General features: G+C 53.1%; 95 protein-coding genes, 1 tRNA gene, 2 pseudogenes and 2 CRISPR repeat arrays (1 of these 100 cut by a window edge). Of the genes and pseudogenes, 30 read left to right on the forward strand and 68 right to left on the reverse strand.

What is annotated here, in order from left to right; genetic code table 11:
- On the forward strand, window positions 1-25 hold the 3' end of the coding sequence (locus ACLD4F_RS09450) for a non-oxidative hydroxyarylic acid decarboxylases subunit C (RefSeq protein WP_000863168.1). Its footprint begins 1,403 nt before the window's first position; 25 of the gene's 1,428 nt are visible here — the last part of the coding sequence; the start codon falls outside the window, past its left edge; it ends in the stop codon at window positions 23-25.
- Between the two features lie 10 nt (window positions 26-35).
- Window positions 36-272 carry a non-oxidative hydroxyarylic acid decarboxylases subunit D gene (locus ACLD4F_RS09455; protein WP_000562964.1) on the forward strand — a complete coding sequence of 79 codons (237 nt, stop codon included), beginning with the start codon at window positions 36-38 and terminating at the stop codon, window positions 270-272.
- Window positions 273-316: 44 nt separating this feature from the next.
- Here the strand turns inward: ACLD4F_RS09455 and rpoS are convergent, their stop codons facing one another.
- Together rpoS and nlpD are read right to left on the reverse strand one after the other, a co-directional pair.
- Entirely contained in the window at window positions 317-1,309 is a 993-nt protein-coding gene (gene rpoS, locus ACLD4F_RS09460) for an RNA polymerase sigma factor RpoS (RefSeq protein ID WP_000081498.1), read from the reverse strand.
- Window positions 1,310-1,371: 62 nt separating this feature from the next.
- Complete coding sequence (gene nlpD, locus ACLD4F_RS09465) at window positions 1,372-2,454, reverse strand: murein hydrolase activator NlpD (protein ID WP_223151197.1); 1,083 nt, start codon at window positions 2,452-2,454, stop codon at window positions 1,372-1,374.
- On the opposite strand from nlpD, the gene ACLD4F_RS09470 reads away from it, so the two are divergent.
- Window positions 2,384-2,542, forward strand: a complete 159-nt coding sequence (locus ACLD4F_RS09470; RefSeq protein WP_223148970.1) for a peptidase — start codon at window positions 2,384-2,386, stop codon at window positions 2,540-2,542. The genes nlpD and ACLD4F_RS09470 overlap by 71 nt on opposite strands.
- Before the next feature lie 138 nt (window positions 2,543-2,680).
- On the opposite strand, the gene ACLD4F_RS09475 is transcribed toward ACLD4F_RS09470, so the two are convergent.
- The 10 genes from ACLD4F_RS09475 to cysD form a co-directional block, all read right to left on the reverse strand.
- Complete coding sequence (locus ACLD4F_RS09475) at window positions 2,681-3,307, reverse strand: protein-L-isoaspartate(D-aspartate) O-methyltransferase (protein ID WP_000253545.1); 627 nt, start codon at window positions 3,305-3,307, stop codon at window positions 2,681-2,683.
- On the reverse strand, window positions 3,301-4,062 hold the full coding sequence (gene surE, locus ACLD4F_RS09480) for a 5'/3'-nucleotidase SurE (RefSeq protein ID WP_001221537.1): 762 nt from the start codon (window positions 4,060-4,062) through the stop codon (window positions 3,301-3,303). The genes ACLD4F_RS09475 and surE overlap by 7 nt, the downstream gene beginning before the upstream one ends.
- Window positions 4,043-5,092, reverse strand: a complete 1,050-nt coding sequence (gene truD, locus ACLD4F_RS09485) for a tRNA pseudouridine(13) synthase TruD (protein WP_045342082.1) — start codon at window positions 5,090-5,092, stop codon at window positions 4,043-4,045. The genes surE and truD overlap by 20 nt, the downstream gene beginning before the upstream one ends.
- Window positions 5,089-5,568, reverse strand: a complete 480-nt coding sequence (gene ispF / locus ACLD4F_RS09490; RefSeq protein WP_079943963.1) for a 2-C-methyl-D-erythritol 2,4-cyclodiphosphate synthase — start codon at window positions 5,566-5,568, stop codon at window positions 5,089-5,091. The genes truD and ispF overlap by 4 nt, the downstream gene beginning before the upstream one ends.
- Window positions 5,568-6,278, reverse strand: a complete 711-nt coding sequence (gene ispD, locus ACLD4F_RS09495; protein WP_000741653.1) for a 2-C-methyl-D-erythritol 4-phosphate cytidylyltransferase — start codon at window positions 6,276-6,278, stop codon at window positions 5,568-5,570. The genes ispF and ispD overlap by 1 nt, the downstream gene beginning before the upstream one ends.
- A gap of 18 nt (window positions 6,279-6,296) precedes the next feature.
- Window positions 6,297-6,608, reverse strand: coding sequence for a cell division protein FtsB (gene ftsB / locus ACLD4F_RS09500; protein ID WP_000517480.1), 312 nt, complete (start codon window positions 6,606-6,608; stop codon window positions 6,297-6,299).
- A 190-nt stretch (window positions 6,609-6,798) separates the two neighbouring features.
- Window positions 6,799-7,122 carry a DUF3561 family protein gene (locus ACLD4F_RS09505; protein ID WP_001537530.1) on the reverse strand — a complete coding sequence of 108 codons (324 nt, stop codon included), beginning with the start codon at window positions 7,120-7,122 and terminating at the stop codon, window positions 6,799-6,801.
- A 50-nt stretch (window positions 7,123-7,172) separates the two neighbouring features.
- Window positions 7,173-7,778 (reverse strand): adenylyl-sulfate kinase, encoded by a 606-nt coding sequence (cysC, locus tag ACLD4F_RS09510; protein ID WP_001173663.1) that lies wholly within the window; start codon window positions 7,776-7,778, stop codon window positions 7,173-7,175.
- The gene (gene cysN / locus ACLD4F_RS09515; protein WP_079943962.1) at window positions 7,765-9,204 is read right to left on the reverse strand and encodes a sulfate adenylyltransferase subunit CysN; all 1,440 of its coding nucleotides are present in this window, start codon (window positions 9,202-9,204) and stop codon (window positions 7,765-7,767) included. The genes cysC and cysN overlap by 14 nt, the downstream gene beginning before the upstream one ends.
- Window positions 9,205-9,213: 9 nt before the next feature.
- A complete protein-coding gene (cysD, locus tag ACLD4F_RS09520; RefSeq protein ID WP_000372384.1) occupies window positions 9,214-10,122 on the reverse strand; it encodes a sulfate adenylyltransferase subunit CysD in 909 nt (302 codons plus the stop codon).
- A 250-nt stretch (window positions 10,123-10,372) separates the two neighbouring features.
- Between cysD and ACLD4F_RS09525 the strand changes: the two genes are divergently transcribed.
- Window positions 10,373-11,419 (forward strand): aminopeptidase, encoded by a 1,047-nt coding sequence (locus ACLD4F_RS09525; RefSeq protein WP_000490481.1) that lies wholly within the window; start codon window positions 10,373-10,375, stop codon window positions 11,417-11,419.
- 14 nt (window positions 11,420-11,433) lie between these two features.
- A CRISPR array of direct repeats spans window positions 11,434-15,549; the repeat unit is 29 nt; unit sequence CGGTTTATCCCCGCTGGCGCGGGGAACAC.
- Between the two features lie 95 nt (window positions 15,550-15,644).
- Here ACLD4F_RS09525 and cas2e read toward each other — a convergent pair.
- The 8 genes from cas2e to cas3 are packed head-to-tail and all read right to left on the reverse strand — an operon-like array spanning window position 15,645 to window position 24,086.
- Window positions 15,645-15,938 carry a type I-E CRISPR-associated endoribonuclease Cas2e gene (gene cas2e, locus ACLD4F_RS09530; protein ID WP_175268176.1) on the reverse strand — a complete coding sequence of 98 codons (294 nt, stop codon included), beginning with the start codon at window positions 15,936-15,938 and terminating at the stop codon, window positions 15,645-15,647.
- Window positions 15,938-16,858, reverse strand: coding sequence for a type I-E CRISPR-associated endonuclease Cas1e (gene cas1e, locus ACLD4F_RS09535; protein ID WP_175268175.1), 921 nt, complete (start codon window positions 16,856-16,858; stop codon window positions 15,938-15,940). Before cas1e ends, cas2e begins: the two co-directional genes overlap by 1 nt.
- Window positions 16,855-17,505 carry a type I-E CRISPR-associated protein Cas6/Cse3/CasE gene (gene cas6e / locus ACLD4F_RS09540; RefSeq protein ID WP_080250563.1) on the reverse strand — a complete coding sequence of 217 codons (651 nt, stop codon included), beginning with the start codon at window positions 17,503-17,505 and terminating at the stop codon, window positions 16,855-16,857. Before cas6e ends, cas1e begins: the two co-directional genes overlap by 4 nt.
- Entirely contained in the window at window positions 17,487-18,233 is a 747-nt protein-coding gene (gene cas5e / locus ACLD4F_RS09545) for a type I-E CRISPR-associated protein Cas5/CasD (protein ID WP_175268174.1), read from the reverse strand. Before cas5e ends, cas6e begins: the two co-directional genes overlap by 19 nt.
- 10 nt (window positions 18,234-18,243) lie before the next feature.
- Complete coding sequence (gene cas7e / locus ACLD4F_RS09550; RefSeq protein ID WP_411010803.1) at window positions 18,244-19,302, reverse strand: type I-E CRISPR-associated protein Cas7/Cse4/CasC; 1,059 nt, start codon at window positions 19,300-19,302, stop codon at window positions 18,244-18,246.
- Window positions 19,303-19,315: 13 nt separating this feature from the next.
- Window positions 19,316-19,858: a type I-E CRISPR-associated protein Cse2/CasB gene (gene casB, locus ACLD4F_RS09555; RefSeq protein ID WP_183058940.1), complete on the reverse strand. Its 543-nt coding sequence runs from the start codon at window positions 19,856-19,858 to the stop codon at window positions 19,316-19,318.
- Window positions 19,855-21,411 carry a type I-E CRISPR-associated protein Cse1/CasA gene (gene casA / locus ACLD4F_RS09560; protein ID WP_411010804.1) on the reverse strand — a complete coding sequence of 519 codons (1,557 nt, stop codon included), beginning with the start codon at window positions 21,409-21,411 and terminating at the stop codon, window positions 19,855-19,857. The genes casB and casA overlap by 4 nt, the downstream gene beginning before the upstream one ends.
- An 11-nt stretch (window positions 21,412-21,422) precedes the next feature.
- Window positions 21,423-24,086, reverse strand: coding sequence for a CRISPR-associated helicase Cas3' (gene cas3 / locus ACLD4F_RS09565; RefSeq protein ID WP_411010805.1), 2,664 nt, complete (start codon window positions 24,084-24,086; stop codon window positions 21,423-21,425).
- Window positions 24,087-24,528: 442 nt separating this feature from the next.
- Here cas3 and sopD point away from each other — a divergent pair, with 442 nt between their 5' ends.
- Window positions 24,529-25,482 carry an SPI-1 type III secretion system effector SopD gene (gene sopD / locus ACLD4F_RS09570; protein ID WP_411010806.1) on the forward strand — a complete coding sequence of 318 codons (954 nt, stop codon included), beginning with the start codon at window positions 24,529-24,531 and terminating at the stop codon, window positions 25,480-25,482.
- A 212-nt stretch (window positions 25,483-25,694) separates the two neighbouring features.
- On the opposite strand, the gene cysH is transcribed toward sopD, so the two are convergent.
- From cysH to cysJ, 3 genes are all read right to left on the reverse strand, one after another.
- The gene (gene cysH, locus ACLD4F_RS09575; protein ID WP_000080396.1) at window positions 25,695-26,429 is read right to left on the reverse strand and encodes a phosphoadenosine phosphosulfate reductase; all 735 of its coding nucleotides are present in this window, start codon (window positions 26,427-26,429) and stop codon (window positions 25,695-25,697) included.
- A 75-nt stretch (window positions 26,430-26,504) separates the two neighbouring features.
- On the reverse strand, window positions 26,505-28,217 hold the full coding sequence (gene cysI, locus ACLD4F_RS09580) for an assimilatory sulfite reductase (NADPH) hemoprotein subunit (RefSeq protein ID WP_411010807.1): 1,713 nt from the start codon (window positions 28,215-28,217) through the stop codon (window positions 26,505-26,507).
- Entirely contained in the window at window positions 28,217-30,016 is a 1,800-nt protein-coding gene (gene cysJ / locus ACLD4F_RS09585) for an NADPH-dependent assimilatory sulfite reductase flavoprotein subunit (protein ID WP_411010808.1), read from the reverse strand. The genes cysI and cysJ overlap by 1 nt, the downstream gene beginning before the upstream one ends.
- Before the next feature lie 423 nt (window positions 30,017-30,439).
- Between cysJ and queD the strand changes: the two genes are divergently transcribed.
- Window positions 30,440-30,802, forward strand: coding sequence for a 6-carboxytetrahydropterin synthase QueD (queD, locus tag ACLD4F_RS09590; protein ID WP_000108313.1), 363 nt, complete (start codon window positions 30,440-30,442; stop codon window positions 30,800-30,802).
- An 87-nt stretch (window positions 30,803-30,889) separates the two neighbouring features.
- On the opposite strand, the gene ACLD4F_RS09595 is transcribed toward queD, so the two are convergent.
- The 5 genes from ACLD4F_RS09595 to mazG all read right to left on the reverse strand — a co-directional run bounded on the left by ACLD4F_RS09595 (window position 30,890) and on the right by mazG (window position 38,489).
- Window positions 30,890-31,687 (reverse strand): MBL fold metallo-hydrolase, encoded by a 798-nt coding sequence (locus ACLD4F_RS09595; RefSeq protein WP_001540810.1) that lies wholly within the window; start codon window positions 31,685-31,687, stop codon window positions 30,890-30,892.
- A 158-nt stretch (window positions 31,688-31,845) separates the two neighbouring features.
- Window positions 31,846-33,339: a CRISPR direct-repeat array (repeat unit 29 nt; unit sequence CGGTTTATCCCCGCTGGCGCGGGGAACAC).
- A 296-nt stretch (window positions 33,340-33,635) separates the two neighbouring features.
- Window positions 33,636-34,307, reverse strand: coding sequence for a 7-carboxy-7-deazaguanine synthase QueE (queE, locus tag ACLD4F_RS09600; protein ID WP_001199961.1), 672 nt, complete (start codon window positions 34,305-34,307; stop codon window positions 33,636-33,638).
- A gap of 135 nt (window positions 34,308-34,442) precedes the next feature.
- Complete coding sequence (gene eno / locus ACLD4F_RS09605) at window positions 34,443-35,741, reverse strand: phosphopyruvate hydratase (protein ID WP_000036734.1); 1,299 nt, start codon at window positions 35,739-35,741, stop codon at window positions 34,443-34,445.
- Window positions 35,742-35,823: 82 nt separating this feature from the next.
- A complete protein-coding gene (gene pyrG / locus ACLD4F_RS09610) occupies window positions 35,824-37,461 on the reverse strand; it encodes a glutamine hydrolyzing CTP synthase (protein WP_000210863.1) in 1,638 nt (545 codons plus the stop codon).
- Between the two features lie 227 nt (window positions 37,462-37,688).
- Window positions 37,689-38,489, reverse strand: coding sequence for a nucleoside triphosphate pyrophosphohydrolase (mazG, locus tag ACLD4F_RS09615; RefSeq protein WP_000210454.1), 801 nt, complete (start codon window positions 38,487-38,489; stop codon window positions 37,689-37,691).
- Window positions 38,490-39,096: 607 nt separating this feature from the next.
- Here mazG and ACLD4F_RS09620 point away from each other — a divergent pair.
- Window positions 39,097-39,240, forward strand: a pseudogene (locus ACLD4F_RS09620) (fimbrial protein SteA); the annotation flags it as partial.
- An 18-nt stretch (window positions 39,241-39,258) separates the two neighbouring features.
- On the opposite strand, the pseudogene ACLD4F_RS09625 reads toward ACLD4F_RS09620, so the two are convergent.
- From ACLD4F_RS09625 to rlmD, 4 genes and pseudogenes are all read right to left on the reverse strand, one after another.
- Window positions 39,259-39,556 (reverse strand): annotated as a pseudogene (locus tag ACLD4F_RS09625) (type II toxin-antitoxin system RelE/ParE family toxin).
- Entirely contained in the window at window positions 39,522-39,878 is a 357-nt protein-coding gene (locus tag ACLD4F_RS09630) for a type II toxin-antitoxin system ParD family antitoxin (protein WP_411010809.1), read from the reverse strand. Before ACLD4F_RS09630 ends, ACLD4F_RS09625 begins: the two are co-directional and overlap by 35 nt.
- A gap of 84 nt (window positions 39,879-39,962) precedes the next feature.
- On the reverse strand, window positions 39,963-42,197 hold the full coding sequence (relA, locus tag ACLD4F_RS09635) for a GTP diphosphokinase (RefSeq protein ID WP_000226841.1): 2,235 nt from the start codon (window positions 42,195-42,197) through the stop codon (window positions 39,963-39,965).
- A 51-nt stretch (window positions 42,198-42,248) separates the two neighbouring features.
- On the reverse strand, window positions 42,249-43,544 hold the full coding sequence (rlmD, locus tag ACLD4F_RS09640) for a 23S rRNA (uracil(1939)-C(5))-methyltransferase RlmD (RefSeq protein WP_411010810.1): 1,296 nt from the start codon (window positions 43,542-43,544) through the stop codon (window positions 42,249-42,251).
- Between the two features lie 57 nt (window positions 43,545-43,601).
- Between rlmD and barA the strand changes: the two genes are divergently transcribed.
- The gene (gene barA, locus ACLD4F_RS09645) at window positions 43,602-46,358 is read left to right on the forward strand and encodes a two-component sensor histidine kinase BarA (RefSeq protein ID WP_000186400.1); all 2,757 of its coding nucleotides are present in this window, start codon (window positions 43,602-43,604) and stop codon (window positions 46,356-46,358) included.
- 43 nt (window positions 46,359-46,401) lie between these two features.
- On the opposite strand, the gene ACLD4F_RS09650 is transcribed toward barA, so the two are convergent.
- The 8 genes from ACLD4F_RS09650 to syd all read right to left on the reverse strand — a co-directional run bounded on the left by ACLD4F_RS09650 (window position 46,402) and on the right by syd (window position 54,896).
- Complete coding sequence (locus ACLD4F_RS09650; protein ID WP_000706484.1) at window positions 46,402-47,544, reverse strand: glycerate kinase; 1,143 nt, start codon at window positions 47,542-47,544, stop codon at window positions 46,402-46,404.
- A gap of 77 nt (window positions 47,545-47,621) precedes the next feature.
- Entirely contained in the window at window positions 47,622-48,962 is a 1,341-nt protein-coding gene (gene gudD, locus ACLD4F_RS09655; RefSeq protein WP_000107113.1) for a glucarate dehydratase, read from the reverse strand.
- Window positions 48,963-48,982: 20 nt separating this feature from the next.
- Complete coding sequence (locus tag ACLD4F_RS09660; RefSeq protein ID WP_000211801.1) at window positions 48,983-50,323, reverse strand: enolase C-terminal domain-like protein; 1,341 nt, start codon at window positions 50,321-50,323, stop codon at window positions 48,983-48,985.
- Window positions 50,320-51,678 (reverse strand): galactarate/glucarate/glycerate transporter GudP, encoded by a 1,359-nt coding sequence (gudP, locus tag ACLD4F_RS09665; protein WP_000097015.1) that lies wholly within the window; start codon window positions 51,676-51,678, stop codon window positions 50,320-50,322. The genes ACLD4F_RS09660 and gudP overlap by 4 nt, the downstream gene beginning before the upstream one ends.
- Before the next feature lie 481 nt (window positions 51,679-52,159).
- Window positions 52,160-52,609 (reverse strand): flavodoxin, encoded by a 450-nt coding sequence (locus ACLD4F_RS09670; RefSeq protein ID WP_000807738.1) that lies wholly within the window; start codon window positions 52,607-52,609, stop codon window positions 52,160-52,162.
- Between the two features lie 18 nt (window positions 52,610-52,627).
- A complete protein-coding gene (gene truC / locus ACLD4F_RS09675) occupies window positions 52,628-53,410 on the reverse strand; it encodes a tRNA pseudouridine(65) synthase TruC (RefSeq protein ID WP_000890028.1) in 783 nt (260 codons plus the stop codon).
- Window positions 53,410-53,739: a YqcC family protein gene (locus tag ACLD4F_RS09680; RefSeq protein WP_000207014.1), complete on the reverse strand. Its 330-nt coding sequence runs from the start codon at window positions 53,737-53,739 to the stop codon at window positions 53,410-53,412. The genes truC and ACLD4F_RS09680 overlap by 1 nt, the downstream gene beginning before the upstream one ends.
- A 611-nt stretch (window positions 53,740-54,350) precedes the next feature.
- On the reverse strand, window positions 54,351-54,896 hold the full coding sequence (syd, locus tag ACLD4F_RS09685; protein ID WP_000343990.1) for a SecY-interacting protein: 546 nt from the start codon (window positions 54,894-54,896) through the stop codon (window positions 54,351-54,353).
- Window positions 54,897-54,964: 68 nt separating this feature from the next.
- Between syd and queF the strand changes: the two genes are divergently transcribed.
- The 5 genes from queF (at window position 54,965) to xni (ending at window position 61,496) form a co-directional block, all read left to right on the forward strand.
- Window positions 54,965-55,813, forward strand: coding sequence for an NADPH-dependent 7-cyano-7-deazaguanine reductase QueF (gene queF / locus ACLD4F_RS09690; RefSeq protein ID WP_411010811.1), 849 nt, complete (start codon window positions 54,965-54,967; stop codon window positions 55,811-55,813).
- Between the two features lie 112 nt (window positions 55,814-55,925).
- On the forward strand, window positions 55,926-57,290 hold the full coding sequence (ppnN, locus tag ACLD4F_RS09695; protein WP_000627973.1) for a nucleotide 5'-monophosphate nucleosidase PpnN: 1,365 nt from the start codon (window positions 55,926-55,928) through the stop codon (window positions 57,288-57,290).
- A 564-nt stretch (window positions 57,291-57,854) separates the two neighbouring features.
- Window positions 57,855-59,144, forward strand: a complete 1,290-nt coding sequence (gene sdaC, locus ACLD4F_RS09700) for an HAAAP family serine/threonine permease SdaC (protein WP_000450462.1) — start codon at window positions 57,855-57,857, stop codon at window positions 59,142-59,144.
- Window positions 59,145-59,202: 58 nt separating this feature from the next.
- Window positions 59,203-60,570, forward strand: a complete 1,368-nt coding sequence (sdaB, locus tag ACLD4F_RS09705) for an L-serine ammonia-lyase II (protein WP_000626381.1) — start codon at window positions 59,203-59,205, stop codon at window positions 60,568-60,570.
- A gap of 170 nt (window positions 60,571-60,740) precedes the next feature.
- A complete protein-coding gene (gene xni, locus ACLD4F_RS09710; RefSeq protein ID WP_023201479.1) occupies window positions 60,741-61,496 on the forward strand; it encodes a flap endonuclease Xni in 756 nt (251 codons plus the stop codon).
- Between the two features lie 91 nt (window positions 61,497-61,587).
- Here the strand turns inward: xni and fucO are convergent, their stop codons facing one another.
- Both fucO and fucA read right to left on the reverse strand, forming a co-directional pair.
- A complete protein-coding gene (gene fucO / locus ACLD4F_RS09715) occupies window positions 61,588-62,736 on the reverse strand; it encodes a lactaldehyde reductase (RefSeq protein ID WP_050067874.1) in 1,149 nt (382 codons plus the stop codon).
- 16 nt (window positions 62,737-62,752) lie between these two features.
- Window positions 62,753-63,400 (reverse strand): L-fuculose-phosphate aldolase, encoded by a 648-nt coding sequence (fucA, locus tag ACLD4F_RS09720; protein ID WP_000440827.1) that lies wholly within the window; start codon window positions 63,398-63,400, stop codon window positions 62,753-62,755.
- Window positions 63,401-63,956: 556 nt separating this feature from the next.
- On the opposite strand from fucA, the gene fucP reads away from it, so the two are divergent.
- From fucP to fucR, 5 genes are all read left to right on the forward strand, one after another.
- A complete protein-coding gene (gene fucP, locus ACLD4F_RS09725; RefSeq protein WP_000528622.1) occupies window positions 63,957-65,273 on the forward strand; it encodes an L-fucose:H+ symporter permease in 1,317 nt (438 codons plus the stop codon).
- A gap of 31 nt (window positions 65,274-65,304) precedes the next feature.
- Window positions 65,305-67,080 (forward strand): L-fucose isomerase, encoded by a 1,776-nt coding sequence (fucI, locus tag ACLD4F_RS09730; RefSeq protein WP_000724126.1) that lies wholly within the window; start codon window positions 65,305-65,307, stop codon window positions 67,078-67,080.
- 100 nt (window positions 67,081-67,180) lie between these two features.
- Window positions 67,181-68,599, forward strand: coding sequence for an L-fuculokinase (gene fucK / locus ACLD4F_RS09735; RefSeq protein WP_079943949.1), 1,419 nt, complete (start codon window positions 67,181-67,183; stop codon window positions 68,597-68,599).
- Between the two features lies 1 nt (window position 68,600).
- Window positions 68,601-69,023: an L-fucose mutarotase gene (fucU, locus tag ACLD4F_RS09740; protein ID WP_000920848.1), complete on the forward strand. Its 423-nt coding sequence runs from the start codon at window positions 68,601-68,603 to the stop codon at window positions 69,021-69,023.
- Between the two features lie 57 nt (window positions 69,024-69,080).
- Window positions 69,081-69,791 carry an L-fucose operon activator gene (gene fucR / locus ACLD4F_RS09745; protein WP_000642330.1) on the forward strand — a complete coding sequence of 237 codons (711 nt, stop codon included), beginning with the start codon at window positions 69,081-69,083 and terminating at the stop codon, window positions 69,789-69,791.
- A gap of 58 nt (window positions 69,792-69,849) precedes the next feature.
- On the opposite strand, the gene rlmM is transcribed toward fucR, so the two are convergent.
- From rlmM to ACLD4F_RS09765, 4 genes are all read right to left on the reverse strand, one after another.
- Window positions 69,850-70,950: a 23S rRNA (cytidine(2498)-2'-O)-methyltransferase RlmM gene (gene rlmM / locus ACLD4F_RS09750; protein ID WP_001045494.1), complete on the reverse strand. Its 1,101-nt coding sequence runs from the start codon at window positions 70,948-70,950 to the stop codon at window positions 69,850-69,852.
- The gene (locus ACLD4F_RS09755; protein WP_000203913.1) at window positions 70,943-71,338 is read right to left on the reverse strand and encodes a DUF423 domain-containing protein; all 396 of its coding nucleotides are present in this window, start codon (window positions 71,336-71,338) and stop codon (window positions 70,943-70,945) included. Before ACLD4F_RS09755 ends, rlmM begins: the two co-directional genes overlap by 8 nt.
- An 18-nt stretch (window positions 71,339-71,356) precedes the next feature.
- Window positions 71,357-72,274 (reverse strand): glycine cleavage system transcriptional regulator GcvA, encoded by a 918-nt coding sequence (gene gcvA / locus ACLD4F_RS09760; RefSeq protein ID WP_000044409.1) that lies wholly within the window; start codon window positions 72,272-72,274, stop codon window positions 71,357-71,359.
- A 346-nt stretch (window positions 72,275-72,620) separates the two neighbouring features.
- A complete protein-coding gene (locus tag ACLD4F_RS09765) occupies window positions 72,621-72,848 on the reverse strand; it encodes a YgdI/YgdR family lipoprotein (protein WP_000750393.1) in 228 nt (75 codons plus the stop codon).
- Window positions 72,849-73,040: 192 nt separating this feature from the next.
- Between ACLD4F_RS09765 and csdA the strand changes: the two genes are divergently transcribed.
- The 3 genes from csdA to rarD all read left to right on the forward strand — a co-directional run bounded on the left by csdA (window position 73,041) and on the right by rarD (window position 75,876).
- Window positions 73,041-74,246 (forward strand): cysteine desulfurase CsdA, encoded by a 1,206-nt coding sequence (gene csdA / locus ACLD4F_RS09770; protein WP_156010470.1) that lies wholly within the window; start codon window positions 73,041-73,043, stop codon window positions 74,244-74,246.
- Window positions 74,246-74,689: a cysteine desulfurase sulfur acceptor subunit CsdE gene (csdE, locus tag ACLD4F_RS09775; RefSeq protein WP_079965324.1), complete on the forward strand. Its 444-nt coding sequence runs from the start codon at window positions 74,246-74,248 to the stop codon at window positions 74,687-74,689. The genes csdA and csdE overlap by 1 nt, the downstream gene beginning before the upstream one ends.
- A gap of 299 nt (window positions 74,690-74,988) precedes the next feature.
- Complete coding sequence (gene rarD, locus ACLD4F_RS09780; RefSeq protein ID WP_077248417.1) at window positions 74,989-75,876, forward strand: EamA family transporter RarD; 888 nt, start codon at window positions 74,989-74,991, stop codon at window positions 75,874-75,876.
- Window positions 75,877-75,927: 51 nt separating this feature from the next.
- On the opposite strand, the gene tcdA is transcribed toward rarD, so the two are convergent.
- The gene (gene tcdA, locus ACLD4F_RS09785) at window positions 75,928-76,734 is read right to left on the reverse strand and encodes a tRNA cyclic N6-threonylcarbamoyladenosine(37) synthase TcdA (RefSeq protein WP_000117748.1); all 807 of its coding nucleotides are present in this window, start codon (window positions 76,732-76,734) and stop codon (window positions 75,928-75,930) included.
- Window positions 76,735-76,843: 109 nt separating this feature from the next.
- Window positions 76,844-77,941: a murein transglycosylase A gene (gene mltA / locus ACLD4F_RS09790; protein ID WP_000678621.1), complete on the reverse strand. Its 1,098-nt coding sequence runs from the start codon at window positions 77,939-77,941 to the stop codon at window positions 76,844-76,846.
- A gap of 207 nt (window positions 77,942-78,148) precedes the next feature.
- Here mltA and ACLD4F_RS09795 point away from each other — a divergent pair.
- Window positions 78,149-78,225 (forward strand) — tRNA-Met (locus tag ACLD4F_RS09795).
- A 109-nt stretch (window positions 78,226-78,334) separates the two neighbouring features.
- Here the strand turns inward: ACLD4F_RS09795 and amiC are convergent.
- A complete protein-coding gene (gene amiC / locus ACLD4F_RS09800) occupies window positions 78,335-79,588 on the reverse strand; it encodes an N-acetylmuramoyl-L-alanine amidase AmiC (protein WP_000011919.1) in 1,254 nt (417 codons plus the stop codon).
- Between the two features lie 232 nt (window positions 79,589-79,820).
- On the opposite strand from amiC, the gene argA reads away from it, so the two are divergent.
- Window positions 79,821-81,152, forward strand: a complete 1,332-nt coding sequence (gene argA / locus ACLD4F_RS09805; protein WP_000588965.1) for an amino-acid N-acetyltransferase — start codon at window positions 79,821-79,823, stop codon at window positions 81,150-81,152.
- 102 nt (window positions 81,153-81,254) lie between these two features.
- Here the strand turns inward: argA and recD are convergent, their stop codons facing one another.
- The 12 genes from recD to rppH form a co-directional block, all read right to left on the reverse strand.
- A complete protein-coding gene (recD, locus tag ACLD4F_RS09810) occupies window positions 81,255-83,090 on the reverse strand; it encodes an exodeoxyribonuclease V subunit alpha (RefSeq protein WP_023993969.1) in 1,836 nt (611 codons plus the stop codon).
- Window positions 83,087-86,632: an exodeoxyribonuclease V subunit beta gene (gene recB, locus ACLD4F_RS09815; protein WP_350427348.1), complete on the reverse strand. Its 3,546-nt coding sequence runs from the start codon at window positions 86,630-86,632 to the stop codon at window positions 83,087-83,089. The genes recD and recB overlap by 4 nt, the downstream gene beginning before the upstream one ends.
- Window positions 86,625-89,513, reverse strand: a complete 2,889-nt coding sequence (ptrA, locus tag ACLD4F_RS09820; RefSeq protein WP_411010812.1) for a pitrilysin — start codon at window positions 89,511-89,513, stop codon at window positions 86,625-86,627. Before ptrA ends, recB begins: the two co-directional genes overlap by 8 nt.
- Before the next feature lie 177 nt (window positions 89,514-89,690).
- Complete coding sequence (gene recC, locus ACLD4F_RS09825; protein WP_411010813.1) at window positions 89,691-93,062, reverse strand: exodeoxyribonuclease V subunit gamma; 3,372 nt, start codon at window positions 93,060-93,062, stop codon at window positions 89,691-89,693.
- Between the two features lie 15 nt (window positions 93,063-93,077).
- The gene (locus tag ACLD4F_RS09830; protein WP_000019294.1) at window positions 93,078-93,398 is read right to left on the reverse strand and encodes a prepilin-type N-terminal cleavage/methylation domain-containing protein; all 321 of its coding nucleotides are present in this window, start codon (window positions 93,396-93,398) and stop codon (window positions 93,078-93,080) included.
- A complete protein-coding gene (locus tag ACLD4F_RS09835; protein ID WP_079972864.1) occupies window positions 93,383-93,790 on the reverse strand; it encodes a DUF2509 family protein in 408 nt (135 codons plus the stop codon). The genes ACLD4F_RS09830 and ACLD4F_RS09835 overlap by 16 nt, the downstream gene beginning before the upstream one ends.
- Window positions 93,787-94,350: a prepilin peptidase-dependent protein gene (locus ACLD4F_RS09840; RefSeq protein ID WP_000029150.1), complete on the reverse strand. Its 564-nt coding sequence runs from the start codon at window positions 94,348-94,350 to the stop codon at window positions 93,787-93,789. Before ACLD4F_RS09840 ends, ACLD4F_RS09835 begins: the two co-directional genes overlap by 4 nt.
- Window positions 94,341-94,811 carry a prepilin peptidase-dependent protein gene (locus tag ACLD4F_RS09845; RefSeq protein WP_000744668.1) on the reverse strand — a complete coding sequence of 157 codons (471 nt, stop codon included), beginning with the start codon at window positions 94,809-94,811 and terminating at the stop codon, window positions 94,341-94,343. The genes ACLD4F_RS09840 and ACLD4F_RS09845 overlap by 10 nt, the downstream gene beginning before the upstream one ends.
- Window positions 94,812-94,995: 184 nt before the next feature.
- On the reverse strand, window positions 94,996-95,790 hold the full coding sequence (gene thyA / locus ACLD4F_RS09850; RefSeq protein WP_000816247.1) for a thymidylate synthase: 795 nt from the start codon (window positions 95,788-95,790) through the stop codon (window positions 94,996-94,998).
- Between the two features lie 6 nt (window positions 95,791-95,796).
- Window positions 95,797-96,672, reverse strand: a complete 876-nt coding sequence (gene lgt / locus ACLD4F_RS09855; RefSeq protein ID WP_000204645.1) for a prolipoprotein diacylglyceryl transferase — start codon at window positions 96,670-96,672, stop codon at window positions 95,797-95,799.
- Window positions 96,673-96,887: 215 nt separating this feature from the next.
- Window positions 96,888-99,134 carry a phosphoenolpyruvate--protein phosphotransferase gene (gene ptsP / locus ACLD4F_RS09860; protein WP_000957887.1) on the reverse strand — a complete coding sequence of 749 codons (2,247 nt, stop codon included), beginning with the start codon at window positions 99,132-99,134 and terminating at the stop codon, window positions 96,888-96,890.
- A 12-nt stretch (window positions 99,135-99,146) separates the two neighbouring features.
- Entirely contained in the window at window positions 99,147-99,677 is a 531-nt protein-coding gene (rppH, locus tag ACLD4F_RS09865) for an RNA pyrophosphohydrolase (RefSeq protein ID WP_000564481.1), read from the reverse strand.
- Window positions 99,678-100,359: 682 nt separating this feature from the next.
- Between rppH and mutH the strand changes: the two genes are divergently transcribed.
- The 4 genes from mutH (at window position 100,360) to ACLD4F_RS09885 (ending at window position 103,569) form a co-directional block, all read left to right on the forward strand.
- Window positions 100,360-101,055 carry a DNA mismatch repair endonuclease MutH gene (gene mutH, locus ACLD4F_RS09870; RefSeq protein WP_350387781.1) on the forward strand — a complete coding sequence of 232 codons (696 nt, stop codon included), beginning with the start codon at window positions 100,360-100,362 and terminating at the stop codon, window positions 101,053-101,055.
- Window positions 101,056-101,236: 181 nt separating this feature from the next.
- Entirely contained in the window at window positions 101,237-101,950 is a 714-nt protein-coding gene (locus ACLD4F_RS09875; protein ID WP_000895635.1) for a TerC family protein, read from the forward strand.
- A 169-nt stretch (window positions 101,951-102,119) separates the two neighbouring features.
- A complete protein-coding gene (locus ACLD4F_RS09880) occupies window positions 102,120-102,338 on the forward strand; it encodes a YgdI/YgdR family lipoprotein (RefSeq protein WP_000758662.1) in 219 nt (72 codons plus the stop codon).
- A gap of 190 nt (window positions 102,339-102,528) precedes the next feature.
- A complete protein-coding gene (locus tag ACLD4F_RS09885; RefSeq protein ID WP_411010814.1) occupies window positions 102,529-103,569 on the forward strand; it encodes an NADP(H)-dependent aldo-keto reductase in 1,041 nt (346 codons plus the stop codon).
- 86 nt (window positions 103,570-103,655) lie between these two features.
- Here the strand turns inward: ACLD4F_RS09885 and lplT are convergent, their stop codons facing one another.
- The 3 genes from lplT to ACLD4F_RS09900 all read right to left on the reverse strand — a co-directional run bounded on the left by lplT (window position 103,656) and on the right by ACLD4F_RS09900 (window position 107,394).
- On the reverse strand, window positions 103,656-104,858 hold the full coding sequence (gene lplT / locus ACLD4F_RS09890) for a lysophospholipid transporter LplT (protein WP_000004679.1): 1,203 nt from the start codon (window positions 104,856-104,858) through the stop codon (window positions 103,656-103,658).
- Window positions 104,851-107,010 carry a bifunctional acyl-ACP--phospholipid O-acyltransferase/long-chain-fatty-acid--ACP ligase gene (gene aas, locus ACLD4F_RS09895; RefSeq protein WP_140066888.1) on the reverse strand — a complete coding sequence of 720 codons (2,160 nt, stop codon included), beginning with the start codon at window positions 107,008-107,010 and terminating at the stop codon, window positions 104,851-104,853. The genes lplT and aas overlap by 8 nt, the downstream gene beginning before the upstream one ends.
- 156 nt (window positions 107,011-107,166) lie before the next feature.
- Window positions 107,167-107,394 (reverse strand): hypothetical protein, encoded by a 228-nt coding sequence (locus ACLD4F_RS09900; RefSeq protein WP_071525129.1) that lies wholly within the window; start codon window positions 107,392-107,394, stop codon window positions 107,167-107,169.
- Window positions 107,395-107,601: 207 nt separating this feature from the next.
- Between ACLD4F_RS09900 and galR the strand changes: the two genes are divergently transcribed.
- The gene (gene galR, locus ACLD4F_RS09905; protein ID WP_000201030.1) at window positions 107,602-108,630 is read left to right on the forward strand and encodes an HTH-type transcriptional regulator GalR; all 1,029 of its coding nucleotides are present in this window, start codon (window positions 107,602-107,604) and stop codon (window positions 108,628-108,630) included.
- A gap of 10 nt (window positions 108,631-108,640) precedes the next feature.
- Complete coding sequence (locus ACLD4F_RS09910) at window positions 108,641-109,663, forward strand: LacI family DNA-binding transcriptional regulator (RefSeq protein WP_411010836.1); 1,023 nt, start codon at window positions 108,641-108,643, stop codon at window positions 109,661-109,663.
- Between the two features lie 9 nt (window positions 109,664-109,672).
- Here the strand turns inward: ACLD4F_RS09910 and lysA are convergent, their stop codons facing one another.
- Window positions 109,673-110,935 carry a diaminopimelate decarboxylase gene (lysA, locus tag ACLD4F_RS09915; RefSeq protein WP_411010815.1) on the reverse strand — a complete coding sequence of 421 codons (1,263 nt, stop codon included), beginning with the start codon at window positions 110,933-110,935 and terminating at the stop codon, window positions 109,673-109,675.
- Window positions 110,936-111,052: 117 nt separating this feature from the next.
- Here lysA and ACLD4F_RS09920 point away from each other — a divergent pair, with 117 nt between their 5' ends.
- The gene (locus tag ACLD4F_RS09920) at window positions 111,053-111,988 is read left to right on the forward strand and encodes a LysR family transcriptional regulator (protein ID WP_000741798.1); all 936 of its coding nucleotides are present in this window, start codon (window positions 111,053-111,055) and stop codon (window positions 111,986-111,988) included.
- Here ACLD4F_RS09920 and ACLD4F_RS09925 read toward each other — a convergent pair.
- The 3 genes from ACLD4F_RS09925 to kduD form a co-directional block, all read right to left on the reverse strand.
- Complete coding sequence (locus ACLD4F_RS09925; RefSeq protein WP_000848629.1) at window positions 111,960-112,667, reverse strand: aspartate/glutamate racemase; 708 nt, start codon at window positions 112,665-112,667, stop codon at window positions 111,960-111,962. The two genes, ACLD4F_RS09920 and ACLD4F_RS09925, sit on opposite strands and share 29 nt — an antisense overlap.
- Before the next feature lie 112 nt (window positions 112,668-112,779).
- Window positions 112,780-114,198 carry an arabinose-proton symporter AraE gene (gene araE, locus ACLD4F_RS09930; RefSeq protein ID WP_000253650.1) on the reverse strand — a complete coding sequence of 473 codons (1,419 nt, stop codon included), beginning with the start codon at window positions 114,196-114,198 and terminating at the stop codon, window positions 112,780-112,782.
- Between the two features lie 351 nt (window positions 114,199-114,549).
- Window positions 114,550-115,311, reverse strand: coding sequence for a 2-dehydro-3-deoxy-D-gluconate 5-dehydrogenase KduD (gene kduD / locus ACLD4F_RS09935; protein ID WP_000602496.1), 762 nt, complete (start codon window positions 115,309-115,311; stop codon window positions 114,550-114,552).
- Window positions 115,312-115,343 lie beyond the last annotated feature (32 nt).

The following is a 115,343-nucleotide window of genomic DNA, read 5'->3' on the forward strand; positions in this document are numbered from 1 at the left end:
CGCCATGCTGGCCAACCGTAAATAAGGAGTAACCGATGATTTGTCCACGCTGTGCCGATGCACATATTGAACTCATGGCGACTTCGCCGGTAAAAGGAGTCTGGACGGTATATCAGTGTCAGCATTGTCTGTATACCTGGCGCGATACCGAACCGTTACGCCGTACCAGCCGCGAACACTATCCACAAGCGTTTCGCATGACGCAAAAAGATATTGATGACGCGCCAATGGTGCCGAGTATCCCGCCGTTGCTGGCAGAAGACAAACGGTAAAAAAAAGGCCAGTCTGTCGACTGGCCTTTTTTTGACAAGGGTACTTACTCGCGGAACAGCGCTTCGATATTCAGCCCCTGCGTCTGCAGAATTTCGCGCAGACGGCGCAGGCCTTCAACCTGAATCTGACGAACACGTTCACGCGTAAGACCGATTTCACGGCCTACATCTTCCAGTGTCGCAGCTTCATATCCCAGCAGACCGAAACGGCGCGCCAGCACTTCACGCTGTTTGGCGTTCAGTTCGAACAACCATTTGACGATGCTCTGTTTCATATCGTCATCTTGCGTGGTGTCTTCCGGACCGTTCTCTTTTTCATCGGCCAGGATGTCCAGCAACGCTTTTTCGGAATCACCGCCCAGCGGGGTGTCTACCGAGGTAATGCGCTCGTTGAGACGAAGCATACGGCTGACGTCATCAACCGGTTTATCAAGTTGCTCTGCAATTTCTTCCGCACTCGGTTCGTGGTCCAGTTTATGCGACAACTCACGTGCGGTGCGCAGGTATACGTTCAGCTCTTTAACAATGTGAATCGGCAAGCGAATCGTACGGGTTTGGTTCATAATCGCCCGTTCGATTGTCTGGCGAATCCACCAGGTTGCGTATGTTGAGAAGCGGAACCCGCGTTCCGGGTCAAACTTCTCGACTGCACGGATAAGCCCCAGGTTGCCCTCTTCAATCAGGTCCAGCAACGCCAGTCCACGATTGCCATAACGGCGGGCAATTTTTACCACCAGACGCAGGTTACTCTCAATCATGCGACGGCGAGAAGCAACATCTCCACGCAGTGCGCGACGCGCAAAATAGACTTCTTCTTCGGCTGTTAACAGTGGTGAATACCCAATCTCACCAAGGTAAAGCTGAGTCGCGTCCAACACACGCTGTGTGGCCCCTTGCGATAACAGCTCTTCTTCAGCCAGGTCGTTATCACTGGGTTCCTCTTCACTCAAGGCTTTTTCGTCAAAAGCCTCTACTCCGTTCTCATCAAATTCCGCGTCTTCATTTAAATCATGAACTTTCAGCGTATTCTGACTCATAAGGTGGCTCCTACCCGTGATCCCTTGACGGAACTAGCAAGTCAAAGCCTGGTTCCGCCGCTTTATCGCTGCGGTAAATAACGCAGCGGGTTTACGGATTTCCCCTTGTAACGAATTTCAAAATGCAAGCGTGTAGAGCTGGTGCCGGTGCTACCCATAGTAGCGATTTTTTGCCCCGCCTTAACTTCCTGTTGTTCCCGGACCAGCATCGTATCATTATGGGCGTAGGCACTCAGGTAATCATCGTTATGTTTGATGATAATAAGATTACCGTAACCACGCAGTGCGTTACCGGCATATACGACGCGCCCATCAGCGGTTGCGACGATAGCCTGTCCCTTACTGCCTGCAATGTCGATCCCTTTATTGCCCCCTTCGGAAGCGCCAAAGTTTTCGATCACTTTGCCATCCGTCGGCCAGCGCCATGCGGAAATCGGCGCGCTGGTTGACGTACTGCTTGCATTTGGTTCGGTCGTGCTTACCGTTGGTGCCGTTACAGGCGCTGTGACAACCGTCCCAGCAGGCTTGTTGTTTGGCAACATTTTGTTAGCACTTTGTTCACCTGAGCCCTCAGAATACGTAATTGTTGGTTGAGACGCAACTGCAACGGTGGAATTTTGTGCAGACCTGGTCACAACTCCTTGCTGTGCTGCATCCGCCTGGGTGATCGCATTTCCGCCAGTAATTGGCGTACCGGATGCGTTACCAACTTGCAAAGTTTGCCCTACATTCAGGCTATACGGGGCAGAAATACTGTTTCTCTGGGCCAGATCGCGGAAATCGTTCCCGGTAATCCAGGCGATGTAAAAAAGCGTATCACCCTTTTTCACGGTGTAAGTACTGCCCCCCGTATAGCTACCTTTCGGAATATTCCCATACTGGCGATTGTATACAATTCGCCCATTTTCCATCTGCACGGGTTGTTCCGCGACCGGTTGAGTTTGCATGGGCTGCGTTACAGGACGCTGAACGGGTTGAATTTGCGGTGCTTGTTGCGGCGTTTGTTGCGTCGTCGCGCCCATTTTTGGCGGCGGTGTGATCAACATCCCGGAATTGGTATTTGATGACGAACCACTGTCCACAGACGTGACCGGCGCCGGAGGGTTTGACGAACTGGTACAACCTGCCAGCCATAGTGAAACCAGTGATAGTGCCGCAATGCGACTAACGGTGAATTTTGGGCTTCCCGCGCTCATTTATCCCCCAGGAAAAAATTTGGTTAACAACCAGTGACGTAAGAACCGTGCAACGCATTAAGTGAACACGGGAAAATGTGTTCACGATACGCTTAACCCACCGGGAATAACCAGGAAAACTCCAGGTATTCGTTTCGGCTTCATCAGGCGTAAGAGTGGGTGTTTGCAGGGCAAACTAGGCCAGCTCTCCCTTGACTAACGGGACGAAGCGAACGGCCTCCACGGTATCGATAATAAATTCGCCGCCCCGGCGACGCACGCGTTTCAAAAACTGCTGCTCATCGCCCACGGGCAGAACAAGAATGCCGCCTTCATCCAACTGTGCCATGAGCGCGGTAGGAATTTCCGGCGGCGCGGCCGTCACAATGATAGCGTCAAACGGCGCACGCGCCTGCCAGCCTTGCCAGCCATCGCCATGACGGGTAGAAACATTATGTAAATCGAGCTGCTTCAGGCGGCGACGCGCCTGCCATTGCAGCCCCTTAATCCGCTCAACGGAGCAAACGTGATGTACCAGATGCGCCAGAATCGCCGTCTGATAGCCGGAACCGGTGCCAATTTCCAACACCCTGGATTGCGGCGTCAGTTCGAGCAGTTCCGTCATTCGCGCCACCATATAGGGCTGCGAAATCGTCTGACCCTGGCCTATCGGCAAAGCGATATTTTCCCAGGCCTTATGTTCAAACGCTTCATCAATAAATTTCTCGCGCGGCACTGCGGCAAGCGCATTAAGCACCTGCTCATCTCTGATGCCCTGCGCGCGCAATTGTTCAAGAAGAGCCTGTACACGTCCACTTACCATTGCGTGCCAACTCCCACGCTGTCTAACCAGTCTGAAACCACATCATGCGCGCTGTGCGCGGTTAAATCCACATGCAACGGCGTGACGGAGACGTAGCCTTCATCCACCGCCGCGAAATCGGTATCCGGCCCAGCATCGTATTTATCGCCCGGCGGGCCAATCCAGTACAATGTATTACCGCGCGGATCTTCCTGCGGGATTACTTTATCCGCTGGATGGCGGCTACCACAGCGAGTCACGCGGATGCCTTTAATCTGCGCTAACGGTAGATCCGGGACATTCACGTTGAGAATACGCCCGGTACGCAACGGCTCCCGGCTTAACCCTCGCAAAAGCGCGCAAGTCACGGCCGCAGCCGTATCATAATGCTGATAGCCGTTAAGGGAGACCGCTAATGCCGGAAAGCCGAGATGACGGCCTTCCATCGCCGCGGCGACAGTACCGGAATAGATCACATCATCGCCCAGATTCGGACCCGCGTTAATACCGGAAACGACAATATCCGGACGCGGACGCATTAAGGCATTAACGCCCAGATAGACGCAATCGGTCGGCGTCCCCATCTGTACGGCGATATCGCCATTATCAAAGGTAAAAGTACGAAGCGAAGATTCCAGCGTGAGGGAATTAGACGCGCCGCTGCGGTTACGATCCGGGGCTACGACCTGTACATCAGCAAACTCACGCAGCGCTTTCGCCAGCGTTTGTATACCGGGCGCGTGAACCCCGTCATCGTTACTCAGCAATATGCGCATAATCACCCATTGTGTTGATCAGTTCCCTTACTACGCTGGTGGCAAAACTGCCTGCGGGCAGCCAGAAACGTAACTCGACGGTAACGTCATCCCACCAGTTCCAGCTTAATTGTTGCGGATAAAGCAGCATCGCTCTGCGCGACGCCTCTACTTTTTCGCGCAGCAACAGCGATTGCAACACCGTTTCCTGGGCAATGGCATCTTGCTCAAACGCCAGCGCCGCACGCTGTGTTCCCCACTCTCCGCTGCCCGGCAACGATGCTGTAATCAGCAGCTCTTTTTCGTCTACCCGGCGCTGCAATTCAGGCAGTTCTTCAGATGTCGCGACGAACCAGCTTCCACGCCCCGCTAATTGTAGCGCATCGCCGTCAACAACTTGATTAAAGTCTGGTTTCTTCAGCCGCTGGTGAACAATTTGATTAAACAACGCGCTACGTGCCGCCGACAACCAAAAACTGCGTTTATTGCGATCGCGCACCGGCGCGTTACTTTGCGCCCAGCGCAGCGCGCCCTGCAAGTTGCTGCCGCCAATGCCGAATCGCTGTGCGCCGAAATAGTTCGGCACGCCGCCATCGCGAATCGCCTGCAATCGTGTTTCGACATCGCGGCGATCGCTTATTTCACGCAACACCAGCGTAAAGGCATTGCCTTTCAGCGCGCCTAAACGCAGCTTACGCTTGTGACGCGCGTATTCCAGCACTTTACAACCTTCCAGCTGAAAGGCGCTGAAATCGGGCATCTCTTTCCCCGGCACGCGCGCGCACAGCCACTGCTCGGTAACGGCGTGTTTATCTTTTTGCCCGGCAAAGCTCACTTCGCGAGCGTGAATTTTCAGGAATTTCGCCAGCGCGTCAGCGACAAAACGGGTATTGCAACCGTTTTTCAAAATACGCAGCAGAATGTGCTCGCCTTCACCATCCGGCGTAAAGCCTAAATCTTCAACCACCACAAAATCTTCCGGATTCGCTTTCAGCAATCCGCTACCTTGTGGTTTTCCGTGCAGCCAGGTGAGATTGTCAAACTCTGTCATTTCGCCGCCTTCATCAGCAGCGCGACCGCTTCGCAGGCAATGCCTTCTCCGCGTCCGGTAAATCCGAGCTTTTCCGTCGTCGTCGCCTTCACGTTAACCTCATCCATATGGCAGCCGAGATCTTCGGCGATAAAGACGCGCATTTGCGGAATATGCGGCAGCATTTTCGGCACCTGCGCAATAATGGTGACATCCACGTTGCCGAGGGTGTACCCCTTCGCCTGAATACGACGCCAGGCTTCACGCAGTAGTTCGCGGCTATCCGCCCCCTTAAATGCCGGATCGGTATCCGGGAAGAGCTTGCCGATATCGCCAAGCGCCGCCGCGCCCAGCAGCGCATCGGTCAGCGCATGTAACGCCACATCGCCATCGGAATGCGCCAATAGCCCTTTTTCATAAGGGATACGCACGCCGCCAATGATAATCGGCCCTTCTCCGCCAAACGCGTGTACGTCAAAACCGTGTCCAATTCGCATTATGCTTTCTCCTGGTGGATGGTTCGGGTCAGATAAAATTCCGCCAGCGCCAGATCTTCCGGACGGGTGACCTTGATGTTATCCGCGCGACCTTCTACCAGCGCCGGATGAAAACCACAATACTCCAGCGCTGACGCTTCGTCGGTGATGGTCGCGCCTTCATTCAGCGCACGCGTCAGACAATCGTGCAAGAGTTCGCGGGGGAAAAACTGCGGGGTGAGCGCGTGCCATAAATCGGCGCGCTCTACGGTATGGGCAATAGCGTTTTTCCCTGGTTCGCCGCGTTTCATGGTGTCGCGCACCGGACTGGCGAGGATACCGCCGACCCGGCTGTTTTCGCTGATGGTCAGCAACCGCGCAAGGTCATCCTGATGCAAACAGGGTCTTGCCGCGTCGTGCACCAGCACCCACTGCGCCTTTGCAACGGCCTGCAACCCGGCCAAAACAGAATCAGCGCGTTCGTTGCCGCCATCCACAACGGTGATTTGCGGATGATTCGCCAGCGGAAGTTGGGCAAAGCGATGATCGCCAGGGCTGATAGCAATAACAACGCGTGTCACCCGAGGATGCGCCAGCAGCGCATGAACTGAGTGCTCCAGAATGGTTTTATTACCGATTGAGAGATACTGCTTAGGACATTCTGTTTGCATTCGGCGGCCAAATCCGGCCGCCGGCACCACGGCGCAAACGTCCAATAAAGTGGCTGCCATGTTAAATCCCTGGATGGTTTATCGATGAGTTTGCCCCGCCGTTGCCGCGCGTTTTGAGGCGTCAGGCACCAGACGATAGAAGGTTTCGCCCGGTTTGGTCATGCTAAGTTCGTTGCGCGCGCGCTCCTCAATCGCTTCCTGGCCGCCATTGAGATCGTCAATTTCGGCAAAAAGCTGATCGTTACGCGCTTTAAGTTTGGCGTTTGTCGCCTGCTGCGCGACCACATCATCGTTGACGCGGCTATAGTCATGTATGCCGTTCTTACCGAACCACAGCGAGTACTGTAGCCAGACCAGTAAAGCCAGCAACAGCAGCGTTAGTTTACCCATCCTGCCCCCTGAAAAACGGCATCATCATCCCATAACGTCCTCTGTGACTCCACATTCAGGACGGGATTGCCGCGACAACGCCGGCAAATGTACCACATTTGCCGGATGTTACGTATACCCGAGTAAGGAGAACATAATCTCATTGTTGGTTACGGTTTGAATTATGACCGGAGGCGCAGTGATAACCCGTCTACCCTAATAGCCATATGAATAACGCGCCGAACAGCGCGCCTACGGCCAGTAGAGTAAACATGATGCTAAAAAGTATTTTGCCCTTTACCAACAGATGCAACGCAATGCCGATAATCACCGATACCGGCATTAACGCGAGGAAAAAGGGCCAGGTATAGAGGAAAAAAAACAGCGTGTTAGGGCCATAAAGCAGAAAAGGGATCCCCAACGCCAGCAGCCATGACACAAAGCCGACCACCGCCCCCGGAAATGCACTGGTGGCGTCATCGTCGACCATGAAGGCGTCTGACCTTGTGAAAGTAATGTTATGGCTATTACGCATATTAAATCCTGTAACCTTGACCATACCGGGCATACAAGCCCGGTGGTGTCTCAGGATCTGATAATATCGCGCCGTCTCAGCAGGTCTAATAATTGGGAAACCAAATTTGTTACTAATTGTTCACCATTAAGATGAACCTGGGGCGAGTCAGGCGCTTCGTAAATGGCGTCGATGCCGGTAAAGTTACGCAACTCGCCCGCACGCGCTTTTTTATACAACCCTTTAGGATCGCGCTGTTCACAGATAGCCAGCGGCGTATTGACATAAATCTCGATAAAACGATCGTGGCCGACGCGCTCTTTTACCAGTTGCCGCTCGGCGCGGTGCGGAGAAATAAATGCCGTCAAAACAATCAGGCCAGCGTCCGCCATCAGACTGGCCACTTCGCCTACCCGCCGGATATTTTCCTGGCGGTCGGCATCGCTAAAGCCTAAATCACGGCACAAACCGTGGCGCACATTATCGCCATCCAACAGGTAGGTACTGACGCCACGCTGATGTAACGCCTCTTCCAGCGCGCCGGCCACCGTTGATTTTCCCGAACCGGAGAGTCCGGTAAACCACAGCACCACGCCACGGTGGCCGTGGAGCTGTTCACGGGCGGCGACAGTAACGGGATGAGAGTGCCAGACCACGTTCTCATCATGCAGCGCCATGTTTATCTCCCAGCAAATCGCGGGCGTCCCAGTGCGGAAAATGACGGCGTACCAGCGCATTCAGCTCCAGCTCAAACGCACTGTATTCCACGGGCGGCGTCGCTCCGCGTTCGTTCAGTTCCCGCACCATGCCAGCGCCCACGGTGACGTTAGAAAGTCGGTCGATAAAAATCAGCCCGCCCGTCACCGGATTTTGCTGATAAATATCCAGCGCGAGCGGCTCATCGAATGTCATCTCTACCAGACCAATACCGTTTAACGGCAGGCTCTCGACGTCTCGTTGGGTCAGATTGTTGATATCAATCTGATAGCGAATAGCCTCGATACGCGCGCGGGTTTTCTTGCCCGCGAGTTTAACGTCGTAGCTTTGGCCCGGCGCCAGCGGCTGTTCCGCCATCCATACCACATCGATCGCGGCGTGCCGCGCAGGTGCCAGCGTCTCGTTTGCCGCCAGCAGCAGATCGCCGCGGCTAATATCAATGTCGTCGTTGAGTACCAGGGTAATGGCTTCGCCCGCATAGGCTTCTTCTTTATCGCCATCAAAAGTGACGATACGCGCCACGCTGGATTCCACGCCAGACGGCAGCACTTTAATGCGCTCTCCGACTTTGACGCTACCAGACGCCAGAGTGCCGGCATACCCCCGAAAATCAAGATTCGGGCGATTGACGTACTGTACCGGAAAGCGCATCGGCTGACGGTCTACCGCACGCTGTATGTCTACCGTTTCCAGGACTTCCAGCAGCGTCGGACCGCTGTACCAGCGCATATTGGCGCTCTGCGCGGCGACATTATCCCCTTCCAGCGCCGAAAGCGGGACAAAGCGAATATCCAGATCGGCCGGCAACTGTTCAGCAAAGGTCAGGTAATCTTCGCGAATACGAGCGAAGGTCTCTTCGCGGTAGTCAACGAGATCCATTTTGTTGATTGCCACCACCAGGTGTTTGATCCCCAACAGAGTGGAGATAAAGCTATGGCGACGCGTCTGATCCAGCACGCCTTTACGCGCGTCGATCAGTAGGATCGCCAGATCGCAGGTGGACGCTCCGGTCGCCATATTCCGGGTATATTGTTCATGGCCCGGCGTGTCGGCGATAATAAATTTTCGTTTTTCCGTGGAGAAATAGCGGTACGCGACGTCAATAGTAATGCCCTGCTCACGCTCGGCCTGCAGCCCATCTACCAGCAGCGCCAGATCGAGTTTTTCTCCCTGCGTGCCATGACGTTTACTGTCATTATGCAGAGAAGAGAGCTGATCTTCATAAATTTGCAGGGTATCGTGCAGCAAACGACCTATCAGCGTACTTTTACCGTCATCAACGCTGCCACAGGTTAAAAAACGCAGCAGGCTTTTGTGCTGTTGGGCCATCATCCAGGCTTCGACGCCGCCTTCATTGGCGATTTGTTGTGCAAGTATGGTGTTCATGGCGGCTCCTTAGAAATACCCCTGACGTTTTTTAAGCTCCATCGACCCCGCCTGATCGCGGTCAATCATCCTCCCCTGGCGCTCGCTGGTGGTAGAAACCAGCATCTCTTCGATAATTTCCGGCAGCGTTTGCGCGTGGGATTCCACCGCCCCGGTGAGCGGCCAACAGCCAAGTGTACGGAAGCGCACCATCCTTTTTTTGATGACTTCGCCAGGCTGGAGATCGATACGATCGTCATCCACCATCATCAACATGCCGTCACGTTCCAGAACCGGGCGTTCAGCAGCCAAATACAGCGGCACGATGTCGATGTTTTCCAGCCAGATGTATTGCCAGATATCCTGCTCTGTCCAGTTGGAGAGCGGGAAGACGCGTATACTTTCGCCTTTATTAATCTGACCGTTATAGTTACGCCACAACTCTGGACGCTGATTTTTCGGGTCCCAGCGATGGAAACGGTCACGAAAGGAGTAAATACGTTCTTTCGCGCGGGATTTTTCCTCATCGCGCCGTGCGCCGCCGAACGCGGCATCAAAACCGTACTTATTCAGCGCCTGCTTTAACCCTTCGGTTTTCATAATGTCGGTGTGTTTAGCGCTACCGTGAACGAACGGATTGATGCCCATCGCCACGCCTTCCGGATTTTTATGTACCAGCAACTCGCAGCCATATGCGTTGGCGGTACGATCGCGAAAGGCGTACATCTCACGGAATTTCCAACCGGTATCAACGTGCAATAGCGGGAACGGCAACGTACCCGGATAAAACGCCTTACGCGCCAGATGCAGCATGACGCTGGAGTCTTTACCAATGGAGTACAGCATGACCGGATTAGCGAATTCCGCTGCCACTTCACGGATAATGTGGATACTTTCCGCCTCCAGTTGCCGCAGGTGGGTGAGTCGTTTTTGATCCATAACCGTTCCTTTGCAATACCGTTTTTTGCTAAACATTTCGATTACACGACTATAGGGAGCGCAGGAGAGTGAATGAAATGACGAATTGGAATGAGTAGTTCCTCAAAGGAATAACGCGGCCCAAAAACCAATATCAAAAAATGCTTAACGTACCGGATTGCCAGCATTTAGGAGCAAATGAAATTGTATTAACACGATCGCGGTTTCATACTAGCCACGTAAAATTTTGTTCTGTATTTAAGGACTCATTATGTTTTCCGCAACGCGCCGCTTTGCCGTCATTCTGGCGCTCGGCGTAGGCTTTATCCTTCCTGCACAAGCAGCATCACCAGGGCCTGGTGAAATAGCGAATACTCAGGCACGACATATCGCCACCTTTTTTCCCGGGAGAATGACTGGCTCCCCCGCCGAGATGTTGTCTGCCGATTATTTACGCCAACAATTTACCCAGATGGGATATCAAAGCGATATTCGAACGTTTAATAGCCGATTTATTTATACCACGAAGGATAATCGCAAAAACTGGCATAACGTGACGGGCAGTACGGTCATCGCCGCCCATGAAGGGCGCGTGCCGCAACAGATCATCATTATGGCGCATCTGGATACCTACGCTCCGCAGAGCGACGCTGATGTCGATGCCAATCTGGGCGGTTTAACGTTACAGGGAATGGATGATAATGCCGCGGGATTAGGCGTTATGCTGGAACTGGCGGCGCGTCTGAAAGATATACCGACCCATTATGGGATTCGTTTTATCGCCACCAGCGGGGAAGAAGAGGGAAAGCTAGGCGCGGAAAATTTACTCAAACGAATGAGTGACGCTGAGAAGAAAAATACGCTGCTGGTGATTAATCTCGATAACCTGATTGTTGGCGACAAGCTCTATTTTAATAGCGGGAAAAATACGCCGGAAGCGGTGCGTACACTGACCCGCGATCGGGCATTAGCGATTGCGCGCCGTTATGGTATCGCCGCCAACACCAATCCGGGACGCAATCCATCCTACCCCAAAGGAACGGGTTGCTGTAATGACGCGGAGGTTTTCGATAAAGCGGGAATATCGGTGCTTTCTGTTGAGGCGACGAACTGGAATCTGGGTAAAAAAGACGGATACCAGCAACGCGTGAAAAATGCATCCTTCCCGAACGGCAATAGCTGGCACGACGTACGGCTTGATAATCAACAGCATATTGACAAGGCGCTGCCAGGGCGGATTGAGCGCCGTAGCCGCGATGTAGTACGGATAATGCTGCCGTTGGTAAAAGAGCTGGCGAAGGCGGAAAAAACGTCCTGATATGCTGGTGAAACGTGTTTATCCCCGCTGGCGCGGGGAACATTTTTCAGCCCTTGCCGACTGCGGAACGCCCCTCGGTTTATCCCCGCTGGCGCGGGGAACACATAACCGCCGCGTCGCCGAGCGTGATCTGTTCCGGTTTATCCCCGCTGGCGCGGGGAACACGAGCAATGGCAGGCCGCAACCGCACAGGCCGACGGTTTATCCCCGCTGGCGCGGGGAACACATACGCTATGGGATCAAAAGACAATGCGCGAGCGGTTTATCCCCGCTGGCGCGGGGAACACAGCCGCTGGTGTGGCGGGACAAGAAAAATCTCCGGTTTATCCCCGCTGGCGCGGGGAACACACAATCTTGACAAAATTAATCAATACAAATCGCGGTTTATCCCCGCTGGCGCGGGGAACACGATAACTCAATTATTTGTATTGGCGGTTTATTCGGTTTATCCCCGCTAGCGCGGGGAACACTTCATGTGAATAAATTATTTTTTCTCTTGCACCGGTTTATCCCCGCTGGCGCGGGGAACACGCTATCGGAGTTAAAGAGGATCTCGATTATGCCGGTTTATCCCCGCTGGCGCGGGGAACACCATAACTATTTCGACGTTAGTCCAGCCACCAGCGGTTTATCCCCGCTGGCGCGGGGAACACGCTATCACCGACCATGCGAACCCCTAGCGAGCCGGTTTATCCCCGCTGGCGCGGGGAACACTCTTGCTGGGCTTTCTTGATCAAGTCATTTTGCGGTTTATCCCCGCTGGCGCGGGGAACACGTCAGGACAATACGCGACAATACGCACAGCCGCGGTTTATCCCCGCTGGCGCGGGGAACACGTTGACCCAGTGACCCGCCAGAAATAACAATTCGGTTTATCCCCGCTGGCGCGGGGAACACAGCCAGTAAATAACCGTGAAATCGAGATCGCCCGGTTTATCCCCGCTGGCGCGGGGAACACTCGCACCAGAAATATTCCTGATAATCGGGATACGGTTTATCCCCGCTGGCGCGGGGAACACGTTAACGCCGGATGCCAACTCAAATGGCGAGGCGGTTTATCCCCGCTGGCGCGGGGAACACGTATCTAAATAATATGTGCTAATTGGTGCGCCCGGTTTATCCCCGCTGGCGCGGGGAACACATTGACGGTTATTACCGCCTGATGATGGAGGCCGGTTTATCCCCGCTGGCGCGGGGAACACATGAGCACTCGTATTTTTGAGATTGTCCAGGGCGGTTTATCCCCGCTGGCGCGGGGAACACCCATAACGTTGACTGTTTTACCTCATAAGTGTCGGTTTATCCCCGCTGGCGCGGGGAACACTTGTTTAATGGTTAAAAGTCCTACAGTACCAACGGTTTATCCCCGCTGGCGCGGGGAACACATTTACAGGGTCTGAAATATACTCATAAATGTCGGTTTATCCCCGCTGGCGCGGGGAACACCCATAACGTTGACTGTTTTACCTCATAAGTGTCGGTTTATCCCCGCTGGCGCGGGGAACACTTTGGAATTATAAACGGCGCGAGAAATAGTATCGGTTTATCCCCGCTGGCGCGGGGAACACTAATTTATTCGATGGGATTACAATGCCAAAGTCGGTTTATCCCCGCTGGCGCGGGGAACACTTTAAATTCAGCAACATCAAAAGATGTTTTGACGGTTTATCCCCGCTGGCGCGGGGAACACCTACAACGGCAACAAGTCAGCATTTGCAAAGGCGGTTTATCCCCGCTGGCGCGGGGAACACTATCGTTGCGTAAGATGATGCTAGCCCTGTTTCGGTTTATCCCCGCTGGCGCGGGGAACACTTATAATCATTTAAATTTATTTATTGATAAATCGGTTTATCCCCGCTGGCGCGGGGAACACTTTCAACCCCTACTATTCGCAATACAAGTGAACGGTTTATCCCCGCTGGCGCGGGGAACACTGATTCGGGTCTTAAAGTATTGCTAATATTTTCGGTTTATCCCCGCTGGCGCGGGGAACACACAATTACCAACAGATTCCCAATCTCAAGCAGCGGTTTATCCCCGCTGGCGCGGGGAACACATAAATTCCTCACCTAAATCACCACCGACAGCCGGTTTATCCCCGCTGGCGCGGGGAACATACTCCAAAGTGTTATATAGTCAATAAATTAGCCGGTTTATCCCCGCTGGCGCGGGGAACACTATTTCTTTCATTATTTTTGATACCGTTTTCACGGTTTATCCCCGCTGGCGCGGGGAACACTAATTTAGATATCAGTGATGGAACTCAATATTCGGTTTATCCCCGCTGGCGCGGGGAACACTTTTCTAAAAAATGCTATACCTCCGGATAAATCGGTTTATCCCCGCTGGCGCGGGGAACACCCATAACGTTGACTGTTTTACCTCATATGTGTCGGTTTATCCCCGCTGGCGCGGGGAACACATTTTCATTAATAACTTTATCAATATAGTTATCGGTTTATCCCCGCTGGCGCGGGGAACACAGCCAATCTACCTATAGTAGTTAATAACGAGCCGGTTTATCCCCGCTGGCGCGGGGAACACTAATATAATCCTTCCACCTTAAATGTATCAATCGGTTTATCCCCGCTGGCGCGGGGAACACTAACAGCTAGGGATATTGTTGGATTATACAGGCGGTTTATCCCCGCTGGCGCGGGGAACACTGTTTTTCATCTGATTTAAAAGTTAAATGCGACGGTTTATCCCCGCTGGCGCGGGGAACACGTAATTGGGTCTGGAATAACGATTGTATCAGCCGGTTTATCCCCGCTGGCGCGGGGAACACTACTAATAAAAATCTATTAGTAGTTGATTTACCGGTTTATCCCCGCTGGCGCGGGGAACACTTTCTAACTTCTGGAGAATCTAAACCTAATGCCGGTTTATCCCCGCTGGCGCGGGGAACACCAATGTGCGCTCTCCAGTAATGGTTGACGATACGGTTTATCCCCGCTGGCGCGGGGAACACTGCTCAGTATACCCCATAGTCTTATACACATACGGTTTATCCCCGCTGGCGCGGGGAACACATCTATGAAATTAGAGGGTTATTATTATTTAACGGTTTATCCCCGCTGGCGCGGGGAACACTTTACCACTTAATGAAGCATTACAATCAGCCACGGTTTATCCCCGCTGGCGCGGGGAACACATCACCGCCCATATATTGAGATAACAATTTTTCGGTTTATCCCCGCTGGCGCGGGGAACACATGATAAATCTGTAGCTTCAATAATAATTCTGCGGTTTATCCCCGCTGGCGCGGGGAACACATTACCAGCACTAATCTGGTACGTTGGGTCAGCGGTTTATCCCCGCTGGCGCGGGGAACACCATATATTAATCCTTATTTAGTGATATACGAACGGTTTATCCCCGCTGGCGCGGGGAACACACTATTTAATGCTATATTCACATATCTATAATCGGTTTATCCCCGCTGGCGCGGGGAACACGTAATTGGGTCTGGAATAACGATTGAATCAGCCGGTTTATCCCCGCTGGCGCGGGGAACACTAATATAATCCTTCCACCTTAAATGTATCAATCGGTTTATCCCCGCTGGCGCGGGGAACACTGGTTCTAACACTAAAAGTTACGAAACTATTCCGGTTTATCCCCGCTGGCGCGGGGAACACAACGTATATATCCCTGCTCGCCTATAGGTTGCCGGTTTATCCCCGCTGGCGCGGGGAACACATTAATATCGGAATTAAATGACATATATAATTCGGTTTATCCCCGCTGGCGCGGGGAACACGTAATTGGGTCTGGGATAACGATTGTATCAGCCGGTTTATCCCCGCTGGCGCGGGGAACACTGTACGCAATGATGGAATATAAACCACACAATCGGTTTATCCCCGCTGGCGCGGGGAACACAAATTAAATGTTTCAATCACCATATATGTGTACGGTTTATCCCCGCTGGCGCGGGGAACACTAATAAATCCGTGTTAGGTAATTGTGTTCTGTCGGTTTATCCCCGCTGGCGCGGGGAACACTATTCTACAAACAACATTATTTACATAAACAGCGGTTTATCCCCGCTGGCGCGGGGAACACATAAGCAGGTCGGTAGTATAAATTATAAGCTACGGTTTATCCCCGCTGGCGCGGGGAACACTCTAAAAAAATATACTTACACATCAATGAATTATCACAAAAAAACAATCTACCAACTTATAAGCAACAAATTTATCTTTTTAAAGAGCGCTCAACTTATTGATTTTCAACAGGAAGAAAAGAAACCAAACGCAGTCCATCCAAATCTACCGGAATACGTCTGTTTTCACCCCATGTCTGAAACTCAAATCCCGATTCTGTGTTGGCCGCCCAGGCCATTACTACGTTTCCGACTCCGCCAAGCTGTGTGATCTGTTGCCAAATCATTTCCCGAATACGCTTCGAGGTATCGCCAACATAAACACCTGCACGAACCTCAAGTAACCAGACGGCAAGACGTCCCCGCAGGCGCGGCGGTACGTTTTCCGTGACCACAACCACCATACTCATCAACCATGCCCCCGATGGCCGCTATCACCCAGTGATTCAGGTTCCGGTATTGCTGGCGGCAGCATATCCGACGCAGGCTGAGGGGGTTCAATTTCACCGGCAGCGAGCACCTCTTCGATCAGCGGGATCAATTTTCCGGTCAGCTTCGAACTGCGAAAAATATCCCGGCAGGCCAGGCGCACTTCTTTATCAGGTTCCGCCGGGTGACGAGCGGCGATCTCAAATGCTTTAGGCACCACCGATTCAAATTTGATGATATCGGCAATGTCATAAACAAAAGAAAGCGGCTTACCGCTATGGATAAAACCGATAGCTGGCGCATATCCCGCCGCCAGGATAGCCGCTTCTGAAATCCCGTACAGGCACGATGTCGCCGCGCTAATACATCGGTTGACGACATCCCCCTTCTCCCAGTCTTTCGGATCATAGTTACGACCATGCCACTTCACGCCATACTGCTTCGCCAGTAATGCATAGGTCGCCCGCACACGGGATCCTTCAATACCACGCAACTGCTCAATAGAGCGGCGGGCTGGCGGCGGTTCGCGAAAGCGCAACTCGTACATTTTACGCACTACCTTCAGACGCAAATCGTCATCCAGCGCCAGTTTTGCCTGGTAGAGTAATTTATCCGCTCTCGCTCCGCCCGGCTGCCCGGAAGAATAAACCCGCACGCCAGCTTCTCCCACCCATACCAACAGGGTGCCGACCGTTGATGCCAGATGTACTGCCGCATGTGAAACCCGCGTTCCCGGTTCCAGCATGATGCAGGCAACCGATCCCACCGGAATATGCGTACGAACCCCGGTTTTATTGATTAATACAAATGCCCCATCCAGCACGTCAATCTGACCGTACTGGAGGAAGATCATCGAGGTTCGATCTTTTAACGGGATCGGATTGAGCGGTACAAACGTCACGCATCGTCTCCGGGTTTGATCATCATCATTCCGCAGCCAAACGCCCGGCTTTTACCGTACCCCTGCGCCAGACGTTGCAGGAAAAGCGCGGGATCGTTAACCACCAGCACGCCGGTATAGTCCACGCTGCTAAACTGAATCATCTGCCGGGATTTCTCGCGGCGTATCTGCTGCTGCCGGTAAGCATCAACGCTCGTCTCGCGTAGGGTGAAGCCATTTTGTTCCCCCTGGCGCGCCAGCCATTCCAACGCCGCCTGCTGCTGATAAGACCAAATATCCTGGCTATCGCCCTGCGTTTTACGCTGGCGTTTCGCCTCCATCAGCAAATCGTGACGCTTACCGTTTTTGCAAATTGTCGGATTGGCGCGCAAGTTAAACCGCAGCGTCTGTCCCGCGCTCAGCATTGGCGCAAACGGGCGAGTCTGCACGTCAAAAATCGCGCTGGCAGCAGGCTGTTCCTGTGAGAGAACAAAAAAGCGAAACGCACCCTGTAACTCTTCGCGGCGATAAAGAAACTGCCGTTCCTTGCCGCCGGGAAAGAGATCCCATAACCACTGGTGCATCACGTACTCGCCGCGCTCCACCAGATGCAAGAGCTGTGCCGGCGAAAGCTCGCTGGTGTGCAGCGTTATTCTTGAGAGATACACGCGTCCTCCTTGCGGAGCCACGGCCCCTGATTCACGCTACGTTCACCGAACAACCATTGCTGGCGGCTCAATGGCATGTCGCGACGACGTAAAATTTTGTTCGCCGTTAAGCCATCGTGTTCACCTTCCCACCAGCATTCATTCTGTAATCTGGGGAGAGTCAGTTTCAGCGTATTGAATTGATCCTGATACCAACGATATGCTTCACGCAGGACATCCGGCGCACGCCCGTCCAGCAGTTGCGGCGCAAGCGGCAACGCCAGAGGGTGACTTTTGCGCCCCAGATACAGCGGGAACACAGGATGTTGTAACGACGCCTGAAGCTGCGCCAACGTGTAAGGCGCGTCCGGCGTCGCGCTGACAGCGATCATCCACCAGGCGTCGGTGTAGTAGTCGCGTCGGGAAATCAGCGCGCTCAGTAACTCAGGATCCTGCAACTCTTCACGGCGGCTAAAGTAACGTGCCTTACGTACCTCTTTCGGCATCTGCACCGTGTGATAATCCCTCGCCCAGCGCGGGTTGCCGCTGGCGCACAGCAAAAATTGGTAATGACGATTGAAGGCGTTTAGCCGTTCCTCCTCATCGCGGCGAATACCCAGCGCCGCAGCTAATAACCCCAACAGCGCAGAACGCGAAGGAAGTTCATGGCTGTGGCGCACTTCGCCTGGCGCATCCACGCCCCAGGAGGCCATCGGCCCGTGAAGCTGAAAAACCAGATATTGGCTCATAAGCCGCCCCTTACGCGCAGATGAAGTCAAGCACGTCTTTCATGCTTCCCTGCTGATTCATCACGTCGAAACTGGCGGTATCAGTCCGCTGGTCATAAACCTTATTCATATTCTTATGCAGCGATATAATACGCTTAACCGCAACGTTCAATTGGTCTGTACCGTTGATCGGTTCATAAAACGCGGCCGCCAGTGAACGTGGTTGGTCGGTGCCTTTTTCAGCCAGCGCCCACGAAGCATAGGCACGGCTGGCAAAGCTGTTCTGTTTGCCGGTCGGCGACACTTTCAGCGCCGCTTCAGTAAAGGCGCGCAGCGTTTTGTTTGCCAGTTCTTCATTGCCGTTCAGGTTTTTCACCAGCAGATCTTTGTCGATGCAGATATAGGTGTAAAACAGCGCGGAGCCAAAGCCGGTTTCGCCGAGATGGCCTGCGCCTGCATCTTCTGCCGATGCCTGGCGGAGGTCATCCACAGCGGTAAAGAAATCGTCTTCGACGATCGTTTCGCTGACGCCGAAGGCGTGGGCGACCTGACAGGCGGCTTCCACGTTAAAATCGGGCTTATTCGCCAGCATACGGCCAAACATCGCAATATCGACAGCCATGCGATCTTTACGTAGCAGTGCAAGCTCTTCCTCTTTTGGCGCGCGTTTTTCTTCCGCCAGACGGTGCGCTAGCGCTTTTACGCCCTCAAATTCAGCAGGGCTGATATGCACCAATTGCTCGGTTTCAGCATTCGTCAGTTCATCTTTTGGTTTCTTTTCCGCCTTTACCTTGCCAAAACAGTTGGCAATTTTTTCCACATACTCAACTGCTTTTTTGGCATCGATGCCGCTTTCAATCAGGATTTGCGCTGCCTCACGCGCAATGCGACCAGTACGAATACCGATATTCCCGGCAAGCGCCTGCTCAAACAGTTCCGAGGTGCGCCAGGCGCGTTTCAGGCTCTGAGAGGAGATACGCAGACGCGTTGCGCCGCCAAGCACCACGGTTTTTGGCGCGCCGGTATCATCACGGTTCAGGTTAGCGGCGGGGTAAGCGGTCAGTAAGTGAAGCTGAATAAACGTTGTCATAAAGATATCCCTGTTAATCTTGTTCGTTATCGTTATCGGTATCGCCAGCCTGGTAGTATTCCAGCGCCCAGCGGATACGGAGAAATTCGGTTGACCGCTGCTGGCGGCGATGGTGGCTCAGCAAGTCGTCTTGTTCCCGGCACCAGCAAAAAATATCCTCTGCCAGTGAAAACAGATTGACCGCGCCATTTGACAGTTTCACCGCACGGCGCAGTTGGCGCAGCAGTTCATCCGGCGTCTTTACTGCGCAAAGCCGGGTAAAACGCAGTTCCGACATCACGCCGTTGAGCTGTGCGGCGAATTTTTGCCGCTCATCAATCGCTTTCACATTCGCCGCCAGCGCCGCTGTTAGCGCCAGCGCGGTTACGCGCCACTCCTGCCCGTCAATTTTCCACAGCGTATGCGTCTGCATCAGCAGGGAGCGAAATCCTTCTGACAGGCAGGCATCGTTCACCGTCGTGCTGCGCCGCAAGCTGGCCCGCGCGCCACGCTTCTCCTGCAACGCCTCATGCCATTTGCTCAGCGTGACCTTGTGATCCTCTTGCACAATTCTCATTCAGCAGCCTCCTGCTTCTTTGCTTTGGCGGCTTTCGCGCTTTGCTTTTCCGCCGATGTCGTAAAATATTTCTTGCGTGCGGTCATGATGCGCTTCAGATCGCTGCTCTCATAAGGGTTGGTAAAAACGCGGTCGTCGAAGTAACGACGGGTAAACAGCCAAAGTTCTCTTTGCCATTTATTCAGTCTTTCGTCCGGCTTGTGGCCGTTTTCCAGATCGTGAATCAGGGTAAGAAAACGTCCCTGCGTCAGGTTCCAGAAATCAATGTCGATAAAACTGAAATCACCGCGGGCACCTTTCGCATCGGCAAACCAGGCCTCTTTCAGCGCGCTGCGCAGCAGGCTGAGGAGGCGGGTAGCAGTTTGTGTTGCTTTACGTAAATCAGGGATCAGGCCTTCCGTCATCAGCAACGGAAAGTGATGCTCATACCAGCAGCGAATTTTCATATTGTCGAAATCCGCGCCAAAGCCCCAGATCCCCGCTTTGACATTCCTGAGACGGCGTGCGTTAAACACGTTAACAACCAGCGCCGGATATTCTTTATTCGCTTCTGTATGGTTTTCCTGACTTAATCCCAGCCAGTCGCGCCAGATAAGGCCGCCGGGCTGCGGTTTAACGGAAAAGAAGGCGTTTTGATCTTTCACCGGGGCGCGATAAGGCGTCAGAGGGTGCCGCCAGCCATCGTAGTTAACGCCGTAGTTCTTAACGGTCATAAAGCCAAGAAGCTCATCGCTTTCAGCGCCGCAAATATCGCAGCAACCTGACTGTAAGGTGGCAAAATCCAGGCGGATACGACGCGGCATCCCCCAATACGCCTGGAGTTTATTGACCTGCTCCGGCGTGGTAATAGCATTCGCCTGTTCACTGGTTCGCGTTGCGGCAAGCCACGGGAAAACCGACGCGTCATAAGTCGCAGGTAAAGGCATATCCGCAACATCCTGCGGCATTACGTTCAGCCACAGTTTTCTCCACAACGGCGTTTGCCGCTCACCCTGATACACCTGCAATTCAATTAGCGTTGTCATCGGCCCGCCGCCGCGTAGCCCGGTACGGTAGCCTTTGCCGCCAGAAGGGGCATTAAGCTGTAACGAGAACAGCGCCAGCGCAGCGCATTGCGGGCAAAATCGTTCCGTTACGCCACGTTTGACAAAATGATCTTTATTAAATTTGGTCGTTTGCGCGCCAGGTGTTTCCGGAAGCAGCGAGGCAACTGACACTTTTTCGCCGGTTAACGGTTCAAAATCCTGCATAAAAGACGGTGTTTCTGCGCCAAACTGAAAAGCGTGTTCTAACGGTGCTAATGCTTCACGCAGCATTTGCTCTGTTAGCCCATCCAACCAAACATCTTCCCACCGGGCGCTATTCTTCGGCGCGATGCTGCATTGCAGCACCCCCAGTAGAAACTGCCAGGCTGCACCCTGTAAATCGGCCCGCGTTGCGGCGATGTCCACCACGTTTTCATCCGCCAGATCGACGGGAGCCAACTTACCCGTCGAGCCGTCTTTGAAACGGACGGGGAGCCAGGGCGTTGTTAAAAGTGAAAAATTGTCCATATCTGTATTCGTTATTCCCCCATCATGCCAATCAATCCCTCATTCGCCGAATAACCACAAGCGGCAAAGTCCGTTACCACGATCACGATGGCAAAATCCTTATTCTGGTGTTGTTCAACACACCACTGTTGAAACGATTCACCTTTTAACCGTTCAAACTCGTCTTTATGTTTATCCCACCAGCTCTGACGTACCCGCAGCACGCTCATCTCCCAGGCGTGTTCACCGCTGGCATAAGGGGTTACGACGCCATCCACGATTTTCGCCAGCCACAGCGAGACAGACTCTTCCGCCAACCGCGTTGACATTTTCTCCGGTAGAGAATCGCTAATTTCAGCACAATAGCCCGGCGCAAAGTTAAGCAGCATCTGGCTGGCAAATGCCCGGTCGCAATAAAATTTGCCTTCCTGCAATTGCTCGGTTTTTGCAAATCCAACCGGCATGTTGACATCCTCGCCGTAAACCGACTCAATTAACAAGCGGGCAGATTGCGGCATCCGAATCGTCCCCTGCTCACGTAATATGCGCTGCGTCAGCCACATGCGCCCATGATCGGGATAGACATAGGCGCTGTTACGCATGGCGCTGGATAACCAGTTCTCTCGCGGCGCGTCATCCCACTCCGGAGCAAGAATGCGCAGCACTGGCGTCTCTCGCTCATCCTGCCCACTCTTTTTCACCAGACCGTTACGATCACGAATATGACGCTGTAGTCGACCGGCCCGCTGAATTAATAAATCCACCGGCGCTAAATCAGAGATCATCTCATCGCAGTCAATATCCAGACTTTGTTCGATGACCTGCGTGGCGATAATGACCTTACCGGCACGTTGCGCGCCGCTCTGTTTGCCAAAGAGATTCAGCGTCTGTGACTCAATCCGCTGACGATCGTGAAAAGCAAAGCGACTATGGAAGAGTAAAAGGTTTTCCGTGGCGACGACCTTACTCAGTTGAAGCTGGCGATAGATACGAATCGCATCATCAACGGAGTTACGTATCCAGGCGATACAGTTTCCTTTTTCCACTGCTTCACCTATACGTTCAAGACACGACTCTTCACTATGTAGCCAGCCAATATCTACACTACGCTCAACCTCTTTGCGTGTATCAACCCGCTGAGAAATCAGCTCTGTTTGTGTGACCTGAGTCAGCCAGGGATAGTCGTCATGGCCTAGCAACGGCGCCTGCACACTACGCCTCACCCCACGGGAAAATGCCGCCACCAGCTTATCTCGCTGCTGCTGCGATAGCGTCGCGGATAACAGAATAGTGGCGTTGCCATTACTGGCCTGCCGTTCGATCAAACCTTCGAGTATTCGGGACATCCAGGCATCACAGGCATGGATCTCATCAGCCAGTAAAATCTTGTTGCTAAGACCCAGTAACCGCAGGTTGTTATGTTTAAATGGCATTACCGCCATCATCGCCTGATCCAACGTGCCTACACCAACCTCCGCCAACAACGCTTTTTTATTGCTGTCGGCAAACCAGGCGGCGCATCCCTGACTATAAGGCTGCGCTTCATCGGGTTCTTCCGTACCAGAAAGAGTGACCGACCATATTGACTGATTGAAACGATCCATTAAGCGACGCGCGCTATGCGCCAGAATCAGGCTGGGACGGGAGTCCGGCTGATACAACGCCAGCCAGGTGTTCGCCATACGTTCAAACATCGCATTGGCTGTCGCCATTGTCGGCAGTCCAAAATAGAGTCCCTGCGCTTTACCTGCCGCCATCAGTCGATGAGCTAATATGAGCGCCGCCTCTGTTTTTCCGGCCCCGGTGACATCTTCAAGAATAAAGAGTTGGGCACCATCCACGTTGATATCCAGCTCAAGCGCCTTTTGTTGTAACGGTGTGGGATGCTGAATAAAAGGGAAAAGCGTTTCTATGCCCGTAAAGGCAGACACATTCGCCGCTGAGGGAAATAGCGTAATGGCAGTTTGTGCTTTAGTGAGAGCTTGCTGCCAGTAGGTATCAACAGGCATTTCTTCCGCAGTACGCGGAAAATAACGGCTGGCAGAACCAGTCCAGTCAGCCAGTACAACCGCAGCGGAAATAAACCAGGAAAGTTGCTGAAATTGGGCGATACCCTCATCTTCATCCCAGGCTTCAGGCAAAGTAATTAAAGGAAAGAGCGCTTTTATTCTCAGAAGAAAATCTCTTGCCGCGTCTTTATCCTGCTGGCGAAAATGGTCCAGCTCCTGGATTGCCTCTGGAGGGCGTCCATGATGACCTGTAGTGACTGGCATCCAAAGTGCCATAACACGCTTACTTTTACGAACTGAAAGCGAAGAAGGAGGAAACAATTCAGGGCATTCACTTAGCCAGGAGTTCCACAACTCGTATCCCAGCGTGGTATGCGCGATTTTTTCATAATGCCGTGTCGGCTCATTAAAGACATTTAAAGCCTCATGACGGTATAGTTGCTGGAAGGAATGAGCAAACTTTCCAATATCATGCCAGCATAAAATCCAGGCAAAAAATTGCGCCGCCTGCTCTTTATCCTGGATGCCTAATTTTTTTAGATAATGGTCAATAAAATAAATATTATTTATCACCATCCAGTAACCCACAGCCGCAACATCTAAAGAATGCCAGCAAAGCAAATGATAATCATCACCGCCGTCAGTTTCTCCTCGTCGAGACTTTCCCCAATAGTGATATATCGACACGTAAACTCCAGCATGTGGATAATAAAAGTACTCTACGCCTTTTTAATGGCCTTTTTTGTTGATATACCTCAAAAAAATTGCACTTCCTGAGATTATATTTAAATATGCTCGCTCAACTTTATACATTCTTCAGAAATATTTATTTCACGAATGATCATTATAAATTTTTCAGCCATTTTCTTCTGGAAGAAGCGATCAAAGAGGCTTCATCCAATGCCCCTGCATGAGGCAAAATTTAAAAAAACGACCATTTGCGGCGAATCATCTACCTTTTGTCTGAATTATCGTCACCACAAAGGATTACCAACCATAAATGTGCTGTATTGATAATGCCGTTCAAATTCTCTCCTGTAGTAAACCTTGTCTGTTTAATAAAAAAGAGAGAATTGAACGATATATTTTACTCCGGATATTGAATAATATAAATTTGAAGGAAGATATTATGCCAGTCACTTTAAGCTTCGGTAATCATCAAAATTATACGCTTAATGAAAGTCGGCTTGCTCATCTGTTAAGCGCAGATAAAGAAAAAGCAATCCATATGGGGGGCTGGGATAAAGTCCAGGATCATTTTAGAGCGGAAAAAAAGGACCATGCGCTGGAAGTGTTACACTCCATCATTCACGGTCAGGGCCGTGGTGAACCTGGAGAGATGGAAGTTAACGTAGAGGATATAAATAAAATTTACGCCTTTAAACGGCTACAACATCTGGCCTGCCCGGCTCATCAGGATCTGTTTACTATCAAGATGGATGCCTCTCAGACACAATTTTTACTTATGGTCGGCGACACGATGATCAGCCAAAGCAATATTAAGGACATCCTCAATATATCAGATGATACAGTGATAGAATCTATGAGTAGAGAGGAGAGACAGTTATTTTTACAAATATGCGAGGTGATTGGTTCGAAGATGACCTGGCACCCGGAATTACTTCAGGAGTCGATTTCTACTCTACGAAAAGAAGTGACGGGCAATGCACAAATCAAAGCGACGGTTTATGAGATGATGCGTCCCGCAGAGGCTCCAGACCACCCCCTTGTCGAATGGCAGGACTCACTTACTGCAGATGAAAAATCGATGCTGGCCTGTATTAATGCCGGTAACTTTGAGCCTACAACTCAGTTTTGCAAAATAGGTTATCAGGAGGTACAAGGTGAAGTCGCTTTTAGCATGATGCATCCGTGCATCTCCTATTTACTACATAGCTATTCACCGTTTGCAGAGTTTAAACCAACAAATTCCGGTTTTTTAAAAAAACTTAATCAGGATTATAACGACTATCATGCAAAAAAAATGTTTATTGATGTAATTCTTGAAAAGCTATATCTAACCCATGAACGTTCTTTGCACATTGGTAAAGATGGGTGCAGTCGTAATATATTACTGGTATAAAGATAGTCAGTAATATACCCTTCATACTTCAAGTTGCTTATGTGTTGGCTACGCTCGTTCACCCCAGTCACATAGTTATCTATGCTCCTGGGGACTCACTCCCTTGCCGCCTTTAAGCAACTCGAATTATTTTGGGTATATAACCAATTTAAAATCCGGCTGCCTGCCGGATTTTTCATAACAGCAAGTATAATCATACCGCGTAAGGACAATCACCCTTCATGCAGCCCGCACTCGCGCTTCAGCCCGAAGAAGCGTGTCTCTTCTTCCGCCATACCCGGCTCCCATTTGCGGGTGGTGTGCGTATCGCCCACCGACAGATAGCCCTGATCCCACAGCGGATGGTATTTCAGACCGTGCTTTTGCAGATACTGGTAAACCGTGCGGTTATCCCAGTCGATAATCGGCAGCACTTTAAACACGCCGCGCTGGATAGCGAGAACGGGTAAATACGCGCGGCTACCGGACTGCTCACGACGCAGACCGGCAAACCACGTCTGCGCTTTCAGCTCTTTTAGCGCCCGGTTCATCGGCTCGACTTTGTTGATGTCATTGTATTTCTCAATACCTTCTACGCCCTGCTCCCACAGTTTGCCGTAGCGCGCCTCCTGCCAGGCCGGACTTTCGCCCGCGCGGTAAACTTTCAGGTTGAGTTTGAGTTTGTCCGTTAACTCATCAATAAACTGATAGGTTTCCGGGAACAAATAGCCGGTATCGGTGAGGATCACCGGGATATCCGGGCGAATCTGGTTCACCAGGTGCAGGCTCACCGCCGCCTGGATGCCAAAGCTTGAAGAAAGCACATATTCGCCGGGCAGATTTTCCAGCGCCCAGACCACGCGTTCTTCGGCAGTCAGCGTTTCCAGTTGGGCGTTGGTTTCCGCCAACGCCAGTACGCGATCGACTTTTGGCAGTTCATTCAATGCGTTGAGATCGAGTTGGGACATAAGTTCCTCACTGTTTGCCTTGCCTGATGGCGCTGCGCTTATCAGGCCTACGCAGACGCCATCCAGCAATTCAGGTTATTCCCAGAAATCACGCGCGGGATCGAGCACCGGGCGAATGATGCCCGCACGCACCGTAAAGTCGCCAAAGCCTTCACCCGCTTCGCGCTCTTTCGCCCAGCGCCCAATCAGTTCATCCAGCGAGGCCAGAATATCCGGCTCGGTGATATTTTCTTTATACATCCGTGGGATACGTGTCCCAATACGGTTGCCGCCAAGATGCAGGTTGTAGCGACCCGGCGCTTTCCCTACTAAACCAATTTCCGCCAGCATCGCGCGGCCACAGCCGTTCGGGCAACCGGTCACGCGCATCACGATATGCTCATCAGGAATGCCGTGTTTTTCCAGAATCGCTTCCACTTTGTCCGTGAACGACGGCAGGAAACGCTCGGCTTCCGCCATTGCCAGCGGGCAGGTCGGGAACGACACGCAGGCCATTGAGTTTTCACGCTGCGCGCTCACCGCATTCATCAGCCCATGATCGCGCGCCAGCGTCTCGATCTTCGCTTTCTGGCTTTCCGGCACGCTGGCAATAATCAGGTTCTGGTTAGCGGTAATACGGAACTCGCCCTGATGAATCTTCGCGATCTCCAGCAGGCCGGTTTTCAGCGGACGCCCCGGATAATCCAGGATACGACCATTTTCAATAAACAGCGTCAGGTGCCAGTTGTTGTCGATCCCTTTCACCCAACCGATACGATCGCCGCGACCGGTAAATTCATACGGACGAATGGGTTCAAATGTGATCCCCGCGCGACGCTCGACTTCCGCTTTAAACGTCTCCAGTCCCACGCGCTCAAGGGTGTATTTGGTTTTGGCGTTTTTCCTGTCGGTACGGTTACCCCAGTCACGCTGCGTGGTCACCACCGCTTCCGCCACCGCCAGGGTGTGCTCCAGCGGCAGATAGCCGAACTCGCTGGCCGTACGAGCGTAGGTTTTCTTATTACCATGCTCAATAGACAGACCGCCACCCACCAGCAGGTTAAAGCCGACCAGCTTGCCGTTTTCGGCAATCGCCACGAAGTTCATGTCGTTGGCGTGCAAATCGATATCGTTTTGCGGCGGGATCACCACCGTGGTTTTAAATTTACGCGGCAGATAGGTCTGACCGAGGATCGGCTCTTCATCGGTGGTCGCCACCTTCTCCTGATCGAGCCAGATCTCCGCATAGGCGCGAGTGCGCGGCAGCAGATGTTCAGAGATCTTCTTCGCCCATTCGTAGGCTTCAGCATGCAGCTGAGACTCGTACGGGTTAGAGGTACACAGCACGTTACGGTTCATATCGTTGGCGGTCGCCAGCGCGTCCAGCCCGACCGAATGCAGCATCTGGTGCACCGGCTTGACGTTCTTCTTCAGAATACCGTGAAACTGGAAGGTCTGGCGGTTGGTCAGACGGATACTGCCATAAATCGTGTTATCCGCCGCGAATTTGTCGATCGCTTGCCATTGCGTCGTAGTAATCACCCCGCCCGGCAGGCGGCAGCGCAGCAGCATGGCGTGGCGCGGCTCCAGCTTCTGCGCCGCACGCTCGGCGCGAATATCGCGGTCATCCTGCTGATACATGCCATGAAAGCGTATTAGCAGGAAGTTGTCGCCTTTAAAACCGCCGGTGAGACCGTCGTTCAGATCTTCCACAATGGTACCGCGCAGATAGTTGCTTTCCAGCTTCATGCGCTCGGCATCGGACAGTTTACCTTCGACCACCAGTGGGCCTGGATGTTTTTCGCTCATTAGTAGACATCTCGCTGATAACGGCGCTCTACGCGCAGCTCACTTAAATATTCATCTGCCGATTCGAGGTCCATACCGCCGAATTCAGCGATCACTTCCAGCAATGCTTTTTCGACATCTGCGGCCATACGCCTGGCGTCGCCGCAGACATAAATATGCGCGCCATCATTGATCCAGCGCCACAGCTCGGCGCCCTGTTCACGCAGCTTGTCTTGTACGTAAATTTTTTCTTTTTGATCGCGTGACCAGGCGAGATCGATACGGCTTAACAGCCCCTCTTTCACGTAGCGCTGCCACTCCACCTGATAGAGGAAATCTTCGGTAAAGTGCGGGTTGCCGAAGAACAGCCAGTTCTTGCCTTCCGCCCCTTCCGCCGCGCGTTGCTGCATAAAGGCGCGGAACGGCGCGATACCCGTACCTGGGCCAATCATAATCACCGGAGTCTGCGGATTCGCTGGCAGGCGGAAATTATCGTTATGCTCAATAAAGACGCGCACTTCGCCCTCTTCTTCCACGCGGTCGGCGAGGAAGCTGGAAGCACCACCCGTGCGGGCGCGGCCTTCAATATCGTAGCGCACGACGCCGACGGTTACGTGTACTTCGCTTTCGACTTCCGCCTGCGCGGAGGCGATGGAGTACAGACGCGGCGTCAGCGGGCGCAACAGGTCGATTAATGCTTCAGCGTCGAGCTGCGCCGGAGAGAAACGCACCATATCAACAATGGGCGTGGTCGCGGCGTAGTGCTGGAGCTGCGCTTTGTCGCCCACTAATGGCAACAGCGACTCACTGCGCGTCAGGGTCGCGTAGCTCTCAACAATGTTGGCGGTATTCACTGTCAGCTCGAAGTGCCACTCCAGCGCTTCGGCGAGCGGCAGGGTTTTACCGTCAACCGTCACCGGCTCATCGCCTTTCAGCCACAGCAACTCAACCAGCTCCTTCACCAGAGCCGGATCGTTCTGATACCAGACGCCCAGCGCATCGCCCGGCTGATAGCGCAGGCCGGAGTCGCCTAAATCAATCTCAATATGACGAACGTCTTTTTCCGAGTTGCGACCGGTGATTTTCTGATTCACGGAGAGGGTCGCGGTCAGCGGCGCGTCTTTAGTATAGGGGCTGGTGTGGATGTCGTTTACCTCGCCAGTAGCGACGGATTGCGAAGGTGCCGCGACAGGTGCGCGGGACTTCAGAACATCAACCACGCGGGCGCGCCATTCGCTGGCAGCTGCCTGATATTCAACGTCAGCATCGACACGGTCGAGCAGACGTTCACCGCCCAGTTCCGCCAGTTTGCTGTCGAAATCTTTTCCGGACTGGCAGAAAAATTCATAAGAGGTGTCGCCGAGGCTAAACACGGCAAAAGCGGTGTTTTCCAGTTTCGGCGCTTTTTTCGAGAACAGGAACTTATGCAGAGCGACGGCCTCTTCCGGCGGCTCGCCTTCTCCCTGGGTGGATGTCACTATCACCAGTAGTTTTTCACTGGCAATCTGTTTGAATTTGTAGTCGCCGGCGTTCACCAGTGTCACATTAAGGTTGGCCGCCAGCAGATCATCACGCAGCGCTTCCGCCACACGACGCGCATTGCCGGTTTGCGAAGCGGAGATAAGCGTAACCCCCGGCATCTTCCCCTCAGGAGCAGGCGTGACGGCAACAGCGCCTGAGCGCGGGTTCAGTACGCCCCAAAAATAGCCGGAGACCCAGGCAAGCTGTTCGGGAGTAAGGTCGGTTGTCGCGGCCTGAAGGCGCGCCAGTTGCTCCGGATTAAGCGGAAGCAACCCAGTCAGTGGAGCCGGTGTCGTCATGCGTCGTTATGTTCCAGTAAGCAAAGCGGATCTATACACAAAATCATTCAAGTTCGCCGTAAGCTGAGCGCGCCCCAGGAGCGTACATAAATACGTGACTGGGGTGAGTAAACGCAGTCAACACAGATGCGGCTTGAAAGATGAAATGTATAAGCGATAAATCCCAAACTGAGGATAAGGTTAACGGTGAGAGGAATAACAATTAAAGAAGGGTTGGAAATAACAAATAACCAAATGAACTAACCTGTTTTAGTTATCGTGATTAACGCCAAAATCGATTTTATAATTGATTGATAATTATTAAATTTTCTGGAAATTCTTAAATTAATTGCCCATCACAAGGCGGAGAATGGTTTTAGTTAATGATAAAAAATGCGCTTTCCGGTACCCTACGGCGGTTTTTTTATTGCCTGAGAGTTCATCATGTCCACCACGTTGTATAAAGATTTCACCTTTGAAGCCGCTCACCGCCTGCCTCACGTGCCTGAAGGGCATAAGTGCGGCCGCCTGCACGGACACTCGTTTATGGTGCGTCTCGAAATTACCGGTGAAGTCGATCCGCATACCGGTTGGATTATGGATTTCGCGGATCTCAAAGCGGCGTTTAAACCTACTTACGATCGTCTTGATCACTACTATCTGAATGATATTCCAGGGCTGTCCAATCCCACCAGCGAAGTGCTGGCAAAATGGATTTGGGATCAGGTTAAGCCCGTCGTGCCGCTCCTGAGCGCCGTGATGGTGAAAGAGACCTGTACAGCCGGCTGCGTCTATCGCGGCGAATAAGGTTTATTAACGCGTGGGCTGGATGGCAGATTGATTCCAGCCTATCCACACGACGTTTTATCAGTGAAAACATTGTCCAGCGCGGTGTTAAAAGCGCAGCACATCACCGGTTGCAGGTGCGGTTATTTCCGGTAGCCACAACCGCCCCCAGGCCCCTGTACAGTGACAACCGCATAGTTTTTCAGGTTTGTGTTCTTGCAGAAAGCGCCTGACTCGCCACAGCGTGAACGGTGATGCGCAGCGGAGATGAAATCCGCCGACAAGCGCGTAAATCCGCTTTATACCGGTAATGTTCTGACAGTGCCGGACAATATTTGCGATCCCCCGATGCCCGCATCCCGTAATGATGACTAATCCTTTTGTCGATTGGTAAATCAGTACGCCCTCATCCAAAATAGAGTCCGGCTCCGCATCGTGGCCGCCAAAAATGCCGTAGGCTTCAGGCGCGACCACCGGTATTTCCCCTGACCAGATAAAGTTTTCGCCAATTGGCAGGGGGTCACGCGTGTACATCATTCGGTAGCGTGAATAGTCCACCTCACACGACAATTTTTTTATTTTTCGGGTAATACCGAGAAAAGTCATTGCCGCATAACGTTCACGCGCAATATCGGGATGGCAGATGATTCGACTGTTATCAGGAAGCCACGGCACGCCGCCGCAATGATCGTAATGACCATGCGAAAGCACCACAGCAGACACATCGGACAGGTCGATCCCCATCGCCAACGCGTTTTGCATAAAACTGCCATCAGGGCCGGTATCGAACAAGATAGACGTAGACTCATCCTCAACCAACAGGCTTAACCCTGGCCGGGCCTTCAACGATTTATCCGCTCCAGCTCCCTTATGATTTTCGAGCAATACCCTGATCCTTAACGCCATGGCCTTCTCCTGTCTAAAAGCCTCCCCGGGAAAACGCGGCCTTTTTACTTTACAGGTTTGTAGCTGCCATTACTGGTACACAGATTATGATTATGCAACGGCTATCCTTGTTGGCGCGGGGAACACGGTTTTTCGTCGAAATCAATTTGCCACTCGTGCGGTTTATCCCCGCTGGCGCGGGGAACACGCGTATTCTCGCGGCGTTGGCTCCCGATGAGGCGGTTTATCCCCGCTGGCGCGGGGAACACCCGCAATTCGCGTTCTCTGGCCTGTTTCGCCACGGTTTATCCCCGCTGGCGCGGGGAACACCCGGCAATGAGAAATAATCTGAGCGCGGGTAACGGTTTATCCCCGCTGGCGCGGGGAACACGCGCTTCCATCATGACGGCAACCCGGTTATGACGGTTTATCCCCGCTGGCGCGGGGAACACGCCCTCAGCAATAGCTATACGGTCATAACCTTCCGGTTTATCCCCGCTGGCGCGGGGAACACGGCGTGACAATGATCGCCTGGTGATTACTGGTCGGTTTATCCCCGCTGGCGCGGGGAACACTCCGTTCCCGGCGCGGAGATCGCTCCAAAAACCGGTTTATCCCCGCTGGCGCGGGGAACACTGGTAATTGTAGTGCATTAATTTCACCACATGCGGTTTATCCCCGCTGGCGCGGGGAACACTATATTGAGTTGACTTCTAAATGAGGGTATGGCGGTTTATCCCCGCTGGCGCGGGGAACACGGTTTCGACCGTTATCCGTGTTGGCACTCCGGCGGTTTATCCCCGCTGGCGCGGGGAACACTAAATCGGCGGCGTACTATCTCCGGCAACCGCCGGTTTATCCCCGCTGGCGCGGGGAACACTTCGGGTGGAATTTATGATCGGGCCTGCGCCACGGTTTATCCCCGCTGGCGCGGGGAACACTTTGATGTGTACTTTAAGCGAGCTATTAATGGCGGTTTATCCCCGCTGGCGCGGGGAACACTTAGAAAAGCATTTGAAGATTTATTTACCCGTCGGTTTATCCCCGCTGGCGCGGGGAACACGATACAAACAGAATTAATATATTAAATAATTGCGGTTTATCCCCGCTGGCGCGGGGAACACTTATAGAGATATTAGAACAAAAAATTTAATAACGGTTTATCCCCGCTGGCGCGGGGAACACTAATACACGAATAGATACAGCGGGAGCATTTACGGTTTATCCCCGCTGGCGCGGGGAACACTACAACTTCTGGCGATAGCGATTATAAAGAATCGGTTTATCCCCGCTGGCGCGGGGAACACGTACAGTATAGATGGATATGAGCTATTAATATCGGTTTATCCCCGCTGGCGCGGGGAACACATCTTCTGATAATTTATTTATTATCGATTCCGCGGTTTATCCCCGCTGGCGCGGGGAACACTCCAGCTACCCGTGTAAAGTATAAATTAAGTGCGGTTTATCCCCGCTGGCGCGGGGAACACATCAGCTTTACCAGTTTTTTTAAATTCAGCAACGGTTTATCCCCGCTGGCGCGGGGAACACTATAAATTAAAGAATTTAAAACTGTTAACTGACGGTTTATCCCCGCTGGCGCGGGGAACACTAATTTTTTCTTAACATTAGTTAGTTTAGGTGCGGTTTATCCCCGCTGGCGCGGGGAACACACTAAACGTATATCATTGTTTATAAACTACTTTTTATCAGTACCACATTCTACCAACATAATCGCAACAATTTAAATTATTAAAGAACAGCTAATTTGCTGATTTTGATGCAAAAAAGTTCATAGAATGATTTTTTCTTTAAATTTACCAAAATAGCGTGATCCGTGCATCGCTATGGAAAAATTTATCAGCGCTTTTATACACTCATCGAAATTCACATAGAGAAAATAAACAATGCAAGGTAATGGATGAGTCACAGACGGCATCGGCAGGCCGTCCGTAAAATTGATAGAGCATCAGGCGATATTTAAATATTTATGCGTTTGCATAGACAGCCGCCAGTTACGCGCAATACAAGTTTCAATACACAGACGCGTCGCGTCTTCTTTCTGGCTAATGGGCTGCAAAGCAATCACGCGCGGTTTATCATCGCTCAACGTGGCTAACAGTTCATCCAGCGCCTCAATATCACGAACTCGCCCAACGGGATGCTTGATTTCATTGGCGCGCTCCAGCGCCTGGGAAAGCACGTCATATCCTCCGCGCATATTCACTTTTGGTGAAACCGTGACCCAGGTGTTAGGCGTACAGCGCACTTCGTGCGTCCCGCTGGTTTCAATCTGACAACTAAAACCACTCTTTTCAAGCAGATCGGTGAGCGGCATGAGGTCGTGAATACAGGGTTCGCCACCGGTGATGACAACGTGACGCGCGGTATAGCCCTGACGATTAATCACCGCCAGCAGATCTTCACTGCTCGCAGCACCCCATTTGTCGCTCTCTTTGGTTTTTGCCAGAATGCTGAACAGAGACACTTCCCGATCGCTCAGTTTATCCCAGGTATGCTTAGTATCACACCAGGCACAGCCGACCGGACATCCCTGTAAACGAATAAAAATAGCGGGGACGCCGGTAAAATAACCCTCGCCTTGTAGGGTCTGGAACATCTCGTTAATCGGGTACTGCATAGCGTTCTCTGTTAAGGGGATAATCGTTAATTATTGCAGATTTCGTCTGCCCGGTCATGCACAGCGGCTGCGCTATTGAACCGATACAAAAAAACCCGCCGAAGCGGGTTTATACGTTAAGAGGTAAAAGCAGGATTACGCCTGGCCTTTGATCTCTTTACGACCGTTATACGGTGCTTTTTCGCCCAGAGCTTCTTCGATACGAATCAGCTGGTTGTATTTAGCAACGCGGTCAGAACGGCTCATAGAACCGGTTTTGATCTGGCCTGCAGCGGTACCAACAGCCAGGTCAGCGATGGTAGCGTCTTCAGTTTCACCAGAACGGTGAGAGATGACAGCAGTGTAGCCAGCGTCTTTCGCCATCTTGATTGCAGCCAGAGTTTCGGTCAGAGAACCGATCTGGTTGAATTTGATCAGGATGGAGTTAGCGATGCCTTTCTCGATGCCTTCTTTCAGGATTTTGGTGTTGGTTACGAACAGGTCGTCACCAACCAGCTGGATTTTGTCGCCCAGTACTTTGGTCTGGTATGCAAAACCGTCCCAGTCAGACTCGTCCAGACCATCTTCGATGGAAACGATCGGGTACTGTTTGGTCAGTTCTTCCAGGAAGTGGGTGAATTCTTCGGAGGTGAACGCTTTGTTGCCTTCGCCAGCCAGAACGTATTTACCGTCTTTGTAGAATTCAGATGCTGCGCAGTCCATCGCCAGGGTGATGTCTTTACCCAGCTCGTAACCAGCCGCTTTAACCGCTTCAGCGATAACAGCCAGCGCTTCTGCGTTGGAGCCCAGGTTCGGCGCATAGCCGCCTTCGTCACCCACAGCGGTGTTCATGCCTTTGCCTTTCAGCACTTTTGCCAGGTGATGGAAAACTTCAGAACCCATACGGATGGCTTCTTTAACCGTTTTCGCGCCAACCGGCTGGATCATGAATTCCTGGATGTCGACGTTGTTGTCAGCGTGCTCGCCGCCGTTGATGATGTTCATCATCGGAACCGGCATGGAGTATTTGCCCGGAGTGCCGTTCAGTTCAGCAATGTGCTCGTACAGCGGCATACCTTTAGCGGCAGCAGCAGCTTTGGCGTTAGCCAGAGAGACAGCCAGAATGGCGTTTGCACCGAAGTTAGATTTGTTTTCAGTACCGTCCAGGTCGATCATGATTTTGTCGATGCCAGCCTGGTCTTTAGCGTCTTTGCCAAGAATAGCCTGAGCGATCGGGCCGTTAACCGCGCCAACAGCTTTGGTTACGCCTTTACCCAGGAAACGGGATTTGTCGCCATCGCGCAGTTCCAGCGCTTCGCGGGAACCAGTAGAAGCACCTGACGGAGCCGCCGCCATACCTACGAAACCACCTTCCAGGTGTACTTCAGCTTCAACAGTCGGGTTACCACGGGAGTCGATGATTTCACGACCGATGACTTTAACGATTTTGGACATTAGGTTTTCCTCAAGTCACTAGTTAAACTAAAACTTCAGACAAACGGTGCACCGCTGAGGGTGCACCGCCGTTCTAACTTTTTTACTTCGCCTGACGTTTCTGATGCTCGTTGGCGGCTTTAACAAAGCCGGCGAACAACGGATGTCCATCACGCGGCGTGGAAGTAAATTCCGGATGGAACTGACAGGCCACGAACCACGGATGATTCGGTACCTCAATGATCTCGACTAACTGATCATCACCGGAACGGCCTGCGACACGCAGACCCGCTGCTTCAATTTGTTTCAACAACATATTGTTGACTTCGTAACGATGGCGATGACGTTCAACAATCGTCGACGCGCCGTACAACTGACGTACCAGACTGTCATCGCTAAGCTGGCACTGCTGCGCGCCCAGGCGCATGGTGCCACCCAGATCGCTTTTCTCGCTACGGACTTCAACGTTACCGTCTTCATCGCGCCACTCGGTAATTAACGCCACAACCGGGTACTTACAGTCTGGCACAAATTCCGTTGAGTTGGCGTTGTCCATGCCGGCCACGTTACGAGCGAACTCAATCAACGCAACCTGCATCCCCAGGCAAATGCCCAGATAAGGAATATTGTTTTCACGCGCATAGCGCGCAGTGGCGATTTTACCTTCAACGCCACGATAGCCGAAGCCGCCGGGGATCAGGATAGCGTCCAAATCTTTCAGAATTTCGACGCCGCGCGTTTCAACATCTTGCGAATCGATCAATTTGATGTTGACGGTAACGCGGTTTTTCAGACCACCGTGTTTCAGCGCTTCGATCACTGACTTATAGGCATCCGGCAGTTCAATATATTTGCCGACCATGCCGATAGTCACTTCGCCTGCCGGGTTCGCTTCTTCGTAAATGACCTGTTCCCATTCAGACAGGTTTGCTTCCGGACAGTTCAAGCTGAATCGTTTACAAATATAATCATCAAGCCCCTGAGATTTCAACAGGCCTGGAATTTTATAAATGGAATCGACATCTTTCATTGAAATAACGGCTTTTTCCGGCACATTACAGAACAATGCAATTTTTGCACGCTCGTTGGCAGGAACCGCGCGATCGGAACGACAAATCAGAATATCGGGCTGAATACCGATAGACAGCAGCTCTTTCACGGAGTGCTGAGTCGGTTTAGTTTTCACTTCGCCCGCAGCCGCCAGGTAAGGTACCAGCGTCAGGTGCATAAACAGCGCGTGTTCACGACCGATATCTACCGCCAATTGACGAATCGCCTCAAGAAACGGCAGCGATTCGATATCACCGACGGTACCGCCGATTTCCACCAGTACCACATCGTGGCCTTCGCCACCTTCCAGCACGCGCTCTTTAATCGCGTTAGTGATGTGAGGGATTACCTGTACGGTTGCGCCCAGATAGTCGCCACGGCGTTCTTTACGCAGAACGTCGGAGTAGATGCGGCCAGTCGTGAAGTTGTTGCGGCGAGACATCTTGGTGCGGATGAAACGCTCGTAGTGCCCCAGGTCCAGGTCGGTTTCAGCGCCGTCTTCAGTAACGAACACTTCCCCGTGTTGGATTGGGCTCATAGTACCCGGATCGACGTTGATGTACGGATCCAGTTTCATGATGGTCACGTTGAGACCACGGGCTTCCAGAATGGCTGCGAGGGAGGCTGCGGCAATGCCTTTACCCAGAGAGGATACGACCCCGCCGGTCACAAAAATATAGTTCGTTGTCATGCGGAACCTGAGAAGTTAGGTTTAAAAGACGATGGAATAACCAGGACGGGAAAGCAGTATACCCGAACATGACCTACGCCACAAACTTTCATTATTCCTCCTCTTCGTCAGGCTGACATTCACACAGGGAGGGAGAAAATAGCCCCTTTGAGGTAAATGTTTTTGACGTAAATCAAGCGCTTGTTATTTAAAAAATCACACAAATCGCTCTTGACCGCCTAAAACCTTTAGAGATCAATTTCCTGGCGTTTTACTTCCTGCCAAACTTCTTCCATTGTTTCCAGGTCCACCCCGGTCATTTCCAGGCCTCTGGCTGCGACAATACGTTCAACTTCGCGAAAACGACGTTCAAATTTATCGTTCGCTTTTTGCAAAGCGAGCTCCGCTTTCGTACCTAAATGACGCGCCATGTTGACCGTGGCAAAGAGCAAATCGCCCATTTCCTCTTCCAGTTTAGCCTGATCAACAACCGCCTGCCGCGCCTCGAACATCACCTCATCGATCTCTTCATAGACCTTATCGACGACCGGTCCCAGCGTCGTCCAGTCAAAGCCCACGTTTGAACACCGTTTCTGGATTTTTTGCGCGCGCATTAAGGCCGGTAAACTGCGCGGAATATCGTCCAGCGCGGAATGCTGCGCTTTTTGCGCGCGCTCTTCCGTTTTGATTTGCTCCCAGCGAGCTAAGACTTCTTCGCTATTATCCGCGGAAAGCTCGCCAAAAACATGCGGATGGCGGCGCTCCAGCTTGTCGCTGATGGCAGCGCAGATATCATTAAAATCGAAGCGGCCTTCTTCCTGCGCCATCTGCGCGTAAAACACCACCTGGAACAACAGGTCGCCCAGTTCGCCGCGCAAATCGTCAAAATCCTCACGCGCAATCGCATCCAGTACTTCATAGGTTTCTTCCAGCGTATAAGGCGCGATGCTGGCGAAGGTCTGCTCTTTATCCCACGGGCAGCCGTTTTCCGGGTCACGCAGGCGCTGCATGAGGGTGAGAAGACGGTCAATTTGATGGTTAGTTGTCATGGTTTTTAATCGGTTGTAAATACCAGCGACAATTGTAACGTATTATTCTTAACCATTCACGCACAGAGACACTACGACAACGCCTATATAATAAAATATATTGTTAACAGGTGTTGAATGCTACCTTCCCCGTATAACTTTAAAATTATTAATCGATACACAACAATATAATAATCATATAGCTAATTTATTAAAAAAACAGATATTTGCACCAGGCATTATAAATAACATCAATTAAGTAAAAAAAATTATGCAAACACTATAAGCACCCCACCCAAAGAGCCTTCCCTTTCAAAAAAAATAAATTATTTCACTTTTACGGAAAAACGAGTAGCATGCACGCCAGTTTAATATTCAAAAAAGACCGCTTTTTTTGTTTTTTCTGGAACATACATGAAATAAATATATTGAAAGTATTACATATAATATTCTATGAGCAGGTGCGATCATTCAGCTCATAAGAATATACTCATAAAAATGTAGAAATATAATATTTTTATTATGACCTATTTTTTACCCAAAGCCCGCAGCATGGCTCTATGCCGCATATCCCTTGGTATACGCGTACAAAATGTTGCCATAAAACACGTTAATTAAGGATAACACGATGAAGTCATCTCATTTTTGTAAACTGGCAGTAACTGCATCTTTAGTTATGGGAATTGTCTCCGGCGCTCAAGCCGCGGGTAGCAACACAGCGAAGGTCACTTTCCTTGGTAATATTGTTGATTCCCCCTGCTCTATCACACTTGTTTTTTAGATAAAAAGGCTATAACCAATTTACATGCTTACCAGCATCCTGATTCTGGCTCAGAATACGTATCACGATAACTTCCGTAACTGATTGTATAAAATAGATAATATGCCTTTCAAACGGTAAGGCATAAATGTATTCACCCAGTTCAGGTCGAGGCGTGCCAAATATTATTGGCACTCATAATGCTGAATATTTCTGATAGATGATTAATATATCGATCGGCCTGTATTTCGCCAAAATGCTGCCAGCCGTAATGCCAGATATTTTCCAGATCTTCACTGGCCTTTGGCGTTAATTTTACCGTTCTCATCGGGTTTGATCATCCCTGTTTTGACCTTCCGTAAAAAGGCATCCTTTTCCCAGGCCTGGGGCTCTCCGCTGTTCAGACCTTCAGCCAGAAGTTCACGTAACGCCAGGAGTCGTGACTCGGCCTGTTTTTCCCTCAGCAGACGAAGAGACTCTCTGATCACTTCACTTTGTGTTCTGTAATCACCTGATTCTATGAGCGATTCAACAAACTCGCGCAGTTCATCGCCAAGATCAACGGTCATTGTTCTGGCCATAACAGCCTCCACTGTAAGTATAAATCTTACATAAGAGTACACCGGAAATGAAATGTACGTCAAAAACATACCCCATGTCTCATGCTTATGGGGTTGGCTAATGCGGCTTTGCTGAACGAGTAGCAAAGCCGCTACATTATTACTGTCTGGGGTTTACCCCCCGTGCAAACGACGGGCATCAATCACATCCGGCACCTGGTTCAGCTTACCGAGCACCCGGCCCAGCACCTGCAGGTTGTAGATCTCGATGGTCATATCAATGGTGGCGATCTGCTGCTTAATGTCGCTGCGGCTGGCGACGCCCAGCACGTTGACTTTTTCGTTAGCCAGAATGGTGGTGATATCGCGTAGCAAGCCGCTGCGATCGTTGGCCTGGACGCGCACCACCAGCGAATATCCCGCCGAGTAGCTTTCGCCCCATACCGCCTCTACGATCCGCTCCGGCGCATGTGAGCGCAGCTCAGCCAACTGTTCACAATCGGCCCGGTGCACGGAAATCCCCCGCCCCTGAGTAATGAAGCCGACAATTTCATCCCCCGGAATCGGCTGGCAGCAGCGGGCAATGTGGTGCATCAAATTACCCACGCCTTCTACCACCACACGCCCGTCGTCTTTACGACGATTTTGCGGCGCGTATGTTTTTTGCTGAAGCTGTTTCAGCGCCGCTGCATCCTGCTCCTCTGCACTCGGCTTATTGAACTGCGATTGCAGGAAATTCACCATCTGATTAAGACGGATATCGCCGCCGCCTATCGCCGCCAGCAACTCTTCCAGCTCATTAAAGTTGTAGCGCGGCAGCAGATGTTTCTCGGCCTCTTTCAGGCTAATCCCCAAATGCGCCAGCTCATCGTCGAGGATCTGCCGTCCAGCCAGGATATTTTTGTCACGGTCCTGTTTACGGAACCAGGCATGAATTTTTGAGCGTCCGCGGCTGGTCGTCACATAGCCCAGGTTTGGATTCAGCCAGTCGCGGCTGGGATTCGGCTGCTTCTGAGTGATAATTTCAACCTGATCGCCCATCTGCAACTGATAGGTGAATGGCACAATACGCCCACCAATTTTCGCGCCGATGCAGCGGTGCCCGACATCGCTGTGGATGTGGTAAGCAAAATCAAGCGGCGTAGATCCGGCAGGCAAGTCAACCACGTCGCCTTTTGGCGTAAAAACGTAGACCCGATCGTCAAACACCTGGCTGCGCACTTCATCCAGCATTTCGCCGGAATCCGCCATCTCTTCCTGCCAGGCGATCAGCTTACGCAGCCACGCAATTCTGTCTTCATGGCCGGAACGCACGCCGCCGGACGCGGCGCCTTCTTTATACTTCCAGTGCGCCGCCACGCCCAGTTCGGCGTCTTCATGCATCTGTTTGGTACGGATCTGGATCTCAACGGTTTTACCGCCCGGCCCCAGGACCACGGTGTGGATAGACTGGTAACCGTTCGGTTTCGGGTTAGCGACATAATCATCGAATTCATCCGGCAGGTGGCGATAGTGCGTATGCACTATCCCCAACGCGGCGTAGCAGTCCTGCAGACGTTCAGCGACGATACGCACGGCGCGCACGTCAAAGAGTTCATCAAACGCCAGATGCTTTTTCTGCATTTTGCGCCAGATGCTATAAATATGTTTTGGTCGTCCGTAGACTTCCGCCTGCACGCCTTCGTTTTTCATTTCGGCGCGCAGATGTCCAACAAACTCTTCGATGTAATGTTCGCGATCGAGACGGCGCTCATGCAGCAGTTTGGCGATGCGTTTGTATTCCGCCGGATGCAGGTAGCGGAAACAGTAGTCTTCCAGTTCCCACTTCAGTTGCCCGATGCCCAGACGATTAGCGAGCGGCGCATAGATGTTGGTACATTCTTTCGCCGCCAGCACGCGCTCATCTTCCGGCGCCTCTTTCACTTCGCGCAAATGAGCGATTCGCTCGGCCAGTTTGATGACCACGCAGCGGAAATCATCCACCATCGCCAATAACATTCGACGAACGTTATCAACCTGCTCCGAAGAAACAGAGTCGTTATGAGTGGCGTTTAGCTGACGGATCGCCGCCATATCGCGCACGCCATGAATCAGGGTCACGATAGATTTGCCGACGCTTTCGCGCAGTACATCTTCGCTGACTACGTTGGCGTCGGCCAGAGGGAACAGTAGCGCCGCCCGCAGCGTGTCGATATCCATACTCAGCGTGGAAAGAATTTCTACCATCTCCACGCCACGCCACAGCAACAGATCCGCATCCGGATGTCCTTGTGTCTGTTGCAGGCAATACGCCCAGGTTTCGGCTAAGCGCTCACACGACTGCTGGCTGGAAATTCCCAGGCTTGCGATCCACTTCTTCGGATCAAATTCACCAGCTTTATTAATATGTGCACTTCTTACCGCGACCATCGTCCTCTCCTTAAGGGACCAGGCCTACCGAAGTCGGTAAGCCGGTAATCATTACATGCGCTCGAACAGAACCATTGATTCCAGATGTCCTGTGTGCGGGAACATGTCGAGCATCGCTAAACGCGTAACCTCATATCCCGCATTGACTAGCGCTTCACTATCGCGCGCCAGCGTCGCCGGGTTACAGGATACATAAACAATGCGAATAGGTTTTAATTTTATAATATGTCGCATCACTCCTGTAGCCCCCGCACGCGCAGGATCGAGTAAGACTTTGTCAAAGCCGTTTTTCGCCCACGGCTGCTTCGTGACATCTTCCTCCAGGTTCTCATGGAAGAATGTCACATTATGTAAACCATTGCGGATGGCGTTTTCACGGCCTTTTTCTACCAGCGCTGGAACGCCCTCAACCCCTACCACGCTTGCCGCGCGCGTTGCCAGCGGCAGCGTAAAATTCCCCATTCCGCAGAACAGATCCAGGACACGATCCTCGGCGCGCACATCAAGCCACTCCAGCGCGCGGGCGACCATTTGCTGGTTTACCGCCTCATTAACCTGAATAAAGTCTCGCGGACTGAAGGCTAAACGTAAGCCGTGCGAATCATACCAGGGCGCCTCGCCAGATACCGTTTCCAGTATCTCGCTAAACGGCGCCAGAAACAGAGACAATCCCTCAGAATGCGAAAAGCGTTCCAGTTTTTCTTTATCCGCCGCACTTAATGGCGCGGTATGGCGCAGAATCATCAGCGTACCGCTTCCCGCCTGTACCAGCTCAACATGCCCAAGATGTCGGGTGCCGTGTAAACTCGCCAGACACGCCCTGATTCGGGGCAGCAATGCTTCAAGCTGGGGCGCCAAAACGGGGCACTGTTCGACATTGACGATATTGCTGGAACCCGCTTTGCGAAATCCCATTTGCAGCGGTTTATCCGGCGGGCAATTCAGACTTAACCGCGCACGACGCCGATAACCCCAGGGCGCGCCGGCGATGATGTCATTCACCTCGTGTTTCATCAAACGCGCCAGCGCCGCGCTTTTGCTGCGTTGTTGCAGGGCGATGCTGACATGCTGTTGCTGACAACCGCCGCAGACGCCAAAATGCGGGCAGCGCGGCGTTTCTCGTTCCGGGCTATCATTCAAACGGCGCGAAACGCGTGCGCGGGCAAATTGCTTTTTATCTTCTGTAATAATGACTTCTGCGCTTTCCTCAGGCAATAAACCGGGGATAAACAGCGCCTTTCCGTTATGACGGGCTACGCCCTGACCAAATGAATCGAGGTCATTGACTTTAACGGTTATGATCTGACGCGTCGTCACGCGCCGTTTTGCAGAGTAGAATTGCGCCATCGACCAGCTTTTTCTCAATTTAACAGTGTGACCCTAATTGTCCCATAACGGAACTCCATGACCAACTACAGCCTGCGCGCACGCATGATGATTCTGATCCTGGCCCCGACCGTCCTGATAGGTTTGCTGCTCAGTATCTTTTTTGTAGTGCACCGCTATAACGACCTGCAGCGTCAACTGGAAGATGCCGGCGCCAGTATTATTGAACCGCTCGCCGTCTCCAGCGAATATGGTATGAACTTACAAAACCGGGAGTCTATCGGCCAACTTATCAGCGTCCTGCACCGCAGACACTCTGATATTGTGCGGGCGATTTCCGTTTATGACGATCATAACCGCCTGTTTGTAACGTCTAATTTCCATCTGGACCCCTCACAGATGCAGCTTCCCGCCGGAGCGCCGTTTCCACGTCGTCTGAGCGTCGATCGCCACGGCGATATTATGATTCTGCGCACCCCGATTATCTCGGAGAGCTATTCGCCGGACGAGTCAGCGATTGCCGACGCGAAAAATACCAAAAATATGCTGGGGTATGTGGCGCTTGAACTGGATCTCAAGTCGGTCAGGCTACAGCAATACAAAGAGATTTTTATCTCCAGCGTGATGATGCTTTTTTGTATAGGCATTGCGCTGATCTTTGGCTGGCGGCTTATGCGCGATGTCACCGGGCCTATCCGTAATATGGTGAATACCGTTGACCGCATTCGCCGCGGACAACTGGATAGCCGGGTGGAAGGATTTATGCTGGGCGAGCTGGACATGCTGAAAAACGGCATTAATTCCATGGCGATGTCGCTTGCCGCCTATCACGAAGAGATGCAGCATAATATCGATCAGGCCACTTCAGACCTGCGTGAAACCCTTGAGCAGATGGAAATCCAAAACGTTGAGCTGGATCTGGCGAAAAAGCGCGCCCAGGAAGCGGCGCGTATTAAGTCGGAGTTCCTGGCGAACATGTCGCACGAACTGCGAACGCCGCTGAACGGCGTCATTGGCTTTACCCGCCTGACATTAAAAACGGAGCTGAATCCCACCCAGCGCGACCATCTGAACACCATTGAGCGTTCCGCGAATAATCTGCTGGCAATCATTAATGACGTGCTCGACTTCTCCAAGCTGGAAGCCGGTAAGCTCATTCTGGAAAGTATCCCTTTTCCACTGCGCAACACGCTGGATGAAGTGGTTACGCTGCTGGCCCACTCGTCGCATGATAAAGGGCTGGAGTTGACGTTAAATATTAAAAACGACGTCCCGGATAATGTGATTGGCGACCCGCTGCGCCTGCAACAGGTCATTACTAATCTGGTGGGTAATGCCATTAAGTTCACCGAGAGTGGCAATATCGATATTCTGGTAGAAAAGCGGGCGCTCAGTAACACCAAAGTACAGATTGAAGTGCAGATCCGCGATACGGGGATCGGCATTCCGGAACGCGACCAGTCGCGACTGTTTCAGGCGTTTCGCCAGGCCGATGCCAGTATTTCTCGCCGTCACGGCGGCACCGGGCTTGGGCTGGTGATTACGCAAAAGCTGGTCAACGAAATGGGCGGGGACATCTCTTTCCACAGCCAGCCTAATCGCGGCTCGACCTTCTGGTTTCATATTAATCTTGATCTTAACCCAAATGTCATTATTGACGGGCCGTCAACCGCGTGTCTGGCCGGGAAACGGCTGGCTTATGTCGAACCGAATGCTACCGCCGCGCAATGTACCCTGGATCTACTGAGCGACACGCCGGTGGAAGTGGTTTACAGCCCGACCTTCTCCGCGCTGCCGTTAGCACACTACGATATTATGATTTTGAGCGTTCCGGTGACCTTCCGCGAGCCGCTCACCATGCAGCATGAACGTCTGGCGAAAGCGGCGTCAATGACGGACTTTCTACTGCTGGCGCTACCTTGCCATGCGCAAATTAACGCCGAAAAGCTGAAACAAGGAGGCGCGGCGGCCTGTCTGTTAAAACCATTGACGTCAACGCGCCTGTTGCCAGCGCTGACGGAATATTGCCAGTTGAATCACCATCCTGAACCGCTGCTAATGGATACCAGTAAAATCACCATGACGGTTATGGCGGTTGATGATAATCCCGCTAATCTGAAGCTTATCGGCGCGTTACTGGAAGATAAAGTCCAGCACGTAGAACTTTGTGATAGCGGACATCAGGCGGTGGATCGGGCGAAACAAATGCAGTTTGATCTGATTTTGATGGATATTCAGATGCCGGATATGGACGGCATACGCGCCTGCGAATTGATTCACCAGCTTCCTCATCAGCAGCAAACACCGGTTATTGCCGTTACGGCACATGCGATGGCCGGGCAAAAAGAGAAGTTGCTCAGCGCGGGCATGAACGACTATCTGGCTAAACCGATAGAAGAAGAGAAGTTGCATAATCTGTTGCTGCGCTATAAACCTGGCGCCAACGTAGCAGCGCGCCTGATGGCGCCGGAACCGGCTGAGTTTATCTTCAATCCGAATGCAACGCTCGACTGGCAGCTTGCGCTCCGCCAGGCTGCCGGTAAGCCCGATCTGGCGCGGGATATGCTGCAAATGCTGATTGATTTTCTGCCGGAAGTGCGCAACAAAATTGAAGAACAACTGGTGGGAGAAAATCCCAACGGTCTGGTCGATCTGGTCCATAAGCTACACGGGAGCTGCGGCTATAGCGGCGTACCGCGGATGAAGAACCTTTGCCAGCTTATTGAGCAGCAGCTTCGCAGCGGCGTCCACGAAGAGGAGCTGGAGCCTGAGTTTCTGGAGCTGCTGGATGAGATGGATAATGTCGCGCGTGAAGCGAAGAAGATATTGGGCTGATATTCGCCGGATGGCGGCATGACCGCCTTATCCGGCCTACAACTCAGCGTAACTGTTGCCCCGCTTTCAGCGTTGCAGCCACGTTGCGCGCGGTCATTCGTACGTTTTCACTCGCATTCTTCAGAGCGTCCTCCAGCGTGCAGATGGTATAAATCACGCTGAAAACGGCATCAAGCCCATGTTCATGAACCACGCCAACGTCTGCCGTCAGGCTACCCGCAATACCAATTACCGGCTTGTTATACCGTTTGGCGATGTTTGCCACGCCAATAGGGACTTTACCGTGAATGGTCTGGCTGTCGATGCGTCCCTCGCCAGTGATGACTAAATCAGCATCCGCAAGACACGCTTCCAGATGAAGCGCATCGGTGACAATCTCAATGCCACGCCGTAGCTGCGCGCCGCAAAACGCGTATAACGCCGCCCCCATGCCGCCTGCCGCGCCGCCGCCTGCCAGATCCAACACATCGACATGCAGATCGCGAGCAATCAAATGCGCATAGCGAGTCAATGCCGTCTCCAGGCGTTCAATCATTTCCGGCGTCGCCCCTTTTTGCGGACCAAAAACCGCAGACGCGCCCTCTTTGCCGGTAAGGGGATTCGTGACATCGCAGGCGACCTCTATATGGCACGCCGACAAACGCTTATCCAGGCCGCTGATATCAATGCTGGCGAGTGTTTCCAGCCCAATGCCGCCTTGCGCAATATCATTGCCCTGCGCATCCCGTAGCCTGGCCCCCAGCGCCTGTACCATCCCCGCGCCGCCATCGTTGGTGGCGCTACCGCCGATACCAATAATGATATGCTCAACGCCCGCATCCAGCGCATGACGGATCAGCTCGCCGGTTCCCCATGACGTGGTCTTCAACGGATCGCGTTGCGCGGGCGGCACCTGCTCCAGCCCGCTGGCGGCCGCCATTTCAATGAACGCGGAACGCGCATCGCCGGAAAGCCCATAAAACGCATTGACGCGATGCCCCAACGGCCCGGTGACCTCAACATGCACGATTCGACCCGCCGTCGCTTCAACCATCGCTTCGACAGTACCTTCTCCGCCATCAGCCAGCGGCAATTTCAGGTAATCGGCGTCAGGCCAGATCTCGCGAAATCCTTGTTCAATGGCGGTCGCTACCTCAAGAGCACTCAAACTTTCCTTATACGAGTCTGGTGCGATCACTATTTTCATAAGTCGTCCTTACGCATGTTGATCCTGTTAAGCATACACCCAGAGAAGGACCGGTTCCTTACGGAACCGGCTCTGACTTAACGCACCATGCAAGGACGCTTATTATCAAACGTCCAGCCAGGAATTAAGTACTGCATTCCCATCGCGTCGTCACGCGCGCCTAAGCCATGTTTTTGATAGAGCTCATGCGCTTTCATCACCTGATCCATATCGAGCTCAACGCCCAGACCCGGTTTGGTCGGCACTTGCACCATGCCGCCTTTAATTTCAAACGGTTCTTTAGTCAGACGTTGGTTGCCTTCCTGCCAGATCCAGTGGGTATCGATCGCGGTGATCTTGCCCGGCGCCGCCGCGGCAACATGGGTAAACATCGCCAACGAAATATCAAAGTGGTTGTTAGAGTGCGATCCCCAGGTCAGACCGAACTCATGACACATTTGCGCCACGCGTACAGAGCCTTGCATAGTCCAGAAGTGCGGGTCCGCCAGCGGGATATCGACGGATTGCAGCGACAGCGTATGCCCCATTTGACGCCAGTCGGTCGCTATCATATTGGTGGCCGTCGGTAATCCGGTCGCGCGACGGAATTCCGCCATCACTTCACGTCCGGAAAAACCCTGTTCCGCGCCGCACGGATCTTCTGCATAGGCCAGAGAACCTTTCAGGTATTTACCAATGCTGATCGCTTCGTTCAGCGACCAGGCACCGTTTGGATCGAGCGTGACGCGCGCTTGTGGGAAACGTTTCGCCAGCGCCACGATTGACTCGGCCTCTTCTTCGCCCGCCAACACGCCGCCTTTCAGTTTGAAGTCGTTGAAGCCGTATTTTTCATAGGCGGCTTCCGCCAGACGCACTACCGTTTCCGGCGTCATCGCCTCTTCATGGCGCAGACGATACCAGTCGCATTGCTCATCCGGCTGGCTCTGATACGGCAGCGGCGTAGCCTTGCGATTACCGACAAAGAACAGATAACCCAGCATTTCGACTTCGCTGCGCTGCTGACCGTCGCCTAACAGCGAAGCGACGTTGACGCCCAGGTGTTGGCCCAAAAGGTCAAGCATTGCCGCTTCAATACCAGTCACCACATGGATAGTGGTACGGAGATCGAATGTTTGTAAACCGCGTCCGCCCGCATCGCGATCGGCAAACTGGTTGCGAACGGCAGTCAGGACATTTTTATATTCACCCAGCGTTTTTCCCACCACCAGTGGGATCGCATCTTCCAGCGTTTTGCGAATTTTTTCGCCGCCCGGAATCTCGCCAACCCCGGTATGGCCGGAGTTATCTTTAATAATGACGATGTTGCGCGTGAAGAACGGGGCGTGCGCGCCGCTCAGGTTCATCAGCATACTGTCATGACCCGCAACCGGGATAACCTGCATTTCAGTCACTACAGGCGTCGTAAATTGAGTACTCATAACTGTGTCCTTATTCAGAATTAGTGACGACCAAAAACAGGGCGTTTGCGGTCAAAAGTCCAGCCGGGGATCAGGTATTGCATCGGGCCTGCATCATTACGCGCGCCGCCTGGCAGCTTTTTATACGCGTCATGCGCTTTTCGCACCTGTTCCCAGTCAAGCTCCACGCCCAGTCCTGGCGCATCCGGAACGGCAATTTTGCCGTTTTTAATTTCCAGCGGATTTTTAGTCAGGCGGCAATCGCCCTCCTGCCAGATCCAGTGCGTATCAATAGCGGTGGGTTTGCCTGGCGCCGCCGCGCCGACATGGGTAAACATCGCCAGTGAAATATCAAAATGGTTATTCGAATGGCAGCCCCAGGTTAGCCCCCAGTCATCGCACAGTTGCGCCACGCGAACGGCGCCGGTGAGAGTCCAGAAATGCGGGTCGGCAAGAGGAATGTCTACCGCGTTGAGCATCACCGCATGCCCCATTTCGCGCCAGTTGGTGGCGATCATATTGGTCGCCACCGGCAGACCGGTCGCGCGGCGGAACTCCGCCATGACTTCACGACCAGAGAATCCTTGCTCCGCGCCGCACGGATCTTCCGCGTAGGTCAGTACATCTTTCAGCCCTTTGCACAACGCAATGGCTTCATCCAGTAGCCAGGCACCGTTCGGATCCACGGTAATACGCGCGTCCGGGAAGCGCTTTTTTAGCGCGCGAACGGTATCAATCTCTTGTTCGCCCGGCAGCACGCCGCCCTTGAGTTTAAAATCTTTAAAGCCGTAGCGATCCTGAGACGCTTCCGCCAGCCGCACGACCGCGTCGCTGTTCAGCGCTTCCTGATGACGCAGGCGATACCATTCGTGACTGCCCGGCGTGCTTTCCAGATACGGCAGATCGGTTTTAGTACGATCGCCAATATAGAAGAGATAGCCTAACACGGTGACGGCATCGCGCTGTTTACCGGGTCCTAATAGTTCACAGACCGGCACATTAAGCGCCTGCCCCAGTAGATCAAGCAGCGCCGCTTCCAAAGCCGCCACCGCATTAACCCGCAGTTCAAACGTCCATGCGCCTTTACCAAAGGTGTCAAAATCAGCGGCCTGGTTGCCTTTATGCACCTGCTGCACCACTTTGTTCAGGCGGGCGACTTCCTGGCCTAATACCATCGGAATAGCATCGACCAGCGTCTGATAAATCACTTCTCCGCCCGGCGCCTCGCCGACGCCAGTATGCCCGGCGTTATCGGTGAGGACGACGATGTTACGGGTGAAGTACGCGTTATGCGCGCCGCCGATGTTGAGTAGCATACTGTCATGTCCGGCAACCGGAATGACCTTCATGTCCGTAATAACGGGACTGGATTGCGTTGTCATGATAATTGTCCTGCGACAGGTTTCAGTTCAATACGCTTAATATCACCTACCAGCACCAGATAGCTGATGATGGCCACCAGGGCATGTACGCCGACATAGATCAACGCGCCGTTGAAGGAGCCGGTGGTGCCAACGATGTAACCAATCGCGATTGGCGTCACAATACCGGAGATATTGCCGAACATATTAAACAAGCCGCCGGAAAGACCGCTGATCTCTTTCGGCGCGGTATCCGCCATTACTGCCCAGCCCAACGCGCCGATACCTTTACCGAAGAAGGCCAACGCCATAAAGCCGATGATCATCCATTCCACGTTCACATAGTTACAGAACACCATAACCATTGACAGCAACATCCCCAGCACAATCGGCGTCTTGCGCGCGATATTCAGGGAGCCAGTACGACGCATCAGCCAGTCGGAAATGATGCCGCCCAACACGCCGCCGATAAAGCCGCAGACCGCAGGAACCGAGGCGACAAAGCCCGCTTTGAGAATCGACATGCCGCGCGCCTGGACCAAATAGACCGGGAACCAGGTAATAAAGAAATAGGTCAATGCGTTAATACAGTACTGACCGATGTAAACGCCAATCATCATACGAGAGCCCAGCAGCTGTTTGATCTGTCCCCATTTGACGCTAAACGGTACTTTCGCTTTGGTGTCTTTCTGATCCATATTGATCAGCGCGCCGCCTTCTGCGATGTACTCCAACTCTTTCTTATTTACGCCCGGATGGTTATTTGGTTCATGGATAACTTTCAACCAGATAAAGCTGATGATGATCCCTAACCCGCCCATAAAGAAGAAGACATGCGACCAGCCCACTTCGTGCGTCAGCCAGCCCATAATTGGCGCGAAAATAACCGTGGCAAAGTATTGCGCGGAGTTAAAGATGGCCACCGCCGTTCCCCTCTCCTGCGCCGGGAACCAGGCTGCAACAATGCGACTGTTGCCCGGGAAAGAAGGCGATTCCGCCAGACCAACCAGGAAACGAAGCGTAAAGAGGGCGACAATAATGCCGAAACCACTAAAGATATCGACAAAACCCTGCAACAGGGTGAAGACTGACCAAATGAAAATAGACCAGAAATAGACGCGTTTGGAACCAAAGCGGTCCAGCAGCCAGCCGCCCGGGATCTGTCCGATAACATAGGCCCATGAAAAAGCAGAAAAAACATAGCCCATACCTACCGGATCAAGGCCGATATCTTTGGCCATTTCTGAGCCGGCAATGGACAATGTGGCGCGGTCGCCGTAGTTGAAGGATGTGACGATAAACAGCATCACCACTATCCAGTAGCGGGCGTTCGTGCGTTTCTCCGCACTGCTCGCCGCGTGACTTAATGAACTCATTGTTGCACTCCTGAAATTTCGCGTTAGCTACGCTCACTCTGAACTGCACAACCGGTAGGGAATCAGAGATAACGTTTCCTTGTTGCAGCTTTTATTAGGTCGTTTGCTTTGCACGCTGCATGCTTTTATTCACTGGCAGGAGAAGTATAAAAAGCGCGCCACACACACTCACCGTGCAACAACACAGTATTTTGGCGATGAATTACGCCTGTTTATGGCAAAAGCCCAGGACAGTGGAAGCCACTTCACGGAAATGAAATCAGAAGGCGTCAGGCGTCGACGCAGGAGGAGTAAAAAGAGAAGAATGTGAAACAGGTCGCTTGATTACATGAAAACGCCCGTAAAAAACTGCCGCTTTTGCGGGCATATGCCCAAAGCTAACACGATTCAGTTACTTTACACTGTATACAGGTCGTGATTTTGCTTACTGGCAACGCAAGCAAACGAAAAGGTACCCTCCCGTAGGGGGGAGGGATTTACCTCAGGAAAGTAAAGTTCCCCAGTTTTCAACCCAGGGATTGGATTGGCTCTCCGGCTCCGGATGTTCGCTGGCGTCAATGAATAATATCTCCCCCACCCGCTGCGCGCTTTGCTCTTGCAACAGGGCATCAAACTGTTTGCCGCCATTACAGAAATTGGGGTAGCTGCTATCACCTAGCGCAATCACCCCGTAACGCAGGTTTGGTTGAAAACCGACTGTATCTTTAATGCCGTGAAAGAGCGGCGCAATGCTATCCGGTAGATCGCCCTGCCCGGTTGTCGAGGTAACGACCAGCGCAACCTTATCCTGATATTGCTGCCAGTCGGACAGTTCAGGATCTTCAAACACGGTCGCGCTGTGGCCCTGTCTGGCGAGGATCGCTTCCGCTTCTTCCGCCACCAGCAGTGAGTTGCCATACATGGTCCCGACAAAAATACCAATTTCTGCCATTATGCGTATCTCCCTGAATTATGCCTGATGAGTCTCATCCTGCCGGGACGCCGCCGTAAACTCAACCCTTTCATTGTCAGGGAGAAGTCCACGCCAGCCAAACTGTGTCAGCGCCTGCATCCAGGTTTCATCCAACCCGGCCTGAATTATCAACGGCTGTCCGGTGAAGGGGTGCGTCAGTTCAAGCCGACTGGCATGAAGCATCAGGCGACGGCAGGCAAAATGCTCTGCGGCGCTGCGGTTTTGTCGCAAATCGCCATGCTTGCTGTCGCCGATGATAGGATGACGCAGATGCGCCAGATGACGACGAAGCTGGTGCTTGCGTCCCGTTTTTGGTTCCAGCTCAACCAGACCATAACGCGTGGTGGGATAACGTCCGGTCGGCACCGCCATTTCGACCGTCGCCAGTCCGCGATACTGCGTTACAGCCGGCTGGGGCGCTTTATCTTCGCGGGCGAATTTATCGGCAATTTTATCGCGCTCTTCCACCAGAGGATAATCCAGTACCGCGTCATCCATCAGCCAGCCGCGCACAATGGCATGGTAGCGTTTACGGATGTGGTGCTGCTCGAACTGCTGCGCCAGACGGCGTCCCGCTTCGCTGGACAGCCCCATTAACAGTACGCCCGACGTGGGTCTGTCGAGACGGTGGGCGGTAAAAACATGCTGGCCGATTTGGTCGCGCACCGTTTGCATGACCACGACTTTTTCGTCGCGATCCAGCCAGCTCCGGTGAACAAGCCAGCCTGCGGGTTTATTCACGGCAACCAGCCACGGGTCTTGATAGAGGATCTCCAGCATCAGGATTCATCGCGGGCGAATAGCGCATCCAGATCCTGCAAAACCGCCAGGATCGCCTCCCGCTGCGGATGATCCGCCGCCAGCGCCATTTCATAATAAGGGGCGACGGCAAACGCCTCGGGCAGCGGCTGCGCATTATCAAGTAGGGTATGCATACGTGGGATCAATACCCATTGCAGCCATTCCAGCGGTTCCATGGTATCCATAAAAAATGGTTGGGTGCTGGTAAACAGGTGCGCCTGCGGCGCATCCTGCCGCCAGTGGCGATGCTCGCGCAGCAGCGTTTCAAGCGCATGTAACTGCTGACGCACACGGTCATGAGTCGTCATGTTAAAAACCTCAATGATGAAAATCTGGCGCGAAGAATAACAAAAAAAAGGGAGCACTGTATAAACAGTGCTCCCGGTTCGTTTCGCAGCATTCCAGCTACTTTTCGTGCTCCCTGCTCATCCGTGACAACTTTTCCTGTGACCTTACGGCCTGTTCATCCTGAACGTTTGCATCCTGCGCACATCGCCCGATGTGATAGCTTCTTCCTGAAGCGTCCCTGGTCATCCAGACCCGCCGAACATCCTGATCGGCTCTCGTTCTCCGTCCTGGAGGTGTCCTTTAACGCATCCTGCGCTTTCCACTTTGCTTCATCCTGAAGCCTTTCCTTGTAACACCATCCTGGCGTGTCCTGCTGAAGCGTCATCATCCTGACGTTCGCTTCGTTGTACGACTCCCTGTCGACGAAGATAGAATCGCCTGTTTCACCTTGTCTTACAAGACGCTTACAGACAATACCTTAAGTAAATTTTCATATGAAAGTGCGCAAAAACATTTTAATTAGTTGTTTTATATAGACTTACATAAGAAAACGGGGCTCAGTATCCGCTGATATCCTGGCGATCTCCTACAGACTTTGTAAGAGATCTCTCACACCCGTTAGGGCAAACGATTACAGAAGAGGATTAAGTTGCGTAAGGAATTCCGCAAGCGTTGCGGCAAGAACGGTACGATTGCGGGTGCCCAGCGTTTCTTTAATCACCTCGCCGGACAGATTACAGACCGAAATGACCTCAAGCTCATTTTCCTGCGTCGCAATAAAAAGCGTGGGAGGAAGCTTGAGCCGCTTTTGCGTGACCAGGTGGCCTATCAGATTTTCCTGCACGCGCCGAAAGTCATCCTGACTCCAGGTTTGCAGTAGCGTAAGCTTTTCATCCGCAAACTGCGCGGGCATGTCGCCAGCAAACTGCGTGGTGTAAAACGCGTGGAGCGCAGGTTGTACCATAATATCAAAGGCGCGTTCAACCGCGTTTACATTTTCTTCGCCTTCAAAAGGTTGCGGCTGCCAGTAAACGGCATCGCGGGTTGAAGAAATAATGCACGGAGAAGGTACGCCATACAGTTCTTCGCTCAACGGCCAGCTACCGTGTTTTTCTTGCCACGCGTCGCAGTAACGCGTCGTAAAGGCTTTCAATGCCTGCGCTGTCAGTTCGTCCACCAGTTTCTCTCTTCATAAAAGCCAGGATACACTTGGCGCATAGTGTATCTGGTTTATGACGGTGAAACATGTCTTCTTATGAAAACCATCAGGCTCTCGATGGCCTGACTCTCGGAAAATCAACGGATTACCGGGACACTTATGACGCCAGCCTGCTGCAGGGCGTACCGCGCAGTTTGAATCGTGACCCGCTCGGATTAACAGCCGATAATTTGCCGTTCCACGGCGCGGATATCTGGACGTTGTATGAACTTTCCTGGCTTAACAGCCAGGGTCTTCCACAGGTCGCCGTCGGGCATGTCGAACTGGATTACACCAGCGTTAATTTAATCGAATCCAAAAGCTTTAAACTGTATCTGAACAGCTTTAACCAGACGCGCTTTGACACCTGGGAGACGGTGCGCCAGACGCTGGAGCGCGATCTGCGCGCCTGCGCGCAGGGCAACGTTAGCGTGAGGCTTCATCGTCTTGATGAGCTGGAAGGACAGCCTGTCGCCCATTTCCACGGCGCCTGTATTGACGATCAGGATATCAGTATCGACAACTACCAGTTTACTACCGACTATCTGCAACATGCGGTCAGCGGCGAGAAGCAAGTAGAAGAAACGCTGGTCAGCCATCTGTTGAAATCCAACTGCCTGATCACCCACCAACCGGACTGGGGCTCGATACAAATTCAGTATCGCGGGCGCAAAATCGACAGGGAAAAACTGCTGCGTTATCTGGTCTCCTTCCGTCACCATAATGAATTTCACGAGCAGTGCGTAGAGCGTATTTTTAATGACATTCTGCGCTTCTGCCAGCCGGAAACGTTAAGCGTTTATGCGCGCTATACCCGCCGCGGCGGGCTGGACATTAATCCCTGGCGCAGCAATACCGATTTCGTGCCCGCCACAGGCAGGCTGGCGCGACAGTAATTTTTTTGTCAATTTTGCGTGCCGGATTGCGCATGTAAGGTTGTGAAAGGTCATCAGCCAGGGCTATTGTAATCAACAGGGAATGGCGTGTTGCGTCCCATAAGGAGTTTACTTGATTACACATATTAGCCCGCTTGGCTCAATGGATATGTTGTCGCAACTGGAAGTGGACATGCTGAAACGCACGGCCAGTAGCGACCTGTATCAACTGTTTCGTAACTGTTCACTTGCCGTTCTTAACTCCGGCAGCCTGACCGACAACAGCAAAGAGCTGCTGTCCCGCTTTGAAAATTTCGATATTAACGTGCTGCGCCGCGAGCGCGGCGTGAAGCTGGAATTGATTAACCCGCCTGAAGACGCCTTTGTTGACGGGCGGATTATTCGTGCGCTACAGGCTAACCTGTTCGCGGTGCTGCGCGACATTCTCTTTGTGAATGGGCAGATCCACAATGCCGGCCGTTTCCAGCATCTGGATCTTGAAAGCTCAACACATATCACCAATCTGGTGTTCTCCATTTTGCGCAACGCCCGGGCGCTGCACGTCGGCGAAGCGCCAAACATGGTGGTATGCTGGGGCGGCCACTCAATTAACGAAAACGAGTACCTGTATGCCCGTCGCGTCGGCACGCAGTTGGGATTACGCGAGCTGAACATTTGCACCGGCTGCGGCCCTGGGGCGATGGAAGCCCCCATGAAGGGCGCGGCGGTCGGTCACGCGCAACAGCGTTATAAAGACAGCCGCTTTATCGGCATGACTGAACCTTCCATTATTGCGGCTGAACCGCCTAACCCGCTGGTGAACGAACTGATCATCATGCCGGATATCGAAAAACGCCTGGAAGCGTTCGTCCGTATCGCACACGGTATCATCATCTTCCCGGGCGGCGTGGGTACGGCGGAAGAGCTGCTTTATTTGCTGGGAATTCTGATGAATCCAGCCAATAAAAATCAGGTGCTGCCGCTGATCCTGACCGGACCAAAAGAGAGCGCCGATTACTTCCGCGTGCTGGATGAGTTTATTACCCATACGCTGGGCGAAGCGGCCCGCCGTCATTACCGCATCATCATTGACGATGCGGCGGAGGTAGCGCGGCTGATGAAGAAAGCGATGCCGCAAGTGAAAGAGAATCGCCGCGATACCGGCGACGCCTATAGTTTTAACTGGTCGATGCGTATTGCACCGGATCTGCAGGTGCCGTTTGAGCCGTCGCATGAGAATATGGCCAACCTGAAACTGTACCCGGATCAGCCGGTTGAGATTCTGGCGGCGGATCTGCGGCGCGCCTTCTCCGGTATTGTCGCGGGGAACGTGAAGGAGGTCGGGATACGCGCCATTGAAGCTAATGGCCCGTATAAAATCCACGGCGATCGAGAGATGATGCGTCGCATGGACGATCTGCTGCAGGGATTCGTCGCGCAGCATCGTATGAAATTGCCGGGTTCCGCCTACATCCCCTGTTACGAGATCTGCGCTTAGCGCTTATGCCCGGTTGCCGCCAGCAGCCGGGCGCTTCTCCCATTCCTTTCATTGCGGTATGGCGATTCACGTATTCCTTCATTTTTTATGATGATCATCAGAGGCATAGCCCGCATTGTTTTATAAACACCATTTATAATTCATCATAAATAGATTGCCAGGCAAACGTTTACTTGACTCCTCTTACCGTGATTTATCGGCTCAAACTATTATTCTTCGCCAGAATCCACTAAAAACCTTGATTTTTATAGTCAAACCTCCGTATCTTGCGCCCCAATCTTTCCGGCCTTATATCGTTAATGGTAGCCTTCGCGCCCGGAAATTCGTTATGACGTTTTTTTAATAGATTAATGGTCCAAATTTATCCATGTAAGAAGCGGATTATTGCATTTGAGATCGGGATCACTGATAGATTCATCACTTAAATGTATCTTTCCGCCCGAAAATTATTACGGCGAAAAATTATATAAAAAGCGTCCCTAAGCAGATTTCATTTTACGATCAGGTCTTTTTTCATTGGATTAGACCAGCAACCTGATTTTTAGCATCCTCCAGGAGAAATAGATGGAAACCACTCAGACCAGCACGATTGCTTCGATTGACTCTCGAAGCGCATGGCGCAAAACGGATACCATGTGGATGCTGGGCCTTTACGGCACGGCAATCGGCGCGGGCGTTCTGTTCCTGCCGATCAACGCAGGCGTCGGCGGCATGATTCCGCTCATCATCATGGCGATTCTCGCTTTCCCGATGACCTTTTTCGCACACCGTGGTTTAACCCGCTTCGTGCTGTCCGGTAAAAACCCGGGTGAAGACATCACTGAAGTCGTTGAGGAACACTTCGGTATCGGCGCAGGTAAACTGATTACCCTGCTTTACTTCTTCGCGATTTACCCCATCCTGCTGGTTTACAGCGTGGCGATTACTAATACCGTGGAAAGCTTCCTGACCCACCAGTTAGCGATTAATCCGCCGCCGCGGGCGATTCTTTCCCTGATCCTGATTGTTGGCATGATGACCATCGTGCGCTTCGGCGAGCAAATGATCGTTAAGGCGATGAGTATCCTGGTATTCCCGTTCGTCGCTGCGCTGATGCTGCTGGCCTTGTACCTGATCCCGCAGTGGAACGGCGCGGCGCTGGAAACGCTGTCCTTTGATTCCGCCGCGTCTACCGGTAACGGTCTGTGGATGACGCTGTGGCTGGCGATTCCGGTGATGGTTTTCTCTTTCAACCACTCCCCGATCATCTCCTCCTTCGCGGTTGCGAAGCGTGAAGAGTACGGTGAAGGCGCAGAGAAGAAATGTTCTAAAATTCTGGCCTTCGCCCACATCATGATGGTGCTGACCGTGATGTTCTTCGTCTTCAGCTGCGTGCTGAGCCTGACGCCGGCAGATCTGGCAGCGGCAAAAGAGCAGAACATCTCTATTCTGTCTTACCTGGCAAACCACTTTAACGCGCCGATCATCGCCTGGATGGCGCCGATCATTGCGATGATTGCTATCACCAAATCCTTCCTCGGCCACTACCTGGGCGCGCGTGAAGGCTTTAACGGGATGGTGATTAAATCGCTGCGTGGTAAAGGTAAATCCATCGAAATCAACAAACTGAATAAAATTACCGCGCTGTTCATGCTGGTCACCACCTGGATTGTGGCGACGCTGAACCCCAGCATCCTGGGCATGATTGAAACCCTGGGCGGCCCGATCATCGCGATGATTCTGTTCCTGATGCCGATGTATGCCATCCAGAAAGTACCGGCAATGCGTAAGTACAGCGGTCATATCAGCAACGTATTCGTTGTGATTATGGGCCTGATTGCCATCTCCGCTATTTTCTACTCACTGTTCAGCTAAGTCCTTTAGCGCCGCTTACCGCGGCGCTTCTCTATGATACAACCGCAATGGATGCCCTATGATTAGCGTATTCGATATTTTTAAAATCGGCATTGGCCCTTCCAGTTCTCACACCGTCGGACCAATGAAAGCAGGCAAGCAGTTCACGGACGATCTGATTGCCCGCCATATCCTTACAGATGTCACCCGCGTCGTGGTGGATGTCTACGGCTCTCTGTCATTGACGGGTAAAGGCCACCACACTGATATCGCCATTATTATGGGCCTGGCGGGGAATCTGCCGGACACCGTCGATATCGACGCCATTCCGTCCTTTATCCAGGATGTGAACACCCATGGGCGTTTACTACTGGCCAATGGGCAGCATGAAGTCGAATTTCCGGTCGATAAGTGCATGAATTTCCACGCCGACAACCTGTCTCTGCATGAGAACGGGATGCGTATTACCGCGCTGGCGGGCGATAAGGTGCTCTACAGCCAAACCTACTACTCCATTGGCGGCGGCTTTATCGTCGATGAAGAGCACTTTGGTTTGACGAATAGCGAACCCGTTAACGTACCGTACCCTTATAAAACCGCCGCGGATTTACAGCGCCACTGCCAGGAGACGGGTCTGTCGCTCTCCGGTCTGATGATGCAAAACGAACTGGCCCTGCACAGTAAAGAAGCGCTGGAGCAGCATTTCGCCAGGGTCTGGGAGGTGATGCGCAGCGGTATTGAGCGCGGTATCACCACCGAGGGCGTATTGCCGGGCAAACTGCGCGTTCCGCGTCGCGCGGCGGCGCTGCGTCGGATGCTGGTCAGTCAGGATAAGACCACCACCGATCCGATGGCGGTCGTCGACTGGATCAATATGTTCGCGCTGGCGGTGAACGAAGAGAATGCCGCAGGCGGACGAGTAGTCACTGCGCCGACTAACGGCGCATGTGGTATTGTTCCGGCGGTGCTGGCGTACTATGACAAGTTTATCCGCGAAGTAAATGCTAACTCGCTTGCTCGCTATATGCTGGTCGCCAGTGCGATTGGCTCGCTGTATAAGATGAACGCCTCTATTTCCGGCGCCGAAGTGGGTTGTCAGGGAGAGGTCGGCGTGGCCTGTTCCATGGCGGCAGCGGGTCTGGCCGAGCTGCTGGGCGGTAGTCCGGCGCAGGTGTGTATCGCCGCAGAAATCGCCATGGAGCATAATCTGGGGTTAACTTGCGATCCGGTTGCCGGTCAGGTACAGGTTCCCTGCATTGAGCGTAACGCGATTGCTTCAGTCAAAGCAGTCAACGCCGCGCGTATGGCGCTGCGCCGTACCAGCGAACCGCGTGTATGCCTCGATAAAGTGATTGAGACCATGTACGAAACCGGTAAAGACATGAACGCTAAGTACCGCGAAACTTCGCGCGGCGGCCTGGCGATGAAGATCGTTACCTGCGATTAATTCTCAGCACATTTTAGGATCTGTAGGCCGGATAAGGCGCTCGCCGCCATCCGGCTTTTGTTGCCTGATGGCGCTTCGCTCATCAGGCCTACGGATAGCGCTATTTCGCAATGCTCGCCTCCCCCCGCCGTGAATGTTACCCTACGCGCAGGTTTGTAAGGGAGAACACCGTGGCTGCTCATCTGCTTATCATCGACGCGCTCAATTTGATTCGCCGTATTCACGCCGTTCAGGGATCGCCCTGTGTGAAAACCTGCCAACACGCGCTCGATCAATTGATTATCCACAGCCAGCCAACCCACGCCGTCGCGGTATTTGATGACGACGCGCGCAGTAGCGGCTGGCGTCATCAGCGTTTGCCGGACTACAAAGCAGGACGTCCGCCGATGCCTGACGATTTACATAATGAAATGCCCGCCCTACGCGCCGCATTTGAACAGCGCGGCGTACGCTGTTGGGCATCAGATGGTAACGAAGCGGACGATCTGGCGGCGACGCTGGCGCTAAAAGTTACCGAAGCCGGACACCAGGCAACCATTGTGTCAACCGATAAAGGCTATTGCCAGTTGCTCTCTCCGGGATTGCGCATTCGCGACTACTTCCAGAAACGCTGGCTGGACGCGCCGTTTATTGAAAAAGAGTTTGGCGTACTTCCCCGGCAGTTGCCGGATTACTGGGGTCTGGCAGGAATCAGCAGTTCGAAAGTCCCCGGCGTTGCCGGTATCGGCCCCAAAAGCGCGACCCAGCTGTTGATTCAGTTTCAAAATCTGGAGGGAATTTACGCCCATCTGGACGAGGTGCCGGAAAAGTGGCGCAAAAAGCTTGAGACGCATAAAGAAATGGCATTTCTTTGCCGCGATATTGCACGTCTGCAAACCGATTTACATATCGACGGAAACTTACAGCAGCTACGGCTGGCGCGGTAGTTTTGTTGCCGGATGGCGGCGTGAACGCCTTATCCTGCCTACAGGACTGCACGAAATGTAGAGCGGATAAGCGCAGCGCCATCCGGCAAAATTACCAGGCGATATGATACAGTTCGACAATGTCCGCCAGACTCGCTTCACGCGGATTGCCGCCCGTACAGACATCATCGAACGCCGCCTGCGCCAGCGCCGGGATATCCTCTTTTCGAACGCCGACATCACGCAAATGCAGCGGAATTCCCACATCGCGATTTAGCGTAAATACGGCTTCCACTGCGGCATTACGCGCCTCTTCAAGACTCAATCCTTCTACCTTCACCCCCATCGCCCGGGCGATATCACGGAATTTCTCGTTGGTATACCCGGCATTAAAACGCATCACATGCGGAAGCAAAATAGCATTCGCGACGCCGTGCGGCGTGTTGTAAAACGCGCCCAGCGGATGCGCCATCCCATGCACCAGTCCCAGCCCCACATTGGAAAACCCCATCCCGGCAACGTATTGCCCCAGCGCCATCGCCTCACCGGCCTCTTTTTCTCCGGCTACGGCGCCGCGCAGCGCGCCAGCAATAATCTCAATGGCTTTGATATGTAATGCATCCGTCAGCGCCCATGCGGCCCGGGTAATATAGCCTTCAATAGCATGGGTTAGCGCATCCACGCCCGTTGCCGCTTTCAGCGCGGGCGGCATACCGTCCATCATATCGGCATCGATAAATGCCGCCTGCGGAATATCATGTGGATCGACACAAACGAATTTGCGCCGTTTCTCTTCATCGGTAATCACATAATTGATAGTGACTTCCGCCGCGGTTCCCGCCGTTGTCGGGATCGCCATAATCGGCACGCTGGGTTTACGGGTCGGCGATAGCCCTTCCAGACTGCGCACATCGGCAAATTCCGGATTGTTACTGATAATACCGATCGCTTTGCAGGTATCCTGCGGAGAACCGCCGCCAATGGCGATGAGATAGTCCGCGCCGCTTTGGGTAAAGACCTTAAGCCCTTCCTGGACAACGGAAATCGTAGGATTAGGGATCACGCCCGCATAGATCTCCCACGCCAGCCCTGCGGCATCCATTCTGCTTGTCACTTTATCGACCACACCGCATTGCACCAGCGTTTTATCGGTAACAATCAGCGCTTTATGATAACCGCGGCGCGTCACCTCATCGGTTAATGCGTCCACCGCTCCCCGGCCAAACCATGCCGTTTCATTCAGAATCATTCTGTTCGCCATCGCCTGTCTCCTGACATCACTCTTCAATACGTAACCCGTAAGTTTTAAATTTCTCCAGTACGATAGCGATCGCCTCGTCATCCAGTACCGGTACCGGATCGACAATGGCCAGCGTACTTAAATAGAGCTGCGCCAGCACTTCCACTTCATGCGCCAGCCACAACGCTTTGTCTAAATTGTCTTCACAAGCGATAAGCCCGTGATGCTGTAACAGCGTCGCTTTACGATTTTTAAGCGCCACGGCAACATGGTCAGAAAGTTCGCGGGTGCCAAAAGTGGCGTAGGGCGCGCAGGGAATAGAGTTTCCTCCTGCGGCGGCAATCATGTAGTGAATCGCCGGAATCGGGCGATTGAGGATCGAGACTGCCGTACAATGGACAGCGTGGTTATGTACCACGGCATTGGCATCAGGGCGCGTCTGGTATGCCGCCATATGAAAACGCCACTCGCTGGAAGGCAGCTTGCCCTGCTCATGCTGACCGTCTGCATCAATAAAGACAATGTGCGACTCTGTCAGCTTCTCGTAGGGGATCCCCGTCGGCGTAATCAGCATTCCGCCCTGATAACGTACGCTCACGTTACCTGCCGTCCCCTGATTTAACCCTAACCGCGTCATTTCCAGACAGGTATCAATAATCTGCCGCGCCAGTCTATTTCGTTCCATTATTTACCTCTCTCTGTGATTCAAAATGAGACAACAAAACCGCCTTTCGCATCGCGCTGCTGTCCTGTTGAAATAATCGAATAGTTAGCAACTATCATCATACTGAATAAAGAGAAGGGAATTTAAATAACGATATTTTGTGATTCACATCAATTAATTCGCCACGATAAACCAGACGACTACCGTTTCTCTCGCCGATAAATGCCCGCTCTTAATAATATTTTTTAAAACGGGCAAAGATGAAGAATAAGTTACTACTGCCCGTTTTCGTGGCAATAATTTAATTCGGGCATTCAGTCTGTGGTTTTTTTAAATTAAACATCTCAAACGGTCATTTTTTTATGAAAATTAAAGTGATGATAATCACAGAACGCTCTGCTCTCAGGTATAAATGTGACCGCCATCATATTAAAAGGCCTTTTTTATTTGAAAATGACTCCATGAGTTCATTCCGGACGCCAATTTATTACCGGAAAGAAAAGCGAACTCACCTAATTTTACGGTCTGGTGACCAGAACCGACCGCACGCAAAAGCTTCTGAACCGATGAGGATGCTATGGGAAACACAACAATACAAACGCAGAGTTTTCGTGCTGTGGATGCAGAGCAAAGCAAGAGCAAGCGCTACATTATTCCATTCGCCTTACTTTGCTCGCTATTTTTTCTGTGGGCCGTCGCCAATAATCTGAATGACATTTTATTACCGCAGTTTCAACAAGCTTTTACGCTAACTAACTTTCAGGCCGGGCTTATTCAGTCAGCCTTTTATTTCGGTTATTTCGTCATTCCAATTCCCGCTGGGATTTTGATGAAAAAACTCAGTTATAAAGCAGGGATTATCACCGGGCTTTTTTTGTATGCTGTTGGCGCCGCATTATTCTGGCCTGCCGCCGAGATAATGAATTACACATTATTTTTAATTGGCCTGTTTATCATCGCCGCCGGTTTAGGCTGCCTTGAAACTGCGGCCAACCCTTTTGTTACGGTATTAGGTCCAGAAAGCGGCGGGCATTTCCGGCTTAATCTGGCGCAAACTTTTAACTCCTTTGGCGCTATTATCGCCGTTGTGTTTGGGCAAAGCCTTATTTTGTCTAACGTGCCGCATCAATCGCAAGAAGCGCTTGATAAAATGACGCCGGATCAGCTTAGCGCCTATAAACACAGCCTGGTGTTATCGGTACAAACGCCATACATGATTATCGTCGCCATCGTATTAGTAGTTGCGCTGCTGATTATGCTGACCAAATTTCCGGCCCTGCAAAGTGACGATCATAGCGATGCTAAACAAAGCTCTTTCTTATCTTCTCTCTCCCGACTCATCCGTATCCGCCACTGGCGCTGGGCGGTGCTGGCGCAGTTCTGCTACGTGGGGGCGCAAACCGCCTGCTGGAGCTATCTGATCCGCTACGCCATTGAGGAGATCCCTGGAATGACGCCCGGTTTCGCCGCCAACTACCTGACCGGCACGATGGTGTGCTTCTTTATCGGCCGTTTCACCGGGACCTGGCTTATCAGCCGCTTCGCGCCGCATAAAGTGCTGGCCGCCTACGCCCTGTTTGCCATGCTCCTGTGTCTGATTTCCGCCTTTAGCGGCGGACATATCGGCCTGCTGGCGCTGACGTTGTGTAGCGCATTTATGTCAATCCAGTACCCGACCATCTTCTCGCTGGGTATCAAAAATCTGGGACAGGACACTAAGTACGGCTCGTCTTTTATCGTCATGACCATCATTGGCGGCGGTATTGTCACGCCAGTAATGGGCTTCGTTAGCGACGCCGCAGGCAAAATCCCGACCGCCGAACTGGTTCCGGCATTGTGCTTTGCCGTCATCTTCATTTTTGCCCGTTTCCGTTCACAAGCGGCGACAAACTGAACATTTATCCGAATAACGTGAGGAATCTGTCATGAAAAAAATCAGCTTACCGAAAATCGGTATCCGCCCGGTGATTGATGGACGTCGTATGGGCGTACGCGAGTCGCTCGAAGAGCAAACCATGAACATGGCGAAAGCGACGGCGGCGCTCATCACCGAGAAAATCCGCCACGCCTGTGGGGCACAGGTGGAGTGCGTCATTGCGGATACCTGTATTGCCGGAATGGCGGAATCCGCCGCCTGTGAAGAAAAATTCAGTAGCCAGAACGTGGGCGTGACCATTACCGTTACGCCGTGCTGGTGCTATGGCAGCGAAACCATTGATATGGACCCGATGCGTCCGAAAGCCATCTGGGGCTTTAACGGCACAGAGCGTCCTGGGGCGGTTTACCTTGCCGCGGCGCTGGCGGCGCACAGCCAGAAAGGCATTCCGGCGTTCTCCATTTATGGCCATGACGTGCAGGATGCCGACGATACCTCCATTCCCGCCGACGTCGAAGAAAAACTGCTGCGTTTTGCGCGGGCAGGGTTAGCGGTAGCCAGTATGAAAGGAAAAAGTTACCTCTCCGTCGGCGGCGTGTCGATGGGGATCGCGGGTTCCATTGTCGATCATAACTTCTTTGAATCCTGGCTGGGCATGAAGGTGCAAGCGGTAGATATGACCGAACTGCGCCGCCGTATCGATCAAAAAATTTATGATGAGGCCGAACTGGAGATGGCGCTGGCGTGGGCGGATAAAAACTTCCGCTACGGCGAAGATCAGAACGCCTCGCAGTATAAGCGCAATGAAGCCCAGAACCGCGCGGTGCTAAAAGAGAGCCTGCTGATGGCGATGTGTATTCGCGATATGATGCAGGGCAACAAGACGCTGGCGGACAAAGGGTTAGTTGAAGAATCGCTGGGCTACAACGCTATTGCCGCCGGCTTCCAGGGCCAGCGCCACTGGACCGATCAATACCCGAACGGCGATACCGCCGAAGCGCTGCTCAATAGCTCTTTTGACTGGAACGGCGTACGCGAACCGTTTGTCGTCGCCACCGAAAATGACAGTCTGAACGGCGTAGCGATGCTGTTTGGCCATCAACTCACCGGTACCGCGCAGATATTCGCCGACGTGCGAACCTACTGGTCGCCGGAAGCCGTAGAACGCGTCACTGGCCAGGCGCTCAGCGGCCTGGCGGAACACGGCATTATTCACCTGATTAACTCCGGTTCTGCCGCTCTGGACGGTGCCTGTAAACAGCGCGACAGCGAAGGCAAGCCGACCATGAAACCGCACTGGGAAATCAGCCAACAAGAGGCGGATGCGTGTCTGGCGGCCACTGAATGGTGCCCGGCGATTCACGAATACTTCCGCGGCGGCGGCTACTCATCCCGTTTCCTGACCGAAGGCGGCGTGCCATTCACCATGACCCGCGTGAATATCATCAAAGGCCTGGGACCAGTGCTGCAAATCGCCGAGGGCTGGAGCGTCGAACTGCCGAAAGCGATGCACGATCAGCTTGATGCCCGCACCAACTCTACCTGGCCTACCACCTGGTTTGCGCCGCGTCTTACCGGCAAAGGCCCGTTTACCGATGTCTATTCGGTGATGGCGAACTGGGGCGCTAACCACGGCGTACTCACCATCGGCCATGTAGGGGCAGACTTTATTACTCTCGCCGCGATGCTGCGTATCCCGGTATGTATGCACAACGTGGAGGAGGCGAAGATCTACCGTCCTTCCGCCTGGGCGGCTCACGGTATGGATATCGAAGGCCAGGATTATCGCGCCTGCCAGAATTATGGCCCGCTGTATAAACGTTAATGCGGCTTAGCCCGGTGACGCAGGCTTACCGGGCCTACGGGCGCGTGAACCGTAGGCCGGATAAGCGTAGCGCCATCGGGCGGCGTTTATGGAGTTATCTATGAAACAAGACGTTATCCTGGTTCTCGACTGCGGTGCGACAAACGTTCGGGCGATCGCCGTTGATCGCCAGGGGAAAATTGTCGCCCGCGCCTCAACCGCTAACGCCAGCGACATTGCCGCAGAAAATAGCGCCTGGCATCAGTGGTCGCTGGACGCCATCCTGCAACGTTTCGCCGACTGCTGCAGGTCACTCTCCAGCGCCCTGTCGGAGTGTGTTGTTCGCGGTATTACGGTGACTACGTTCGGCGTCGATGGCGCGCTGGTCGATGCGCAGGGTAAGCTGCTCTACCCGGTCATCAGTTGGAAATGCCCGCGAACCGCTGCCGTGATGGAAACGATTGAGCGCTTTATCTCGCCCCGGCAATTGCAGACGCTCTCCGGCGTCGGCGCGTTCAGCTTTAACACGCTGTATAAACTGGTCTGGCTTAAAGAGAATCATCCGCGCCTGCTGGAACAAGCTCACTGCTGGCTGTTTATCTCGTCGCTGATTAACCACCGTCTGACCGGAGAGTTTACGACCGATATCACTATGGCAGGCACCAGCCAACTACTGGATATCCATCAGCGCGACTTTAGTCCGGAAATCCTGCAGGCGACGGGCCTGGCGCGCCGCCTGTTCCCGCGTATCGTGGAAGCGGGCGCCCCGATAGGCACGCTACAGACAGACGCGGCCAGGCTGCTTGGTCTCCCGGCGGGTGTGCCGGTGCTCTCTGCCGGACACGATACTCAGTTTGCGTTATTCGGCGCTGGCGCGCAGCAAGGTGAACCAGTGCTCTCCTCCGGAACATGGGAGATTCTGATGGTGCGCAGCGGTCAGGTGGATACCTCGCTGCTCAGTCAGTATCCGGGCTCGACCTGTGAACTGGACAGTCAGTCGGGGCTTTATAACCCCGGAATGCAGTGGCTGGCCTCCGGCGTACTCGAATGGGTACGAAAACTGCTGTGGACGCCGGAAACGCCATGGCAAACGCTGATCGACGAAGCGCGCGCTATTCCCGCTGGCGCGGAAGGCGTGCGGATGCAGTGCGATCTGCTCGCCTGTCAAAATGCAGGCTGGCAGGGCGTGACGCTCAATACCACCCGCGGCCATTTCTATCGCGCCGCGCTGGAAGGCCTGACGGCGCAACTTCAGCGTAATCTGCACACGCTGGAGAAAATCGGCCATTTTAACGCCACAGAGCTGTTACTGGTTGGCGGCGGCAGTCGCAACGCTTTGTGGAATCAAATTAAAGCGAATCAACTTGATATCCCTATCAAAGTGCTGGACGACGCGGAAACCACCGTGGCCGGCGCTGCCATGTTTGGCTGGTACGGCGTAGGCGAATTTAGTAGCCCGGAACAGGCGCGCGCGCAGGTCAATTATCAGTATCGCTATTTCTGGCCGCAAACCGAACCTGAAATTATTAAGGGAGTATGAAATGCTAAAAACCATTTCACCGTTAATTTCCCCGACACTGCTCAAAGTGCTGGCCGAGATGGGCCACGGGGACGAAATCATTTTTTCTGACGCTCACTTTCCCGCGCATAGCCTGGGCCCGCAGGTGATTCGCGCCGATGGTCTTAGCGTCAGCGATCTACTGCGGGCAATTATTCCGCTCTTTGAGCTGGATAGCTACGCCCCGCCGCTGGTGATGATGGCCGCCGTGGAAGGCGACACGCTCGACCCCAGCGTTGAAGCGCGCTATCGCGATGCCTTGTCATTAGAAGCGCCGTGCCCGGATATCGTTCGTATCGACCGCTATGCGTTTTATGAGCGGGCGCAAAAAGCGTTTGCGATCGTTATCACAGGTGAGTGCGCGAAGTACGGAAATATTCTTTTAAAAAAAGGGGTAACGCCGTAATCTCTTGCCGGTGCGCCCGCATGACGCGGGCGTTCATCGAATGATGGGGTGAGAAAAATGAAAGCGGCACGCCAACAAGCGATAGTCGATCTGCTGATCAATCATAAAAGTCTGACCACCGAAGCGCTGGCCACCCGGCTTAACGTCAGTAAAGAGACCATCCGCCGCGATCTCAGTGAACTACAGACGCAGGGAAAAGTGCTGCGTAATCACGGACGAGCTAAATATATTCATCGTGAAAATCAGGACAGCGGCGATCCATTCCATATCCGCCTGAAAAGCCATTATGCGCATAAAGCCGATATTGCCCGTGAAGCGTTAGCGTGGATAGAAGAAGGAATGACGATTGCGCTGGATGCCAGTTCAACCTGCTGGTATCTGGCCCGCCAGTTGCCGGATATTCCCATTCAGGTTTTTACCAATAGCCATCCTATCTGCCAGGAGCTGGGAAAACGCGAACGCATTGCGCTGATAAGTTCCGGCGGCCAGCTTGAACGTAAATATGGCTGTTACGTTAATCCGTCGCTTATCTCACAGCTAAAATCGCTTGATATCGATCTGTTCATCTTTTCCTGCGAGGGGATCGACGGCGGCGGCGATCTGTGGGACTCCAATGCGATCAACGCCGATTTTAAATCTATCCTGCTCAGGCGCGCCTCGCAGTCTTTATTATTGATTGATAAAAGTAAATTTAATCGTTCAGGAGAGGCGCGCATCGGCCATCTGGATGACGTGACGCATATTGTTTCAGATGCGCCGCAGTCATAGGCCGGACAAGCGTGCGCCATCCGGCGCTGATGACGCGCCGGACGACGGCAGCGCGTTTTTATCGCTCGTCGCGACGCCCGCCAACAGCCGCCCACAACCGACGCACATGTACCGTCACCTCTTCACGATCGTGATAAAGCTGACGCGCCTGGATCTGCGCATTAACGCCATGCTCATCCAACTGCGCCTGAAGATACGCCAGATTATGCGATACCTCTTCATAGCGTTTTTTCATCGGCAGTTTAAGGTTAAAAATCGTCTCCCGACACCAGCCGTTCACCAGCCACTGCGCCATTAACGCGGTGACTTTGGCCGGCTTCTCCACCATATCGCAGACCATCCATGAAATATTATTCCGGTTCGGACGGTACCTGAAGCCATCCTCACGCAACCAGGTCACCTGTCCGGTGTCCATCAGGCTTTGCGCCATCGGGCCGTTATCTACGGAGTAGACCCACATATTGCGCTTCACTAACTGGTACGTCCATCCGCCGGGACAGGCGCCCAAATCCACCGCATACATGCCGTTCGCCAGACGTTCATCCCACTCATCTTCCGGGATGAAAACGTGGAGCGCCTCTTCCAGTTTCAGCGTTGAGCGGCTCGGCGCATCAGACGGAAACTTCAAACGCGGGATGCCCATATAAAACGGTGAATTGTTATGCGCGAACGAATAACCGGTATAGCAGCATCCTGGCGCGATAAAAAAGACATGAACGACCGGACGCTTCGGCGTTTCATAATTCGTCAATACGCCCGCATCACGCAAAGCCGCGCGCAGCGGCACCGTAAATTTGCGGCAGAACTTCATCAGTTCTTTACTTTCATTGGTGTCGGCGACTTCAACCCGCAGCTCGCCGCCCTTTTCCACTACGCCCTGCAACATGCCGACAATCGGCGTAATTCTGTCTTCCGGCGGTAAATGTTGCAGCAGTTCACCCACCACAAACCACTGGCGGGCGAAAATCAGCGAACTGAACGGCAGTTCTGAAATCAGCTTTTCGCCATCTTCCGGCTGGTAGCATTCATAAATGACATAGCCTGCGTTCTCTTTTACGCGTGCAAAACCAAATATTTCCCGTTTTCCCGCTTTATCGGTAATTTCTGCAGCGCACTCTTTTTCAAATCCCGGACGGCAGAGCAAGACAACTTTATTCATGGCTCGCGCCCTTACGTTTCATACGAATGGCGCCAATCAGCAATAGCGCCCAGCCCACCAGGAAACTGACGCCGCCGACAGGCGTGATATACGCCCACAGGCGCAGATGCGAAAGCGCAAGGCAGTACAGGCTGCCGCTAAACAGCACCGTGCCCAGCGCCAGAAAAACGCTGCTCCAGTAAAACCAGATGCTGATACGGCGCTGCATCGCCACCGCCAGGCCAAAGATCGCCAACGTATGGAACGCCTGATATTGCAGGCCGGTCTGAATCCAGCCCATTTCAACCACGCCCAGGGTTTTACTCAAAACATGCGCCCCGAACGCGCCCAGAGCAACGTAAATAAAACCGCTGATAGCGGCGACAATCAGCATAAAACGGCTGGTCATGGTCATACCCTAAGTTAATTATTGTTCGTAACGAAAACGGAATTTTTCTTGCTCCGTCGCCGCCTTCGCCAAAATCCACTGACGGAAGGCGGCTATTTTACCCAGTTCTGCCTGGCTGTCATGACAAACCAGATAAAAAGCATTCTTACTCACCAGAACATCGTTAAATGGACACACCAGTCGCCCGGCTTCAATTTCCGACTGCGCCATAACATTATTCGCCAGCGCGATCCCCTGTCCGTGAATAGCGGCCTGTAGCACCATCGCGCTGTGGCTAAATATCGGCCCTTGCTGAACGTTAATATGGTTGAGCCCTAACTGACGAGTATAGGCCTGCCAGTCACGCCGGGAGGCATCGTGCAATAACGTGTGTTTCGCCAGATCTTCCGGCGTTTTTAACGGTTTTTCGCCTGTGAGCAATAAAGGAGAACAGACGGGCAGTAAATATTCTGCGTATAATTTTTCGACGCGCAAGCCCGGCCAGTTTCCCCGGCCATAAAAAATCGCGACATCGACATCGTCTGCCAGTTTATCTTCCTGACGGTCAACGGCTTGTATCCGAACGTCAATTCCCGGATAAGCTGAGTTAAAGCTGGAGAGCCTGGGCACCAGCCACTGGATGGCAAAACTGGGCGGTAAACTCACCGTCAGCGCCCCTTTGGCACTGCGCGCCTGGAGCTTACGCGTTGCTTCCGTGAGCTGGGAAAATATCTCTTTAATGTCGAGAAAATAGCTTTGGCCTTCTTCCGTCAGCAGCAGCGAACGATTGCGGCGGCGGAACAGTTTTAGCCCCAAAAAATCCTCAAGTGACTTAATTTGGTGGCTTACTGCGGCCTGCGTCACAAAAAGTTCTTCCGCTGCTCGCGTAAAGCTCAAATGGCGCGCGGCAGCATCAAAAACGCGTAACGCATTTAAAGGAGGTAATCGTTTTGACATGGCCTCTGGACTTAATGTCGAATGAATTTAACAAATAGGTAACAACATGTAACCTATTAGTTTTTTTAATCTGAGACATTATAAATTGTCCGTTGAGGTTCTACCAGCAAATACCTATAGTGGCGGCACTTCCTGAGCCGGAACGAAAAGTTTTATCGGAATGCGTGTTCTGATGGGCTTTTGGCTTACGGTTGTGATGTTGTGTTGTTGTGTTTGCAATTGGTCTGCGATTCAGACCACGGTAGCGAGACTACCTTTTTTCACTTCCTGTACATTTACCCTGTCTGTCCATAGTGATTAATGTAGCACCGCCATATTGCGGTGCTTTTTTTTGTATAACAAACGGTTAGTTTTCCAGAGCCACCATCTCTTTCACGTCAGTACGATTGATCTGCTGTTTGTTGCCATTAGCGTCTTTATACGAAATCATACCGGTATCGTTATCGGTCTGGGGTTTACCGTCGGTCACAATGCTACGTCCATCATTGGTGTGCATAACGTAATTAGGACCGGAACAGGCGCTCAGGGCAAAAGTCAGCATACATGCAGAGATAATTGCGGCAGTCTTTTTCATCTTCTTCTCCTTAAAGCTGTTTGTGCTATTTAAAGCGGACTCCGTAACAGGCTTAAACATTCGCCTAACATTATTCAGCATAACCTCCTTTACATAATTCGCCAGGATATACAGACGATTCCGATGGTTAGGACAAACCTTGTATCAGCCGCGCTTTTACGCCACGATCGGTAAACTGAACCGAGGAATATCATGAACGCTTTTAATCCCACGCAGTTTCGCGCGCAGTTTCCCGCGCTAGCCGATGCGGGTGTTTATCTCGATAGCGCCGCCACGGCATTAAAGCCACAGGCAGTCATTGACGCCACGCACCAGTTTTATTGTTTGAGCGCCGGTAACGTTCATCGTAGCCAGTTTGCGCAGGCGCAGCGCCTGACGGCGCAATATGAAGCGGCCAGAGCAAAAGCAGCGCGGCTGTTAAACGCGCCCGATGAAAAAAGTATCGTCTGGACACGGGGCACCACCGAAGCGATCAATATGGTGGCGCAGTGTTACGCCCGTCCTCGTCTGCGTCCCGGCGATGAAATTATCGTTAGCGTCGCCGAGCATCACGCCAACCTTGTGCCCTGGCTGATGGTGGCGCAACAAACCGGCGCGCAGGTCATAAAACTGCCGCTTAGTGACCGACGTCTTCCTGATGTTGAGCGTCTGCCGGAACTGATCACATCGCGCAGCCGGATTCTGGCGCTGGGGCAAATGTCGAACGTAACGGGCGGCTGCCCGGATCTCGCAAGCGCTATCAGCGCCGCTCACGCGGCGGGAATGGTAGTGATGGTAGATGGCGCGCAAGGCGCGGTACACTTCCCGGCGGATGTCCAGCAGCTTGATATCGATTTTTATGCTTTTTCCGCTCACAAACTGTATGGCCCGACCGGTATCGGCGTGCTGTACGGTAAGCCGGAGCTTCTTGAGGCGATGTCGCCCTGGCTCGGCGGCGGCAAGATGATCCGTGACGTTAGCTTTGAAGGCTTCACCACGCAAAGCGCTCCCTGGAAACTGGAAGCGGGGACGCCGAACGTCGCCGGGGTCATCGGCCTGAGCGCTGCGCTGGAATGGCTGTCCGATATCGATATTGAACAGGCCGAAAACTGGAGCCGCGGGCTGGCGACGCTGGCGGAAGACGCACTGGCGAAACGTCCGGGCTTTCGTTCGTTCCGCTGCCAGGACTCCAGCCTGCTGGCCTTTGATTTTGTCGGCGTGCACCACGGCGATATGGTGACACTGCTGGCGGAATACGGTATTGCGCTCCGGGCCGGGCAACATTGCGCCCAGCCATTGCTGGCGGAACTTGGCGTCACAGGGACTCTGCGCGCCTCTTTTGCGCCGTATAATACCCAACATGATGTGGATGCGTTGGTTAACGCCGTTGACCGCGCGCTGGAACTGCTGGTGGATTAATGACAAACCCTCTTTATACCGGACACCCGTTCGGCACAACGGTAACGGAAGAGACGTTACGCGCTATCTTTCTCCCGCTGACCCAGTGGGAGGATAAATATCGTCAGTTGATTCTGTTAGGAAAACAGCTCCCCGCTCTGCCGGATGAATGCAAAGCGCAGGCGAAGGAGATAGCCGGCTGCGAGAACCGCATCTGGCTGGGCTTTACCCGATCAGATAACGGAACGATGCACTTTTTCGGCGACAGTGAGGGGCGGATTGTCCGCGGCCTGCTGGCGGTATTGCTCACCGCAGTGGAAGGAAAAAACGCCGCCGAACTACAGGCTCGTTCACCGCTGGCGCTGTTTGATGAGCTGGGTTTACGCGCCCAGCTTAGCGCCTCACGTAGTCAGGGGCTGAACGCTCTGAGCGAAGCGATTGTTGCCGCAACGCATAAGGGTTGAAATAGCGTAAATATTCTGTCGCCTGACAGCGCCGTCCGCGGCGGTCAGGCGATGCAGATAAAATAATCCAGTCACTTTATTAGTTTCGGCGTCAGATTTCCCTGATAAGCATTCTTTTGATTTTTATCAGCTATCACAATGAAATTACAATGTTAGAATCCATGTTAAAACGGCGTGAAGATTTTAGAGTAAATAAAGCCACTCGATGTAGCGTAGCAGGAGAACTGGAAAATTCATACGCATCGGGTGAAGTTATAACAGGATATGGATAAGTGGAAAAATATCTGCGTAGCGGTACCATGTTTGTGGTACTGGCATTTATATTATGGGGGTTAACACCTTTATATTATCAATATTTATCAGGGGGAAATCTCGCACAAATATTGATATACCGGGTGTTCTGGTCAATTCCATTATTACTGGCAGTAAGATTGTTATTTCGGCAGCGAACGCGATTTCATGATGCCTGGAAAGATAAAAAATCTTTTTTCTTCTGCATGATCGCCGGACTTTTGATGATTGTCTCATGGTCATCTTTTATTTATGCGCTAACCCATCATCTGGTGCTTGATGCCAGCCTCGGCTATTTTATCAACCCGCTATTTGTTATTGCGCTGGGATGCATTTTTCTTAAAGAAAAACTGTCGTTGTTTCAGGCCATCGCCGTTTTTTCTGGTGTCTGTGGCCTGACTTTTCAAATTATCATGTTACGGCATTTCCCGGCGTTGGCGCTAACCATGGGATTATCATTTGCGCTATATGGCCTGGCGCGAAAGTTTATACATTATGATGTGATGACATCGATAACGATTGAAACATTATGGGCATTGCCTGTCTCACTATTAATTTTTCTCTTTAGCGATAGCGGACCAATTATATCCGCTAATACTCCTTTCTTTTTGTATGTCATGACGGCGCCAGTGACGATCATTCCACTGGTATTATTTGCCATCGCGTTAAATCACACCTCGTTGATTGTCACCGGACTGGCGCAATATATAGAGCCGTCTTTACAGTTCTTACTTGCCATTATGATATTTGGCGAGCACATTAATTACGCGGAACTGCTCTGCTTTTGTGCAGTATGGTTCGGGTTGTTTCTATGCATATCTGAAAATTTATATTCCCATTATCTCCGCGCCCGTCTGAAACCGGTGTTCGGCAGAGTACAACGCTTCTTTCGCTAACAAAGGGCGCAGGGCCGGATACGCGTCTGCGTGACACTCCGCCCCGTCCTTTTATTCTTGTCGCGCCGCTTTAGCCATGATCTTCTTCAGCGCATGGGAAACGGCGACAAAACCGAACGTTGCCGTCACCATCGTCGCCGCGCCGAAGCCAGAGGCGCAATCCATCCGTTTTGGCCCTTCTGCGGTAGCTTTCATCGCGCATACGGAACCGTCCGCCTGTGGGTAAACCAGCGCTTCAGTGGAAAAAACACAGTCCACGCCCAGCTTACCTTTACTGTTCTTCACTACGCCAAAATTATGTTTCAATCTCTCGCGCAGTTTTGCCGCCAGCGGATCCTGGATGGTTTTCGCCAAATCAGCGACCTGGATTTGCGTCGGATCGATCTGCCCGCCTGCGCCGCCAGTGGTCACTAAAGGAACCTTATATCGGCGACAGTACGCAATCAGCGCGGCTTTTGGACGAACGCTGTCAATGGCGTCAATGACATAGGTAAAACCCGCGTTCATATAACCCGCCACATTATCCGGCGTGATGAAATCATCGATAACCGTTACCCGGCACTCCGGGTTAATTTGCCGAATCCGTTCGGCCATCACTTCCGCTTTCGCCAACCCGACGTTATCACGCAACGCATGGATCTGACGGTTCGTATTGGTCACGCAGACATCGTCCATATCAATCAGCGTAATCGCGCCGATGCCCGTACGCGCCAGCGCCTCTGCCGCCCATGATCCCACCCCGCCGATTCCCACGACGCAGATATGCGCCTCAGCAAACCGCTGCAGCGCTTTTTCACCGTACAGACGCGCGGTGCCGCCAAAGCGTTGGCGCCAGGCATCACTTATCACCACTGACATATGACCTCAGAATAAAAAAAGGTGAGGTTATTCCTCACCCCTGCTCACTATTTTCAGGCCCGATAGCGATCGCGTTATCGGGCAATCCGGTTGTCGCAGAATACCACAATCAGCCGCTAAACACGTTACCGGCGCCCGGCGCGCTTTTTAACACCCAGACGCGACCATAGTGATTATACCATCCGGCACGATGCCCGGCATCCGGGCCAATTCCCTGGTAAATATCAAAGTGCTGGCCTTTAATCGCTCCGCCGACATCCAGCGCGACCATCAAACGTAGCTCATACTGACCGCTAAATTTACCGTTGTTATCCAGCAACGGTACTTCCGCCAACAAGGTCGTGCCAGGCGGAATGATGCTGCGGTCGGAGGCGACGGATGCTCGCCCAATCAGCGGTACGGCGCTGGCGCCTTTGACCGGCGCAAAAGATTGCGGCTTAAAGAAGACGAACGACGGGTTCTGCTCCAGTAATTCACGCACTTCCGCTTCGCTGTGCTTCTCTCCCCATTCGCGTATAGCCTGCATCGACATATCTTCTTTTTTCACTTCACCGCGATCGATAAGCACTTTACCAATACTGCGATAAGGCCAGCCGTTTTTACCGGCATAACTAAAGAAGTTCAGCGGACTACCGTCACCAAAATCAATATAGCCGCTGCCCTGGACATCCATAATAAAGTTATCCATCAGCGAATTACTCCAGGCCAGGATGTACTTATCGCTCAGCGCGCCTGCGTAGATCTGAGCGCGGGACGGTAAGCGTCCGCGTTTTGGCGGCATACTATAGATAGGGTACTGGAACGCGCCCTGGCGCGTATGGCGAGCCTGAACGACGGGCGTATAGTAGCCCGTGAACTGGACGTTACCGTAGTTGTCGGTGCCTTCCATCTGCCAGGCATCGATACCAAACTGGCGCATAGTGCGCGTATCGCCTCCGGAACGTAACCAGTTCTGGACAGCGTTATAGACGTTGCTTTGATTGGTGTATAAACGTGGCGACGCGGAACGGATCTGGTCGACCTGCTCGGCAAAGTCACCAGCATTAATCGGCGCGCCCACCGCGTCCGGCTGGTTTACCAGGGAGAAGGGCTGGGTAAATTTCCCGTCCTTATATTGCTGACCGCGATCGGTCGGTTTTGATGAACAGGCAGCCAGCATTGCCAGCATTACGCCTGTCGCCACATATTTTGCCCAACGTCCTTTCATGGTGTCTCGTCTTCTGCGTAATCGAAAGTGCCCGGTGAAGATAACAAACCGTCCGAAGTAATGAAATGCGATCGCGATCTCATTATGTAAATTCGTTTAAAAATCGCGCTATCTGCGGTGTATTTGCGCAATTCATGAGAAATTAGCGATTTATATGAAAAAAGGGTTGCAACAAAAGCTCAGCGGAGTATAGTGCGCATCCACGGACGCGGGGTGGAGCAGCCTGGTAGCTCGTCGGGCTCATAACCCGAAGGTCGTCGGTTCAAATCCGGCCCCCGCAACCAACTTAATGAACACCCTTACGGGTGTTTTTTTGTATCTGTCGTCTGGTCCGCAACGACAGTGCGGGCAGCATCCTACTTACCCGCGCAATAAACTCGCCGTCATCTCAGGTTAACTTCTTCTCGCCAGCGTCGCCCCATCGGCAAAATACGCTTTAATGCCCGCCAGAATCGACTCTGCGACCTGTTGCTGGAACGTCGCGGTCTTGAGCTTGCGTTCTTCTTCAATGTTACTGATAAACGCCGTCTCGACCAGAATAGACGGAATATCGGGCGCCTTTAACACCGCAAACCCCGCCTGCTCGACCTTGTTTTTATGCAGGTCATTAATTTTACCAAGCTGTTTCAACACCGCTTTACCGAATTTCAAACTATCGGCAATGGTCAGCGATTGCACCATATCGAACATCGTATGGTCGACATAACGGTCACCGCTTTTGCTCACGCCGCCAATTAAGTCCGAGGCGTTCTGCGTTTGCGCCAGATATTTCGCCGCGGTACTGGTGGCGCCTTTGGTCGATAGCGCGAATACGGATGAACCGCTAGGCTGCCGGCTGGTGAAGGCATCCGCATGAATAGAGACAAACAGGTCGGCGCGCTGTTTCTGCGCTTTCGCCACCCGGACTTTTAACGGAATGAAGATGTCTTCATTGCGCGTCATATAGACCTTCATGTTGCCTTCTTTTTCGATTAACGCGCGCAGGCGGCGGGCTATCTGGAGCACCACGTCTTTTTCACGCGTTTTGTATTTGCCTATCGCGCCGGGGTCTTCGCCGCCGTGTCCCGGATCAAGCATAATGACAATGGGACGATCGCGCCCCGCTTTACCGGGCTGCGGCCCGCTTTGCGAAGGCGGCACCTGTTTATCCAGATCGCCTTTATTGTAGTCTTCCAGCAGCGCCAGCAGCGGATCCTGCATATCCTGCGCATTGGCAGGATAAAGATCCATCACCAGTCGTTCTTTAAAGCCTGCTACAGGCGCCAGCGCAAATAGCTGCGGCTTCACGTTTTGTTTTAGCTCAAAGACCATACGCACAGTCTTAGGATCAAACTGCCCTACCCTTGCGGATTTGATATACGGATCGTCGCTGCGAATCTGCGCGCCAATGCCTTTAAGCACCGAGTTCAGATTCACATCCTCAATATCTACCACCACGCGGTCCGGGTTACTTAAGGCAAATTGTTTATATTTCAGCAGACGATTCGACTCTACCGTGACGCGGGTATAGCTGGACGCAGGCCAGATACGCACCGCAACGACCTGGCTTACGGCAGCCAGCCCGACCTGGCTCACGCTTAATAGCCACATGGCGCCCGCGCCTTGTAGTAAACGGCGACGGCTGATTGCTGAATTGGCTCCCGACATGCTTCTCCCGAGCAAAAACTAAATAGAGATCATACAAAGTTCATCCAAATTGACCGGAAACTTTAGCGAATGACGCATAATCTGTCATCTATAAAAGGGTAAACATTCTTTTTATATTCACGGCATTACTAAGAAAAGCGATCGGACCGCATAAAATTTACGCTTGCACAGAGGGCAAAAACAGAATAAAAATACACTAATTTCGAATAATAATTCACTAGTGGGGCGCGCAATGATAAAGGAACGTAAAACCGAACTGGTAGAAGGGTTTCGCCATTCAGTTCCCTATATCAACACCCATCGCGGAAAAACCTTTGTCATTATGCTCGGCGGCGAAGCTATTGAGCATGACAATTTTTCCAGCATCGTTAGCGATATCGGGCTACTGCATAGCCTCGGTATTCGCCTTGTCGTGGTGTATGGCGCGCGACCGCAAATCGACGCCAATCTGGCCGCGCATCATCATGAACCGATTTACCACAAAAACACGCGGGTGACGGACGCCAAAGCACTGGAGCTGGTGAAACAGGCCGCCGGTTTACTCCAGCTTGATATTACCGCCCGTCTGTCGATGAGTCTGAACAATACGCCGTTGCAGGGCGCGCACATTAATGTCGTCAGCGGCAATTTCACCATTGCGCAGCCGCTGGGCGTTGATGATGGCGTGGACTACTGTCATAGCGGCCGTATCCGGCGCATTGATGAAGATGCGATCAACCGCCAGTTGGATAACGGCGCGATCGTTCTGATGGGGCCGGTCGCCGTCTCAGTGACCGGCGAAAGTTTTAATCTGACCTCAGAAGAGATTGCCACTCAACTCGCCGTTAAACTGAAAGCGGAAAAAATGATCGGTTTCTGTTCTTCTCAGGGCGTTACCAATAGCGAGGGCGGCATCATTTCTGAACTCTTCCCGAATGAAGCGCAGGCACGGGTGGAAGAGTTGGAAGCGCAGGGCGATTACAACTCCGGAACCGTACGTTTTTTGCGCGGCGCGGTAAAAGCCTGTCGTAGCGGCGTTCGTCGTTGCCATCTGATCAGCTATCAGGAAGATGGCTCGCTATTACAGGAACTGTTCTCGCGTGATGGTATCGGTACGCAGATCGTCATGGAGAGCGCCGAGCAGATCCGCCGCGCCACCATCAACGATATTGGCGGTATTCTGGAGCTTATCCGCCCACTGGAACAGCAGGGCATTCTGGTACGCCGTTCCCGTGAACAACTGGAGATGGAGATCGATAAATTTACCATTATTCAGCGCGATAATATGACTATCGCCTGCGCGGCGCTGTATCCTTTTGTGGAAGAGAAAATAGGCGAAATGGCCTGCGTTGCGGTGCATCCGGATTATCGCAGCTCATCGCGTGGAGAAGTGCTTCTGGAGCGGGTTGCCGCCCAGGCGCGGCAAATGGGGCTGAGTAAATTGTTTGTGCTGACGACGCGCAGTATTCACTGGTTCCAGGAGCGCGGTTTCACGCCTGTCGATATTGAGTTACTGCCTGAGAGCAAGAAAAAAATGTATAACTATCAGCGACGTTCAAAGGTGCTGATGGCGGATTTAGGATAACGAGGGGGGCCTGATAGCGTTGCGCTTATCAGGCCTACGCTCGAAAGCATCATTTGGAGGCCGGATAAGACGCTACGCGTCGCCATCCGGCGAGAACTCGTCTTATCCGGTACGACTGACTTCATCAAATAAGGTGGCTAATCCGCTGCGCCGCTCCGTACGCGTCACAATCGCGCCTGCCAGGATCCGTTCATCGGCATACAGCGATAACCGCCGCCGCGCCCGCGTAACAGCGGTATACACCAGCTCCCGCGTCACGACCGGCGAACGTTGGCTGGGTAAAATCAGCGCGGCGTGATCAAATTCAGACCCCTGTGATTTATGTACCGTCATCGCCCAGGTTGTATCATGTTCCGGCAGACGGCTGGGCTGAACGGACTTGATCGTGCCGTCCGGCATCACAAACCAGACGCGTAACCCCTGCCCGCGATCGAGCGCAATACCAATATCGCCGTTAAATAGCCCCAACGCGCTATCGTTGCGCGCAATCATTACCGGACGCCCTTCATACCAGCGAGAATGCGGGTGCCGCTGAATTTTTCGTTGCTGCACCATCGCCTGCTCAATGCGGTCATTCAGTCCCCTCACGCCAAATGGGCCTTCACGCAGCGCGCAAAGCAGTTGATACTCATTGAAAGCCTGAAGGATTGCCTCCGGCGTCGCTTTCTCATGCAGCAACCGCAGGTAGCGACCATAACCCGCCAGCGCTTCATCCAGCATCCCGGCATAATCGTCGCTGCTTTGCAATGTACGCTTCTCTATATCGCTAAACCCCTGCTGAAAAACCGCCTGGATTGCCGACCTGTCGCCGCAGTTAATCGCCGCCGCCAGCTTGCCGATGCCAGAATCGCTGCCGAAACGATAGCTCTTTTGCAACAAACAGAGGCTATCACGTAAAGATGCGGCTTGCGTTCCGGCCCCCGCCGGAATAGCGCTCCCTGTTAGTCGACTTAGCTGTCGGGCGCGTTCCGCCGTAAACCCTGCGTTGACATAGGCGCAAATATCGCCCAACACAGCGCCCGCCTCAACGGATGCCAACTGATCGCGATCGCCAAGAAAAATGACCCGCCCGTGCGGCGGCAGAGCGTCAATCAAACGTGACATCATCGGCAAATCAATCATTGATGCTTCATCGACCACCAGCACGTCCAGATGCAGCGGGTTGCCCGCATGATGGCGTAATCGCTGGCTGCCGGGCTGTGCGCCTAGCAGTCGGTGCAGCGTACTGGCGTCCTCCGGTATACGCTTTTTCTGCGCATCGGTAAGTGGAAGCTGACGCAACGCCGCGCCGAGCGACTCCGTCAGGCGTGCGGCCGCTTTCCCGGTCGGCGCCGCCAGCCGGATACGGCAACGTTCGCCATCCGCCATTTGAATTAATGCCGCCAGCAGCTTCGCGACGGTGGTGGTTTTACCGGTACCGGGACCGCCTGAAATCACGGAGATACGGCGAGTTAGCGCTACGGCGGCGGCCACCTTTTGCCAGTTCACCTCGTCTGTCGGAGGGAATAGCGCGTCCAGAATACGGGATAACTGATCTTCATCTACGGCGATGGCCTGGTTAACCTCGTTAAAAAAGCGCGCAACCGTACGTTCGTTGCACCACATGCGATTCAGGTAGAGACGCTCGCCGCACAGAATTAACGGCGCGGGGCTATCGCCGCAGCTAACCGCCGCAGACGCCAGTAACCGCTTTTTCCAGTCGATTGGCGTAGGCGTTTCGCTTATCCAGGCGACCAGTAAGGGATGCGCCTCCTCCGTTAACGTTAAACGCGACAACGGCAGACACACGTGACCTTCACCTGCGTCATGACTAAGCAGCGCTGCCGCCAGCGTCACGGCGGGATCGTCGTTACCGGCGACGGTTAAAGCAAACTGGGCATCAATGGGCCGTAAGAGTTTTTGTTCAACGGCCTCCAGCAACCGCTCCTGGATTGTCATTGCGCCTCCTCACTCATTTCACCTGCAAACATATCATCCAGTTGGTTAATTAACGCCGCCGCAGGACGAGTGGTAAAAATACCCTGCTGCGGACGTTCGCTATCCACCCCGCGTAAAAAGAGATAGATGACGCCGCCGAAATGGCGTTCATAGTCGTAATTCGCCATTCGATGACGAAGGTAACGGTGCAATGCCAGCGTATAAAGCTGGTACTGCAAATCATAGCGATGCGCCTGCATCGCCGCAGCCATCGCCGTCTGGGTATAAGCAGCGCTATCCTCGCCCAGCCAGTTAGATTTATAGTCGAGCAGGTAATAGCGCCCCTCATAACGGAACACCAGGTCGATAAAGCCCTTTAACATGCCGCGAACCTGCATGAAATCCAGCGCAGGGCAACCTGCTGAAAGCGGGTCGTATCGACGAATCAACGCATCCAGCTCTCCGGCGGTAAGCGGCTGGGCAATCGGCAAATAAAACTCCATTTCGACCTGTTTTTCACGCTCGGTCAGCACGCCCAGACTAACGCCCGTCTCGTTAAGGGGAACGTGCAACACGGTGTCCAGCCAGCGGGTAAGTACGGGCTCCCATCGCGTTTCAAAACCACTCAGCTCCAGTTTTTCCTGTACCCATTGGGGGTTTATCGGTTGAGTAAAATCAAGCTCTTCAAACAGGCTGTGCAAAAATGTTCCCGGCGATGCCCCGCGAGGAAAGTGATGCGGCGTCATTGCCGGCGCTTCCGCCGCTTCGCCAACGCCTGCGGCGTCAATGTCGAGACGAGGAATAAGATCTTGCGCCACGCTATGTCCCCGCTGCTGCAAACCGGAATAACTGGTGACGCGCCAGCTATCATAAAGCAGGCGTTGCAGCGTTCTGGCACTGAGTTCCGCGTGCGAGGCAGCGGCAATTTGCCAGCGGTCGTTATCCGTATTGCCTGGCGTTCGACACACGATATCCTCGTCGCATAGCGCCTCAATACAGGCGCGAAGGCCTGCGGCATCCATCGGCTCGCCTTTTTGCAGGAGTCGCCCAAGCGCGCTTTGGTGCACATCCGTCTCGCCTTTCTTATCGCTGCGACGCCGTACCAGCGGCGCGACGCCGAGGCTGCAATGCCACACTGCACGGGTCAGCGCGACATAAAGTAGGCGCAGGTCTTCCGCCAGGCGCTCGGCTTCCGCCAGTGCTATGCTCTCTTCGGCGTGACTAAGGTCCAGCACCGCCTCGTAGGAGTGCCTGTCGTGATAAAAAGCCTGGTCCTGCACGCGGAAATGGGTGATAAAAGGTAACCAGACCAGCGGGTATTCCAGACCTTTCGATTTATGAATGGTGACGATTTGCACCAGATGCTTATCGCTTTCCAGACGTAGTTGCTGGCTGGAAGCATTGCTATCGGGTTCAAGGATATGTTGCGCCAGCCAACGCACCAGCGCATGTTCGCTTTCCAGCTGCGAACCGGCTTCCTGTAACAGTTCGCTAATATGCAGAATATCCGTCAGCCGACGTTCGCCTCCCGCCGTCGCCAGCAGGTTTTCAGCAATATTGCGCGCCGACATTAGCGCGCGCAGCATAGGCATCACGCCGCGTTTATGCCAAATCTGTCGGTAGCCATCAAACTCTTCAACAACCGCATCCCACGCACTTTCATCATTGTTAAGCGTTTCGATATCCAGCGCGGTAAGACCCATCATTGATGTCGCCAGAGCGCTACGCAGCGTATTCTCACGTTCAGGTGCCATCACCGCCTGCAACACCCACAGCATTTCCTGCGCTTCGAGCGTTTCGAATACGCTGTCGCGGTTAGAAAGATAGACGGAAGGGATCGCCAGTAAGGTCAGCGCATCTCGTATCAGCGCGGCCTCCCGCCTGCTGCGCACCAGCACGCTGATATCCGAGGCGCGAACGGGCCGCGACGAATCGCCGTTCGTCAGCAGCGCGTCGCCCGTTTGCCCGGCGCGCAGCCAGTCGCGAATTTGCGTGGCGCACACCTGCGCCATATAACTTTGATAATCGCCCGAACCGCAGCTTTCCCCCTCCATTAGCCACAGGGTCATCGCCGGTTGAGGCGCGTCATTCACTTTAAATTGCAGCGACTGGTTTCTGGGCGCAAACTTTACCGGACTGAAGGGAATATCGCGGAACATAAAGGCGTCGTTCATCTGACTGAACAGCTTGTTAACGCTATTCACCATCCCCGGCGCGGAGCGCCAGTTAGTGTCAAGCGTATAGTGCGCGCTCACTTCGCTGCGAGCCTTCATGTAGGTAAAGATATCCGCGCCACGAAACGCATAAATCGCCTGTTTAGGATCGCCAATCAGCAATAGCGCCGTATCGGGTTGATGTCGCCAGATACGGCGAAAAATACGGTACTGTTGTGGGTCGGTATCCTGAAATTCATCGATCATCGCCACCGGAAAACGGGTACGAATCGCCGCAGCCAGCGCCTCGCCGCTTTCACTACGCAGCGCGGTATCTAAACGGCTGAGCATATCGTCAAACCCCAGCTCGCCGCGCCGGCGTTTTTCCTGAGCCACCGTTTCACGGATCTCTGAGAGCGCTCGGGTAAGAACCAGATCTTTAATCGATAACGGTTCGCCCAACAGGTTATCAATGGCGACAAACAATGGGTGCTGGGGCGTCACGCCGCCAGCTTTGGTGCGCTCAGCTAAAAAACGCTGTGAAAATTTTCCCAACGCCTCGGGTAATTGATAATTTTTCGTCTCTTCTTGCGCCCACGCGGTGATCTTTTCGATCCATTTCGCCTGATTGCCGCGGTTGAATTTTCTGCGATCGATGCCGGATGATTCGATCAGCGCGTCCAGCTCGCTAACCGCCTCACACCACTGCTGCTTCACCTGGTTGATGCGCGCCAGGATCTGTTCATGACGCGATGCCAGCGTCTCCTCCTGCGATGGCGGCGCTTTAATGACCGGCGCTTCGCCCTGCAGATAACGATCGATATCCTTTAAGAGCGCCTTCGGTCCCTTCCACACGTCAAACACCACCTGCGCGATGTCGCGCGGCAGCGGATAGCAATGACGCCGCCAGAAATCAGCGCAGGCCTGATAACGCAACAAAGATTCGTCTTCAATAAGCTGTTGCTCAAACAACATACCGGATTCGAAAGCGTTCAGGCTGAGCATACGCTGGCAAAAACCGTGGATGGTAAAAACCGCGGCCTCGTCCATTTGTCGTTCCGCCAGTAATAACCACTGCGCGGCCTGCTTTTTGTCGCTAATTTCTTCCAGCAAGCGGGCATACAGCGGATTATCCGTGCTTTCCCGCAGACAGGCGATGCGCAACTCATGGATATTACTGCGGATTCGCCCACGCAGCTCTTCAGTGGCGGCCTCCGTAAAGGTTACCACCAGCAGTTCTTCAACGGTCAACGGACGGGGAAATGCGGCACTGCCGCCTAAACCGAGCAATAACCGCAGATACAGCGCCGCGATAGTAAACGTTTTGCCTGTGCCCGCTGATGCTTCAATCAGACGCTCGCCTGTCAGGGGCAAGCGCAGAGGATCAAGAGTCTCGGCGACATCATTCATTCTTTTCGCTCATTAGAGGTAACGTTTGCTGCAATGCGCTGACGTTATCCCACACTTTCCAGCCTGTCGGATGCACGTATTCTGCTTTTCCATTCTGGCTACCGGCAATCTGTGACAATATTGCCATACCTTGTGGTTCCACCACCGCCTGGTGGAAGAAGTCGGCAAGCTTTTGTGGCGTCAGCAATTTTATCTGAGCGATGATTTTATCACGCGAGTCAAAGCGCATATTACCCCGATCGAAATCCTTGCTTAAACGGGATGCTTCTTCGCCCAACGTTTGCGGCGCCTGGCGCATTTGCGTAATGATCGCCTGCTGAATTTGGGCGAACTCTTCCGGCTTCATCGCCCTCAGCTTCGCCTCGGCGTCAGGGAAAAATGCCTGATAGCGTTGCCACAGGTAAGAGGGCTGTTTATCGTTGCTCTGTAGCAGGAATCCCATTCCCCACTGACGGCCAACGCTCATCGGAAAGGCGAAAACGGCGTATCCCAGTTGCTCTTCGGTTCGTAGCTGATTGTAAAACCACGGTTGAACAATCTGACCTAACATCGCGCTGTAGGCGGCGCTGACGTACTCGTCGTAGCCGACCGGGACAAAGACCGCTGCTAACGCGGAGTCGGTGCTACTGCCCGCTTTTTCAAATATTACGGACTGCTTTTTCTCAACCACCACGTCTTTGTTGCGACACCACGCCGATCCGTTCGCCGCGAGCTGTTTTTGGACATCTTGCGCCAGAGAGGTCGCCTGGGCTTCGCTCATATTCCCTATAACCAGAAATTCCGGACGAGCGCCCGTTTTTAACGCATTACGATAGGCCATCACCTCTTTCAACGTAATGGACGGCAGCAAAGCGCGACGTTCATCACGGGAAAAATAAGGCACCTGCGAAATCATCTGCACTGGCATAATCGCCTGTTCGTAGGCTTTTCCCTTCTCCGCAGAATCCATCATCTGCGTATACCAGGATTTCGCCTGCGCCAGCTGTTCCTCCGTGGCGTCGTAGCTAAAATATCCTTCCAGCAACGCCAGGAAAAGCTGCGGCAAACGCTGGGTATAACCGTTCGCAGTGACCATCAGACCATTGTTGGCATTAGTAGAAAAGCTAATGCCGCCCACTGCCGCCTGGTTGCTGAGCTGATCGAGCGCCATTCCCGCCAGATAATCATTAAGGGCGAACAGTACCTGATTGCGGGCGCTGTCCATCGCCTGCGGATTACGCAATACCACGCTCACGTCAGCTTTTGGCTCGCTGGCGAAATAACGACTCGGCGCATAAACCACGCGCAAATCTGCTTTATCGACAATCAGTTCTGGCCGCACGTAGTTTTTGTCATTCTTCACAAGCGTGAAATCATCAGGAATATAGGGGTTTAACTCCGGCAGCGACAACGCAATGCCCTGTGCTTTTTGCTGCCAGTTTTTAAACGTCTGTTCGCTAATCTTATCGACCTGATAAGGCGCATCCACAAAATACGCAATCTTATTATGGGGTTCCTGGGGACTGATGTACCAGATGCGCGCATTCTGCGGCGTCATCATCGCCAGGCGATTTTTGATAGCGGCAGGATCGTAACGATCGGCGATATTCGCCGCATCCAGCGTATGCGCTACCGGGACGCGGATCATAGTGTCCGCCAGCCATTCGACATAGTCCATATCGCGGGTAATCGACGGATAGCGGAAGTCGAGATCCAGCACATGCGCCAGCTCGTCAAAGTAACGTTTATCTATCCCTTTTTCACGTAACGTATTGAGATAGCTAAAGATAGCTGCGACGACTTCATCACGATTGGCCAAACCTTTATCGGTCAGCGTTGCCGAAATGGCAAATACGCCGCTGTTACCATTAACAATCGGATCGGAATCCGCGCTAATACCTTCGACCAGTCCTTGTTTTTGCAGCCAGTCAGAGAGCGTCCCCGGGCTACGATTGCCAATCAGATAAGAGACCAGTTCATCGGTCTTGCTACGGAACTGCGCGCTATTGTTATCAATACGAAACTCCACGCGCAGCACTTTACGCGGTAGCGCCGGCACGTAATGAATAATGATGCCCTTCTGCGCCTCGGTGATGACAGGTACGGTAATTTCCGTTTTTTTAATCTGTTTATTCGGCACGCGACCATAGGTTGCGGCGGCAATACTCGCCAGTTCCGGCAAGGGTTTATTACTGTAAATCACCGCCTTCATCAGATTAGATGAATAGTATTTTTCATGAAAAGCGATCAACGCCTGTTGCACCGGATTTCCCGGCTTATCGCTTAACGTTTCCAGATTGCCGCCAGAAAAGTGCGAGCCTGGATGCGCCGGGTTAATGGTTTCGGCGCTTACCTGCGCCATACGCATACCGTCGCGGGTGCGCGCCATCGTCAGCTCGGCATTCACCGCGTTTCGTTCGCGTTCGGCATACTTTTTATCGAGCAATGGCGCGGCAATGGCGTCGGCCAGGCGATCTACGGCGCCTGGTAGCGCGTCGTTTTCAACCTCCAGGTAGAAGGCTGTTCGATAAGGCGCGGTGCTGGCGTTGTGGCTACCGCCATGTCTTTTAAGGTATTCGGCAAGGCTATCCGCCTGCGGATATTTTTTTGACCCCATCAGGCACATATGCTCAAGATAATGAGCAAGCCCCTGATGAGCCTCAGGATCTTCAAGCGATCCAACGGGCACCACTAACGCTGAAAGAGACTTTACAGCCTGCGGATCGGATACCAGCAACACCACCATGTCATTATCAAGACGTATCGCCTGATACTGCCGGGTATCTTTATCGCTTTTACGGATAGTTTCTTGCAGCGGTTGCCAACCGATATCCGCCTGAACTGCAGGCCCCCAGAGGGCGACCAATAACAATAACGCTTTGAACCAGGTGCTGCGGGGCATTCACGGACCTCATCATTAACTTTCATTCCCACTCATCTGTATGGTCACATAAACCATCGACCTGAGCAGAACGGGATATTATTGTGCTGAACCAGGCAGCATCTTTTTATCAGTAATCAGTCCGTGACGAAGAGCGCATCATAGTCGAAGCCTTTTAATTGTGCGATTTTCATACAATCAACGAGACTGATTAAAACGAAACAGCGGTAACAGGTAATGTCGGGACTGCGCAATGATAGCCTGCAACGTTTCAGATTCCAGCTGACGCCAAAGACGTTGATACCAGATATCTTCGCCTTCGCCGCTCACCATCATGTTGCCTTCATAAGCCTGTAAAAACTTTGTCCTGGCCTTCTGTAAGGTATCATCGTCGTCTAACATGACATCATTTTCAGCGTCATAACAGGCTTTTATCCATGCGCCGCCGCTTTCCGGCAGTACCAATAGCGGAGAAGACATGCCTTCCCGGTAGCCTTCAATCAGTTGCGCCAGGTAAGCCATTGCCTGCGTTTTATCAAGTGGCGGAAATCGCCACTCTCCCTCTTTGCGCAAAAACAGGCGACTTTCGCCACTCCCGCCGCTGGCACAATAGACAAGGTGTTCCAGCCAAAGTTGCACACCTTGCGCAACGCTGATTAAAGCGGGACGCCAGCGCAATAATCCATCCTCCTGTACCTGCGGTAGCCAGCCGGTTAGCTGAACGCCATTGCAAAGCAGATCCACTTCCAGGCTTTGGCTCGGCTTACGACAGGCGATAACCCGGCTTGCCAGTTGCTGCATCTCCTGACATTGCGCATCCCAGAATATTTCGCCAAACGCGCCGTAAGGCAACTCTCCCGCAGCCCGGAAACGGCGGAACAAGCGTTCGGCGTCGTCCTCTTCAACCAGCGTATTGAGCAACTGTTGGTTAAGTTGATATCGCGTCAATCCCTCTAATTCAAACGGTTCCGCATCAGGAATCTCACTCTCTTCCGAGCGGAAATTAACCTGAAGCCGCATCTGAAAAAATGCGCGTACCGGATGGGCCCAAAAACGCTGCAGACTTTCCAGAGTCAATGTTTCCGGCATCGTAAAAGGAAGCGGCTGCACAAAGTCAGAATGCGCTTTCCCCGACTGACTCGCCGCAGGCAACCACTCTCTGGCATAACTTTGCTGTTCGCCGGGTTGGTAATTTTGCGCATCAAAAGGCATACGGGTATGCAGACGCGTAATATGCGCTTTAACTCGTGCTTCGCTCTCATCACAGGTCAGCGTTTCGTCGCCCGGCAAATAGTGGCTTTGCCCGATGTAATCCACCAATTCTTGCACCAGTACAGAGGGAAAGCGTTCGCTATTATCCTGGATGGAGCGACCGATGTAGCTGATATACAGCGTCTGCTGCGCCGAGATTAACGCTTCCAGAAACAGGTAGCGGTCATCGTCGCGACGGCTTCGATCCCCGCGCATGGGTTTTTGGCTCATCAGGTCAAAGCCCAACGGCGCAAGCTGGCGCGGGTATACGCCGTCGTTCATTCCCAGCAGGCAAACGACTCTGAACGGAATGGAACGCATCGGCATCAGCGTACAAATATTGATGGGGCCCGCCAGGAAGCGCTGGCTAATACGTTCCTGATCCAGACGCTGCGCCAGTTCATCCCGCAGTAGCGAAATCGGTACCGCGTCGCCATATTCCGCCGCGACGCCTTCGGCGATAATGGCCTGCCACTGCTGTTCAATCAATGTCATTGCCGCTTCCGTGTCCGCATCGGGCAGGAAGAAATCATTGAGCATATCGCGACAAACGGGCAACCACTCTTCCAGCGGTCGCTCCTGCGCCAGACCGCGCCGCCAGATATTAAGCTGCATCAGCAGCGAAGCCAGATGCCCGACCAGCTCAGCAATCAGACCGCTGGATTCGTCATAAGGCAGAACCGACTGCCACTCGCCCTGGGCGCTTTCCATCGCATACCCCAGCAGCATACGCGTCAGGCCAAATTGCCACGTATGCTGCCCCGTGGCAGGAAGTTCCAGCTCGCGTACGTTGTCATCGTCAATTCCCCAGCGAATACCTGACTCATTGACCCACAAGCGCAAATAACGCAACCCTTCTTCGTTGATCGTAAAGCGGGCAGCCAATACCGGTACGTCTAACAATGCCAGAACATCCTCGGAGACAAAGCGGCTGTCCGGTAACGAAAGTAGGCTGATAAATGCCTGTAACACCGGATGTGACTGACGCGCCCGCCGATCGGAAATGGCATAAGGCAGATAGCGCTCCGTTGGCGCGCTACCAAATACCGCCTGGATAAACGGGCTATAGCTGTCAATATCAGCCACCATAACGATAATGTCGCGCGGCGTTAGTGTCGGATCGGCTTCCAGCATCGCCAGCAGGCGATCGTGCAGTATCTCCACCTCGCGCTGCGGGCTGTGACATACGTGAAAAGAGAGGCTGTTATCCTCGGGATCGAGCAGACGCTTATTGTCGCTGCGCGAATACTCCTCAAGATTTACGCCCGCCACCGCATGGCTTTCCAGTTCAAGAATATCCGCCTGAATCCGATGCAAAAGATTATCTGGCGTAATATCAACAAACGCATCCAGCTCCTGGCTGTTTTCCAGTTCAGATAGCAGGTAGATATAATCCCGTCCCAGTTTTCCCCATGAGGCCAGTAGCGGATTACCGATATCCTGTTCACCGTCGCTGTTAAATAAGGCTTCCGGATTCTGGTTTTCACGGAACAACGGTAAATGACGGTCTTCAAAACTGTGACGACGCTGGCGAGCCATGAGTTTTGCCAGCCAGGCTGGGTCTTTAATGTCCCCCCAGTAATACCGACACGGATTAGTAAAAAGGAGATGAATTTCAATATGTTTGCCCAGCGCCTGCAACGCTCTGAGATACACTGGCGGTAACGCGGAAATGCCGCAAATAAAAACGCGGGACGGCAACCCTGGCGGGCAGGCGGTCGCGCTTTCCAGCGTTTGAATAAAGCGTTGGTAGAGATTGGCGCGATGCCAGCGCGGCTGCCCCAGCGCGGCGGTATATTCCACCAATGCTTTCCACAGCGGCGCCTGCCAGTTTTGCGCCTCCCCCAGACCTTCCACGGTTTCTCCCGCCTCCCACTGCGTAAGCCAGTCAGGCCGATAAACCAGATACTGATCGAACAGGTCGGCGGCGCGCGCGGAAAGCTGAAAGAGTTTGCGTTTAGCAGTGTCGTCGGTCAGATAATGGCGCAGCAGTACAAACTCATCCTTATCCAGCAACTGCGGCAGCAAGGTCATCAGTTTCCAGCTCATGCTTTGTTTGCTGAAAGCGCTTTCTTTGGGGATATCCGGCAACACGCGGACAAACATCTCCCAGATAAAACTCGCCGGTAACGGAAAAGCGATATTCGCCGCAATACCAAACTTTTGTGAAAGGGTCATCTGCAGCCACTGCGCCATACCCGTGCTTTGTACCAGAATCATTTCTGGTTCAAAGGGATCATCCAGCCGCTCGCGTTCGACGATGAATTCCATCAACGCTTCCAGCACATCCAGACGATTGGAGTGGTAGACCCTTAACATAATTACTCCTGACGATTAACGATTTGGACAATGCAAGCGCGTCATCTGCCCCTGCCTGCCAGAGGGTGAAACCATCGTGACGCTGATGCTGACACATCCCGATTGCGTTGTCTGCATCCGGTTGGCCTTCCAGCCTTCAGCAGGCGAAAATGGATACAGCGCCGTTTGCTGCCACGCCTGCCGCCAGATCTGAAGATACTGGTGTCGTAATGCAAAACTGTGCATTAATACCCGCTGATAGCCTGACAGCGCGGTGACGATCATTACCATTAGAACCATCGCCACTAAAACTTCCGGGAGGCTAAACCCGCGTTGTAAATTCAGGGGATGCGACATAACGCCACCTCTTTTAACGGACAAAAATCGCTCCAGCCGTGGGGAGAAAAGACAATGCTTCCCTGAATGACGTTGCCCAAACGCCATAACGTCATGCCGTCATCTTGCGCCGCCATCACCACCTCATCCTCCGATAATCTCCGCAAACAGACCCTCGCTCCTGAAGGGGAATAGCGCCGACATTCCATTTCGGTTACGCCTGACCATAGCTGCTCCCGCCCCCATTCCAGCGCCGACTGTACGAGCGCCTGGCGTTGTATCGCCAGGCTCTGCGTCGTCACGCGGGCGGCATAGCTGGCCTGCTGCTGATTTACGCCTTGCAGTAGCAGACTACCCAGAATCAGTATTAAAAGCGCCAGTATTAGCGAAGAAGCGCCACGTTCCCGATTCACAGATTAAATCCCGTTACGCTGTATTGCGCGTCAATAACCGTCTGAGGCTCGGCTTTGCTGGCGCCACGCAGATGCAGCATGAGCACTGGCGAGAATCCCGTTATATCCCGGCGCTCAACGGTAAACGCCGTGATGAGTACCGTATTGGGATCGGTCATTTTTTCCCATCCCTTACCCTGGCAAGATGTTGCTCCGCGTAATGTTTCCAGAACGTTATCCTTCATACGGAACCCGGTCTGGTCGGCCTCTTTCGCCGGTATGGTATCCCAGACACCGTTATTATTCCCGTCCCACTGAACGATGACGCATTGCCCCTGTTCGGCAAGATGTAACCCTTCGCCAATACAGTGGCCATGGCAGTAACCCGCACGTTGAAGATGCTTCGCTACGGTATAGGTTCGCTGCCAGATTTCATCTTCCAGCGATAACTGTCGCGTGTTGTGCCAGATCTCACGCTGTAGCGCCGGTAAAAATCGTGCGGACCCAAGCAGTAAAATGGAACCTATCGCCATCGCCAGCACAACCTCCAGTAGCGAGAACCCCCGCGTGGTTATTGACACGTGGCGGCCTCATTACGCTCACATAGCCTGATTCGCCCCCAGGAGGAGACGACCAGACGCCACTCTCCGGCAGCGTTTTTCAGTACGATATGCCCTGCCCATGCCGTATTGCGCAGGCCAAAGAAGGCTAACGACGGCGTGATATCGGCAAGGACGACATCACGCCAGTCGGGCGTAAACACAAAGGGGGAAGATGGCGTACACGATGTTTGCGTAGCAACAGAGCTGACAAAGCACCATGAACCGCCTTCGCTGACCACGCGAAGAATGTGATCGCGGTTATGCCAGTGAGCGTCCTCACGAAGTTGCAGCAGGTAATCCCGCACCTGACATGCGGTTTGCCACAGGCGCTGTTGCTGCTGCCAGCGTTGCCAGCCATAAAGTCCTGTGGCGCTGAGAATGATAATGAGCGACATCGCGACCACCGTTTCAATGAGCGTATAGCCCTGTTGTTTTTTCATGTCGGCAGTATGGCGGGCGGGGAAAAAATAACGAGCGCCAAATACAGATTGTTCGGCGCGTTACGAGAAAAAGTTCATGTCTTGCAGCGCGTTGCAAAATTTCAGGAATCCGCGCCGAAGATTGAGACGAAGGGTAAAAAAAACCGACGCGCAATGACGTCGGTTATGGCAGGATCGTCAGCGCTTAGATAGCGACCGGCGCTTTAATACCGGGGTGCGGATCATAACCTTCAATTTCGAAATCATCGAACCGGTAGTCAAAAAGCGAATCGGGTTTACGCTTAATGACCAACTTCGGCAGCGCGCGCGGTTCACGGCTTAATTGCAGGTGCGTCTGCTCCATATGGTTGCTGTACAGGTGCGTGTCGCCGCCGGTCCAGACAAAATCGCCGACGTCCAGGTCGCACTGTTGCGCCATCATATGCACCAGTAACGCGTAGCTGGCAATGTTGAACGGCAGACCGAGGAACACATCGCAGGAGCGCTGATAAAGCTGACAGGAGAGTTTTCCATCTGCGACATAAAACTGGAAAAAGGCGTGACACGGCGCCAACGCCATCTTATCCAGCTCGCCGACGTTCCACGCAGAAACGATAATACGACGAGAGTCCGGGTCGTTTTTAAGCTGGCTTAAGACCGTGGCGATCTGATCGATATGGCGGCCATCCGGTGTTGGCCATGCACGCCACTGCTTACCATAAACCGGGCCTAAATCGCCGTTCTCATCGGCCCATTCGTCCCAGATGGTGACATTATTTTCGTGCAGGTAAGCGATGTTGGTATCGCCCTGCAAAAACCATAGCAGTTCGTGAATAATTGAACGTAAATGGCAGCGTTTTGTCGTCACCAGAGGAAAGCCTTCCTGCAGGTTAAAACGCATCTGATGGCCAAAAATGGAAAGCGTGCCGGTGCCGGTACGGTCGTTTTTCTGTGTGCCTTCATCCAGCACTTTTTGCATCAGTTCTAAATACTGTTTCATGGTTCCTCAGGAAACGTGTTGCTGCGGGCGGCGGCGATATGCCCAAACCATCATGATCGCGCCAGCGATAATCATCGGGATAGAGAGAATCTGCCCCATGCTGATGTACTGTACCCACGCGCCGGTAAATTGCGCGTCCGGCTGGCGGAAGAATTCAACAATGATACGAAACGCGCCATAGCCAATCAGGAATAATCCGGAGACTGCGCCCATCGGACGCGGTTTGCGAATAAAGAGATTAAGGATGATAAACAGCACCACGCCTTCTAATGCCAGCTCATACAACTGGGAAGGGTGGCGTGGCAATACGCCGTAGGTATCAAAAATAGGCTGCCATTGCGGATGTGACGGCAGCAGCGCAATATCTTCCGCGCGTGAGCCAGGAAAGAGCATGGCAAACCGGAAGTCAGGATCGACGCGCCCCCACAATTCACCGTTGATAAAGTTGCCCAGACGCCCGGCGCCCAGGCCGAACGGAATTAACGGCGCAATAAAATCAGACACCTGAAAGAACGAGCGCTTCGTGCGCCTGGCGAAGATAATCATCACCAGTATCACGCCGATAAGCCCGCCGTGGAAGGACATGCCGCCGTCCCAGACGCGGAATAAATAGAGCGGGTTATCCAGAAACAGAGGGAAGTTATAAAACAGGACATAGCCAATACGTCCCCCCAGGAAGACCCCCAGGAAACCTGCATAGAGTAAATTTTCAACTTCGTTTTTGGTCCAACCGCTTCCCGGACGGTTAGCGCGACGCACCGCCAACCACATCGCGAAAACGAACCCCACCAGATACATCAAGCCATACCAGTGAAGCGCGACGGGCCCAATTGAGAAAATGACCGGATCAAAGTCCGGAAAATGCAGATAGCTACTGGTCATCTGTCACCACAATTTCTTGTTATTTCGCTGAAGAGATAGCGATTGATAAGCGCGCCTGCGCGTTGCAGACGCTCCAAAGGTGCGAATAATAGCACAAGGGTTAAAAGCGAGATGCCGATTACCGTTAAAAGATATGTATACGCATTGTCTTTCATCTTGCAGGCGTGTTGTCTGCGCCGTGAATCCACAGTCACTCTCTTTTCCCGCTCCAGTCGTTACAACCCTCCGCGAATCAATCCCCCCATCCCGCGGCGCTCCATAAACGCCGCCACCTGATGACGCACTTCGGTCGCCATCTGCGCCTCAAGGCTACGTCTGGCAAGGGTTTGCGCGTCTTCAAAATCGATATGCCGCAGCAGATATTTCACACGCGCTACCGAACGGCCATTCATCGAAAGATGGCGATATCCCAGACCGATAAGAATCGCCACGCACATCGGATCACCCGCCATCTCGCCGCACAAGCGAAGATCGAGACCATGTTTTTCGGCTTCCTGCGCAATCATGGACAGTGCGCGCAGCATAGCCGGATGCAAACTGTCATAAATACTGGCCACGCGGGTATTGTTGCGATCTACCGCCAGGATATATTGCGTTAAATCGTTGGTGCCGACCGAGATAAAGTCGATCCGGTTAGCCAGATGCGGCAGCATAAATACCATGGACGGCACTTCCAGCATAATGCCGATACGCGGTTTCGGGATCGCATAGCCGATCATCTCCTCGACCTCGCGCCCGGCGCGTTCGATCAGACGCCGCGCTTCATCGACTTCATCAATACTGGTGACCATCGGCAGCAAAATGCTGAGGTTGCCAGTCGCCGCATTGGCGCGCAGCATCGCGCGGACCTGGATCAAAAAGATCTCCGGCTGATCCAGCGTAATGCGGATCCCGCGCCAGCCCAGACACGGGTTCTCCTCGCTGATCGGCATATAGGGCAGTTGCTTATCCGCTCCCACATCCAGGGTCCGCAGCGTCACCGGTTTATCGTTAAACATTTGCAGCATCCCTTGATACTGCGCCACCTGCTCTTCTTCCGAGGGAAACCCGCTTTGCAGCATAAAGGGAATTTCAGTACGGTACAGGCCGATACCGTCGATCCGACTGCCTAACTTTTCCTCATGCTCGGGGCTGAGCCCGGCATTCAGCATCACTTTGACACGCTCGCCGCTTTTCAGTTGGGCGGGAAGATTGACGTCGTCCTCCGCCAGACGACTGAGTTCTATCTCTTCACTAATGAGCCGCTGATATTCCTGAATAAGCACGGGTTCAGGATCGACCAGTAATTCACCGCGATAGCCATCCACCACCAACGTACGGCGATGTAGCACCGAAGGTTGGATATCAGCGCCCATGACGGTCGGGATACCGAGCGCGCGCACCATAATCGCCGCATGCGAGTTTGCCGCGCCGTCGCGCACCACAACGCCCGCCAGCCTGTCCTGCGGCAGCTCCGCCAGGGTGGTCGCCGACAGCTCATCCGCGACCAGAATAAAACGTTCCGGCCAGGCGTTTGGCCCCTGAACTGAATCATCAAGGTGGAATAACAGCCGCTGCCCCAGCGTGCGTAAGTCTCCCGCACGTTCTTTGAGGTAGTTATCGGTTAGCGCCGCAAATTGCTCGGCAAATTTTTCGATGATTTTTTTAACGGCCCACTCCGCAACAGCGCCTTTGTCGACCTCGGCGAAGAGTTCGCGACGCAGTCTGGCATCTGAAAGCAGGTGTGAGTACAGATCGAAAATGGCCGCCGTCTCTTTTTGCGCGCCGGCGGCAAAGCGTTTGCTGTATCGTCGGAACTCGTTCGCCGCCTCTTCCAGCGCGCCGGTCAATCGTTCGCGTTCAAGAGAGGTATCCAGCGTAGACGCTTCGTAAACCTGTTCCATCAGCGGCATGGTCGCGTCTTGCCAGCCCGTTGCGATAGCCACGCCCGGCGCCGCAGGAAGCGCGCGGATTCGCGTCTGCCGGTATTGCCCGAACAGCGCTGTGACCTGCGACTGTGACAGGATAGCCGCCATCTGCGTAGCGAGCGTGACGAGGAAAGACTCTTCGCTTTCATCGTACTGGCGCAATTCGCGCTGCTGTACGACCAGCACGCCGAGAAGTTGGCGACGCTGAATGATCGGCACGCCGAGAAACGCGCGAAAACGCTCCTCTTTTACCGAAGGAATGTATTTAAAGCTGGGATGTTTTTGCGCATCGGCAAGGTTAATGGGTTCCGCCAGTCTGCCCACCAGACCGACGATCCCCTCATCAAACGCAAGCGCAACGGTTCGACCACGCGGTTTTTTCAACCCCCGCGTCGCCATCAGGTAATAACAGCGTCGGTCATGATCGGCCAGGTAAACCGAGCAAACCTCAGTATCCATCGCAAGACAGATATCCGTGACCAGAATATTCAGCGCCTCGTTCAGACGCGGCGCACTGGCCACTTTTTCGACTATTTCGCGCAGGCGAGTGAGCATAATTTGCGTGGCTTAACCTCTTTTACGTCGATAAGCAGGCGCGCTTTGTAGCTTAGGGGGATTATCCTGAAGCGCCATGACAACACTTGCAAACTCTTTCATTACTCTGCGGTAGACATCGCGTTTAAATGACACCACTTGTCGAACCGGATACCAGTAACTTACCCAGCGCCAGCCGTCAAACTCCGGCGTACTGCTGGTTTGCATATTGATTTCGGCGTCGGCGCTCATTAACTGCAAAAGAAACCACTTTTGTTTCTGGCCGATACATACCGGCTTTGTGTCCCAACGCACCAAACGTTTTGGTAACTTGTAACGCAACCAGTTGCGAGTAGAAGCAAGGATCCGCACATCTTTACGGCTTAACCCAACTTCTTCAAACAGTTCCCGGTACATCGCCTGTTCTGCCGACTCCCCTGGATTTATCCCGCCCTGCGGGAACTGCCAGGAGTGCTGACCAAATCGCCGGGCCCACATCACCTGCCCCTGACGATTACAAATTACGATACCTACATTTGGGCGGTAGCCATCGTCATCAATCACCGGACTACCTCAACATAAACCTTATATATGAACGATTGTTTCATACTCCAGTGAGGCGGTAAACCACTCTGTAATAGTGACACAGCCTAATAACAATTGAATAACTCACAGTAAATAGCCGAGTTATAAACAGATGATGACGCCCTTGCGCCATTTTATTCACCTTTTCTGTGGATATAGTTGTGAAGAAGTATGGAATTACCACGGGAAAACCCAGAACAGTCTGAATTCCTCATGCGGAAAACAGTAAAAATAGTGCCTTATATTCATTGTGTTATAGACAAATCTTACATGCCACCTTCATAAAGCGTGACAAGCATCACATCTAAGATCCTTATGCTGATGAAAGATCAACCAGCGTCGGTTTTATCCACAGATTGTGCCAATAACTTACGCACTATTTGTCTGAATTTTCGATTTTCGTCGCACGTCAAGGCTGTAAATGGAAACAGTAGTGGCGGTTTTACACAGTTATCCCAACTTTCTGTGGATAACATAGTGTAAGATCCTGTTTATTGTCAGTGACCAGAATTGGAAAACCCGCTTCAGCGTTGCGCAACACGAAGAAACAACACAAAAAAGGCAATAAAAATCAGTCTATTGAATATAAGACACAGAAAAAGATAAACTCTGCCCATACGGTATAAAATCACTGCTCACTTTTTGACCTAAGGTAATTGTCATGTCCGCTCTTTGTCCGCTACTGACTCCGCCTGCTTCGGAAGCATTGCTGTTAGCCCAGGCGCGGCAGCTTTCCGGCTATACGTTAGGCGAGCTGGCGGCGATGGCTGGCATTACCACGCCTAAAGATTTGAAGCGAGACAAAGGCTGGATCGGTGTCTTGCTGGAGATCTGGCTCGGCGCCAGCGCCGGGAGCAAGCCGGAGCAGGATTTCGCCGCGTTAGGCGTAGAACTGAAAACCATCCCGGTGGATAGTCTGGGTCGTCCTCTGGAAACAACCTTTGTTTGCGTGGCGCCGTTAACCGGTAACAGCGGCGTGACCTGGGAGACAAGTCACGTACGGCATAAATTGAAGCGCGTGCTATGGGTGCCGGTCGAAGGCGATCGCAGCATACCGTTAGCCGAACGCCACGTAGGTTCGCCGCTACTCTGGAGTCCGAGTGAAGAAGAGGACAGGCAGCTACGCCTCGACTGGGAAGAGCTGATGGACATGATAGTGCTGGGCCAGGTGGAACGCATTACCGCCCGTCATGGCGAAGTCTTACAACTGCGGCCCAAAGCCGCCAATGCCAGGGCGCTCACCGAGGCTATCGGCGCGCGCGGGGAACCTATTTTGACGCTACCGCGTGGATTTTATCTGAAAAAAAATTTTACGCAGGCGCTGCTGGCTCGCCATTTTTTATTGCAGAATCCGTAACGTCCATTACACGCAAATGCGCCTCCGCTATGGCTACGCATCGGGCCAGCGCCGGATAAACGTAAGCGTATTGTCGCCGCTATTTTACACCGTTCCTGGTTGCGCAAATTCAGCCTGGGCTTTCGCCCGTCACTCGACGGGCCTATAATTACCGCTTCTTTTTTTGGCAGGACTTTGTTCGATGTTATTTGCATGGATAACCGATCCTAATGCCTGGCTGGCGCTCGGTACGCTGACGCTGCTGGAGATTGTACTTGGGATCGACAACATTATTTTTCTTTCTCTGGTGGTAGCAAAACTTCCTACGGCGCAACGGAACCACGCACGGCGGCTTGGGTTGGCGGCGGCGATGGTCATGCGCCTGGCGCTGCTGGCGTCAATCGCCTGGGTCACTCGTCTGACTAATCCGCTGTTTGAGCTTTTCGGCGAAGCGATTTCCGCCCGCGATCTCATTCTGTTACTGGGCGGGTTATTTTTAATCTGGAAAGCCAGCAAGGAGATCCATGAGTCCATCGAAGGCGAAGAAGAAGGGTTAAAAACCCGGGTTTCTTCTTTCCTGGGCGCAATTGTACAGATTATGCTGCTGGATATTATTTTCAGCCTTGATTCAGTTATCACAGCGGTTGGCCTATCCGATCATCTGTTTATTATGATGGCGGCAGTCGTTATTGCCGTGGGCGTCATGATGTTTGCGGCACGGCCCATCGGCGAGTTTGTCGATCGCCATCCGTCGGTAAAAATGCTGGCGCTCTCCTTTCTGATCCTGGTTGGCTTTACCCTGATTCTGGAAAGTTTCGACGTTCACGTTCCGAAAGGGTATATCTATTTCGCCATGTTCTTCTCTATCGCAGTAGAGAGCCTGAACCTGTTGCGTAATAAAAAGAATCCGCTGTAATCCTGTCTCGCTCCCCCGCCGGGGAGCGAATACTCACTTTATTTCCTTTCTTCTCACAGATTAAGATTTTGCTGCTTCCGACATGCAGAGCTGCGCGTTATTACTAGACTATTATCAGACATATGATTAACAGACTATTATCAGATGCAGGCTACGTGAGGACAAACGGATGAAAAAGTGGGCAGTTGTAATTTCCGCAGTAGGGTTGGCTTTTGCGGTATCCGGATGCAGCAGCGATTATGTAATGGCGACGAAAGATGGTCGTATGATCCTGACCGATGGAAAACCGCAAGTTGACGATGATACCGGTCTGGTCAGCTATACCGATGCACAGGGAAACGAGATGCAAATCAACCGTGACGAAGTGTCTCAAATCATCGAACGTTAAGCGGTGGCCTGTGATCGAGGTCAGCGTTCTGCAAGCCTTCAGGCTGCGTCCCGTAACGGTGCGTGGCGACCACGCCCGGTAACAATTACGCCGTGCAGCCTGCAATTTTACTTTCCCTTTTGCCTTCCCTCTGCCATTTTTATTGTCCTTTGTCGGGAATTTCTGACTTCATAATAAAAAGGAAACGGCTATGCACTATCACCGTATACCCCACAGCTCGCTCGAAGTAAGTACGCTAGGGCTGGGCACAATGACATTTGGTGAACAAAACAGCGAAGCCGACGCTCACGCACAGCTCGACTATGCCATCGCAAATGGCATTAACCTTATCGACGCCGCCGAGATGTATCCGGTACCGCCGCGCCCGGAAACACAAGGGCTGACGGAATCCTATATCGGTAACTGGCTCGCCAAACGTGGCAACCGTGAAAAACTGATCATCGCCAGCAAAGTCAGCGGACCGGCACGTAATAATGATCAAGGCATCCGGCCTAATCAGGCGCTGGATCGTAAAAATATTCGCGAAGCGCTACACGACAGTTTGACCCGATTGCAGACCGACTATCTGGATTTGTATCAGGTGCACTGGCCGCAGCGCCCCACTAACTGCTTCGGTAAACTCGGCTATAACTGGACGGACTCCACGCCAGTAGTAAGTCTGCTGGAGACGTTAGACGCGCTAAGTGAGTTTCAGCGAGCGGGTAAGATTCGTTATATTGGCGTTTCAAATGAGACAGCGTTTGGCGTTATGCGCTATCTGCATCTGGCGGAAAAACATGACCTGCCGCGTATTGTCACGATCCAGAACCCCTATAGCCTGTTAAACCGCAGCTACGAGGTCGGACTGGCGGAAGTCAGCCAGTATGAAGGTGTTGAATTGCTCGCCTACTCCTGTCTGGCGTTTGGCACATTAACCGGTAAATACCTGAACGGGGCCAAACCCGCAGGCGCGCGGAATACCTTGTTCAGCCGCTTCACACGTTACAGCGGCGAACAGGCGCAAAAAGCCGTTGCCGCCTACGTCGATATCGCGAAGCGTCACAATCTTGATCCGGCGCAGATGGCGCTGGCCTTTGTTCGCCGCCAGCCGTTTGTCGCCAGTACGTTACTGGGCGCAACCACGATGGCGCAGCTCAAGACGAATGTGGAAAGTCTGCATCTGACGTTAAGCGAAGACGTTCTGGCGGAGATTGAGGCGGCGCATCAGGTTTATACTTATCCGGCGCCGTGATGGTCAGTGCCCGGTGGCGCTACGCTTCCGGGCTTACAGAGACAATGTAAGCCGGATAACGCGCACTCGCCGCCCGGCATATTCACTCAGTATGATGCCTGCCGGCGCTGCCAGATCCACAGCGCCGCGATCGCCAGCGCGAACAGCACGCCAAAGCCGATACCTATCGCCACTGCCGGAACGCCAACCAGCACCGCCAGCGAGTACAGTCCCAGCATTAATAGCATGGCGCTATTCTCGCCCAGATTTTGTACGGCAATGGCATTCCCGGCGCCAACGCTCTTCTTACCGCGCTCCTGGAGCAAAGCGTTGAGCGGCACCACAAAAAAGCCGCCCAGCATACCTATCAACAGCAACAAGGCATAAGCAGGCAGCAATGCGTGCTGTAATGAGAAGATCGCAACCACAACGCCAATCAAAATCCCGGCGGGCATACAGCGCGATACGGTCTCCAGCGTCACCAGTTTTGCCGCCGCGCCCGCGCCGACCACAATGCCTACCGCCACCATGGCGTTCAGGTAAGTCGGCGTGGCGTTATCCGTAATCCCCAGCGCCACCGGCACCCACAGCACCAGCAGAAAACGCAGCGTCACGCCTGCGCCCCAGAATAGCCCGGTCCCCACCAGCGAAAAACGCGTTTCACCGTTACGCCAAAGGACAACGCAAGCGCTGAAGAAGCTACGCGTCATCGCCGACAACCGCCAGGATTGTCCTGGACGCGCCGCCACAAGCTTCGGGATAAACAGGTTCGCCGCCACTGCGCCAGCGTAGGCCAACGCGCAGGCAACCAGCGCAGCGATGACATGCCAGTCGGCCAATACGCCGCCCGCGACGGAACCGAGCAAAATCGCCGCAATCGTAGAGGCTTCCATCAGGCCATTGGCTTTCACCAGCTTATCGCCCGTCGTCAGTTCGCCCAGAATACCGTATTTCGCCGGAGAATAAGCCGCCGCGCCAATCCCGACCAACGTATAACCGACAAAAGGATTTATGCCGAGGCAGATACCTGCCGCTCCCGCCAGTTTAAGACCATTGGCGACCATCATCACCCGGCCTTTGGCAAAGCTGTCCGCTATCTGGCCGACAAACGGCGCAAAAAGAATGTAAGCGCCCACAAACACCATTTGCAAAACAGGCTGGCTCCAGTCCGGGTAAAACTGAGCTTTCAGCAGTGCCAGCGTCGCAAACAGCAGCGCATTATCGCCAAAAGCCGAGAGAAACTGCGCGACAATAACCGACAGCATCCCTTTCGACCAGATGGAGGTGTTAGTACGTACTGACTCACTCATGATGTTGTTCCGGCGCATCCACCCAACTTTTCAGCGTCACAAAATCGGGTTTCCCGCTGCCAAGCAAGGGAAGCTGCTTCAGATAACGGATATCACGCGGGACGGCCAGTTCCGGAATACCGTGTTCACGGGCATAGTGCTGTAACTTTTCTCGGGTGAGTTCGCTGTCAGTCGTAAACAGTACCAGCGCTTCACCTTTGCTGGCATCGCTTTTAATGGCGGTAGCGTGCATTTTGTCCGCCGAAACGCCAAGCGCCAGTTGTTCGACCATCTCCAGCGAGACCATTTCGCCAGCAATTTTCGCAAAGCGTTTCGCGCGCCCCTGAATCTGCACAAAACCATTTTCATCGAAGCGTACAATATCGCCCGTGTCGTACCACCCGCGCTCGGTTTCGCCTCTGGCGTTTTCCGCCGACGGCACCTCCAGCACGCCCGGTTTTTCCACGCGCAGATAGCCATTCATGATATTCGGCCCTTTCAGCTGTAGCCGACCGCCGTTTTCAATACCGGGCACCGCCAGCAGACGCGCGTCCATGCCAGGCAGAATGCGGCCAACAGTGCCAGGCTTAGCCGCCATCGGCACGTTAATCGAGACTACTGGCGCGCATTCCGTTACCCCGTAGCCCTCAAGAATGCGCAGACCGAATTTATCCTGCCACAGTTGTTTGGTGCTCTCCTGAAGTTTTTCCGCACCGGCCACCACATAGCGCAGGCGATAAAAATCATACGGATTGGCAAAGCGCGCATAGTTGCCGAGGAAGGTTGACGTACCAAACAGCACGGTACAGTTACGGTCATAGACCAGTTCCGGCACAATGCGGTAGTGCAGCGGACTTGGATAAAGAAACACTTCCGCGCCGGTCAACAACGGCGTAAACAGGCCCACCGTCAAACCGAACGAGTGAAAGAGCGGCAGCGCCGACATAAAACGGTCATTGGCGGTGAAATCCGCAATCGTTTTTATCTGCTCGACGTTCGCCAGAATGCTTTTATGGCTGTGCACCACCCCTTTCGGGTGCCCTTCCGAGCCGGAGGTAAAAAGAATGATCGCCGCGTCTTCCGGCTGCTGTTTTACCTGCGCCAGTCGCGGCGCCAGGAGGTGGGCAAAAATCCACAGCTTGTCGGCGGGTGTGACGTCCGCTTTTAAATCTTCCAGGTAAACCCAGCGAACCTGCGTTAGCTGCTCCGGCAGGTGCCACAATTTACCTTTATCGAGGAACTGGCGGGAGGTAAAAATCGTTTTAATTTCCGCCGCGGTAATCGCGCTGGTCAGCCCTTTTCCCCCCGCAGTGTAGTTCATCATGGCCGGAATGCGGCGACGAGAAACCGCGCCGAAAATCACCGCCGCGCTGATGGCGGCATTCGGCAGCATTAAACCGATTTTCTCGCCCTCAACGCTGTACTTTTCCAGAATCCGGCCAACAAAAAGCGTCTTGGTCAGTAACTTACGATACGTATCCGGCGTAAAGTTAATGTCCTCAATACAGTTTTTACCCGCGCCGTAACGATATTGCGCCGCCAGCAACGATTCGTATAACGTCTCACGCGGGCGCACCGCCATACGCGCTTCCATCATGATCTGGTGCAGCATCTCACCCGCTATTTTACGCCTGTCGCGCGCGCGCGGCGCTTCCGGCATCGGTATTTGCGTCGGCGGTAAAATATGAAGCTGAATGCGGGGGAACAAACGCCGTTTAACCAGACCTTTCAGGCGACTGAAAGGGGTAAGCTCCGCGCCGTCAATGCGGAGCGGAATGACGGTTGCGCCCGATTTTGCCGCCACAAAGCCTGCGCCGTCATAAATTTTCATCAGCGAGCCGGTCACGGAAATCCGCCCTTCCGGGAAAATCACCACTGGACGCCCCTGTTCCACCAGACGTACCAGGTGTTTAATGGACATGGGTTTAGTGGGATCGAGCGGTACAAAATCGATCAGCGGCGTTAACCAGCGCATATACCATTGCTGGCTGATGGAGGTATATACCGCAAAGACAGGCCGTACCGGCAAAAACAGCGCCAGTAGCATACCATCGATAAATGAAACGTGATTGGGGGTAATTAAGACCCGGTTCCCCTGTAGCGCCCGGACATCGCCAGTGACGCGCACACGATAAAGCACGCGAAACAGGTTACGGAAAAATCCAAACAGCATTTCAACTCCCTTTGGCCGACAATTCGCTAAAACATGAATTGTGGCAGATTACACGAGTTGCGTAACAGGAGCGATAGCAAAATAGGTTCGAAAAAAAACCTGCGCATCCGCGCAGGTTGGTGCAAGAGACAGGTACGAAGAGCGTACCGAATAATCTCACCAATCAATACCTCTGGGATCTTGATTGTGGGCTTCGCGCGTCTGCATCGCCAGTCCGAAAACGCAAAGGAATAAACGGAAATGCAACGAGTTGTGTAAATTATCCGTTACTGTTACAGGTTCAGGCGAAACAAAAAAAACCTGCGCATCTCTACGCAGGTTGGTGTAATTCGTGTGATCAACAATGACGTTGATTCCACCTATCAATACCTCTGGGATCACCACTCTATCAACCTGACTCGCTGGCCTGCCAGCAGACAATCGCAACAGCGCTTCGCAAACTGTAACGAAAGATTTGTATTGTCACTTTACAGACGCATTTCTCCCGTGCAGGTCACATTTGCCCGACACGGCGGGGCAAGAGGCTTGAACAGAGGTTCATTTTCCGTAAAACTGGCGTAATGTAAGCGTTTACCCACTATAGGTATTATCATGGCGACCATAAAAGATGTAGCCCGACTGGCCGGTGTTTCAGTCGCCACCGTTTCTCGCGTTATTAACGATTCGCCAAAAGCCAGCGAAGCGTCCCGGCTGGCGGTGACCAGCGCAATGGAGTCCCTGAGCTATCACCCTAACGCCAACGCGCGCGCGCTGGCACAGCAGGCAACGGAAACCCTCGGTCTGGTGGTCGGCGACGTTTCCGATCCTTTTTTCGGCGCGATGGTGAAAGCCGTTGAACAGGTGGCGTATCACACCGGCAATTTTTTACTGATTGGCAACGGGTATCATAACGAACAAAAAGAGCGTCAGGCTATTGAACAGTTGATTCGTCATCGTTGCGCAGCGTTAGTGGTACACGCCAAAATGATTCCGGATGCGGACCTGGCCTCATTAATGAAGCAAATCCCCGGCATGGTGCTGATTAACCGCATTTTACCGGGGTTAGAACACCGCTGTGTCGCGCTGGATGACCGTTACGGGGCATGGCTGGCGACCCGGCATCTGATCCAGCAAGGTCATACGCGTATTGGGTATATCTGTTCCAACCACACCATCTCTGATGCCGAAGATCGCCTGAGGGGCTATTACGATGCGCTGGCGGAAAGCCATATCCCGGCTAACGATCGGCTGGTGACGTTCGGCGAACCGGATGAAAGCGGCGGCGAGCAGGCGATGACTGAGTTATTAGGTCGCGGCAGAAATTTTACCGCGGTGGCCTGCTATAACGACTCGATGGCGGCCGGCGCGATGGGAGTATTAAATGATAATGGCGTGGGGGTGCCGGGCGAAGTATCGCTCATCGGTTTTGATGATGTACTGGTCTCACGCTATGTGCGTCCCCGACTGACCACCATTCGGTATCCGATCGTCACCATGGCGACACAGGCGGCGGAGCTGGCCTTAGCGCTGGCAGGGAAATGCCCTACGCCAGAAGTAACTCATGTATTTAGTCCGACACTGGTACGCCGACATTCGGTGTCCACGCCGACGGATACCGGGCACCTGTCGACAACCGATTAATCAGGGTAGCATGATGGCGACAATGCTGGATGTTTCCCGCCATGCGGGCGTATCAAAGGCCACCGTCTCACGAGTGCTGAATGGGACGGGGCAGGTAAAAGAAAGCACGCGCCAGAAAGTGTTTACGGCGATGCAGGCTCTGGGCTATCGCCCCAACCTACTGGCACGCTCGCTGGCGAATCGCACCAGCAACAGCATCGGTCTGGTCGTCTCTACGTTTGACGGCTTCTATTTCGGCAGTTTGTTGCGCCGGGCGTCGCGCCAGGCGGAGTTTCATAACAAGCAGTTGATCGTCACCGATGGTCACGATACGCCGGAACGAGAGCAGAAAGCCGTACAAATGTTGGCCGACAGACAGTGCGACGCTATTATTCTTTACACTCGCTATATGGATGAGCCGGCGATTTTGTCGTTGATTGACGCCACGGAAATGCCGCTGGTGATTATTAATCGCAACGTCACTCAGGCCCGCGATCGCGCTATTTTCTTCGAGCAGGAGACGGCGGTATTCCAGGCGGTGGAATATCTGATTACGCAGGGCCATCGCGATATCGCCTGTATTACGCTGCCTGTTCATACTCCCACCGGCACATCACGCGTAGCGGGTTATCGCAAGGCGCTGGAAAAATATGGCATCCCCTGGCAACCGGCAAAAGTGAAATACGGCGATTACACGCTGACGCGCGGCTATGACGCCTGCCGGGAATTACTGGAGGAAGGCGTCACGTTTAGCGCGCTATTCGCCTGTAATGATGACACGGCGCTGGGCGCGGCAAAAGCGCTGCGCCAGGCCGGATTACGCATCCCGCAGGATGTGTCGCTGTTTGGTTTTGACGATGCGCCGGGCGCAACCTGGCTTGAACCGGGGCTTTCAACAGTCTATTTACCCATCGAGGATATGATAGCCACCGCGATCGATCAGGCCGTTCGCCTGGCGAACAGCGAGCCGGTCGCCTCGATCCCGCCCTTTACCGGCACGCTGATTCTGCGCGAGTCCGTCGCCGCAGGCCCGTTTTTTCAACGTCCGGCCTAATGATGCGCTTCAGAGCATCTCCAGCGCTAACAGCTCTTCAATGGTCTGACGACGGCGGATCAGCCGCGCCTGTCCATTGTCAAACAGCACTTCCGGCAGGAGCGGGCGGCTGTTGTAATTCGATGACATAGACGCGCCGTACGCGCCGGTATCGTGCAATACGAGGTAATCGCCGGGGATGACCGCAGGTAAGGCGCGTGTTTCAACCATTCCCCCTTCCTGCTGCGTAAAAACATCGCCTGATTCGCATAGCGGCCCGGCGACCACCGTCTCGACCCACGGGCCATTTTCAAGCGCGCGACCATCCGCCGCCAGCGCCGAAATACGGTGATAGCTACCGTACATCGCCGGGCGCATCAGATCGTTAAAACCCGCATCTACCAGCACGAAATGGCGGCTTCCCATCTGTTTTACGCTACGCACCTGCGTTACCAGCACGCCCGATTGCGCCACCAGAAAACGTCCGGGTTCGATCTCAAGTTTGACCGCATGTCCCAGATGGCGGGCGATTTGCTCGCGCGCCGCGTTCCACAGACCATAGTAATGGCGCGTATCAACGGGCTCTTCTCCCTCACGATAAGGTATCGAGAGTCCGCCGCCTGCCGAAATCGCCTCCACATCCTGACCACATTCCAGCACCTGGCGTACCATCGCGCCGCAAACCTGCTCCAGATGGCCATAATCGACGCCGGAACCAATGTGCATATGGATACCGACAAGTTTCAGTCGGTATTTCTGCATTACCGCCAGCGCCGCCGGAAGATCGCTATGCCAGATGCCGTGTTTGCTGTTTTCGCCCCCGGTGTTGGTTTTCTGGCTGTGGCCGTGACCAAAGCCAGGATTCACGCGCAACCAGATGCGATGCCCAGGCGAAACCTGACCAAGCTGCGTCAGCATATCTACCGAACCGGCATTGACCGGAATATGCAGTTCGCTGACGCGCGCCAGCGTGGCGGCGTCAATCACATCGGCGGTAAAAACGATATCATCAGGGCACGTTTGCGGATCGTAGCCCGCCGCCAGCGCACGTTCGATCTCCCCCAATGAAACAGAATCCACCTTGACACCCTGCGCGCGCATTAAGCGCAGGATATGAATGTTCGAACAGGCTTTTTGCGCAAAACGCACAACGTCAAACTGCTGCAGGGCGGCTATCTGACGGCGAATAATGTGCGCGTCATAGACCCAGACCGGACAGCCGAATTCAGCAGGCAATCTGAGCAAATTTTCAGCGTTAAGGTCAGTTTCAGCGTGATAATGCGGCAATGACATAACAAACTCCGGAACAGGCTTTTTAACGATTACGCCATACCTTAGAAAGAATAAAAAATATCGTTTTATTGTCAGTCTATGCAAAAATGATATGGGATAAATGATTCAGGGAAACGTATGGCTGCCGTTAATTTACGTCACATTGAAATTTTTCATGCCGTAATGACCGCCGGAAATCTCACCGAAGCGGCGCGGCTGCTGCATACCTCGCAGCCTACCGTCAGTCGCGAGCTGGCGCGTTTTGAGAAAGTGCTGGGATTAACGCTGTTTGAGCGCACACGCGGGCGCTTACATCCGACGGTGCAAGGGCTACGCCTGTTCGAAGAGGTACAACGCTCCTGGTATGGGTTGGATCGCATCGTCAGCGCGGCGGAAAGTCTGCGCGAGTTCCGTCAGGGCGAACTCTCTATCGCCTGCCTGCCGGTCTTTTCACAATCCTTTTTGCCGCCGCTACTACCGCCTTTTCTGGCGCGTTATCCGGATGTCAGCCTAAATATTGTGCCGCAGGAGTCGCCGTTGCTGGAAGAGTGGCTCTCCGCTCAGCGCCACGACTTAGGGCTGACGGAGACGCTTCATGCCCCGGCAGGAACAACCCGTACCGAGTTACTAACGCTGAATGAAGTGTGCGTACTGCCCTGCGACCATCCGCTTGCCGCCAAAACGGTACTGACGCCAGACGATTTTCAGGGGGAAAACTTTATCAGCCTCTCCCGCCTGGACAGCTATCGACAGTTGTTGGATACGTTATTTGCCGAACATCAGGTGAAGCGCAGAATGGTGGTGGAAACGCATAGCGCGGCCTCCGTCTGCGCGATGGTGCGCGCCGGGGCGGGCGTTTCGATCGTTAACCCGCTGACCGCGCTTGACTATGCCGCCAGCGGCGTCACCGTTCGCCGCTTCAGCATTGACGTGCCCTTTACCGTCAGCCTGATTCGCCCGCTACACCGCCCCGCCTCCGCGCTGGTTGACGCCTTCAGTAAGCATTTACAAACGCATCTTTCGCGCCTGGTCGAACCGCTGGAGGTTATTCTGGGGCCGATGACGAAAGCATAAAGCTCACGGCATCTGCGGCATGAATTGCCGTGGTATCGAAAACCGGTAGCGCGCTTTGCGTCTGGGGAACAAGCAAACCTATTTCAGTGCAGCCAAAAATAACGCCCTGCGCGCCTTGCGCAGCCAGTTGTTCGATAACCTGTAAATAATAGTGGCGCGACGCGTCAGTGAATGTCCCCTGGCAGAGCTCGTCAAAAATGACCTGATTGATACGCGCCCGATCGTCCGCCTCCGGCACGATGGTCTCAATCGCAAATTGCTGTTCCAGCCGCCCGCGATAAAAATCCTGCTCCATCGTATAGCGAGTCCCTAATAGCGCCACACGATGCAACCCCTGACGGGCGATGGCTCGCCCGGTAGCATCCGCGATGTGTAGGAAAGGCAGAGAACAACGAGATTCAATAATGTGCGCGATTTTATGCATGGTGTTGGTACACAGCACAATGCCTTCTGCGCCCGCCTGCTGTAACCCCTGCGCGGCCTGCGCCAGGATATCGCCCGCTTTATCCCACTCGCCGCGGCGTTGACATACTTCAATATCGTGGAAATCTACGCTATGCAGCAGTAAGCTCGCCGAGTGCAGGCCTCCCAGCTGCTGTTTAATGCCTTCATTGATTAAACGGTAATAAGGGATAGTCGATTCCCAGCTCATACCACCCAACAGTCCGATCGTTTTCACTGCGCTCTCCTTTTTGTAAAGCATTATGGCAGTGAAGCAAACTTACACATCCGTTTCCAGTCTATTTTTCATCATGCCGGATAACAGGCGTCATCCGGCATGGGAGGGGGGATTATACGCCAATATTTCTTAGCTTCTCGCCCGCCATCAGCTTGCGTTCGATGTGCTCCAGGGTGACATTTTTGGTTTCCGGAATCAGCCAGAAAGTGATGCCGATAAAAGCGATATTCAGCGCGGTGTAAAGCCAGAATGTACCTGCCGCGCCAATGCTGTCCAACAGTGTCAGGAATGTCGCGCCGATGATCATGTTCGATACCCAGTTTGTCGTGGTTGAACAGGTAATGCCAAAATCACGGCATTTCAGCGGCTGGATTTCCGAACACAGTATCCACACCACCGGAGCGGCGCTCATCGCGTAACCGGCGATACACATCATCGTCATCCCAACGGAAAGCCAGGAGAGACCGCTTGATGCCGTACCGTTATCAAACTGCATCAGGCAGTAGCCCAACACCAATGTCCCTAACGCCATTACGCTGAAACCGATTTTTAACGCCGGTTTACGCCCGGCCTTATCGACCGTAAAGACGGCGATAAAAGTCGCGAACATAAAGGTCAGTCCGACCACCAGCGTCGCGATCATTTGCTGTTCCGTGGTGGTAAAGCCGGCCATTTTAAAAATGCGCGGCGCATAGTACATAATGATGTTCATGCCGGTGAACTGCTGCATTGCCTGTAGCAACATACCGAGGAACACGGCGCGGCGAACATTGCGGTTAGCTTTAAATAATGCCCACCCGCCCTGCTTGAGTTTGAGGCTTTCCCGAATCTCATTCAGTTCATCACGAGCTTTTTCCGAGGTATCGCGCAGCATACGCAGCACCTCTTCCGCTTCGATATGGCGACCTTTTTGCGCCAGCCAGCGCGGACTATTCGGCAGAAATACCACCAGAATAATGAGCAACACCGCAGGCAACGCCAGCACGCCCAACATCGCGCGCCAGTTGCCGCTGTAGCTGAATGCCGTATCGGATAAAAAAGCCAGCACAATGCCTAACGTCACCATCAGTTGATACATACTGATCATTTTGCCGCGAACATTTTCACTTGCCATTTCAGAGAGATAAAGCGGCGCGGTATAGGAGGCAATCCCTACTGCTACGCCCAGTATCACGCGGGCGCCAATCAATACTTCCACGCTGGAAGCAAACGCCGACCCCAGCGAGCCGAGCACGAACAAAATCGCGCCGGCCATCAGGCTATACTTACGCCCCAGCCGGAATGAAAGCCAGCCGTTAAATAATGCGCCAATTGCCGCGCCAAGCATCATACTGCTGACGACCCATTCCTGCAGCCGGCTGGTCAGTACGAAATGGTCGGTAATAAAAGGCAGCGCCCCAGCGATAACGCCGATATCCAGACCAAATAACAGCCCCGCTACCGCTGCAGAAACCGAAACAAACATATTCATACGTCGTGTGTCGCGAAGCGAACGCGGCGTTAAAGCAGAGTCATGATTAATAGAGACCATATTTTCCTGCCACAACAGAGTAAGACATAGCCTGAAAGTACGGGATACTCTTCCTCAAGTGTCAGGCTGGAAACGGCATAAATATGGATTAAATGGCTACGCTATAGCGATATGTGATGGATATTACACTTTTTAAATTTAACGCCGTTGCCGGGTATTCTTTTAAACCACCAATATTTCAATGAATTAAAGCATTGATCATAGCTATTATTTAACAATATATGGATTAAGTTAAACCCACAATATGGACTATGCTAATGAGATCATAAAAAACCCTGTACCAGGACAGGGCTTTATCAGTTTTTCGGCCAAAGAGTCGATTTTCCCAGAAACGCATTTGTCAGTAGCGGATTAACGCGCCAGCCAACCGCCATCTACCGCTATGGTATAGCCGTTAATATAATCAGCGGCGCTGGATGCCAGGAAGACTACCGGGCCCATTAAATCGCCCGGTAGCCCCCAACGTCCAGCCGGAATACGGTCGAGAATTTCGGCGCTACGTTGTGCATCAGCGCGCAATTGCTGGGTATTATTCGTGGACATATAGCCCGGTGCGATGGCGTTCACATTGATATTGTGTTTCGCCCACTCGTTCGCCATCAGACGTGTTATTCCCATTACGCCGCTTTTCGACGCGGTATAAGACGGAACGCGAATGCCGCCCTGGAAGGAAAGCATAGACGCGATATTAATAATTTTGCCGCCGTTGCCCTGGGCAATAAAATGTTTTGCCGCCGCCTGAGACATAAAGAACACGCTCTTGATGTTCAGGTTCATGACGTCATCCCAGTCTTTTTCCGTGAAATCAATCGCATCTTCACGACGGATCAAACCCGCGTTATTCACCAGAATATCAATATGACCGTATTCCGTCACCGCCCGTTCCAGTAGCGCCGGAATGCCATCGATTTGACGCAGATCGGCTGTCAGGCTTAAAAAACGACGTCCCAGAGCGGTGACGCGCGCAATAGTTTCCGTCGGTTCAACAATGTTAATACCGACAATGTCACAGCCCGCTTCCGCCAGCCCTAACGCCATCCCCTGCCCCAATCCGGTATCGCACCCCGTCACAACCGCGACTTTACCTTCAAGAGAAAATGCATTCAAAATCATTGTTAATCCTTATTTTTGTCATGCCTGTCACG

The sequence above is a fragment of the Salmonella sp. 741265050_HSA genome, from assembly GCF_046569445.1.
GTDB classification, from domain to species: Bacteria; Pseudomonadota; Gammaproteobacteria; order Enterobacterales; family Enterobacteriaceae; genus Salmonella; species Salmonella enterica.

Excerpts from the sequence above, each read along its gene's own strand:
- gudP (WP_000097015.1), bottom strand. The coding sequence starts at position 51,678 with ATGAGTTCATTAAGTCACGCGGCGAGCAGTGCGGAGAAACGCACGAAC.
- ACLD4F_RS09880 (WP_000758662.1), top strand. The coding sequence starts at position 102,120 with ATGAAAAAGTGGGCAGTTGTAATTTCCGCAGTAGGGTTGGCTTTTGCG.
- mltA (WP_000678621.1), bottom strand. The coding sequence starts at position 77,941 with ATGAAAGGACGTTGGGCAAAATATGTGGCGACAGGCGTAATGCTGGCA.
- cysN (WP_079943962.1), bottom strand. The coding sequence starts at position 9,204 with ATGAACACCATACTTGCACAACAAATCGCCAATGAAGGCGGCGTCGAA.
- thyA (WP_000816247.1), bottom strand. The coding sequence starts at position 95,790 with ATGAAACAGTATTTAGAACTGATGCAAAAAGTGCTGGATGAAGGCACA.
- casB (WP_183058940.1), bottom strand. The coding sequence starts at position 19,858 with ATGAGAATTGTGCAAGAGGATCACAAGGTCACGCTGAGCAAATGGCAT.
- cysD (WP_000372384.1), bottom strand. The coding sequence starts at position 10,122 with ATGGATCAAAAACGACTCACCCACCTGCGGCAACTGGAGGCGGAAAGT.
- ACLD4F_RS09910 (WP_411010836.1), top strand. The coding sequence starts at position 108,641 with ATGATGGCGACAATGCTGGATGTTTCCCGCCATGCGGGCGTATCAAAG.
- ACLD4F_RS09650 (WP_000706484.1), bottom strand. The coding sequence starts at position 47,544 with ATGAAAATAGTGATCGCACCAGACTCGTATAAGGAAAGTTTGAGTGCT.
- fucU (WP_000920848.1), top strand. The coding sequence starts at position 68,601 with ATGCTAAAAACCATTTCACCGTTAATTTCCCCGACACTGCTCAAAGTG.
- aas (WP_140066888.1), bottom strand. The coding sequence starts at position 107,010 with ATGCTGTTTGGATTTTTCCGTAACCTGTTTCGCGTGCTTTATCGTGTG.
- tcdA (WP_000117748.1), bottom strand. The coding sequence starts at position 76,734 with ATGTCAGTGGTGATAAGTGATGCCTGGCGCCAACGCTTTGGCGGCACC.
- ACLD4F_RS09455 (WP_000562964.1), top strand. The coding sequence starts at position 36 with ATGATTTGTCCACGCTGTGCCGATGCACATATTGAACTCATGGCGACT.
- ptrA (WP_411010812.1), bottom strand. The coding sequence starts at position 89,513 with ATGCCCCGCAGCACCTGGTTCAAAGCGTTATTGTTATTGGTCGCCCTC.
- csdA (WP_156010470.1), top strand. The coding sequence starts at position 73,041 with ATGAACGCTTTTAATCCCACGCAGTTTCGCGCGCAGTTTCCCGCGCTA.
- ACLD4F_RS09595 (WP_001540810.1), bottom strand. The coding sequence starts at position 31,687 with ATGGCGTTAAGGATCAGGGTATTGCTCGAAAATCATAAGGGAGCTGGA.
- mazG (WP_000210454.1), bottom strand. The coding sequence starts at position 38,489 with ATGACAACTAACCATCAAATTGACCGTCTTCTCACCCTCATGCAGCGC.
- ACLD4F_RS09765 (WP_000750393.1), bottom strand. The coding sequence starts at position 72,848 with ATGAAAAAGACTGCCGCAATTATCTCTGCATGTATGCTGACTTTTGCC.
- ACLD4F_RS09525 (WP_000490481.1), top strand. The coding sequence starts at position 10,373 with ATGTTTTCCGCAACGCGCCGCTTTGCCGTCATTCTGGCGCTCGGCGTA.
- gcvA (WP_000044409.1), bottom strand. The coding sequence starts at position 72,274 with ATGTCAAAACGATTACCTCCTTTAAATGCGTTACGCGTTTTTGATGCT.
- csdE (WP_079965324.1), top strand. The coding sequence starts at position 74,246 with ATGACAAACCCTCTTTATACCGGACACCCGTTCGGCACAACGGTAACG.
- recC (WP_411010813.1), bottom strand. The coding sequence starts at position 93,062 with ATGTTAAGGGTCTACCACTCCAATCGTCTGGATGTGCTGGAAGCGTTG.
- sopD (WP_411010806.1), top strand. The coding sequence starts at position 24,529 with ATGCCAGTCACTTTAAGCTTCGGTAATCATCAAAATTATACGCTTAAT.
- ACLD4F_RS09830 (WP_000019294.1), bottom strand. The coding sequence starts at position 93,398 with ATGTCGCATCCCCTGAATTTACAACGCGGGTTTAGCCTCCCGGAAGTT.
- gudD (WP_000107113.1), bottom strand. The coding sequence starts at position 48,962 with ATGAGTACTCAATTTACGACGCCTGTAGTGACTGAAATGCAGGTTATC.
- ispD (WP_000741653.1), bottom strand. The coding sequence starts at position 6,278 with ATGGCAGCCACTTTATTGGACGTTTGCGCCGTGGTGCCGGCGGCCGGA.
- queD (WP_000108313.1), top strand. The coding sequence starts at position 30,440 with ATGTCCACCACGTTGTATAAAGATTTCACCTTTGAAGCCGCTCACCGC.
- ACLD4F_RS09875 (WP_000895635.1), top strand. The coding sequence starts at position 101,237 with ATGTTATTTGCATGGATAACCGATCCTAATGCCTGGCTGGCGCTCGGT.
- pyrG (WP_000210863.1), bottom strand. The coding sequence starts at position 37,461 with ATGACAACGAACTATATTTTTGTGACCGGCGGGGTCGTATCCTCTCTG.
- fucA (WP_000440827.1), bottom strand. The coding sequence starts at position 63,400 with ATGGAACGAAATAGACTGGCGCGGCAGATTATTGATACCTGTCTGGAA.
- surE (WP_001221537.1), bottom strand. The coding sequence starts at position 4,062 with ATGCGCATATTGCTGAGTAACGATGACGGGGTTCACGCGCCCGGTATA.
- lysA (WP_411010815.1), bottom strand. The coding sequence starts at position 110,935 with ATGTCATTGCCGCATTATCACGCTGAAACTGACCTTAACGCTGAAAAT.
- ispF (WP_079943963.1), bottom strand. The coding sequence starts at position 5,568 with ATGCGAATTGGACACGGTTTTGACGTACACGCGTTTGGCGGAGAAGGG.
- ACLD4F_RS09885 (WP_411010814.1), top strand. The coding sequence starts at position 102,529 with ATGCACTATCACCGTATACCCCACAGCTCGCTCGAAGTAAGTACGCTA.
- truC (WP_000890028.1), bottom strand. The coding sequence starts at position 53,410 with ATGCTGGAGATCCTCTATCAAGACCCGTGGCTGGTTGCCGTGAATAAA.
- fucK (WP_079943949.1), top strand. The coding sequence starts at position 67,181 with ATGAAACAAGACGTTATCCTGGTTCTCGACTGCGGTGCGACAAACGTT.
- truD (WP_045342082.1), bottom strand. The coding sequence starts at position 5,092 with ATGACAGAGTTTGACAATCTCACCTGGCTGCACGGAAAACCACAAGGT.
- rpoS (WP_000081498.1), bottom strand. The coding sequence starts at position 1,309 with ATGAGTCAGAATACGCTGAAAGTTCATGATTTAAATGAAGACGCGGAA.
- ptsP (WP_000957887.1), bottom strand. The coding sequence starts at position 99,134 with ATGCTCACTCGCCTGCGCGAAATAGTCGAAAAAGTGGCCAGTGCGCCG.
- barA (WP_000186400.1), top strand. The coding sequence starts at position 43,602 with ATGACCAACTACAGCCTGCGCGCACGCATGATGATTCTGATCCTGGCC.
- ACLD4F_RS09505 (WP_001537530.1), bottom strand. The coding sequence starts at position 7,122 with ATGCGTAATAGCCATAACATTACTTTCACAAGGTCAGACGCCTTCATG.
- lplT (WP_000004679.1), bottom strand. The coding sequence starts at position 104,858 with ATGAGTGAGTCAGTACGTACTAACACCTCCATCTGGTCGAAAGGGATG.
- ACLD4F_RS09920 (WP_000741798.1), top strand. The coding sequence starts at position 111,053 with ATGGCTGCCGTTAATTTACGTCACATTGAAATTTTTCATGCCGTAATG.
- cysC (WP_001173663.1), bottom strand. The coding sequence starts at position 7,778 with ATGGCGCTGCATGATGAGAACGTGGTCTGGCACTCTCATCCCGTTACT.
- amiC (WP_000011919.1), bottom strand. The coding sequence starts at position 79,588 with ATGTCGGGAGCCAATTCAGCAATCAGCCGTCGCCGTTTACTACAAGGC.
- fucR (WP_000642330.1), top strand. The coding sequence starts at position 69,081 with ATGAAAGCGGCACGCCAACAAGCGATAGTCGATCTGCTGATCAATCAT.
- cysI (WP_411010807.1), bottom strand. The coding sequence starts at position 28,217 with ATGAGCGAAAAACATCCAGGCCCACTGGTGGTCGAAGGTAAACTGTCC.
- ACLD4F_RS09670 (WP_000807738.1), bottom strand. The coding sequence starts at position 52,609 with ATGGCAGAAATTGGTATTTTTGTCGGGACCATGTATGGCAACTCACTG.
- cysJ (WP_411010808.1), bottom strand. The coding sequence starts at position 30,016 with ATGACGACACCGGCTCCACTGACTGGGTTGCTTCCGCTTAATCCGGAG.
- galR (WP_000201030.1), top strand. The coding sequence starts at position 107,602 with ATGGCGACCATAAAAGATGTAGCCCGACTGGCCGGTGTTTCAGTCGCC.
- rlmD (WP_411010810.1), bottom strand. The coding sequence starts at position 43,544 with ATGGCGCAATTCTACTCTGCAAAACGGCGCGTGACGACGCGTCAGATC.
- mutH (WP_350387781.1), top strand. The coding sequence starts at position 100,360 with ATGTCCGCTCTTTGTCCGCTACTGACTCCGCCTGCTTCGGAAGCATTG.
- queF (WP_411010811.1), top strand. The coding sequence starts at position 54,965 with ATGTCTTCTTATGAAAACCATCAGGCTCTCGATGGCCTGACTCTCGGA.
- cysH (WP_000080396.1), bottom strand. The coding sequence starts at position 26,429 with ATGTCCCAACTCGATCTCAACGCATTGAATGAACTGCCAAAAGTCGAT.
- cas2e (WP_175268176.1), bottom strand. The coding sequence starts at position 15,938 with ATGAGTATGGTGGTTGTGGTCACGGAAAACGTACCGCCGCGCCTGCGG.
- queE (WP_001199961.1), bottom strand. The coding sequence starts at position 34,307 with ATGCAGTACCCGATTAACGAGATGTTCCAGACCCTACAAGGCGAGGGT.
- lgt (WP_000204645.1), bottom strand. The coding sequence starts at position 96,672 with ATGACCAGTAGCTATCTGCATTTTCCGGACTTTGATCCGGTCATTTTC.
- kduD (WP_000602496.1), bottom strand. The coding sequence starts at position 115,311 with ATGATTTTGAATGCATTTTCTCTTGAAGGTAAAGTCGCGGTTGTGACG.
- cas7e (WP_411010803.1), bottom strand. The coding sequence starts at position 19,302 with ATGACAACGTTTATTCAGCTTCACTTACTGACCGCTTACCCCGCCGCT.
- ACLD4F_RS09680 (WP_000207014.1), bottom strand. The coding sequence starts at position 53,739 with ATGACGACTCATGACCGTGTGCGTCAGCAGTTACATGCGCTTGAAACG.
- sdaB (WP_000626381.1), top strand. The coding sequence starts at position 59,203 with ATGATTAGCGTATTCGATATTTTTAAAATCGGCATTGGCCCTTCCAGT.
- argA (WP_000588965.1), top strand. The coding sequence starts at position 79,821 with ATGATAAAGGAACGTAAAACCGAACTGGTAGAAGGGTTTCGCCATTCA.
- fucO (WP_050067874.1), bottom strand. The coding sequence starts at position 62,736 with ATGGCGAACAGAATGATTCTGAATGAAACGGCATGGTTTGGCCGGGGA.
- ACLD4F_RS09845 (WP_000744668.1), bottom strand. The coding sequence starts at position 94,811 with ATGAAAAAACAACAGGGCTATACGCTCATTGAAACGGTGGTCGCGATG.
- sdaC (WP_000450462.1), top strand. The coding sequence starts at position 57,855 with ATGGAAACCACTCAGACCAGCACGATTGCTTCGATTGACTCTCGAAGC.
- ACLD4F_RS09630 (WP_411010809.1), bottom strand. The coding sequence starts at position 39,878 with ATGTTTTTGACGTACATTTCATTTCCGGTGTACTCTTATGTAAGATTT.
- araE (WP_000253650.1), bottom strand. The coding sequence starts at position 114,198 with ATGGTCTCTATTAATCATGACTCTGCTTTAACGCCGCGTTCGCTTCGC.
- recB (WP_350427348.1), bottom strand. The coding sequence starts at position 86,632 with ATGAATGATGTCGCCGAGACTCTTGATCCTCTGCGCTTGCCCCTGACA.
- casA (WP_411010804.1), bottom strand. The coding sequence starts at position 21,411 with ATGGACAATTTTTCACTTTTAACAACGCCCTGGCTCCCCGTCCGTTTC.
- rlmM (WP_001045494.1), bottom strand. The coding sequence starts at position 70,950 with ATGAATAAAGTTGTCTTGCTCTGCCGTCCGGGATTTGAAAAAGAGTGC.
- ACLD4F_RS09755 (WP_000203913.1), bottom strand. The coding sequence starts at position 71,338 with ATGACCAGCCGTTTTATGCTGATTGTCGCCGCTATCAGCGGTTTTATT.
- fucI (WP_000724126.1), top strand. The coding sequence starts at position 65,305 with ATGAAAAAAATCAGCTTACCGAAAATCGGTATCCGCCCGGTGATTGAT.
- ACLD4F_RS09475 (WP_000253545.1), bottom strand. The coding sequence starts at position 3,307 with ATGGTAAGTGGACGTGTACAGGCTCTTCTTGAACAATTGCGCGCGCAG.
- fucP (WP_000528622.1), top strand. The coding sequence starts at position 63,957 with ATGGGAAACACAACAATACAAACGCAGAGTTTTCGTGCTGTGGATGCA.
- recD (WP_023993969.1), bottom strand. The coding sequence starts at position 83,090 with ATGACAATCCAGGAGCGGTTGCTGGAGGCCGTTGAACAAAAACTCTTA.
- relA (WP_000226841.1), bottom strand. The coding sequence starts at position 42,197 with ATGGTCGCGGTAAGAAGTGCACATATTAATAAAGCTGGTGAATTTGAT.
- rarD (WP_077248417.1), top strand. The coding sequence starts at position 74,989 with ATGTTTGTGGTACTGGCATTTATATTATGGGGGTTAACACCTTTATAT.
- eno (WP_000036734.1), bottom strand. The coding sequence starts at position 35,741 with ATGTCCAAAATCGTTAAAGTCATCGGTCGTGAAATCATCGACTCCCGT.
- ftsB (WP_000517480.1), bottom strand. The coding sequence starts at position 6,608 with ATGGGTAAACTAACGCTGCTGTTGCTGGCTTTACTGGTCTGGCTACAG.
- cas5e (WP_175268174.1), bottom strand. The coding sequence starts at position 18,233 with ATGAGCCAATATCTGGTTTTTCAGCTTCACGGGCCGATGGCCTCCTGG.
- ACLD4F_RS09660 (WP_000211801.1), bottom strand. The coding sequence starts at position 50,323 with ATGACAACGCAATCCAGTCCCGTTATTACGGACATGAAGGTCATTCCG.